Annotated in this window: 70 protein-coding genes, 3 pseudogenes and 2 CRISPR repeat arrays; of the genes and pseudogenes, 34 read left to right on the top strand and 39 right to left on the bottom strand. The window is 69.9% G+C overall.

The features are described 5' to 3' along the window. Nucleotides 1–292: 292 nt before the first annotated feature. Nucleotides 293–1,081, bottom strand: a complete 789-nt coding sequence (locus tag ABZS54_RS07900; protein WP_355532216.1) for a TetR/AcrR family transcriptional regulator C-terminal domain-containing protein — start codon at nucleotides 1,079–1,081, stop codon at nucleotides 293–295. 88 nt (nucleotides 1,082–1,169) lie between these two features. Between ABZS54_RS07900 and ABZS54_RS07895 the strand changes: the two genes are divergently transcribed. Together ABZS54_RS07895 and ABZS54_RS07890 are read left to right on the top strand one after the other, a co-directional pair. After that, nucleotides 1,170–2,123 (top strand): alpha/beta hydrolase, encoded by a 954-nt coding sequence (locus ABZS54_RS07895; protein ID WP_355532214.1) that lies wholly within the window; start codon nucleotides 1,170–1,172, stop codon nucleotides 2,121–2,123. 223 nt (nucleotides 2,124–2,346) lie between these two features. Then, nucleotides 2,347–2,946 carry a DHHA1 domain-containing protein gene (locus ABZS54_RS07890; RefSeq protein WP_355532212.1) on the top strand — a complete coding sequence of 200 codons (600 nt, stop codon included), beginning with the start codon at nucleotides 2,347–2,349 and terminating at the stop codon, nucleotides 2,944–2,946. Nucleotides 2,947–3,027: 81 nt separating this feature from the next. Here ABZS54_RS07890 and ABZS54_RS07885 read toward each other — a convergent pair whose 3' ends face one another. Continuing rightward, complete coding sequence (locus tag ABZS54_RS07885; protein ID WP_355532225.1) at nucleotides 3,028–3,387, bottom strand: GNAT family N-acetyltransferase; 360 nt, start codon at nucleotides 3,385–3,387, stop codon at nucleotides 3,028–3,030. A gap of 92 nt (nucleotides 3,388–3,479) precedes the next feature. Here ABZS54_RS07885 and ABZS54_RS07880 point away from each other — a divergent pair. Continuing rightward, a pseudogene (locus ABZS54_RS07880) lies at nucleotides 3,480–3,701 on the top strand (DNA translocase FtsK); the annotation flags it as partial. 583 nt (nucleotides 3,702–4,284) lie between these two features. Here the strand turns inward: ABZS54_RS07880 and cas2e are convergent. From cas2e to ABZS54_RS07840, 8 genes and pseudogenes are all read right to left on the bottom strand, one after another. Next, nucleotides 4,285–4,563: a type I-E CRISPR-associated endoribonuclease Cas2e gene (gene cas2e, locus ABZS54_RS07875; RefSeq protein ID WP_355532210.1), complete on the bottom strand. Its 279-nt coding sequence runs from the start codon at nucleotides 4,561–4,563 to the stop codon at nucleotides 4,285–4,287. Beyond that, a pseudogene (cas1e, locus tag ABZS54_RS07870) lies at nucleotides 4,560–5,587 on the bottom strand (type I-E CRISPR-associated endonuclease Cas1e). Before cas1e ends, cas2e begins: the two are co-directional and overlap by 4 nt. Nucleotides 5,588–5,590: 3 nt before the next feature. Then, nucleotides 5,591–6,349, bottom strand: coding sequence for a type I-E CRISPR-associated protein Cas6/Cse3/CasE (gene cas6e / locus ABZS54_RS07865; protein WP_355532223.1), 759 nt, complete (start codon nucleotides 6,347–6,349; stop codon nucleotides 5,591–5,593). Nucleotides 6,350–6,354: 5 nt separating this feature from the next. Next, on the bottom strand, nucleotides 6,355–7,143 hold the full coding sequence (gene cas5e, locus ABZS54_RS07860) for a type I-E CRISPR-associated protein Cas5/CasD (protein ID WP_355532208.1): 789 nt from the start codon (nucleotides 7,141–7,143) through the stop codon (nucleotides 6,355–6,357). Next, a complete protein-coding gene (gene cas7e / locus ABZS54_RS07855; RefSeq protein ID WP_355532206.1) occupies nucleotides 7,140–8,270 on the bottom strand; it encodes a type I-E CRISPR-associated protein Cas7/Cse4/CasC in 1,131 nt (376 codons plus the stop codon). Before cas7e ends, cas5e begins: the two co-directional genes overlap by 4 nt. A 49-nt stretch (nucleotides 8,271–8,319) precedes the next feature. After that, on the bottom strand, nucleotides 8,320–8,910 hold the full coding sequence (gene casB, locus ABZS54_RS07850; protein WP_355532204.1) for a type I-E CRISPR-associated protein Cse2/CasB: 591 nt from the start codon (nucleotides 8,908–8,910) through the stop codon (nucleotides 8,320–8,322). Continuing rightward, nucleotides 8,903–10,582: a type I-E CRISPR-associated protein Cse1/CasA gene (casA, locus tag ABZS54_RS07845; protein ID WP_355532202.1), complete on the bottom strand. Its 1,680-nt coding sequence runs from the start codon at nucleotides 10,580–10,582 to the stop codon at nucleotides 8,903–8,905. The genes casB and casA overlap by 8 nt, the downstream gene beginning before the upstream one ends. A 221-nt stretch (nucleotides 10,583–10,803) precedes the next feature. After that, complete coding sequence (locus ABZS54_RS07840) at nucleotides 10,804–13,671, bottom strand: CRISPR-associated endonuclease Cas3'' (protein WP_355532200.1); 2,868 nt, start codon at nucleotides 13,669–13,671, stop codon at nucleotides 10,804–10,806. Nucleotides 13,672–14,020: 349 nt separating this feature from the next. Beyond that, nucleotides 14,021–15,449: direct repeats of the CRISPR family, unit length 28 nt; unit sequence GGACCATCCCCGCGAGCGCGGGGCCGAC. An 18-nt stretch (nucleotides 15,450–15,467) separates the two neighbouring features. Continuing rightward, nucleotides 15,468–16,898: direct repeats of the CRISPR family, unit length 28 nt; unit sequence GGACCATCCCCGCGAGCGCGGGGCCGAC. A 268-nt stretch (nucleotides 16,899–17,166) separates the two neighbouring features. Between ABZS54_RS07840 and ABZS54_RS07835 the strand changes: the two genes are divergently transcribed. Together ABZS54_RS07835 and ABZS54_RS07830 are read left to right on the top strand one after the other, a co-directional pair. Next, entirely contained in the window at nucleotides 17,167–17,403 is a 237-nt protein-coding gene (locus tag ABZS54_RS07835) for a hypothetical protein (protein WP_355532198.1), read from the top strand. After that, nucleotides 17,400–18,824: an ATP-binding protein gene (locus ABZS54_RS07830; protein WP_355532196.1), complete on the top strand. Its 1,425-nt coding sequence runs from the start codon at nucleotides 17,400–17,402 to the stop codon at nucleotides 18,822–18,824. The genes ABZS54_RS07835 and ABZS54_RS07830 overlap by 4 nt, the downstream gene beginning before the upstream one ends. A gap of 266 nt (nucleotides 18,825–19,090) precedes the next feature. Here the strand turns inward: ABZS54_RS07830 and ABZS54_RS07825 are convergent, their stop codons facing one another. After that, the gene (locus ABZS54_RS07825) at nucleotides 19,091–19,549 is read right to left on the bottom strand and encodes a MarR family transcriptional regulator (protein WP_355532194.1); all 459 of its coding nucleotides are present in this window, start codon (nucleotides 19,547–19,549) and stop codon (nucleotides 19,091–19,093) included. A gap of 109 nt (nucleotides 19,550–19,658) precedes the next feature. Between ABZS54_RS07825 and ABZS54_RS07820 the strand changes: the two genes are divergently transcribed. The 3 genes and pseudogenes from ABZS54_RS07820 to ABZS54_RS07810 all read left to right on the top strand — a co-directional run. Beyond that, nucleotides 19,659–20,105: an SgcJ/EcaC family oxidoreductase gene (locus tag ABZS54_RS07820; protein ID WP_355532192.1), complete on the top strand. Its 447-nt coding sequence runs from the start codon at nucleotides 19,659–19,661 to the stop codon at nucleotides 20,103–20,105. Between the two features lie 65 nt (nucleotides 20,106–20,170). Continuing rightward, a complete protein-coding gene (locus tag ABZS54_RS07815; RefSeq protein ID WP_355532190.1) occupies nucleotides 20,171–21,793 on the top strand; it encodes a multicopper oxidase domain-containing protein in 1,623 nt (540 codons plus the stop codon). Nucleotides 21,794–21,939: 146 nt separating this feature from the next. Next, nucleotides 21,940–22,143: pseudogene (locus ABZS54_RS07810) on the top strand (IS701 family transposase); the annotation flags it as partial. Here ABZS54_RS07810 and ABZS54_RS07805 read toward each other — a convergent pair. Then, a complete protein-coding gene (locus tag ABZS54_RS07805) occupies nucleotides 22,113–22,259 on the bottom strand; it encodes a hypothetical protein (RefSeq protein ID WP_355532188.1) in 147 nt (48 codons plus the stop codon). The pseudogene ABZS54_RS07810 and the gene ABZS54_RS07805 overlap by 31 nt on opposite strands. 223 nt (nucleotides 22,260–22,482) lie before the next feature. Between ABZS54_RS07805 and ABZS54_RS07800 the strand changes: the two genes are divergently transcribed. Then, nucleotides 22,483–23,574, top strand: a complete 1,092-nt coding sequence (locus ABZS54_RS07800) for a serine/threonine-protein kinase (protein WP_355532186.1) — start codon at nucleotides 22,483–22,485, stop codon at nucleotides 23,572–23,574. A 539-nt stretch (nucleotides 23,575–24,113) separates the two neighbouring features. After that, on the top strand, nucleotides 24,114–25,367 hold the full coding sequence (locus ABZS54_RS07795; RefSeq protein WP_355532184.1) for a hypothetical protein: 1,254 nt from the start codon (nucleotides 24,114–24,116) through the stop codon (nucleotides 25,365–25,367). A 123-nt stretch (nucleotides 25,368–25,490) separates the two neighbouring features. Here ABZS54_RS07795 and ABZS54_RS07790 read toward each other — a convergent pair whose 3' ends face one another. Both ABZS54_RS07790 and ABZS54_RS07785 read right to left on the bottom strand, forming a co-directional pair. Further along, nucleotides 25,491–25,682, bottom strand: a complete 192-nt coding sequence (locus ABZS54_RS07790) for a DUF397 domain-containing protein (RefSeq protein WP_355532182.1) — start codon at nucleotides 25,680–25,682, stop codon at nucleotides 25,491–25,493. Then, complete coding sequence (locus tag ABZS54_RS07785; RefSeq protein WP_355532180.1) at nucleotides 25,679–26,566, bottom strand: helix-turn-helix transcriptional regulator; 888 nt, start codon at nucleotides 26,564–26,566, stop codon at nucleotides 25,679–25,681. The genes ABZS54_RS07790 and ABZS54_RS07785 overlap by 4 nt, the downstream gene beginning before the upstream one ends. Before the next feature lie 172 nt (nucleotides 26,567–26,738). Between ABZS54_RS07785 and ABZS54_RS07780 the strand changes: the two genes are divergently transcribed. Next, nucleotides 26,739–27,191: an ATP-binding protein gene (locus ABZS54_RS07780; protein WP_355532178.1), complete on the top strand. Its 453-nt coding sequence runs from the start codon at nucleotides 26,739–26,741 to the stop codon at nucleotides 27,189–27,191. A 68-nt stretch (nucleotides 27,192–27,259) separates the two neighbouring features. Here the strand turns inward: ABZS54_RS07780 and ABZS54_RS07775 are convergent, their stop codons facing one another. Then, complete coding sequence (locus ABZS54_RS07775; RefSeq protein ID WP_355532176.1) at nucleotides 27,260–27,727, bottom strand: hypothetical protein; 468 nt, start codon at nucleotides 27,725–27,727, stop codon at nucleotides 27,260–27,262. Nucleotides 27,728–27,740: 13 nt separating this feature from the next. On the opposite strand from ABZS54_RS07775, the gene ABZS54_RS07770 reads away from it, so the two are divergent. After that, nucleotides 27,741–28,139, top strand: coding sequence for a lasso peptide biosynthesis B2 protein (locus ABZS54_RS07770; protein WP_355532174.1), 399 nt, complete (start codon nucleotides 27,741–27,743; stop codon nucleotides 28,137–28,139). Continuing rightward, complete coding sequence (locus tag ABZS54_RS07765) at nucleotides 28,121–28,678, top strand: GNAT family protein (RefSeq protein ID WP_355532221.1); 558 nt, start codon at nucleotides 28,121–28,123, stop codon at nucleotides 28,676–28,678. The genes ABZS54_RS07770 and ABZS54_RS07765 overlap by 19 nt, the downstream gene beginning before the upstream one ends. Here the strand turns inward: ABZS54_RS07765 and ABZS54_RS07760 are convergent. Further along, nucleotides 28,653–28,796, bottom strand: a complete 144-nt coding sequence (locus ABZS54_RS07760; protein WP_355532172.1) for a sigma factor-like helix-turn-helix DNA-binding protein — start codon at nucleotides 28,794–28,796, stop codon at nucleotides 28,653–28,655. The two genes, ABZS54_RS07765 and ABZS54_RS07760, sit on opposite strands and share 26 nt — an antisense overlap. A 524-nt stretch (nucleotides 28,797–29,320) precedes the next feature. Here ABZS54_RS07760 and ABZS54_RS07755 point away from each other — a divergent pair. Together ABZS54_RS07755 and ABZS54_RS07750 are read left to right on the top strand one after the other, a co-directional pair. Further along, complete coding sequence (locus ABZS54_RS07755; RefSeq protein WP_355532170.1) at nucleotides 29,321–31,147, top strand: AAA family ATPase; 1,827 nt, start codon at nucleotides 29,321–29,323, stop codon at nucleotides 31,145–31,147. Further along, nucleotides 31,144–32,421 carry a restriction endonuclease gene (locus ABZS54_RS07750; protein WP_355532168.1) on the top strand — a complete coding sequence of 426 codons (1,278 nt, stop codon included), beginning with the start codon at nucleotides 31,144–31,146 and terminating at the stop codon, nucleotides 32,419–32,421. The genes ABZS54_RS07755 and ABZS54_RS07750 overlap by 4 nt, the downstream gene beginning before the upstream one ends. A gap of 106 nt (nucleotides 32,422–32,527) precedes the next feature. Here the strand turns inward: ABZS54_RS07750 and ABZS54_RS07745 are convergent, their stop codons facing one another. Both ABZS54_RS07745 and ABZS54_RS07740 read right to left on the bottom strand, forming a co-directional pair. Beyond that, complete coding sequence (locus ABZS54_RS07745) at nucleotides 32,528–34,186, bottom strand: N-6 DNA methylase (protein WP_355532166.1); 1,659 nt, start codon at nucleotides 34,184–34,186, stop codon at nucleotides 32,528–32,530. A gap of 69 nt (nucleotides 34,187–34,255) precedes the next feature. Then, nucleotides 34,256–34,840: a hydrogenase maturation protease gene (locus ABZS54_RS07740; protein ID WP_355532164.1), complete on the bottom strand. Its 585-nt coding sequence runs from the start codon at nucleotides 34,838–34,840 to the stop codon at nucleotides 34,256–34,258. A 254-nt stretch (nucleotides 34,841–35,094) separates the two neighbouring features. Here ABZS54_RS07740 and ABZS54_RS07735 point away from each other — a divergent pair, with 254 nt between their 5' ends. The 6 genes from ABZS54_RS07735 to ABZS54_RS07710 all read left to right on the top strand — a co-directional run bounded on the left by ABZS54_RS07735 (nucleotide 35,095) and on the right by ABZS54_RS07710 (nucleotide 41,864). Next, nucleotides 35,095–36,258, top strand: coding sequence for a 4Fe-4S dicluster domain-containing protein (locus ABZS54_RS07735; RefSeq protein ID WP_355532162.1), 1,164 nt, complete (start codon nucleotides 35,095–35,097; stop codon nucleotides 36,256–36,258). Continuing rightward, a complete protein-coding gene (locus ABZS54_RS07730; RefSeq protein WP_355532160.1) occupies nucleotides 36,255–36,725 on the top strand; it encodes a cyclic nucleotide-binding domain-containing protein in 471 nt (156 codons plus the stop codon). The genes ABZS54_RS07735 and ABZS54_RS07730 overlap by 4 nt, the downstream gene beginning before the upstream one ends. Next, nucleotides 36,722–37,555, top strand: coding sequence for an FAD/NAD(P)-binding protein (locus tag ABZS54_RS07725; protein WP_355532158.1), 834 nt, complete (start codon nucleotides 36,722–36,724; stop codon nucleotides 37,553–37,555). The genes ABZS54_RS07730 and ABZS54_RS07725 overlap by 4 nt, the downstream gene beginning before the upstream one ends. 1 nt (nucleotide 37,556) lies before the next feature. After that, nucleotides 37,557–38,345 (top strand): oxidoreductase, encoded by a 789-nt coding sequence (locus ABZS54_RS07720; protein WP_355532156.1) that lies wholly within the window; start codon nucleotides 37,557–37,559, stop codon nucleotides 38,343–38,345. Beyond that, nucleotides 38,342–39,799 (top strand): nickel-dependent hydrogenase large subunit, encoded by a 1,458-nt coding sequence (locus ABZS54_RS07715; protein WP_355532154.1) that lies wholly within the window; start codon nucleotides 38,342–38,344, stop codon nucleotides 39,797–39,799. The genes ABZS54_RS07720 and ABZS54_RS07715 overlap by 4 nt, the downstream gene beginning before the upstream one ends. Nucleotides 39,800–40,388: 589 nt before the next feature. Further along, nucleotides 40,389–41,864 carry an AAA family ATPase gene (locus ABZS54_RS07710; RefSeq protein ID WP_355532219.1) on the top strand — a complete coding sequence of 492 codons (1,476 nt, stop codon included), beginning with the start codon at nucleotides 40,389–40,391 and terminating at the stop codon, nucleotides 41,862–41,864. Nucleotides 41,865–41,916: 52 nt separating this feature from the next. Here ABZS54_RS07710 and ABZS54_RS07705 read toward each other — a convergent pair whose 3' ends face one another. From ABZS54_RS07705 to ABZS54_RS07695, 3 genes are read right to left on the bottom strand one after another with little or no spacing between them, the layout of a single operon-like run. Then, a complete protein-coding gene (locus ABZS54_RS07705; protein WP_355532152.1) occupies nucleotides 41,917–42,696 on the bottom strand; it encodes an FAD:protein FMN transferase in 780 nt (259 codons plus the stop codon). After that, nucleotides 42,689–43,135: an FMN-binding protein gene (locus ABZS54_RS07700; RefSeq protein WP_355532150.1), complete on the bottom strand. Its 447-nt coding sequence runs from the start codon at nucleotides 43,133–43,135 to the stop codon at nucleotides 42,689–42,691. Before ABZS54_RS07700 ends, ABZS54_RS07705 begins: the two co-directional genes overlap by 8 nt. 20 nt (nucleotides 43,136–43,155) lie before the next feature. Continuing rightward, the gene (locus tag ABZS54_RS07695; protein WP_355532148.1) at nucleotides 43,156–44,517 is read right to left on the bottom strand and encodes a ferredoxin reductase family protein; all 1,362 of its coding nucleotides are present in this window, start codon (nucleotides 44,515–44,517) and stop codon (nucleotides 43,156–43,158) included. A 157-nt stretch (nucleotides 44,518–44,674) separates the two neighbouring features. Between ABZS54_RS07695 and ABZS54_RS07690 the strand changes: the two genes are divergently transcribed. Together ABZS54_RS07690 and ABZS54_RS07685 are read left to right on the top strand one after the other, a co-directional pair. Beyond that, the gene (locus ABZS54_RS07690; RefSeq protein ID WP_355532146.1) at nucleotides 44,675–45,409 is read left to right on the top strand and encodes a response regulator transcription factor; all 735 of its coding nucleotides are present in this window, start codon (nucleotides 44,675–44,677) and stop codon (nucleotides 45,407–45,409) included. After that, complete coding sequence (locus ABZS54_RS07685; protein ID WP_355532144.1) at nucleotides 45,406–46,833, top strand: HAMP domain-containing sensor histidine kinase; 1,428 nt, start codon at nucleotides 45,406–45,408, stop codon at nucleotides 46,831–46,833. Before ABZS54_RS07690 ends, ABZS54_RS07685 begins: the two co-directional genes overlap by 4 nt. A gap of 175 nt (nucleotides 46,834–47,008) precedes the next feature. On the opposite strand, the gene ABZS54_RS07680 is transcribed toward ABZS54_RS07685, so the two are convergent. Continuing rightward, nucleotides 47,009–47,419: an arsenate reductase ArsC gene (locus tag ABZS54_RS07680; protein ID WP_355532142.1), complete on the bottom strand. Its 411-nt coding sequence runs from the start codon at nucleotides 47,417–47,419 to the stop codon at nucleotides 47,009–47,011. Nucleotides 47,420–47,796: 377 nt separating this feature from the next. Here ABZS54_RS07680 and ABZS54_RS07675 point away from each other — a divergent pair, with 377 nt between their 5' ends. Together ABZS54_RS07675 and arsB are read left to right on the top strand one after the other, a co-directional pair. Further along, entirely contained in the window at nucleotides 47,797–48,108 is a 312-nt protein-coding gene (locus tag ABZS54_RS07675) for a metalloregulator ArsR/SmtB family transcription factor (protein ID WP_355532140.1), read from the top strand. Continuing rightward, entirely contained in the window at nucleotides 48,108–49,205 is a 1,098-nt protein-coding gene (arsB, locus tag ABZS54_RS07670) for an ACR3 family arsenite efflux transporter (RefSeq protein ID WP_355532138.1), read from the top strand. The genes ABZS54_RS07675 and arsB overlap by 1 nt, the downstream gene beginning before the upstream one ends. Before the next feature lie 84 nt (nucleotides 49,206–49,289). On the opposite strand, the gene ABZS54_RS07665 is transcribed toward arsB, so the two are convergent. The 3 genes from ABZS54_RS07665 to ABZS54_RS07655 form a co-directional block, all read right to left on the bottom strand. Continuing rightward, a complete protein-coding gene (locus ABZS54_RS07665; RefSeq protein WP_355532136.1) occupies nucleotides 49,290–49,682 on the bottom strand; it encodes a DUF302 domain-containing protein in 393 nt (130 codons plus the stop codon). A gap of 183 nt (nucleotides 49,683–49,865) precedes the next feature. Further along, nucleotides 49,866–50,081 (bottom strand): DUF1918 domain-containing protein, encoded by a 216-nt coding sequence (locus tag ABZS54_RS07660; RefSeq protein ID WP_355532134.1) that lies wholly within the window; start codon nucleotides 50,079–50,081, stop codon nucleotides 49,866–49,868. Between the two features lie 458 nt (nucleotides 50,082–50,539). After that, nucleotides 50,540–51,241, bottom strand: coding sequence for a substrate-binding domain-containing protein (locus tag ABZS54_RS07655; protein ID WP_355532132.1), 702 nt, complete (start codon nucleotides 51,239–51,241; stop codon nucleotides 50,540–50,542). A gap of 74 nt (nucleotides 51,242–51,315) precedes the next feature. Between ABZS54_RS07655 and ABZS54_RS07650 the strand changes: the two genes are divergently transcribed. The 7 genes from ABZS54_RS07650 (at nucleotide 51,316) to ABZS54_RS07620 (ending at nucleotide 58,447) form a co-directional block, all read left to right on the top strand. Next, nucleotides 51,316–52,083, top strand: coding sequence for an IclR family transcriptional regulator (locus tag ABZS54_RS07650; RefSeq protein ID WP_355532130.1), 768 nt, complete (start codon nucleotides 51,316–51,318; stop codon nucleotides 52,081–52,083). A 96-nt stretch (nucleotides 52,084–52,179) separates the two neighbouring features. Then, nucleotides 52,180–53,391: a 4-hydroxybenzoate 3-monooxygenase gene (locus tag ABZS54_RS07645; RefSeq protein WP_355532128.1), complete on the top strand. Its 1,212-nt coding sequence runs from the start codon at nucleotides 52,180–52,182 to the stop codon at nucleotides 53,389–53,391. Between the two features lie 27 nt (nucleotides 53,392–53,418). Next, nucleotides 53,419–54,444 (top strand): amidohydrolase family protein, encoded by a 1,026-nt coding sequence (locus ABZS54_RS07640; RefSeq protein ID WP_355532126.1) that lies wholly within the window; start codon nucleotides 53,419–53,421, stop codon nucleotides 54,442–54,444. Between the two features lie 17 nt (nucleotides 54,445–54,461). Next, nucleotides 54,462–55,151: a 4-carboxy-4-hydroxy-2-oxoadipate aldolase/oxaloacetate decarboxylase gene (gene ligK / locus ABZS54_RS07635; protein WP_355532124.1), complete on the top strand. Its 690-nt coding sequence runs from the start codon at nucleotides 54,462–54,464 to the stop codon at nucleotides 55,149–55,151. A gap of 2 nt (nucleotides 55,152–55,153) precedes the next feature. Further along, the gene (locus tag ABZS54_RS07630; protein WP_355532122.1) at nucleotides 55,154–56,074 is read left to right on the top strand and encodes an amidohydrolase family protein; all 921 of its coding nucleotides are present in this window, start codon (nucleotides 55,154–55,156) and stop codon (nucleotides 56,072–56,074) included. A 26-nt stretch (nucleotides 56,075–56,100) separates the two neighbouring features. Next, nucleotides 56,101–57,471, top strand: coding sequence for a protocatechuate 4,5-dioxygenase subunit alpha (ligA, locus tag ABZS54_RS07625; protein WP_355532120.1), 1,371 nt, complete (start codon nucleotides 56,101–56,103; stop codon nucleotides 57,469–57,471). 1 nt (nucleotide 57,472) lies between these two features. Next, on the top strand, nucleotides 57,473–58,447 hold the full coding sequence (locus ABZS54_RS07620) for a Gfo/Idh/MocA family oxidoreductase (RefSeq protein ID WP_355532118.1): 975 nt from the start codon (nucleotides 57,473–57,475) through the stop codon (nucleotides 58,445–58,447). 209 nt (nucleotides 58,448–58,656) lie between these two features. Here ABZS54_RS07620 and thrS read toward each other — a convergent pair whose 3' ends face one another. The 3 genes from thrS to ABZS54_RS07605 form a co-directional block, all read right to left on the bottom strand. Continuing rightward, the gene (gene thrS, locus ABZS54_RS07615; RefSeq protein ID WP_355532217.1) at nucleotides 58,657–60,576 is read right to left on the bottom strand and encodes a threonine--tRNA ligase; all 1,920 of its coding nucleotides are present in this window, start codon (nucleotides 60,574–60,576) and stop codon (nucleotides 58,657–58,659) included. Between the two features lie 203 nt (nucleotides 60,577–60,779). Continuing rightward, nucleotides 60,780–61,520 carry a fumarylacetoacetate hydrolase family protein gene (locus ABZS54_RS07610; protein ID WP_355532116.1) on the bottom strand — a complete coding sequence of 247 codons (741 nt, stop codon included), beginning with the start codon at nucleotides 61,518–61,520 and terminating at the stop codon, nucleotides 60,780–60,782. A 138-nt stretch (nucleotides 61,521–61,658) separates the two neighbouring features. Continuing rightward, nucleotides 61,659–63,479, bottom strand: coding sequence for a glycoside hydrolase family 15 protein (locus ABZS54_RS07605; RefSeq protein ID WP_355532115.1), 1,821 nt, complete (start codon nucleotides 63,477–63,479; stop codon nucleotides 61,659–61,661). 250 nt (nucleotides 63,480–63,729) lie between these two features. On the opposite strand from ABZS54_RS07605, the gene ABZS54_RS07600 reads away from it, so the two are divergent. Together ABZS54_RS07600 and ABZS54_RS07595 are read left to right on the top strand one after the other, a co-directional pair. Continuing rightward, the gene (locus ABZS54_RS07600; protein WP_355532113.1) at nucleotides 63,730–64,578 is read left to right on the top strand and encodes a DUF389 domain-containing protein; all 849 of its coding nucleotides are present in this window, start codon (nucleotides 63,730–63,732) and stop codon (nucleotides 64,576–64,578) included. 237 nt (nucleotides 64,579–64,815) lie between these two features. After that, nucleotides 64,816–65,328, top strand: coding sequence for a hypothetical protein (locus ABZS54_RS07595; protein ID WP_355532111.1), 513 nt, complete (start codon nucleotides 64,816–64,818; stop codon nucleotides 65,326–65,328). A gap of 145 nt (nucleotides 65,329–65,473) precedes the next feature. On the opposite strand, the gene ABZS54_RS07590 is transcribed toward ABZS54_RS07595, so the two are convergent. The 11 genes from ABZS54_RS07590 to ABZS54_RS07540 form a co-directional block, all read right to left on the bottom strand. Continuing rightward, nucleotides 65,474–66,316: a DUF4097 family beta strand repeat-containing protein gene (locus tag ABZS54_RS07590; protein WP_355532109.1), complete on the bottom strand. Its 843-nt coding sequence runs from the start codon at nucleotides 66,314–66,316 to the stop codon at nucleotides 65,474–65,476. 72 nt (nucleotides 66,317–66,388) lie between these two features. Further along, nucleotides 66,389–66,871: a hypothetical protein gene (locus ABZS54_RS07585; RefSeq protein WP_355532107.1), complete on the bottom strand. Its 483-nt coding sequence runs from the start codon at nucleotides 66,869–66,871 to the stop codon at nucleotides 66,389–66,391. Nucleotides 66,872–67,024: 153 nt separating this feature from the next. Continuing rightward, entirely contained in the window at nucleotides 67,025–67,783 is a 759-nt protein-coding gene (locus tag ABZS54_RS07580; RefSeq protein ID WP_355532105.1) for an alpha/beta fold hydrolase, read from the bottom strand. Between the two features lie 126 nt (nucleotides 67,784–67,909). Next, nucleotides 67,910–71,149, bottom strand: a complete 3,240-nt coding sequence (locus ABZS54_RS07575; protein WP_355532103.1) for an amino acid adenylation domain-containing protein — start codon at nucleotides 71,147–71,149, stop codon at nucleotides 67,910–67,912. A gap of 176 nt (nucleotides 71,150–71,325) precedes the next feature. Beyond that, nucleotides 71,326–74,445, bottom strand: a complete 3,120-nt coding sequence (locus ABZS54_RS07570) for a type I polyketide synthase (RefSeq protein ID WP_355532101.1) — start codon at nucleotides 74,443–74,445, stop codon at nucleotides 71,326–71,328. Nucleotides 74,446–74,447: 2 nt separating this feature from the next. Further along, nucleotides 74,448–81,020 carry a type I polyketide synthase gene (locus ABZS54_RS07565; protein ID WP_355532099.1) on the bottom strand — a complete coding sequence of 2,191 codons (6,573 nt, stop codon included), beginning with the start codon at nucleotides 81,018–81,020 and terminating at the stop codon, nucleotides 74,448–74,450. Between the two features lie 9 nt (nucleotides 81,021–81,029). After that, nucleotides 81,030–85,826, bottom strand: coding sequence for an SDR family NAD(P)-dependent oxidoreductase (locus ABZS54_RS07560; protein WP_355532097.1), 4,797 nt, complete (start codon nucleotides 85,824–85,826; stop codon nucleotides 81,030–81,032). A gap of 66 nt (nucleotides 85,827–85,892) precedes the next feature. Next, the gene (locus ABZS54_RS07555; RefSeq protein WP_355532095.1) at nucleotides 85,893–88,988 is read right to left on the bottom strand and encodes an acyltransferase domain-containing protein; all 3,096 of its coding nucleotides are present in this window, start codon (nucleotides 88,986–88,988) and stop codon (nucleotides 85,893–85,895) included. A gap of 52 nt (nucleotides 88,989–89,040) precedes the next feature. Next, the gene (locus ABZS54_RS07550; RefSeq protein WP_355532093.1) at nucleotides 89,041–89,775 is read right to left on the bottom strand and encodes an alpha/beta fold hydrolase; all 735 of its coding nucleotides are present in this window, start codon (nucleotides 89,773–89,775) and stop codon (nucleotides 89,041–89,043) included. Next, a complete protein-coding gene (locus tag ABZS54_RS07545; RefSeq protein WP_355532091.1) occupies nucleotides 89,772–91,019 on the bottom strand; it encodes a cytochrome P450 in 1,248 nt (415 codons plus the stop codon). The genes ABZS54_RS07550 and ABZS54_RS07545 overlap by 4 nt, the downstream gene beginning before the upstream one ends. Further along, nucleotides 91,016–91,237 carry an acyl carrier protein gene (locus ABZS54_RS07540; RefSeq protein WP_355532089.1) on the bottom strand — a complete coding sequence of 74 codons (222 nt, stop codon included), beginning with the start codon at nucleotides 91,235–91,237 and terminating at the stop codon, nucleotides 91,016–91,018. The genes ABZS54_RS07545 and ABZS54_RS07540 overlap by 4 nt, the downstream gene beginning before the upstream one ends. Nucleotides 91,238–91,844: the final 607 nt, after the last annotated feature.

Raw genomic sequence — 91,844 nt, 5'->3', positions numbered from 1 at the left:
GGCCTCCACCGGACTCGACCCGGTCGTCGTAATCGCCACGTCGGTCATCGGATACTCCCTTTGCTCAGGGTGTACACCGAGTCCTTGATAGTCCCTGCAAAGTCCGGTCGGATCTCGGGGACGGCCAGGTAGAGGCCGCAGGCGCAGTCCGGGTTCTTCCGCGGTGCCGCCGAAACTGCCTGTCGCCACTCTCACAGATGGTCATTTGTGAGGGGCGGAGCGTCGCGGGAGGTGAGAGCTCGGGCATGGCTCTCCGTAAGTTGTCAGGCGGCCCGGGAGAGCCGGATGTGGCTTATGGTTCTCTGCCTTCTGTGGCTTCTCGGGAGTGGCCGCCCGGCTCTACCTTCGCGCGACCCCGCACAGAGGTCGCTCCGATGTCGTCGGGCTGAAGGAGCCCGGTGAGTACGCGGGTGAGGATGCGATCGAAGAGCGCTTCCGATGAGTCCTCGGCCTCGGGCGGCTGCCCGGTCAGGGCGGTGGCGAGGTGCGGGTGATGGCCCGCCATGGCGACCTGGGTGAGATATTCCGCCTGGGCCTGCTGCCACTGCGGGATGGTCTGCCCGGCGAGACGCTGGATCACCTCGGCGCGGGTCAGAGTGGAGACGACGGCATTGAGGATCGCGATGGCCTCCAGCTTGGTCCGGGGACTGACGTCGACGTCGGCGAGCGCGGCCAGGGCGTGCTCCAGGTAGGTGAGCGCGTGCGGCCCCACCGGGGTCCTCGCCGCGGTCGCGTCCAGCAGCCATGGGTGCGCGAGGTAGACGCTCCTGCTCTGCCGGGCCAGGGCGAGCAAGTCGTCGAGCCAGTGTCCGGAGCCGAGTGCGTCGTAGGAGATCTCGCCGTTGACCCGGTCGATCATCAGTTCCAGCAGTTCGTCGCGGGTGGCCACATAGCGGTAGAGGGATGCCGGCCCGGCCCCGAGAGCGACCGCCACGGCCCGCATGGTGACGGCGGGCAGGCCGTCCGCGTCGGCCAGGGCGATCCCGGCGGCGGCGATGCGGTCACGGTCGAACGTGGGCGTCGGGCCGCGTCCGGCGCGTTCGGGGCGCAGCCAGATGCTGTGGGCGGACGGCTCGGTCATGACCCCTCCTGTTCTGCGAACGATGTATGCAGTATCTTAGGCTGCATGAACTGCGAACATGGATCGCAGTAGATGAAAGAGAGTCGACATGCCCCAGATGCAGCCGCAGCAGGAGTGGACGCCGACCCGGTATGCGCACAACGGCGACGTGCAGGTGGCCTTCGACCAACTGAAGGGCTCCGAGGGCGAACCGCTGCTGCTGATCATGGGGTTGGCCACCGCCCGGTTCTGGTGGCCGGCCGGACTGTGCCAGGCTTTCGCCGACGCCGGGTTCGCGGTGGCCCGCTACGACCAGCGCGACGCCGGCCAGTCGACCCGGATGCCGGACACCGCCACCACCAACCCCTTCAAGGCCCTGTTCGCCAAGCGCGGGGACGCTTACACCTCCGAGGACATGACCGACGACGCCATCGCTGTGATGGACGAACTCGGCTGGGAGCAAGCCCATGTCTTCGGCCATTCCCTGGGCGGCGCGATCGCCCAGCGGATCGCGCTGCGACACCCTGAACGGGTGCTCAGCGTCACCTCCTCGGCGGCCCTGCCCAGCGATGTCTCCGGGCTGGGGGTCCTGCGCTATCTGCGGTTCGGCCTGCTCGCCAAGCTCGCCCGGACCAAGTTCCCCGAGGGCCGCGCGGGCGACATCGAGGCCGCCCTCACCGTCTGGCGCGGCATCGCCTCCCCCGGCTACCCCTTCGACGAGGCTGCGGCCCGCGCCTGGGTCGAGGCCGACGTGGACAGTGGCCCGCGCGACAACAAGGCGCAGAGCCGCCAGATCGGCGCCCAGTGGCACGGACCCAGACTCAAGGAGCTACGCCGACCCACCCTGGTCCTGCACGGCGAGCAGGACCCGATCCTGCGTGTCAGCGCGGGCCGCGCCACCGCCCGGGCGATCGACGGCGCCCGCCTGGTGACCTACCCGGGCGTCGGCCACGACCTCCCCGCCGCCCTGTGGACCGACATCGCCCGCCAGGTCAGCGACATGGCGGTCCGTCGGTTGCGGTCAGGCGGTTCGGGCGTGTTCGGACAGCCGCTGGGCGAGTGACAGCCGGGTGCACTCCGGCGTCGTGGGCACGGTGGCCGTCTTGCCGGATCGTTGAGGCGCCGGACGCGGCAGGTTGCCACCCGTCGTGATCCACTTCCCCCGATCAGCCCGTCTGTCATGCCCGTTGCCCCGGCCTGCCCGATAGTCGCGACCGCCGCCGAACGCGAGCGGTTGAAGAAGATGGCCTACGGCCACAAGACCCCGTACCGGTGACGGCGGTCGCGTGCTCAGCGAGGGCTCGATCGGCTCCAACCTCCGCCGCATCGAAGCCCTCACCGGCCACGGAACCCTCCGCAACCAGGACACCGAGCGCCGCCTGCTCGACGAGGTTTCCGCCCTCCTCGGCACCCGCCCGAAGGTCGCTCCCGAGGCCCTCCGCAAGCGTCTGGACGGCCTGGCCGCCGCGCAGAAGCAGCTCGCCCAAGTGCGTAACGCCGAGCTGCGGAGCCATGCGGAACGGCTCGCCTGTGCGTCCCGCCAAGTGCCCGGCGGCCGGATCATCTCGCAGCGGGTACCGGGCCTCGGGGCGGACGACCTCCGGACCCTCGCCATCAACACCATGAGCCGCCTCCGCGACGACCGCGCCGTCGTCGTCCTGGGCACCGAGCACGACGGCAAGGCCCTGCTCGTCGCTGCCATCACACCCGGCCTCCTCAGCGCGGGAACCAAAACCGCCCACATCCTCGCCTCCGCCGCGCGCACGGTCGACGGCGGAGCAGGCGGCACCGGCCCCGTCGCCGGCGCCGGAGGCCGCCGCGTCGAAGCCCTCGACGACGCCCTGACCGTCGCTGCCCAGGAAGCGACCCACGTCTTGGGCCAGTAGGCGACCCCAGCGGCCCGAGCGGCATGCTGCGGGCGGGAGACCCCGTGAGGTCACCCGCCCACAGCACCGCCCCACGCGCGATCAGCGCGCCAACAGAGCGTTCGACAGAACGACGCTCTCGTAGTTGGTGACGTCCCACCGCCACGTGCCCACCGGCACATAACCACGCCTGCGGTACCAGCCGACGAGTTCGGTTGCCTGGGCCGAGGTGTCGATGACGACCTGGGCGGAACCCAGCGCCGCGATCCGCTCCTCCGCAAGGGCCAGCAGGCGCTGACCGAGCCTGGTGCCCCGCTCCGACGGGTCCACGGCCAGTTGCCAGAACGACCCGGCAGTGGCCGGCGCGGGGTACCCCTCCGGAACCGCGTGAGGAGCCGCCACTGTCACGGTCCCCAGTGACACGTTCCCCCGAAATGCGACCCAGCACTCACCCTTGCCCAGGCGGTTTACCGTGTCCTGCGAGGACTGGTAGGACGCGAAGAAGACCCTCCCGGCCGCGGCATGATCGGCGTACGCGCGATGGAGCAGACAGCCAGGCGGCGGAGCTGGTCGTCTCGACGCAGTTCGGGTCCACCTCGATGCTCCAGCGCAAGCTGCGGGTCGGTTTCGCGAAGGCCGGGCGGCTGATGGACCTGATGGAGTCGCGGGGCATCGTCGGACCGAGCGAGGGGTCCAAGGCGCGCGACGTGCTGCTGGAGGCCGACGAGCTGGACGGCGTGCTCGCGGTGATCCGGGGGGAAATGACCACGTGGTGAAACGGGGCCAGTACCTGACCTGTCCTGGCATGATCTTGCCGGGACTCTTAATCCGCTGCCGGTCGGTTCGTTGTTACCGGAACCCCACCCCTCGTTTGACGCAGCGCATGGAGAGCTGTGCGCGCCGGCCGCGCCCTGCGGCTGTAACTCCTGTGCAGCTGCGGACGATCGCAGCCGGGAGACACCCCCACAGACGCGGGCCGACGTGCGTCGAAATCCCAATACTGTGTGCATGCGGCGACACCATCGCCCCGAACGCAGCGCCGACACACCGAACGTGTACGGCCCGGTGCCGGGCCAGGGACCGCCCCCACGAACGCGGGCCCACTTCTTCGCGGCCTCCTGGTCGATGCCCCACGCCGGACCATCCTCGCAGCGCGCGGCAGACGAGCAGTGTGCGCACGTCACTCTCCCGGGACCATCCCCGCGAGCGCGGGGCCGACACTTCCTGATAGGGGTATCGGTCCAGGATCTCGGGACCATCCCCGCGAGCGCGGGGCCGACGCCTGACCTGGGTCTCTACCGGCGGGTAATGCCAATTTCATTCAGTTGCGTCATGCCACTGACTTCCCTTGACTCTTCGTCACCGCCCCGGTCGCGCCGACAGGATCAGGCCGTCGAAGTCCGTCGGCCGCCAACGTTCGCGTCCTGCCGTGCGCACGGCCCAGCCCTGCTCGTTGTCCGCGGGCTCGGCCATCACCGCTTGCCCATCCCGGATGCGATCCGACAGCAATTGCCAAAGGCGGTCGCGCACGCGGCGGCTCGGGGTGCCGACGAAGACGCCGGCGTTGACCTCGACCATCCAGCGGGTGAGGTGGCCGCGGAGGCCTTCGGGCGCGGCGATGAGCACGATCACCGTCACCGGACGCCGCCTTGCCCCGAGGGCTCCGTGTCGAACTCCGGCCCCACCACCGCGATGTGGTCCTCCCCCATCGAGGCTTGGCGAACGAGGTCCGACGTGTCTTCGTCACCGTAGTTGACCCCGCCTGCCACGGTTCCCGTGCGCTCGTCCCACAGTTCGTTGGACTCGATGTCCGGGACCTCCGTTCCCTCGGGCGACAGCAGGGACTTGACATCGTCGACGATCCGCCCGAGCAGCTTGTCGCGCACGATCAGCTCCCGAAGGCCCACACGCGCGTCGCGTTCGTCCACGAGCCCCCGCGCGGCAAGATCGAAGGCCAACGGAACCGAGTACTCGACTTTGTAGAGGTCCGCGATGTCCTGCACGAAAGACGTCGCGGTACCCGAGTGCACAAACCCCAGGCCGGGACTGGCGCCCAGCCCGACGATGACGGCGTGACTGAGGCCGTACAGCGCCGCGTTGGCCGCCGAGATCAGCCTGTTGACGTCGTCACCGGCCGCGAAAGCGTCCCCTGCCCGTACTCGCGGCGCTTCCACGGCACGCCGGTTCGCTGCGACTGCGCCTTGTACACGTCACGCAGCCGCCTGCCCTCGCGCCCGCGCAGCATCTGCATGGTCGCTTTGGACACGTCCTCGCCGGGGAAGCGCATCCCGTACATCGCGCGTGCCACCGCCAGCCGTTCCTTGGGGCGCGTGACCAACCACGCCTGTCGGTGCAGCAGTCCCGCGCCTCGTGCCGGGCCGATGCCGGTGGCGTACAGCCGTACTCCGCGCTCCCCGACCCAGCAGACGGCCGTCCCGGAATCGGCCAGTACCGCGATGGCCTGGTGGGTGACGCGAGTCCCGGGCCCCAGGAGCATGACGGCGATCATCGCGGCCGGGACCCGCACGGTCTCGCGTTTGTTGATGATCACCACGGCGTTGTCGTCGCGATCGACATGACTGCGTTCGACGTACACGCTGGATACGCGATCGGCCAGCCGGTGCAGGTCGTGGGGGTGGGCCTTCCACCAGATGTCGGGCACCGTTCAGGGCCCTTCCGGCAGCGCGGCGAGGGTCAGCAGCCCGCATCCGTAGGCTTTCCCGGGGCCGAGGCCGCCCAGGAGTCGTTGGGTGAACAGGCCCGCGTCGGTGACCCGCAATCGTCCCTCGAAGGTGGCCGTGTTCAAGACGACGGGTGGTGCGCCGCGGCCGCCCTTGCCGAACGACTGTCGGTGGCGGGCGGTGATGCGTACCTCCCGCGCCGGCACGGCACCTTCGAGGGGACCGATCCCTGGCACGGCCGGGTCCGTTCGCGCCTCGGGAACGGCGAACCCCCACCCCTCGGTGCGCTTGAGGAACCAGGTGAGCTGATCGGCGGCGGTGCGGTGACCGATGCGAAACGACCGGACGTGCACCTCGGACTTGCGCTTGTCCTGGATCGCGGACGGTGCCTTGGGGGCGCTGGTGTTCTGTACGGGGTTCGCGGTCAGCCGGAACGCGAATTCCCGGCCGGTCGCGATCCGCGCGAGCAGCGGGGCGTAGTCGCGTACGGCCGCGTGCTCTCCCTCGGCGTCGGGCCAGCCCGCGCGTTCCACGACGTGTGTCCAGTCGGGCCTGGACTCGGTGAGCGCGAAGAGCATCGGCCGCCGGGGGTTGTCCGTGTCCAGCCGCCACAGGACGCGTTCCCCGGTCGGGCGATCGGCGATGCCGCCCAGTACGGCGCCGTGCATGGCGCGGGGGTTGGCCAGGAGTTTCCGGCTCTCGCCGCGCAACGGGTTGAGCCGGACTCGGGACAGGTAGGGCATGTCGTTCACCAGTCCAGGAGGGCGAATGGGTCGTGGCCGGCGGCGTCGGCCTGCGGATCGGGGTGCGTGAAGCCGGAGGGGACGGTCAGCCAGTCGTGTCGGATGCGGCGGCTGGTGAAGCCGCGTCGTAGCGGGTCGAACGACACCGGCTGGTCGTGGGCGACGTCGTCGCCGTCGGGGTCCTCGAAGGTTGCCGACAGTTGGACGGTGGCGGGGCGACCCTTGCGCGCGTGGCGCTTGCGGGCGTGGTCGCTCACCTGCCAGACCTCTTCGGACAGGGCCCGCTCCAGGTTCGTGTCCCGCGTTCCGAGGTTGATCGGTTGCGTGGGCACGCACGAGCGTCGGCCGAGGGCAAGCGGGAAGGCCGGTCCGGCGACGGCTTCCGCGAGTGTCGTGATCAGGTCTGCGGGGCCTTCGACACCCGCGACGAAGACGGCGTCCTGGAGGTAGAAGCGCTGCGTGATGTGCGTGTGCTTGGCCGGCGACGTGAGCTTTTGCACACCCTTGGCCGACACTGCGGCCTGGGGCAGCGGCTGCCCGCGATAGTCGCTGACGGTGTGATAGTCCCGCAGGAGCGATCCCGCCTGGTCCACCCGTACTCCGAGGCGGAGCCCGGCGAGGATCGCGATGTCCGCCTCGCGCTGGAGGCCGGACGCGGCGGCGAGCAGGCCCACGATTCCGGACTTGGTCGGTTCGGGGCGGGTCTCACGGCGGTTGAAGGCGCTGCGGTCACCCCAGGACTGCAGCGGCCCGGCCAGGCGCAGCAGCAGTACTCGGCGGTCGGCGGTGCTCATCCGTTCTTCCTCGCGTCGAGCCGGCCCGCGAGTTCCGTCAGGAGCGAGGGGAACGGCTTCGTGTCGCCGAAGACCTCGGCGAGCCGCATCCCGGCCGGGGACTTGGTATCGAAGGTGTGGCACACGGCGATGTCGTCCGGGGCTCCCCATGCCTGCGTGACGCGGGCGTACTCTCCGGCGAAGCGCGCGGCCGAGTCTGCGGCGATGCCGTCGGTGCCGGGTACGGGCTCCTCGAACGCCGAGACCAGGTTCACCGGCTGATCACCGCGGATCGCGACCGCGACAAGGCTGGGCAGGGTTCGGTGGGCGAACGTGTTCTGGTGGCCGGAGGGGACGGCGCGCGCGAAGTCCTGCACGAACAGCCCGACGGCTTCGATGGCGGCGTCGATGTCACCGAGGTTGGCTTCGAGTTGGTGCAGTCCGACCGTGGCGTACCGGTACAGCGTGGCGGAGTTGAAGCCGACCGTCCCGATCATGCCCGCGCCGGTCTCGTCGGCCGCGTTCTGATCATCTACAGCCGTGTAGTAGTCGAATTCGAGTTCTACGGCGTGCGTGGACAGCGCGTGGGCGACCTGGGTGGCGGCGTCGACGTTGAGCGAGGGGATGTCGGCGACCATGCGGCCGAACAGGGCCACGTCCATCGGGTGCCCGGTGCGGAGTTTGTCCGCGACGGGCAGGCTCTTCACGGCCTCGACCAGGGCCTCGTCGTCGAGCGCCACGAGGTCCTTCGCCTGATCGGCGACCAGGTCGACGATGTCCTCGACCTGTCGGTGACCGTAGAACAACAGGTAGGCCGTGTCGCCGGCCTTCTTGCCCGGCTTGACCCCCAGCGGGGTGAGCAGGGCGGTCGCGAGCCGCTGTGCCTGCTCGACGTCCACGCCGGTGCGGCCCAGGCGGGCGGCGAGTTCGGCGGCGATGCGCTTGGTCCGGGTGCCCTGTTCACTCTCGGGCTGGTGGGAGGCGAACTGCATCCGCGTCGCGCGTTTCCACGCCTGCGAGGACACACGGGCGCGCCGGACGCCGCCGAAGTACGCCTCCTTGGGGTTGCCCTGATCGTCTCGGTTCAGGTTGGCGGGCGGGACGGTCTGCAGGATGTGGACGTCGATGTACGTACGCGCAACAGTCATGATGTCTCCGGGAATCGGTTCGTGCGATCGGCAGTGGCGGGCGTGTGCGTCACGCCTTGGCGGCGCCCGGCTTCCAGCCGTAGTAGTCGCGTCCCCAGCGGCGTCGCACGCGGCTGCGGCCGTCCGGGTGCTCGAAGTCGCGCAGGTCGTCGAGCAGCGCGTTGTAGTCCAATGGCAGTGCCACGGTGCGGAGTTGGGTGATCAGGCCGCGCAGGTGGATGTGCAGTGCCTCGGGTCGCGCTGCGGTGGCGGCGGCGTCCACGCGTCGGTCGACGGCCTGTTCGCTGAACTTGCCACTCGCCCGCAACGCGCGCAGAGCCTGCCCGGGGCGTACGCCGGCCTTGTGCATCGGCGTCGCCTGGGACTGCTGATGCAGCCCGTACAGGGCCAACGCCGCGTGCTCGGCGCGCTGTTGTGCCGACATTAGGTCCTGGCGGGCCAGGCGTTCGTCGATCTCAGAGACGCAGAACGCCCAGACTGCCCAGGCTTCGCCGGCCGGTCGGCCGAGACCGCTGCGCATCGCCGCGAGATCGGCGCCCGGTGGTGGACCGGCGTGGCCGGTCGCGCGGTCGACGCGCCAGCGGCCGTCGGTTCCGATGCGCGTGTCCCAGTAACGCTCGCGCTGTTCGGTATCAGGCATCGTCGTCCTCACCTTCGGGCGTCGCGACGCTCCGGCGGGCAGCCTCGGTGGCCCGCCCAAGTGTCCGACGCAGCTGGAAGCGGAAGTTGCCGTCCGCGGTGGCCAGGCGATACGTGCGTTCGCGGCCGTTGTCGTCGACGACGCGGCCGGCGAACACACCGGGCGCGGCCGTGCCCACCACCCGGTCGGCGATGTCACACGCATGTCGCCAGGCCGACTGTTCCCACGCGAGCAGGCCACGCTCGACCAGGTCGCGGTCGTCGCCCGCCTTGCGCAGCCCCGACAACAGCCGACGTACCAGCGGGTCCAGGATGTGCAGCAGCAGCTCGCCCGGTCGCTGTCCCTTGTCCCAGGGAATCGGATCCGCGCCCGCGGCCCGGCGTAGATCGCCCGAGAGGTGATTGATCGCGCGGGCCAGTTCCTCGGCCTGTTCACAGGCTTCGAGCAGCGCGTCACGTGCCGGGCTGTCCGAGGCGAGGGCAGCCAAGGGCAGCGGAATGGCGTCGAACAGGACGTCGTCCACGACGGCCGACTGTGTTCCGTACGAGATGCCGGTCATTTCCAGTTGGACCGGGTAGTCGGACGGCAAATCACGGTCGAGGTCACGGAGTTGGCTCACGAGCACACTGGTGGCGAAACCCGCGGAAGCCTTGCCGGCACCGGCGGACATCCGTTCGGATTCCAGCAGGGCGTCCAAGCCGCGCCAGGCCGCCTTCCCGGGCTGGTGCCGGCGGGCCCGACGCAGGGGCCCCTGCTCCCGAGTCTGCTTCCCGACCGGTGGGATCGTCCACGCGGTGTGAGGTTCGAAGTCGGGAATCTCCTTCAGCCGGTCGCCCGCGGTGATGACGACGCGGGTGACCCGAACTCCGGCGTCCGTGTCCCGGGGAACGAGTCGAATCCGGCGCGACTGCCAGGTCCACAGGTCCAGAATCCCCTTGGCCGCCCGCGACGTCCACGCGGGCCCGGCGGGTGCGCATTGCCACTGAGCCCGGTCGCCGGGGATCACACCGGTGCGGTACGGCATGTTCAGCAGGAGAGTCTCGTACAGGGTACGGCCGGTGGGCATGACCACGCCGAGTTGCCCAAGCGGACCTGTCGGGTTTCCGGTTGTCTTGCCCGCCTTCGCCTGAGAGTCATCGGCGGCGCCCGTCTTGATGGCAGCCGTGTCCCAGCACTGCGTGTGCAACAGCCAGTGAGCGGCCTCGGCGGGTGTGAGCGCCAACGGGTCGCCTTCGGTCCGCGAGGCGAACAACGGCACGTTGTTGCCGGTGGCGGCGGTGGCCACCAGCAACGCGGAGCCCTTGGTCTCGTCCTTGCTCGTGCGCAGCCCCGCAACCTGGGCGAAAGGAGTCTGTGGATGGAAAAGGTCGAATCGATCGAGCTGTTCGTCGAAGTGGTCGTTCAGGCTTTTCTTCTCTTCGGGCGTGAACCCGTCCGCGCGAAAGCGCGTGAGCCAACCAGTGCGACCGCCGGGCGGCCCGAGCGCGGCCCACACGATGGGTAACAGGAACTGCCGAAACAGGGCTGGGGCTTGGGTCGGCAGGCCGACGACGAGGCCCTCGAAGTCGACGGCGTTGATCAAGGCGTCGCGTCCGGTGCACGTCCTGGGCGGGCCGCCGCCCCTGGGCCGAAGGACCAGCCAGGGATCGTCGACCAAGCTGAAGGTGAACATGCGGAATAGCCCCCTAACTGTCCATGTCTAAGGAAGGTCTTTGGGGAACTCTGACACAGAGGGCTTGCGATCCGACGCGGAATGCAACAATTCGCAGTGGCCCCGCACCGATCGCGGGGATGACCCGTGTCCGTGTCTGACACCGACACAGGCCGCCCGGTGGGCCCCGCGATTCGCGGGGGCAGGTCGGCCGGGGCCGCCGTACGGCCCCGGCCCCCGGCTCAACCGTTCCGCGCCTGTTGTCCGAAGGCGGGCGCCGACTCCTGTACGAGTCCAAGCACCGGGTCGTACCGCAGGACGTAACCACCGAACTCCACGCGCCCCTCGCCGTCCAGAACGAGGGCCGGGCTGTATCGCAACCACGGATCGTCCAGCCAGCCGGTCAACGGTGCCAACTCCTTGTGGGCCGCCCGGCTCTGGCCGGCCGAGAGCCGCACCGTCGCCCCCAGCACCTCGTCGAGCAATGCCGACGCGACATCACCGTTGACCGTCAGCCTGCGGCCCGCCAACGTCCTGTATCCGTCGTCCCCACCGACGACGAGGACGACCTCGACACTGGGCTCCCCATCCCGCACCACGGCCTGCAACCTCTGCTCACCGCCGTCCAGGGCGCCGGCGAAATGCAGTCCGTCCAGAGTCGAGTTCTCGTACTCACCAAGCCGGGTCAACAGAAAAGGCGCCGCCTTGTCGACCCGCACACGCCTGTCCCGCTCCCACCGCACACGAGCCTCGTCCTCGGCAGCCTGCCACGCGGAGGGGACCACAGCGGGCAGCCCGTCGTAGACACGGCCGACCAACTCCGGGACCTGCGCCGGCACCCGCCAACCGTCACCGATCGCCGCGTCCGCCACCATCGCCGCGGTACGCAACAGCGGCCAACGTCCGTAGATCGCCTCGGATGCGCCCAGCAAGTCCGGCGGTCCCACATCGGAGGGCGCGAACCCGGTGACCACGACGCAGGGCTCGCGCAGTCGCGGCGGCCGCACCGTCCCGGCGTGACGGTGCAGCCGGCCGATCCTCTGCAACAGCAGGTCCGCGGTCGTCAGATCCGTGATCAAAAGATCCGCGTCGACGTCAAAGGACTGCTCCGCCAACTGCGTGGCCACCAGCACCAAACGGGCCGGACGCACACGCGAGTCCGCCGCCGGCCCCAAAGCGTCCAGAGCAGCGCGGGTACGATCGGCGCGGGCCTGCACCGTCAATCGCCCGTGCAGTACCCGGACCTCGTCGTCACCGAAGCGCGAACGCAGCACCTCCGTCAAGGACTGGGCGCGAGCGACCGTGTTGCGAATGACCAACGCGCAGCCGCCGTCGACCAGCCACTCCCCCAGCAGATCGGCGACCGCCTCATCCGCGGCACCCTGCGCCGCCGACAGTTCCTCTCCGGTCCCCACTACCGTCTCGGGCAGAACTTCGAGTCGAACCGCAGGAACGACTGCCCCATCGGGCAGGTCGAATTCGCGCCACGCGGGCGCGGTTTCCGTCGCGAACCGCGGCCGATCCCCCTCCCACCAGGCAGACGTCGTACATGGGTACCCCTGCGGTTCGACCCAATCGGAGAGGTCACACTCCGCCCGAGAAGCCGCACCCGCGAGATAGGCACCCACCAACGCGCGACGCTGCTCGGAGGCCAGGGTCGCGGACAACATCACCACGGGCACTCCGGCCTGCCCGAGCCAGCGCAACGCCTCGTGGAGGAACTGCGACATATACACGTCCGCGGCATGGACCTCGTCGAGAACAACGACCTTGCCCGTAAGCCCTGCCATCCGCAGCATCACATGCCTGGTGCGCGTCGCAGCGAACAGCAACTGATCGATCGTGCCCACGACGAAGGGAGCCAGCAACCCACGATGACGCCCCAGGAACCACCCGGCCAGCGCCTGGGCGACCGAGCCCCCCTCACCCTCACCGTAGAGGTCGTCACAACAGTCGAGGCCGTACTCGTCCACCCCGGCGAAGCGTCCGCTCCGAGTCCCCTCACCAGCATCGCGCAGCGCCTTCCACTCCGGGTTGAACATGCTCTTGCCATGCAGGAGCGCCACCTGCGAGGCGAGTTCGGGATCGATGCCTCCCACCCACTCACGCATCAGCGTGAACATCGGGTCACAAGTCGCCTGCGTCGGCATCCCCATGAACACCCCGTCCGCGCCGAAGCGCGCCGCCAGAATCTCCGCGGCGCCGAGCGTGGCCTTGGTCTTGCCCTCCCCCATGGGCGCCTCGACGATCAACAACCCAGGCGCCGCCATCTCACGCGCCGCCCGCAGGACCATCGCTTGCGAGGGCCGAGGCTCTTGACCGAAACGCTCGCGAAACACCCCGGGACCGGGAACCGGAAGAGCCCCCCAGCCACCCCGCAACCCCAACTCCCGCCACGCCTCGGTGGCACGGACCCGCGCGGACTCCATTCCCAGCAACCCCGGATCGTCCACCCCCCGGAAGTGCTTCTCGTCACTGGCGATCCAATCCGCCATCACGATCAAGCCGCTCAACTGGAGTTGCACCGCCCGGGACGGCACGCGCACGGGCTGGACCGCGGCCACCGAGACGAACCCCAACGCCCTGGTGACTGCCTCCAACAAGGCCCGCTGAGCCGCCTCCCACGGTCGATCGCCATTGAAAAGCGACCTCTTGCCACCCCGTAAGACCAGACCACCCGCATCGGGGAAGAGCCCATGATGGCCGGCCACCAGCGGCCACACCCAGTCGACCTGCGCCTGCGCCCAGCCCGCGTCACCGAGCTGATCGATGATCACTCGACCACCCGCACGATCATGGCGCCAGTCGCCCGGCCGGACCTGCTTCCGCCACGTGAGGCCGGCCGCCTGCACGGCCCGCGCACCTTGACGATCCATCTGCTGAAAGGGCGGCGTGGCCTTGCCGACATCGTGCACCCCACACAACCAACAGAACAGCCGCTTCCCCAGGCCGGAATCCCCCGCGAGTTCGTCCAACGACCGGCGGGTCGACGGCGCAAGAAAGCGATCCCAGATCAACTCCGCCACCGCGGCCGTGTCCAGGAGATGCGACAACAGCAGGTTGACGCGGCCACCGGCCCTACCGGCGGACTTACCCCACAGAACACTCAAAGGGTCAGCAGGTTCGCCACTGATCCCCGATGAGTCGCCTGGCTTGTCCGGCATACCCCATCCCTCCTTCGACAGCGCCGGAACCCTACGGGATCGCACTGACACAAGCCGTCACCACACTCGATGTCCGTCCATGCACCGGCGCCACCAAAGCACGCCGAGGACCCATCACCGACGGGCCGATACCGACCCCAAAGCACGCAACCAACGCTGAAGCGGCAGCAGGGGCAACGATGTCGCATCCGACGACCCGATCCGGTCGACACGACACAGCACCAGCAGCAACCCTCGCCGCACCACCTCGACCGGATAGAACTCCGCCGCCGGACGTACGCAGGCTGCGTTCGGCGGACCATCCCCGCGAGCGCGGGGCCGACTACCAGCCCGCGACCTGCACGGTGTACCTCGTGGGACCATCCCCGCGAGCGCGGGGCCGACTACATACAGGGTGCGCACGCGGCGGTCTCCTCCGGACCATCCCCGCGAGCGCGGGGCCGACCTGCACGCCGGACTCGGCCGGGGCGACCACTGGGACCATCCCCGCGAGCGCGGGGCCGACCGGATGACCCCGGCGGGGCTCTCCGCTTTTCAGGGACCATCCCCGCGAGCGCGGGGCCGACACGGCTGACTCGATGCGGGACGTCAACACGCCGGGACCATCCCCGCGAGCGCGGGGCCGACGCCCTCGGGACGAACTCTGCGTACGTGAGTCAGGGACCATCCCCGCGAGCGCGGGGCCGACCGGATCGCACAGGCCGGCGCCTGGGAGGTCCTGGGACCATCCCCGCGAGCGCGGGGCCGACCTCGGCGGTGACCACGTCCGCCCCCACCGCGCGGGACCATCCCCGCGAGCGCGGGGCCGACGCCGCCGCCCGACGCTCCTCGCGCGTCGCCGCCGGACCATCCCCGCGAGCGCGGGGCCGACCTCTAGGAACGACCGCGGGCCGGTTCGTGCGCAGGACCATCCCCGCGAGCGCGGGGCCGACGAACTGATCGGCTTGAAGTACGAGCCCGAGCGCGGACCATCCCCGCGAGCGCGGGGCCGACTCCGCCATCAGCGTGTTCGTCATCTGGGACGCGGGACCATCCCCGCGAGCGCGGGGCCGACCAGCCCCTGGCATTGTGCGAAGTGGGACACCACGGACCATCCCCGCGAGCGCGGGGCCGACTGGTGGCCGCGCGGTGCGCGGTACGTGTACCGGGGACCATCCCCGCGAGCGCGGGGCCGACCGTCGCCGCGTCGGCGCGATCGATCCAGTCGAGGGACCATCCCCGCGAGCGCGGGGCCGACCGGCTCCGCCGCGAGCGGAGAGGCAAGCTCGAGGACCATCCCCGCGAGCGCGGGGCCGACAAGAAAGAGGACGAGAAACCCGAATGCAAACTGGGACCATCCCCGCGAGCGCGGGGCCGACAGCGAAAATGTCTTCACTACGTTGTCGCTGACGGGACCATCCCCGCGAGCGCGGGGCCGACGCCGAGCAGGCGATGTACGGACACGCACGCCAGGGACCATCCCCGCGAGCGCGGGGCCGACAGTGCTGCGGGGCACGTCCATGGCGTTGGCCAAGGACCATCCCCGCGAGCGCGGGGCCGACCATCACTGAGAGGGGCCCCGGAAGGGGCCCCTTGGACCATCCCCGCGAGCGCGGGGCCGACGAACCGTGGCATTCACGGACCCCACCACGGCCGGGACCATCCCCGCGAGCGCGGGGCCGACCGCGGGATGCTCTCGCAGCTCGTCAACCGCCGAGGACCATCCCCGCGAGCGCGGGGCCGACTAGGCAGTCTCATCGATCGGACCATCCCCGCGAGCGCGGGGCCGACTGCTGCTTCAGCGTCCCCGCCTCGAAGAGAAAGGGACCATCCCCGCGAGCGCGGGGCCGACTGGCTCGCCGGCTACCTGCGGGCGAACGACGCGGGACCATCCCCGCGAGCGCGGGGCCGACGAACTGCTGGCGGGCCACTGTGGGTCCTCTCGGGGACCATCCCCGCGAGCGCGGGGCCGACCGCGCGTGCCCGTGCCCGCCTCGGCGGCTGATGGGACCATCCCCGCGAGCGCGGGGCCGACCACGGTGGCCGCACGGGCGGCCCGCCGGTCGGCGGACCATCCCCGCGAGCGCGGGGCCGACATCGAGTCGAGCGTCTCCTGGTCGCCCGTCTCGGGACCATCCCCGCGCTCGCGGGGCCGACTGCTCCTGTGGCCCCTGCGGGTCCCTGCTCGCCGGACCATCCCCGCGAGCGCGGGGCCGACCGCCGATCCCTGGATGGGGCCGGCGGAATCCTCGGACCATCCCCGCGAGCGCGGGGCCGACCGTCGCGGGCCTTCACGGCGTCGGCCACCGCTTGGACCATCCCCGCGAGCGCGGGGCCGACCGCGCCGGGGCCGGCGGCTCGTACGAGCCAGCGGGACCATCCCCGCGAGCGCGGGGCCGACCGGAGACCAACCGCGATCGGGTGATCGCGGCGGGGACCATCCCCGCGAGCGCGGGGCCGACGTTCTACGACGTCAGCGCGCCCGACGCGCCGGTGGACCATCCCCGCGAGCGCGGGGCCGACTAGTCGGGGGCGTTGGTGAACGTCAGGTGGATCGGACCATCCCCGCGAGCGCGGGGCCGACGTCGGCTACCGCTTTTAGCGCTGCGGCCTGCGCGGACCATCCCCGCGAGCGCGGGGCCGACGTCGCGGTCGTCTTCGTCGCCTCGGTCAGCGCCGGACCATCCCCGCGAGCGCGGGGCCGACCTACCCAGCCAACTCCCCTATCCGGTAGAGCAGGGACCATCCCCGCGAGCGCGGGGCCGACTGGCCGAAGCGGAGGGGTTCAGCGGAATTCGCAGGACCATCCCCGCGAGCGCGGGGCCGACGTCTTGGTCGGGGAGCCGCCCTTGAGGACGGTTGGACCATCCCCGCGAGCGCGGGGCCGACGAGTCGAGGCCGGCCGAGATCTTGGCCATGAACGGACCATCCCCGCGAGCGCGGGGCCGACGTCAAAAGCCGGGCCGACAAAAAGGGAATCGAAGGACCATCCCCGCGAGCGCGGGGCCGACATGCTCGGCCCGGATCACTACGTCCGCTACAAGGGACCATCCCCGCGAGCGCGGGGCCGACCCCGGTCGGTTCGAGTCAGCGAACCGACCGGGCGGACCATCCCCGCGAGCGCGGGGCCGACCTGGTTCAAAACCGTTGTGCTGACCGGTCGGAGGGACCATCCCCGCGAGCGCGGGGCCGACGCTGCCTGACCTGGATCTCTACTGGCGGGTAACGCAAATTTCATTCAGTTGCTTCATGCTACCGACTTCCGCAACGCTCCACTATCGCGCCCTCCTGGCGGATAAGCAGCCGGAAGCCGTGTCGTTGCCGGGCCCGTGACAAGAAGATGGCTCCACGAGATCCCCACACACCGTGCACTCTCACCGATGAGCAGACCGTCCTCGTCGAGTACCTCGCCGACCACATCGAGCAGGAAACACCGGCACCCGGGTCCGGCATCTCGCCCCCATGGCCATCCTCGTACAGCAAGTTCTCAGCGCGTACGGAAAGTTCGCCTTGGAAGTCCTTCCCCTCCTCCCGGACGACCAGCGCACGTTCTACGCGAACCGCCTCGCCGCCTCCAAGAAGAGACGACGTCACACTGGAAGGACATCCTCCATCTTCCTGACCTTCACCTGCGGTCAGCTTGAGGTCGTTTCCCTCTATGTAGATAGCAACTACGTAGTGAGAGTGAGTTGGGGATGACGTTCATCGGTCGCCATGCCGAGCTGGCGCTGTTGGGCAAGCGCCTGGCCCGCGTCGAGGCCTCGGGAACCGGCGCGGCCGTCGCGTTGTGGGGCCGGCGGCAGATCGGCAAGTCGCGGCTCGTGCAGGAGTTCTGTGATCGAGCCGAGGTTCCCTACGTGTTCTTCACCGCGACCAAGGGTGCCTCGCCGGTCGAGGCGGTCTCCGATTTCCTCGCCGAGCCCGCCAATTCCTCGCTGCCGGTCGAAGCGGATCTTGTGCCCGCGGGTGGGTCCGGCAGCCGGCCCGACGCGTTCCGGGCGTTGGCGGCTGCCCTGCGGGATCGTCCCGCCGTCGTGGTGATCGACGAGGTGCCGTGGCTCGCGGAACAGGACTCCGTGTTCGATGGCGCACTTCAGACCGCCTGGGACCGGTTGTTGTCGCGCCGCCCTGTGCTCCCCCTGCTACTGGGCAGCGATCTGCACATGACGGAGCGGCTCACCGCGTACGACCGACCCTTCTACGGGCGCGCCGACAACCTCGTACTCGGCCCGCTCAACCCCGCCGAAACCGCGGGCGCGCTGGGACTGGGCGCGGCGGACGCCATCGACGCGCATCTGGTGTGCGGCGGCCTGCCCGGCATCCTTCGCGCATGGCCGCACGCCACCCCGGCGTTGGCCTTCCTGGAAGCCGAGTGCGCCGACCCCGCGTCCCCGGTCTTCGGCATCCCCGAGTCCTCCCTCCTGGCCGAGTTCCCTGCGCCGGATCAGGCTCGGCGCGTCCTTGAGGCGGTCGGCGGGGGCGACCGCACCCACGCAAACATCGCCTCGACCGCCGGGGGCCGCAGCGGAGCAATCCCGTCGGGCTCGTTGTCACCGCTGCTCCGCAAATTGGTCGAGGAGAAACACGTGCCGGCGATGGACCAGCCGCTGTCCACCCGACCGGGCAAACCCGCCCTGTACCGCGTCGGCGACAGCAGCCTACGGCTGTACCTCGCGATCCTGCGCGGCGCACAGGAACAGGTCCGACGAGGCCGCCCCGCGAGCGCGTTCCGCCTGGTCGAACGTCGCTGGTCGACCTGGCGTGGGCGAGCCGTCGAGCCCTTGGTGCGCGTGGCACTGGAACTCGCCGCCGGAGAGAGCGCCTTGGGCTGGGACGACATCGGGGCTGTCGGCGGCTGGTGGAACCGGACCTTCGACCCCGAAGTGGACCTGGTGGCCGTCGACCGCGCGCCGGTAGCGCGGAACGTGCGCCTTGTCGGATCCGTCAAGTGGCCGGCCGGCCCATTCGACCGGCACGACATGGCGGATCTGGCCGGGGCGGCTCCACAGGTCCCCGGATTCGAACTCGGTGTCACCACCTTGGCGGTCGTCTCGCTGTCCGGACTCGCCCCCGGCGTGCCCACCGACTCGATCGGCCTGAACTGGGGCCCGACGACGTGATCGCCGCCTGGCGCGGCTGAGCACCAAGCCGATCGCGGATCCGCGCCGTAGCCGGGTTCGACAACCGAATACAGGTGCCGACCCAACGCCTCAAGGCTGCCCCGGGTCCCAGGGCGCGAGCGGTCGACTTCGCCGTCAACACGGCGTCGTCCGTCTCGTCCGCGACGGGGGACGGTCGACGTCGGCGACACAGACCGACGTTCTCAACCAGTGCTCCACTACAGGTCGGAGCGCCACCCCCTCAACACGCCGCTGAGAGGGCACACTCATTCCTCCCTCGCGCGGATCTCCTCGCCGGCTTGTTGGTAGGCGGTTGTGGCTTGGGTGAAGTAGTCGAATAGGGTGGCGAGTTGCTCGGGGGTGTAGCTGCGGAGGAGGGTGCCCACGCGGTCTCGGGCGCCGGACATCGCCTCGGTGAGGCCGGAGGGCTTGGCGATCGGTTCGACGATCACCTTGCGACGGTCGGCGTATGAGGGGACGCGCCGTACATAGCCGGCCTGTTCGAGGCGGTCGATCAGGCGTGTGGTGGGGCCGGTGGTCAGGCCCGTTCGGGCGCCCAGTTCGCCGGGGGTCATGGCGCCGGCCAGGTCCAGGGTGTTGAGGGCGTACAGGTCGGTCGCGCCGAGTCCGCATGCCTTGGCGCTCGCGTGCCCATGCAGCATGACCGCACTCAGGTAGTGGCGGTACACCTCGCCGGCGTCCGATCGCATCTGCGGTGTTGACATCGGCAGACTCCCTTTCTATTCTCTTCCTTAAGGAAGAGACTTCTTGAAAGAAGCTACTTCCGTAGCGCATCTACTTCGCCTTGGAAGCTACCACGCAAGGGGTCGACTCATGAACCGTACCGAAGACGCCACCGCCGTTCGCGCCCTCCTCAGCTCGCTCGTCGACACCTGGAACAACGGCGACGGCGCGGCGTACGGCGCCCTCTTCACCGAGGACGCCACGTACGTCACCTACATCGGCACCCTGTACCGAGGTGGCCAGGAGATCGGCTCCACCCACCAGGCGCTGTTCGACAGTTTCCTCAAGGGGACCCGGCTGGCCGACGAGATCGTGGACATCCGGTTCCCGAGCGCGGACGTCGCCCTGGTCGTCACGCACGGCTGCACCTACAAGGGCAAGCCGGGCAAGCTCGACAAGATTCAGACCTACACCGTGGTCCGTCAGGACGACGGGCGGTGGCTCATCGCGGCCTGGCAGAACACCAAGCGCAAGCCGGTCATGGAGGCCGTGTCGTTCCGCTTCCAGCCCGATTCCAAGCCCGCCGCGCAGCGCTGACCGTCCGGCACGGTCGCCGGCCCCCGACCCCTCACCGATCCACGTCCGAATGCGAGCGCCCGAGCATGGCCGTCGAGACCACCCCCGACACAAACCCCGAGACCAGTCCCGAGGCCGGGCCCACCCCGCCGGCCGACGCCAAGCCAAGGTTCCGCAGGCTCAAGCGTGGGCTGCTGATCGTGGGATCGATCCTGGTGGTCTGCGCCCTGGTGTTTGGCGGCGGCGCCCTGTGGCTCTACGTCAAGACCGACATCGACACCGTGGGCAAGGTCGCATTCACCAACGAGCTGGCCGTACCTCCGCTCGCCCCGTCGCGAATCGACGAGCAGGGGCGGCGGGTGTTCAACCTGCGGATGCTGGCCGGCAGTACCGAGTTCCGACCCGGCCGGCAGACCCAGACCTGGGGCTTCAACGGCTCCTATCTCGGCCCCACCCTGCGCGCCGCCCGCGGTGAGCAGGTCGTGGTCAACGTCGAGAACACGCTGCCCGAGGCCTCCTCCGTGCACTGGCACGGGATGCACCTGCCCGCCGCGATGGACGGTGGCCCGCACCAGATGGTCGACTCCGGCGCGAAGTGGTCGCCGACCTGGCGGATCGACCAGCCCGCGAGCACCCTCTGGTACCACCCGCATCCACACGGCACGACCGAGCGGCACGTGCAACGCGGGCTCGCCGGCATGTTCATCCTCGACGATCCGCAGGCCGCTGCCCTCGCGCTGCCCAAGGACTACGGCGACGACGACATCCCGGTGATCGTGCAGGACGTCCGCTTCGACGGCGACTCCTTCGATCACGGGCGCGGCCTGTTCGCCTCCAGCAGCGGCTTCCTGGGCGACCGGATTCTGGTCAACGGCACACTCGGCGCGTACAAGACGGTCGACGACGAGCTCGTACGCCTGCGTCTGCTCAACGCCTCCACCGCCCGGATCTACGACTTCGGCTTCGACGACAAACGCGCGTTCTCGCTGGTCGCCACCGACGGCGGACTGGTCGAGCGCCCTGCGGCGATGGATCGGATCCGGCTCTCCCCCGGGGAACGGGCGGAGATCGTCGTCCGGATGAAACCGGGTGAGAAGACGGTCCTGCGCACGTTCCCGCTCGACATCGGCCTGGGCCTTTGGGATCAGCGGATGAACGGCGGCGACGACACCTTCGACGTCCTCCAGCTCCGCGCCGCCGAGAAGCTGCGCCCCTCGGCGGCGCTGCCCGGTGAACTGACGCGGCTTCAGCTGCCGACCGGTCAGGTCCCGGCGCAGACGCGGAGGTTCGAACTGCTGGGGGTCGAGATCAACGGCAAGGGCATGGACATGAATCGCATCGACCAGACCGTGGTGCGCGGCACCGAGGAGGTCTGGGAGGTGCGGAACGCGGACGGCGCCGCGCACAGTTTCCACGTACACGACACGCAGTTCAAAGTGTTGGACGTGAATGGGAAGACACCGCCCGTACCGCTGCGGGGCGCCAAGGACACGGTCCTGATCACACCGGGTTCGACGGTCCGGATCGCGCTCCGATTCGACGGGCCCGCCGACCCCGATACGCCGTACATGTACCACTGCCATCTGCTTTACCACGAAGACTCGGGAATGATGGGTCAGTTCGTCGTCGTCAATCCCGGACAACAGGCCGGCACCCCACCCCGGCACGAACCGGCCGGGCCCGGCGCCGGTGCCCACGCCCACCCCTAGTACTCCAGCAGCGGTTCGGTATATCCGCAGGTCAGAGCCTTGATTCGACCCTCGATTGTACTCATTCTCGGCTTACCCTCCGAAACCGATTGCGTTTTCCGGGCCGTGATCCGTGACGTGCTCCCATCTCTCGCGTTCGTTCGGTCATGACGGGGATCGAGGTTGTGGAGCCGTGGTCGGCCGAGTTGGAGTCGTTGCTCTCGCGGGTGGGACGTCGCTTCGGTCGGCGGGAGCCGCGGCAGCGGATGCGGGACTACGTCCGGGGCCTGTCGGGTCCGGTCGGGCGCAAGAACGGGTGGCAGCTCGCCGAGTACGCGGGTCACACGACGCCCGACCGGGTCCAACGGTTCTCCCGGCACCAGGGGACCAGGGCCTTCTCGCCGGTCTGCGCCCCGGGTGCCGGGACGACGTAGGCCTTGATCTCCTCGCCGTGGCTGTCGTGGGGCACCCCGACGACGGCGGCCATGCCGACGGCCGGGTGGGAGTGCAGGACTGAACAACGATCGATCCCGGTGGACGGTCGAACGCCGGCCCCGGAGCGCTGTCCGCGCCGGCACTATGAAGGTCGCCATGCACGCATGTCAGGTTGACAACGTCAACAGACATAATGAGAGCGTGTTAACACGCTAGAGTGTACCCTCCCTGGAGGGTCCGCCTTGCGGGCGACCGGGGCGGCGGGGGGAGAGTCAGTGGGCCTGGGAACAGTGGGCGGACGGTTCCGGATCACGGGGACGGTCGGGCGCGGAAACATGGGCGAGGTGCACCGGGCCCTCGACCTTCAGGCCGCGCAGGACTCCCCACGGCGGGAAGTCGCCGTCAAGACCGTGTTGCGCAGTCGGACCGGAGTCTCCATCGACGCCTCGGGGTCCGACAATGCGATCGCGCGCTTCCGCCGCGAAGTGCGGATCATGCGCATGCTCTCCCAGGGCCATCCGAACCTCACGTTGCTGATCGACGGCGGGGTGGACGAGACGCCGGGCGGCAGTGGCCTGCCCTACCTGGCCATGGAGTTGCTGGACGGTCATCCGCTCGCGGACCTCATCGACGAGGAACCCCAACTCCCGGTCTCCTGGGTCGCCTCCATCGGGGCGCAGATCGCCGCCGGTCTGGCCGCCGCGCACACAGCCGGGGTCGTGCACCGCGATCTGAAGCCGGCCAATGTGATGCTGACCGGCGACGGTACCGTCAAGGTCCTCGACTTCGGCATGGGCTCGGTCGTCGACGATCCCGACCAGACGCGACTGACGAGCACAGGCGTCGGCGTCGGTTCGGCCCGCTACATGGCGCCCGAGCAGTTCCGTGCCGAACGGGTCTCCGCCGCGGCCGACCTCTACGCGCTCGGCTGCATCCTGTACGAGCTGCTGATGGGTCGGCCACCGTTCTCCGCCCGTACCCCGTTCGAGCTCTCCGAGCAGCACCAGCATGAACTGCCGCCCCGGCTGACGCTGGTGCGGCCGGACCTGCCCGCCGAACTGGTCCGACTGGTGGATCGTCTGCTGGAGAAGGACGCCGAACTGCGGCCCGAGAACGCCGCGTTGGTCCGTGAGGCACTGGTCCCGCTCGCACTCGCGCAGCTGCGCCGGGTTCCACAGGCCCGAAGACCGCGAGTCTCTTCCTGCCTGATCCTCGCCGGAACGCGCCTTCACTGGTCAGTTGGCCTGTGGCTCGGCCTGGTCCGGAACCACCTGGGCGCGCGGTCGGCAAGAAGGCCGCCCGAAGAAGTCCACGGCGAAAAGCGTGGTGCAGAAGCCGAAGTCCACGCCTGTTCGCGACCTCGGTGACCGCTTTATCAACCGCGCGGCCCTCGGCTACGCGCCCGGGACGAGACCAAGGGTTCCCAAGCGCGGTGAGGGCGAGCCGTCCGCCGCTCCGGCCCCTGGCGCGGCGGCACGGGAGGAAGTTCCACGACCAGAGGAACCAGCACTTCAATCTGCCGCAGTACGTCGACCACCGGCGGGCCAGCACGGGAAGCACTTCCTCAACCGGCGGCAGCGGGTCAACCGGCGGCGGCAGCGTCGGGACGGTACATAGCGGCTCGTTCTGCTCCCCGGCCGGGGCGACAGGCGTCAGCAACACAGGAAAGCTCATGGTCTGCGCCTGGATTCAATGGCCGGAACCGCCGGCAAAGTGCCTGATGACCGACGCGGCAAACCGAGGCAAAGGCAGAATGGGTTACGTCGCCTGACACCACCGAACTTCGGTGGTATCAGGCGACGTTCATGCCGATCAGCGCCCGACGGTAAACCTCGGTCCCTGCCCGGCGATCGCCGCGTGCACCCCGACCACCCTCAACTACGAGAAGCCACTTCAGGAGCGGGCGATGGACAACGAGATCCAGCTGATCAGTGATGGTGATGGACTGGCAGTCATCGGGGATGCGACGGATGTCGAACGCTTCCTCGTCTCCGAGGGACTGTCGTCGAAGGACCTCGGACTGCAACGGCTCAAGTCCGTCTTCGGTACCGGATCCACAGTCGCACAGGCGGGTTCGGAGATCGCCGCCAACTCCGGTCACTGGGTGAAGCTGACTCCGAAGTCGGCACAGCTTGTCAGGAAGTACGGGCTGAGGCACAGCCGGAAGACGGGTCTCAGCACGGGTGTGGTGAGAGGAAAGAAGGGCCAGATCAGGGGATTCGTCGAGATCGCGCAGGCACCCCGATTGTTTCTGAGCAACCCGGCGGCTCTCGCCGGTGCTGCGGGCATCATGGCGCAGTTTGCGATGCAACAGGCCATGGACGAGATCACCGACTATCTCGCCACGATCGACGAGAAGGTCGACGACGTGCTGCGCGCCCAGAAGGACGCTGCGTTGGCGAACATGATCGCAGTGGACCTCGCGATCGAGGAGGCGATGACCATCCGGAAGCAGGTGGGCCGGGTCTCCGAGGTCACGTGGTCGAAGGTGCAGAACGCACCGACGACGATCGCGACAACCCAGGTGTACGCGTTGCGTCAACTCGACGCGCTGGCGGAAAAGATGGAGCGCGAGACCAAGATCGGTGATCTCGCCGCGGCGGCCAAGGAAGCCGAGCCCAAAGCTCGGGAGTGGCTCGCTGTGCTGGCTCGCTGCTTCCAACTGCAGGACGCGATCGCCGTGCTCGAACTCGACCGAGTGCTGGACGCGACTCCGGATGACCTGGACAACCATCGTCTCGGGCTTCGGGCTGCCCGACAGAACCGGCTGGATCTCATCTCGCGGAGCACCGAGCGCCTGGTGGCCCGAATGAATGCGGCGGCCGGCACGGCGAACGCGAAGGTGCTGCTGCACCCGACCAAGTCCCCGGCCGTGGTCGAGTCGAGCAACCATGTCATAACCGGCGTCCATGACTTCCACGGGCGGCTCGGCATTGAGTCCGGTCCCCAGTCGTCGGAGGCGAGACGATGGGTGGAGGCGGCCACAGAGGTGAGAGACAAGGCGCGCGAGACAGGAGCAAAGGGCGTCGGAGCCGCCAAAAGCCTCGGCAGCGGGACCCTCGACCGGGCTGGCGCGGTAAAGGGCAGGCTCTCCGGCGAGATCGCTGTGCGAGCGCGCCGTCGGCGCGAGGCCGAGGAGGAACGCGACGAGAAAAGCTGAGTGAGCGCCGACCACCGGCCGCGTGCGCAGCCTGACACAGGCTCAACTGCGAAGAGCCACAAAACGAGCCACGCCGCCTGACCTAACCAAACCTTGGGTGGGGTCAGGCGGCGTGCAAGTCAATCAGCGCCCGGCCACGCACCGTACGAACGGCACCCACTCGGCTCGACCCACGGCGAACGCCGGGCGGGTCACGTCCTTGGAGTCTCTTACGTGGATCGCCTGTTCGGTGATCGCGACCTCCACACAGTCGTCGCCCTGGGTGCCGCTGTAGCTGGACTTCGCCCAGGCGAGTTCCGACGTACCGCTGCTCACAGCTCTCCTCGCAGTCGCTCCAGCAAATCCCTGGATTCCTTGGGATTCAAGGCCTGTGAGCGCAGTGTGTCATAGCGCCGGCAGAGCAGAATCATCTCTTTCGGGTCGGAGATCAGACGACCGTTCTGCTGCCCCTCGGAGTAACCGAGCCGCCGCCCCTCCAGGGTCTCCAAGATGCGCATAGGCCCGTCCAGACACCCATGGAACTCCTGTTCCAGCGACACCACTTGAAGCGTCACATTGCGCGGTGCGGTGAGCTCAAGCACATGGTCCAGCATGCTCGACTGCACCTGCGTCCCACCCAGTCCGCGTCGGAAAACGGACTCCTCCACGATGAAGCCGAACGGCACGGTCGGCCGCTCCCGCATCATCGTCTGTCGCTCCATTCGGGCCGCGACCTGTGCCTCCGTCTGCTCATCGGTCAGCAGAGGGATGCTGTTGTCGAACACCGCCCGCGCATACGCCTCCGACTGCAACAACCCCGGCACCAACCGGCATTCGTACGTGCACAGGCTCACCGCCTCGCGCTCCAGCCGGGCCCACCGTCGGAACCACGCCGCGAGCCCCGCCTCTCCCCGCGTGAGATGCCGGGCGGCCTTGCGCAGTGCGCCGGTGTTGCCGAGGGCTTCCTCCGCGCGCTCCACAAACGCCTCGTCCGGCATCCGGCGGCCCAACTCCACCGACTCCACCGTGTGCTTGGAGTACTGGACCCGGGCGCCGAGGTCGACCCGGCTGAGGCCCGCGTGCTCGCGCAGTGCCTGGACGACGGCTCCGAACGTGCGCAGGCTGTCGGACGGATGAGGCTCCCGCTCCCACTCCCCCACCGGAACCGCCCGCACGTCGACGGCCCCGGCCGCCTCCCCTTCGACTCCGACGATGTTCATCAGCCGCCCCTTCCTCCAGGCCCGCATCACCACGGCCCTGTCGAGTTGCCCCGGCTACCGCCCATCGTGGCGGAAAATCACCCGTACCGTCCACTCTTCGTGCCCGTACGCTGACTACGCGTACGCGGCATCCCGCTGGTCCCCAGACGCACGACGGCCGCACGCTGGCTCCATGGACCGAGCGATTCGCCAACTTTTCGCCCCAGCCCGCACCTTCGCGCACGTGCTGTCCTCCACACCGCGCGGTGCCCGCCTCGCCCGACTTCTCGCCGTGGCCGAGCTGCGGTCCTGGGGTGTGCCGCAGGACCTCACGGAGCGCGCCGAACTCGTCGTCGCGGAGCTGGCCGCCAACGCCGTCCTCCACGGCAGCCCGCCGGGCCGCCGCGTCCGACTCGTGCTTGTCTACGACCCGCCGGCCCGACGCCTCCGCGTCGAAGTCACCGACGCTCGCGGGGGCCTCGCTCCCCCGCCCCACGCGACGGCCGCGGAACCGGACGCGCTCAGGACCGGCGGGCGCGGCCTGTCGCTCGTCACCGCCCTTGTCGACCACTGGGACGTCGTCCCCCATCCACACGGCGGCAAGACCGTGCGGGCCGTGCTGTCGGAGCGAACACCGCGCACGTGATCGCGTCGGCCGGAACGGCGTCCGGTCCTTCCGGTCGGCCCGAAGCACCCGCGAGCACAACCGAGCGCTCAATGCGCCATGGACACTCCTGTCAGGCCCTCCAAGTGGCTCGGCAGCCGCCGCCCTTGCCAGCCCAGCACCAGATGGTCCCGCGCGCGGGTGATCATCACGTAGTAGGCCATGCGGAGCCCCGCCGAGGTGGGGTCGATGGCGGAGTCGGACTCCGCGTCGGCGATGACGACCGTGTCGAAGTCGAGGCCCTTGACGCTGGCACGATGGACGAGAACGACGCCGGGCCGGACCAGGTCGAGGTCGCGGTAGCGGCCCGAGGCGTCCACCGAGCTGTACAGCTGGGGCCGGTGGGCGAGTTCCGCGCGTTCGAGACGCCCCATCAGATCGGCAGCGGTGCGCATCGAGCCGACGATGACGCCGATGCGGTGCCGCGGCTGTCGGGCTGCCATGGTGGCGATGTCGTCCGCGACGTCCTTGTTGCCGGAGTAGTGGCGGACGACGGGCAGGGGCCCACTCCGCGCCACGGCCTTCCTCGTGATGGCTGCCGTGCTGACCATCACCCGATGCGGCTCCCACCACCGATACCTTGCCCGGCACCTGAAAGCCGTGCGTGCCGTGGCCCGTTGGAACGTGCTTCGGCATGTGCCCTCGGCGGATCCGGCGACCGCCGCCGAATCCGTCGACGCCGTCCGGCGCGCCGCCGGATGGTGCCCCGCCCGAGCGGTGTGCCTGGAACAGGCGACCGCCGCGATGGTATTGCTCGCGCTCCGGGGATACTCGGCAACCTGGTGCCAGGGCATCGCACCCGATCCGGTCCGCCTGCACGCGTGGATCGAGCACACTGACTCCGGGGAGCCCGTCAACGAACCGGCGGACACCGCCGCCTACACCACCGTCCTGCGCATCCCCGGGAGGCGATCACCATCGCGAACCTGACCGGCCCCGACCTACTCCGCTCCACGGACACCATCGCCATCGGCCCACTGCGCCGCGATCTCTTGGACGTGTACCTGCGTTGGACCAACGATCCCGTGTCCATGAGGGGCAACGGCCGCGTTGATCCTGAGACGCGCGAAGGGCTGCGAGCGGGCCTCGACGTCATGATCGCGGGGGAGAACGCGCACTTCACGATCTACGACCCGGCTCGCCAGGACCGCGCCGGCGGCCCTTTGCCTGTTGGCACAGCGACTCTGTCGATCGACCGTCCTGTCGCAGCGGCGGAGTTCCTCATCGCCCTGGGAGAGGAAGGTCGAGGGCGGGGGCTCGCAGCTCCCGCGACGCGCCTCGTTCTGGACTACGCCTTCGAGGACGCGGGCTTGGAGAACGTGTACCTGACCGTTCTGGAGCCCAACGTCGCCGGCATCCGCGCCTACACCCGAGCCGGATTCCAGCTCATCGGCCACCGCCGCCACAGTGCCCTGTGGGCGGGCAAGCGCGTGGACGAAATCTTCATGGATGCGATCCCCGAGTCGTAAGCTCATCGTGGAACTGCGGCTTGGCCTCCTTCTCGACCTGGCGGATGCGCTCACGGGTGACGCCGAAGACCGCACCGATCTCGCCCAGCGTGTCGGGCTCCGCGCCGTCGAGCCCCATGCGCCTGACGAGGATGTGCCTCTCACGCTCGGTGAATGCTGTTCCAGCACATGCCGCAGGCGTGCCTCAAAGTCCTTGCCGATCAGCACGGAAGCCGGTCCGGGTGCCGGGCACGGGGCGGTGGTTCGCCCGTTGCGTGCCCGCCGGGTCCACGTGAATGTCGACGGCGGCGAGCCCGTTGCGGAACCTTCGCCGCTGTTCGTCGGTTCTCAGACCGAGTCGGTCCGCCTCCCGGGCGAAAGCCTGCTGATCGACCACGCCCGTACGGGACCTGCAGCGCTTCAACCTCTCGATGACGGCCGGTAACTCCGCTGCGATCGTGCGCCGTTCCCATTCGGTCATGGTTTCCCCCCAAGACGTCCCACGACGACAGCCTCCCGACGAGTCAGCCGTACGGGTACGCTAGACGATTCCGTTGACGATGTCAACGCACTGGACATACCCTCAGGGGCATTGTGAATTGACAGCGTCAACACATATGATCCAGGGGTCGCGCGGGTCTCGCCCACCCAGGAAGGTCACCCATGCCGCACCCCGAACACCTCCCCGGCACCCCCGAGTTCCACATCAGGCTTTCCGAGGACGGCGGCGAGGCGCGTGGGCATCTGCTCACGGAGTTCGGCGGGAATGGCACACACAGATTCCTCCTGCAGGAGGGTTCGACCGTGTCCGCCAAGACATGGCCCGGGCTCGGTGACCACGCCCGCCGGACCCGCGCGGATCTGCGCGCGAGCGGCGGGTTCGTCGACGGACCCGCCGATCCCGACCGGCCGCAGACGCCGCCGAGTTGGGTCGCGACCCGGGACATCACCTGCAACTCCTCGTCGGCTGCCGCCGCGCTGGTGTACGGCTACGACGCCTCCGGCCCGGAGTCCTGGCGCACCACCGCGGGCCACCCGCTCGCGGACTATCTGTCCACCGGCTGGCGCGCCCCGCACAAGGCATGGCTGGTGCGCGGCTCCAATGTCTCCGGGCACAATCTGGTGCGGCAGCTGTGGCTGAAGGAGGGCTTCGTCTCGCTCGCGGGCGCGCTCCTGCCGCGCCTGGAGGAGACCGATCCGACCAAGAGCGTGCTGCGCCGCTACGTGGAGGAGGGGTACGAGGGCGCGACCTCGTACCACCAGAAGCGGGGCCTCGTCGACGAACTGCACGCGTTCATGACGCAGATGCGCGTGGGCGACACCGTGGCCACGATCGACGACGGCGGGCTGCGTCTCGGGCGGATCACCGGCGCCGCCGTGCAGACCTCGTCTCCGGACGGGCTGTCCAATCTGCGCAGGACCGTCTCCTGGGTGCCGGGGAGCCACGCGTATGAACAACTGCCGGAGACCGTGCAGCAGAAACTGTCCGTCCAGCATGACGTCGTCGACCTGACCGGTGTCCTGGACGCCCTGGACGGGCTCGCCAGGCATACGGAGCGCACGGGCCCGCCGGCAACCGATGGCGCCGGTGGGTCCCCCGTCGCCGAACAGTCGACGCAGCGGGAACTGTCGCTGCCGGACATCACCGGGGCACTTGCCGAGACCCTCCTCGTCCACGACCGTGCCTGGCTGGACGAGATCCGTGAACTGCTCATCGACGAACAGCAGTTGGTGTTCTACGGCCCGCCGGGAACAGGAAAGACCTACCTGGCGCTGAAGCTGGCCGAGTACTTCGGCGGTGGCCGGGAACAGGTCAAGATCGTGCAGTTCCACCCGTCATACGCCTACGAGGACTTCTTCGAGGGATTCCGGCCCGTGGCGGATCCCGAGACGCGAGAGGTCGCCTTCCGCCTGACGGCGGGACCGCTGCGCGAACTCGCCGACCTCGCCTCCCGTGAGGGCAACCGGCACATCCCGTACTTCCTGATCATCGACGAGATCAACCGCGCCAATCTGGCGAAGGTCTTCGGCGAGCTGTACTTCCTGCTGGAGTACCGGACCAGGTCCGTCCGCCTCACCTACTCCGGGGACGACTTCGCGCTGCCGCCGAACCTGTTCGTGATCGGCACGATGAACACCGCCGACCGGTCGATCGCCTTGGTCGACGCCGCGATGCGGCGGCGTTTCGCATTCGTGGAACTGGCCCCGCGTACCGAGCCGACGGCCGGACTGCTCGCGCGCTGGCTGAAGCGCGAGCGCAAGGATTCGGAACCGGCACATCTCCTCGACACTCTCAACGCGCGCATCGACGACGCCGACTTCGCCATCGGCCCCTCGTACCTGATGAAGCCGGGTGTGTACCGCGACGGCGGCCTCGAACGGACCTGGCGCACCAAGATCCTGCCGCTGCTGGAGGAGTACCACTACGGCGAGGGCCTCGACGTGAGCGCCCGCTACGGTCTCGACGCGCTTCGCGAGCAGCACCCGTGACGACGCCCGAGACGACGTTGCGCGAGGTGAAGTTGCGCGAGGTGACGTTGCGCGAGTACGGGCCCGCCGTCTCCGTTCCCCTGGATCCCGAGACCGGACGCGCCCTCGCCGCCTCCGGCATCCTGCGGAGCGCGACCCCGGACCCCGGCCACCACGGGCACTGGCTGCTGCGAGCCGGCAGCCTGGTCGGCGCCGTGCGCACACCGGGCGGCCCGGTCGTACGGATCACGCCCAAGACCCCGGTGAGAAGGCTGTTCTTCCTTCTCGGATTCAGCCTGGACCCGGCACGTGCCTGGCGTGACAGCCGGGAGGGCACCGTCGACATCGGAGCGTACGACGACGTCGTCCCCGCGCTCGCGCACGCCGTGGAGCGGCAGATCGACGCGGCGCTGCGGCAGGGCGTCCTCCAGGGCTACCGGACGGTGGAGGAGTCCGCCCTCGTCGTGCGCGGGCGGCTGCGTGAGGCCGAGCAGATCCGACGGCACTTCGGCCGTACGCCGCCCGTCGAGATCAGCTACGACGCCTACACCGCCGACACGGCGGAGAACCGCATCCTGCGCGCCGCCGTCGAGCGGCTGCTGCGGCTGCCCGGCGTGCCCGGCCCGGTCCGGCGGCGTCTCGCCCGTCAGCGCGTACGTCTCGTCGACGCGCTGCCACTGGTCCGCGGGCAGGAACCACCACGCTGGCAGCCGTCGCGCCTGAACTCCCGCTACCGGCCCGCGCTGCGCCTGGCCGAGGCCGTCCTGCGCGGCGCCTCCCCGGAACACCGTCCGGCACTGCCCGAAGCACTCACCGTCGACGGCTTCCTGATCGACATGAACAAGCTGTTCGAGGACTTCGTCACGGTGGCCCTGCGCGAGGCCGTGCGGGAGCACGGTCTGACCGCGTCCCCCCAGGACCCCCACCACCTCGACACCGCGGGACTCGTCCGGATCCGGCCCGACCTCGTCGTCCGCACCCGCGACGGCCGTACTCCGCTCGCCGTCGTCGACGCCAAGTACAAGGTCGAGAAGACCGACGGGCGACTCAACGCCGACCTGTACCAGGCACTGGCCTACGCCACCGTGCTCGGTCTGCCCGAAGCGCACCTGGTGTACGCGGCCGGACGGCGGCCCGAGCACTTCCACGAGGTGCGCGGGACGACCGCGGGGCCGCACGGGCGGGGAGTGCGGCTGTACCGGCACAGCCTCGACCTCACCCACGAACCCGGGCAACTCCTGTCCGCTATACGCGAGATCGCCGGACGGCTGGGCCGCGCGGCACCACGTCCGTGACCCGGGACCACGGTCCGACCGGCTGTCCGACCGACCGTCCTGCAGGAGCACACGGGGCGGCGCCCCACACCCGCCGGTGTCCGGCGGCCGGTGTCCTCGCTACCGCTCACTCCCGGGGAGGGGCCAGTGCACCCGTGGCGAGGCCGTCACGGGCGACCTCGGCGAGCTGCCGACTCAACGCGTCCACCTCGCGCATCCCTTCCTCGAAGGCGGACAGGGCTCGGAAGGCAGAGCCGTATCGGCGCTGCTCGCCGATGCTCATGCGAGGGATACGCGAACCCCTGCTGTCGGCGCGATACGTCCCACTGGCACTTGTGGACCTGCGGGTGTTCATGGAGCTGTGCAGGAATCCCCGCAGATAGTCCGTATCGAGCTGTTCGTTGGCCGAGACCGGTTCCGGGCCGTCGTACCTGACGAGTCCGGCGCGCGCGAGATCCGCGACGCCGGTGGTGGCGCCGTCCAGCGAGCCCGCTCCGCCGCCCGCCTCAAGCTCGGGCAGGAGTGCGGCCAATCGGCGGATGTGGCCCTCCAGTTCCTTGCGCAGGGCGACGTACTCGCCGGGGTAGTCGCGGTCCCTGGACCGGAGATGGCTGCCGGGGGTCAGGTCGACGGTGTCGTCCAGCAGCTCGATCAGGGGCACGTCCGCGACCTGATCGGGGCGTGGCTCCAGGCTGCCGTCGGGGCTGTTGCCGGTCAGGTCGACCATGCGAACGGTGTGCTTCGCATCCGCGTTCGCGGCGTTCCCGGGACGCTGGAGACACCACAGATGAACAGGCAGGGCGTGCGAGGTCGCCGTCCCCGGCGGCAGCGCGATCACTTGGCGCACAATGCCCCGGCGAACGAGTTCCGCTCGGATGCGCCGACCCGCCTTGCGATAGGCGGCCGAGGCCGGCATGACCATGAGGACCTGACCGCCGGGCTCGGTGTGCGCATAGGCATGTTGGAGCCACGCGAGCTCCCCTTCGGCCTTGGACGGGGTACCGAGTTCCCACCGGGCGTCGAGCAACAGCTCGTCCCGCCCCCACTCGGTCACGCCCACCGGTGGGTCACAGACCACCAAATCCGCCTTGAGGCCCGGCCATTCGTCCGCGCGAAGGGAATCACCCGCCAGGATGCGCACGTCCGATCGACCCAGGAGATCGGCACGAAGCTGCGCGAAACGGGCGCTGTCGGCATCCATCTCCTGACCGCAGCAGCGCATCCCGACCTCGGAGGCGACGGACAGGAGCAGCGCCCCGATTCCGCAGGCGGGGTCGAACACCGTGCCGTCGGCCGGCAACTCGGGGGCGAAGTGGCGCACGGCCCGCACGACCCGCTCGGGAGTCACCTGGTCCGATCCCGCACGCCGAGCGGAGTCCATGAACCGGTCGGTCAGTCCATTCACGAGGTCGACGGGTGCTTCGGCTCGAACGAGCCCCCGTACATGGGTGGCGACGTCACCCGGGAGTTCCGACTCATCCGCTCCGGTCAGCGCTGCGGCCACCTCTGCCAGGCCCGCGACCATCCGGTCCCCGTACGCGGCTCGCATGGCCTGCCACAGTTCGACCTCGGGTGACACTCCCTGCCCTTTGCGCTGCCGGTCCAGCCACTCCTGGACCTCGGCGAGCGCATAGAGCGGACTGTTCGCGGCGCCTCCCGCCGGCGCGGGAAAGTCGTCGTAGCGCCGACGCCAGTTGGAGACAGCGGCCCGAGTGACCCCGGCCAGCCGCGCGATCTCGGAACCGGTGACAAGGGGTCCACCCGGCGAAGCACCGCTATCCGTCATCGCCACAGCGTACACGGCAGTTGATCTTGATCATGGATCATCTTCGTTGACGGTATAAACGTGCTGACGTCAATCACTGTGTGTACCTGGTCGACCCCGAGCCGGTGCACCCTCGGTTGGCCACCGACTTCGACCGGGGTTCTGATCGCGCTTTCCTTCCGGGGTGGCCGCCGCGCGCAGCGTGATCTCTTGCGCGATCCGCTCGGCGAGTGGCTCCACCGCGGCCGCGACCGGTGCCGACAGTCCCGTGCCCAGGCCGGTATCGGCTGCCTCGACGGCGTAGACGACCAAGTGGCGTGGCAGGCGTGCCAACACCCGGGAGAGTTCGACCGCGTCGCCGAGTCCCAACCCGTGCGTACTCGTGCTGCCGCCCACGTGGGAGAGTTGCTCACCGTTCCACTCCATGCGGCGCACGCGCCCGGGACACGGCGGGCAGCTTCTGGCCGCGTCCACCACGAGGGCGAGGTCGACACCCGACCACAGCGTGATCATTCGTGCGGGGTCGCCGTCGCACACGGCGAGCGTCGTCCCCTCCGGCAGCGGCTGTATCCCGGCTCGTTCCGCGAGTCGGGCCACGACGCCCCAGCCCACGCCGTCGTCGCGACGGTACTCGTTGCCGACCCCGATCACGGCGATCCGGAGTGCGGCTCCCATGTCGGCTCCTTCCTCGGGCGATCACAGGTTCGGTGTCGGCTTTGCCCGGATCCTCCGAATTCGAATCGCTTCGGTCCTCATCCCGCCGCGCGATGGATCCACGGACTCGACGCACGGTAGTGGGCCCGGCGAGGTCCATCCGAGGTAATGAAGAGGCCGGCTGGGCTAGCAGTGGAACCTGTCGGCACTTATCCGACCTAGAGTCCATATGCACAACGGCCGTGACTACCACATCGGCGTTAGGAGTTCGACGGATGACGGACGACGGTGGTGGCGCGGCGGTCATCGACGAGGGCGGCTTGGACGCGCTGATCGTGAGTCTCGCCGCGCGGGGTCGCACGGTCGTCGGGCCCACCGTGCGGGACGGCGCGATCGTTCTCGCCGAGATCTCCTCCGGCTCGGAGCTCCCCGCCGGCTGGGGGGTCGATCTGGAGGCAGGCCGCTATCGGTTGTCCGCCCGCGAGGATCGCGCCGTTTTCGCGCACAGTGCCGGCCCGCAGTCCTGGAAGACGTTCCTGCACCCGCCGCGTGTACGGGAATGGGCCGCCGATCGCGGTGCCGACGGTGGGATGGTGGTGACGAGGGAAGCAGCCCCTCCACCGTCGTACGCGTTCCTGGGCGTGCGTCCCTGCGATCTGCGGGCCATCGCGATCCAGGACCGCGTACTGACCGGTGGGCGCCACGCGGATCCGACCTACCGCGGGCGCCGGGAACGGGCCTTCCTGGTGGCGGTGGAATGCACCGACCCGGGTGCCACATGTTTCTGTGTCTCCATGGGGACCGGGCCCGCGGTGGGCCCCGGCTACGACCTGGCGCTGACCGAGGTGCTCGACGCCGACGGCCATCGTTTCCTCGTGCGCGCCGGCAGCGAGGAAGGAAGCGCGGTGTTGGCCGAATTGCCGCGCCGGCCGGCCGATGTCGCCACCCGAACGGCCGCCCACGCGCGCGTCGCCGACGCGGCGGATCACATGGGGCGTTCCATGCCGTTGGTGGACCTCCGGACGTTGATGCGGGACACACTGGACGCCGAGCGCTGGGACGACGTCGCGTCGCGCTGCCTGACCTGCGGCAACTGCACCATGGTCTGCCCGACGTGTTTCTGCACCACAACCGAGGACGTCACCGACCTCACCGGCGACCACGCCGAACGGTGGCATCGCTGGGAGTCCTGCTTCGACCGGGACTTCACCCACCTGGCGGGGGCAGGTCCGGTCCGGGACTCGCCGCACAGCCGATATCGACAATGGGCCACCCACAAACTCGGCACCTGGTTCGACCAGTTCGGCAGTTCCGGTTGTGTCGGCTGCGGACGTTGCATCGTCTGGTGCCCGGTCGGCATCGACATCACCGAGGAGGCTCACGCGCTGAGCCGCGAACGGGATACCCGCCGGGAAACGCCACGCGAGGAGTCGCGGTGACCGTCCTTCGCAACGGCTTCCTCGGGGCCCTGGGGGCAGGTCCGCGCGACCGACTGATCGCGATCGCCCGTGACGTCTCCTTCCCCGGCGCCACCCGCGTCTTCGAAGAGCACGGCCCGGCGGATCGATTCTGGGTCGTCCGCTCCGGACTGGTCGCGCTCGACATCCACGTCCCGGGTCGACGCGATGCCGTCGTGGAGACTCTGGGCGTGGACGAACTACTGGGATGGTCCTGGCTGTTCCAGCCGTACCGCTGGCACCTCGGCGCATACACCCGCGGCGCCGTCGTCGCGTACGAGTTCGACGCGGGCGAGGTTCGTGCCATGTGCGACGAGGATCCCACGTTCGGACTCGTGGTCAATCACTGCGTCGCCCAGGTGATCGCCCGGCGACTCAAGGCGACTCGCATTCGTCTGCTCGACCTCTACGGGGGCTCCGACGCCGCGAACACCCGGGGAAGGGCATGACAAGTCCGGCGGCGGGGGTGGCTACAGCGGCCGTGCCGGTACCGTATCGGGTGCTCGAACGCCGGATCGAAACGCCCGAGACGGCAACGATTACATTGGCACCCGTTCGCTCGCCCCTGGCGCCCTTCGTACCGGGGCAGTTCGCGATGGTCTACGCCTTCGGTGTCGGCGACATTCCGCTGTCGGTCTGCGGAATGGACGGACGACTTCTCCAGCACACCGTGCGCGTCGTCGGGGCCGTCTCCGGCGCGCTCCACGGAGTGCGCGTCGGCGACACCCTCGGGATACGCGGCCCCTTCGGCACCGGGTGGCAGTTGCCCGCCCCGACCGGCGGCGATCTGTTGGTCGTGGCCGGCGGGATCGGCTTGGCCCCCCTTCGGCCGCTCGTGGTCGACGCGATCGCCGCACCCGGCCGGTACGGACGCGTGAACCTCCTGATCGGGGCACGTACACCCGGCGACGTGCTGTACGTCGACCAGGCACGTACATGGCAGGCCGGCGCTCGCGTCCTGACCACCGTGGACTTCCCCGACCCACGTTGGCGGGACGACGTGGGACTGGTCACCACCCTGGTCGACCGGGCCGCGTTCGATCCGCGCACCGTGACGGCGTTCATCTGTGGCCCCGAGCCGATGATCAGGGCGACCGCACACGACCTCGTGCACCGTGGCGTCGATCCGGACCGGATCCAAGTCTCCCTCGAACGCACCATGCACTGCGGAAGCGGACACTGCGGGCACTGCCAACTCGGCCCCCTGCTGCTGTGCAGCGACGGTCCCGTCATCACCTGGACCCGTGCGCAGCCCCTCCTCATGATCCGAGAGTTGTGACATGCCCACCGATGCCCACCGGCCCCCGAAACTGGCGGTGTGGAAGTTCGCCTCCTGCGACGGCTGCCAGCTCACCCTGCTCGACTGCGAAGACGAGCTCCTCGGCATCGCCGAGAAATGGGAGATCTCGCACTTCCTGGAGGCATCCGGCGCGCCCGCGCCCGGCCCCTACGACCTGTCCCTGGTCGAGGGCTCGGTGACCACCCGGGAGGACGTCGACCGAATCCACCGGATCCGCGCCGATTCCCGGCACCTGGTGACCATCGGCGCCTGCGCGACCGCCGGCGGCATCCAGGCCCTGCGCAACTACGCGGACGTCGTCGAGTTCACCTCGGTGGTCTACGCCCGACCGGACTACATCGCGACACTCGCCACCTCGACCCCCATCAGCGCCCATGTTCCGGTCGACTTCGAACTGCGCGGCTGCCCCATCGACCGCGGCCAACTCGTCGAGGTCATCACCGGCTTCCTCGCCGGACGCAAACCCGACGTGCCCGCGCACAGCGTGTGCTTCGAGTGCAAACGACGTGGCACCGTCTGCGTGACCGTGGCTCGCGGCACTCCTTGCCTGGGCCCGGTCACCCACGCCGGCTGCGGAGCCCTCTGCCCCACTTTCGCACGTGGCTGCTACGGCTGTTTCGGCCCATCCGACTCGACCAACTTCACCGCCTTCGTCCCCCTCCTGCGACGCGACGGAATGGACACTCTCGACATCGTGCGGGTACTGCGCACCTTCAACACGGCCGCCGAGGAGTTCGACACGGCCGTCCCCCGGGAAGTCGAAGAGTGACCGGGCCCGCAACTCGGACGCTGAAAGTCGAGGCGCTCGGCCGCGTCGAAGGAGAGACCGCACTGCACCTGCGCATCGAGGACGGCAAGGTGGTCCGGGCCCGATTGGCGATCTACGAACCTCCACGCTTCTTCGAGGCGTTCCTGCGGGGACGCGCCCACACGGAACCACCCGACCTCACCTCCCGGGTGTGCGGGATCTGCCCGGTCGCCTATCAGCTGAGTGCCTGCCGCGCCATCGAAGACGCCTGTGGGGTAGTCGTGGGCGGACAGTTGGCCGGGCTGCGCCGCCTGCTCTATTGCGGCGAGTGGATCGAGAGCCAGACCCTGCACGTCCACCTTCTCCATGCCCCCGATTTCTTCGGCTGCGACAGCTTCGTCGAGCTCGCCCGCTTCCGACCCGCCGACGTCGAGCGCGGTCTTCGCCTCAAGCAGGCCGGCAACGCGATCCTCGAACTCCTCGGCGGTCGGGCGATCCACCCGATCAACGTGCGCCTCGGTGGTTTCCATCGCATCCCGACCCCCACCGAACTGCGCCCGCTGAGGGAACAGTTGCTACGCGCCCGCGACGATGCGGCGCAAACGGTGCGCTGGGTGGCGGGCTTCGACTTCCCCGACACCGTGTGCGACCACGACCTGCTCGCCCTGGCCGAAGCGGACACCTACGCCATCGAGTCCGGTACGCCAACCGTCATGACCGTAGGCGATCCCCTCCATTCGATCCCGGGAATCGACCGCGCGTCCTCCACCCGAAGTTTCGCGGTCAGTGAATTCGGCAGCCATGTCGTCGAGCACCAAGTGCCCTACTCCACCGGCCTCCACTCCCGGCTGGACGGACGCCGCCACCTGACCGGTTCGCTGGCGCGTTTCGCCATCAGCGGGAGACACCTCTCCCTCATCGCCCGTCAAGCCGCCCAGGACGCCGGACTCGGCGACCCCCTGGAGGGCGCGGTCTGCCTCAACCCTTTCCGCAGCATCATCGTGCGCGCCGTCGAGGTGCTCTACGCGGTCGACGAGGCGTTGCGCATCATCGACGGGTACGAACCTGCGACGAACCCGTACGTCGATGTGCCGTCGCGACAGGGCATCGGCCACGGGGCCACTGAGGCACCACGCGGCCTGCTCTACCATCGCTACTCCCTGGATACGCGGGGAACCGTCACCGACGCGACCCTGGTGCCCCCCACGGCACAAAATCAGGGCGCCATCGAAGAGGACCTGCGCCGCATCGTGCAGGAGCGGTTGCGAGACGGTGACGCCACGGACGCCGAGTTGACAAAACTGTGCGAACGGGCGATCCGCAATCATGATCCCTGTATTTCCTGCTCGACGCACTTCCTCGACCTCACCGTCGAGCGAACCGGCGACGCCCCTCGACACCCTGCGGACCGGCCTCGGCCGCCGCGGCGGGGAGGCGACTCGTCGAGCGGTGGGGTCGCCCGCACCTCGACATAGAACGCACTCCTCGTGTCGGATTCCGCGCCTACACGAGCCCTGCCACATCGGGGTCCGCGTGCGCCGCGAGAAATTTTGGGGTACTCCTCGAATGCGAATCGGTCGCGCTCGGCGTTCGGCGCGGATGGTCACCCATCAAGTACCCCTCAGGGTCTTCTGCGCGGCCGCCGCCGAGGGCACGGGAACGACACAGTCGGACAGGCGGACTCACCCACCGTCATTCCGGCTTCCTACGAGACGGAGGCAATGGCCATGAAGCCAGCCATCACCGTGGAGTTCGACGGCCCATCCCGGAACCTTGCCGCTGCCCGCAACGGCACCGACGAAGCCGAGCATCACAAGCGCACACAGCGCCTGCTGCGCGTGTGGCCCCCGCCGAAACCGGAGCCGACCCGGCACCGCCCCACCCCGGCATCACGTCCGGGTCCCCCGGCCGCCGTCGTCCGTCGCGCGCACCGCCCCGTCGCCGTCGTCCCCCATGACTGAGCCCAGCCCCCTCGGCGAGCCGGTGGTGTCAGGACATCAGGCCGACGCGTCCGTGCTCCGGACCGGCACCGATCTCGATGTCCCGCCGCTCCCGCGCGCCGAGGTGCGGGAGACGCATACCGCGGTCTTGTTCTTCGTCGGCGACCGCGCCTACAAGCTCAAGAAACGGGTCGATCTGGGGTTTTTGGACTACACCACCGAGACGGCACGGCGAGCCGCGTGTGAGCGGGAAGTCGCTCTCAACCGTCGCTTCGCCCCGGACGTCTACCTGGGCCTGGGAGAATTTCGCAGCCCGGACGCGGACGTGCCCGAACCCCTCGTGGTGATGCGTCGTATGCCGGCGGAGCGCCGCCTCTCCCGGCTCGTGAGTGAAGGCGCCGACGTCGACGGCATCCTGCGGGCTGTTGCCCGGATGCTCGCCGCCCGTCACGCGGACGCGGCCCGCAGCCCGGAGATCAACGAACAGGGCACGCGGGACGCCCTGTTGTCGCGCTGGGCACAGAGCTTCGCGCAAATCCGCGCGTCGGCCGACGACGGCGCCGTACCCGACGGCGTGGACGAGGTGGAGCGGTTGGTACGCCGCTATCTCGCCGGTCGCAGGCAGTTGTTCGACTCACGCATCGAGCAGGGACGGGTGGTCGACGGCCACGGTGACCTGCTCGCCGAGGACATCTTCTGCATGGACGACGGCCCCCGCGTCCTGGACTGTCTGGAATTCGACGACCGCCTTCGTTACGTCGACGGTCTCGACGACGCGGCCTTCCTCGCCATGGACCTGGAACAACTGGGTGCTCCAGAGGCCGCGGCGTTCTTCCTCGCCCGGTACAGCGAGTACTCCGGCGATCCCGCACCACCGTCCCTGTGGCACCACTATGTCGCCTACCGGGCGTTCGTCCGCGCCAAGGTCTCCCTGATCCAGGCACGACAAGGCGCGCCCGGCGCAGCGGCGGCGTCACGGCGGCTGGTCTCGACGACGCTGCGCCACCTGCACGCCTCCGTTGTCGGCCTGACCCTCGTCGGTGGGCTTCCGGGCAGCGGGAAGTCCACACTCTCGGGCGCGCTGGCCGATCGCCTGGGCGTCACGCTCCTCAGCAGCGACCGCCTCCGCAAAGAGATGGCAGGCATCCCAGCGGAGGAGTCCGCAGCCGCCGCCTACGGCGAAGGCCTGTATACGCCCGAGCGGACCGCCACGACCTACGCGGCCCTGCTCGACCGCGCGTCCGCCCTGTTGTCCCGTGGCGAGTCCGTTGTCCTGGATGCCACTTGGTCCCACGCGGGACAGCGCGAAGCCGCGGTGCGGATGGCCGAACGCACCCACGCCGACTTGGTGTCCCTGCACTGTCGGGCTCCGGACGACGTGTCGGCGGCTCGCCTGACCACCCGCGCGCCCGGGGCGTCCGACGCCGACCTCGACGTGGCCGCCGGCATGGCGGCCGCAGAACCGCCGTGGACAGAGGCCGTTGGGATCGACACCGGCGGGAGCCTGGAGGCTGCGGTCGTCCAGGCGATGGCGGCCGTACGCCCGCACGTCACCGGCCACGCCTCGGTCTTCCGCCGCTCCCACATGGAGCCGGACTGATCGGTTCGCCCGCGTTCGGGCGCCGGGCTCGCGCCGCCACGCGCGGATGGGACTACGTCCCGATGCGTGGGTCGCGGGGGAACCCTGTTGTGGACCAGCAGAGTTCGGCGGAGGTGACCACGAACGCCTCGTAACCGGTGAGGCGTTCGATCCAGGGGCGTGCGGTGTGACCCATCGCGAAGGCGGCGGTCGCGTAGGCGTCGACCCGGGTCAGGCTGGGGCCGGTCATGGTCAGGGAGAGGAGTGTGGTGGCGGGTTCGCCGGTGTGCGGGTCGAGGATGTGGGGGCCGCGTTCGGCCGTGCCGGAGGTGGCGATGGCCAGGTCGCGGCCGGTGACGACGGCGCACAACTCGCCCGGGTGCAGCGGGTGGGCGATGCCGACGTTCCATGGCGTGCCGGGTTCGGGTTCGCCGCGCAGGCGTATGTCGCCGCCGCCGTTGACGTAGGTGTTGTGGGCGCCGGCGTCGGCCAGGATGTGCGAGGCGTGTTCGATGGACCAGCCCTTGACCAGGCCGGACGGGTCGAGGGTGCCGCCGGCGTGGGGGTCGAACCAGCCGCCGCTGAGGTCGTTCGTCTCGGCGCACAGATCCAGGACGTGGGCGACTTCGGGTGGGCAGTCGGCGAGTGTGGTCTCGCCGCGGCCGAGGCGGCTGATCGGGCTGTGCGGGCGATAGGTGGAGAAGACCGCGTCCACGTGGTGCAGCCAGGCGACGGCTTGGCGCAGGGCGTGGCGGATGTGCGGGGTGGGGGTGTCGCGGATGTCGAAGGAGAAGACCGTGCCCATCACGTGTTCGACGTGGTGCAGGGGTGTGGGATTCCGGTGTTCAGCCATGGGCCTGGTCCAATGCGCTTTGGAGGGAATCGATGTAGCCGCGGCTGGTGTAGGTGGCGCCGGAGACGGTGTGGATGGTCGCGCTCTGCGCGGCCAGGGCCTCCTGGGTCAGGCGGGGGACGGCTCGGGCGGCGATCCGGCGGTCGCGGTCGTTGTCGGAGGGGGTCTGGAGGACTTGGACGCCGGTGAGTTTGCCCTCGGCCAGGGTGATGGCGACTTGCACGGGCCCGTAGCGGGTGTCGATGGTGTCGCCGGTGAAGGTTCCGCTGCGGGCGCCCGCTATGGCTTGCGGGCCGGGTGGGGCGCTCGTGCCGCCGGAGGTCGAGGTCGGTGTGCCGGGAGGGGACGCGGTGGGGCCGGGGTCCTGGTGGGGTTTGACCGTCAGGAGCAGGATGACGCCGGCGACGGTCGAGACGGTGGCGAGGGCTGCGCGGTGCACGGACGGCTCCCTGATGTGGGTCAGAACGCGAAGGACTCGTGGTGGATGCGGCGGCGCGGTACGCCCGCCGCGCGCAGGGCGCGGATCGCGGCGTCCGTCATCGGGGGCGGCCCGCACAGGTACACGTCGTGGGCCGCGAGGTCGGGGACCAGAGTGGACAGCGCCTGCGCGGTGAGCGGCGAGGAGTACTCGGCGGGTTGGTCCACGATGTAGTGCACTTTCGCCCGGCGGGCGAGGGCGATCGCGTCCAACTCGGCGCGCAGTGCGAGGTCCTGCGGGCGCCGGGCCCGGTAGACGAGCGTGACCTGGCCGGGCAGCGTCTCGAACAGCGTCCGCAATGGGGTGATCCCGACGCCGCCGGCGAGCAGCAGGACCTTGGGCGCGGTACGCCGGGCCGCGCTGAACGCGCCGTACGGGCCCTCCGCCCACACCCGCGTGCCCAGGGGCAGGCGAGCCAGGGCCGCGCTGTGCGCCCCGGCGGACTTGACGGTGATGCGCAGGTGGCGCGGATCGGCGGGCGCGGACAGCGAGTACGGGTTGGCGGCCCACCACAAGCCCCGGGTCAGGAACCTCCAGCGCAGGAACTGCCCCGGCTCGCCCGCGAGTTCGTCCAGGTGATGCCCGGTCATGTACACCGACACGACGCCGGGCGACTCGGGATGCAGGGCCACGACCCGAAGCCGGTGCCGCAGCGCGCGGCGTACGGGCGCGAGGAAGCGAAACCACGCCACCAGGAGCGCCACGCCGACGTACAGGGTGTACCAGGCGGCCTGCGCGGCCGGGTTCCCGACGAAGTCGGCACCGTTGGCGAGCACGTGGCCGAAGGCCAGGAAGATCGCGAGGTAGGTGGCGAAGTGCAGGTAGTGCCACGTCTCGTAGGACAGTCTGCGCCGGGCCGCGCGGGCGGAGAGGATCCCGGTGCCCAGGAGCAGCAGGAACCCGCCGGTGGCCTTGAGCATCTCGGGGTAGTCGAAGACCAGCGTCGTGCTCTGGTGCACGATGTCGGTGTGTGCGGCGAGCGAGTAGCCGACGATGATCAGCAGGGTGTGTGCGAGGGCGAGGCAGACCGTGTATCGGCCGCCCATCGCGTGCCAACGCGCCAGCCGGTCCGAGCCGACGTTGTGGTCGAGCAGCGGGATGCGGGCCATCAGGACGAGCAGGACCGCGCACGCGTAGCCGGCCAGCAGTCCGGTGATGCGCCCGGCGTCGGTGAGCCAGTCGGCCGGGCCCACCACGGCGGGGGTGTCGGCCCACCACAGTGCCACCACGGCGACGGCTCCGGCTGCGATCAGCGTCCGGGCCGCGGCGGGCACGACGCGGCGCAGTCGATGTCGCTGCCCGGCGTGCGTGATCGGCGGGCTCTCGTACAGCGTGCCGGTCATGACGGGCTCCTCTCGCGCGGTTCGTCCGCGAGCCGCCAGCGTCGCAACGCAACCTTTGAAAACTCTCTCAACGACGGGTTCGGCCGCGGATTCAGAGGAAACTCAGAGGCGCGTCACAGGCCGCGACCCGGGTGCGACACGCGATGCTGGAGGCGACATGGACAACCCCAGTGCTTCTTCCCACCTGCGACGACCCGACGGCGGGTCGGTGCGGGTCCTGGTCGTGGACGACGAACCCGATCTGACCGACGTCCTTTCGGGGGCGCTGCGCTACGAGGGCTGGGAGGTGCGCACCGCCGCCGACGGGGCGGGTGCTCTCGCGCTCGCTCGCGACTTCCGCCCCGACGCGGTGGTCCTGGACTGGATGCTGCCCGACACCGACGGGCTCGCGCTCCTGCGGGGGATCCGCGCGGAGCTGGAGCGGGTGTGCGTGCTGTTCCTGACCGCGCGTGACGCCGTCGAGGACCGTATCGCCGGGATCACCGCCGGCGGCGACGACTATGTGACCAAGCCCTTCAGTCTCGAAGAGGTCCTCGCCCGGTTGCGCGGACTCCTGCGGCGCGCCGGCATGGCGCGCGACGCCGGCGAGAATCGTCTCGTCGTCGGCGACCTGGTGATGGACGAGGACGCGCGGGAGGTCTCGCGCGCCGGGACCGCGATCGACCTGTCACGAACCGAGTTCGAGCTGCTGCGCTATCTGATGCGCAATCCGCGCCGGGTGTTGTCCAAGGCCCGGATCCTCGACCACGTGTGGTCCTACGACTTCGGCGGCCGGGCACACGTCGTCGAGCTGTACATCAGCTACCTGCGCAAGAAGGTCGACGCCGGCCGCGTCCCGCTCATCCACACCGTGCGCGGCGTGGGATACGTCCTCAAGCCGGAAGCACCGTGAGCAGGCCGCGCCTGCCGCGCACGCTGCGGGTCCGCCTCACGGCCGGACTCGTCGTGCTCCTGGCCCTGGCGTGCGCGGCGGTGGGGGTGGGTACCGTTCTGGCCCTGGAGGGGTTCCTGATCGAGCGGCTCGACCAGCAACTGGTCCAGTCCGGGGGCCGGTTCCCGGCCAGCCTCGAACACGAGGGTCGCCCCGACGACGACAACCGACCCGACACCCGCGGCCAGGCCGACGGCACCCTCGGCGCCCGCCTCCTCGACGGACACACCACCGACGCGGCCGTCGTGCACCGGGACACCGACCGCCGCCTCACCCTCACCAACGACGACGCCCACGACCTCGCGGGCGTGCCCGTCGACGGACGAGGCCACGACATCCACATCACCGGCCTGGGCACGTATCGGGTCGTGGCCGTCCGCGGCGACGACGGCGACGTCCTGATCACCGGCCTGCCCCTGCACCCGATCGAGGAGACCGTCCACCGCCTCGAAGCCGTCGAAACGCTCGTCTTCGGCGCCGCCCTTCTTGTCACCGGCGCCGCCGCCGCGTACTGGGTGCGGCTTTCCCTGCGCCCGCTGGACAGGGTCGTCGACACCGCGACTCGCGTCGCGGAACTCCCCCTGGCGGGCGGCGAGGTCGCGATGCCCGAACCGCTGCCCGACACCGACCCCCACACCGAAGTCGGCCGCGTCGGCGCTGCGTTGAACCGCATGCTCGGCCACATCGGCGATGCCCTCACCCGCCGCCAGGCCGTCGAAGAGCGCCTGCGCAACTTCGCTGCCGACGCCGGCCACGAACTGCGCACCCCCGTCGCCACCCTCCGCGGCCACGCCGAACTCGCCCTGCGCCACCCAGGGCCCATCCCACCCGAGATCCGCCACGCCCTGGAGCGCATGCAATCCGAGTCACTGCGCATGAGCACCCTGGTCGAGGACCTGCTCCTGCTCGCCCGTCTGGACGCCGGCCGCCCCCTCGTCCACGAACCGGTCGACCTGACCCGGCTGGTCCTGGATGCCACCGGCGACGCCCGGGCGTCCGGACCCGACCACCGTTGGATCCTCGACCTCCCGGAGGAGCCGATCACCGTCACCGGCGACGAACACCGTCTCCACCAGGTGGTCGCCAACCTCCTCGCCAACGCCCGCACCCACACCCCGCCCGGCACCGACGTCACCGTCCGGCTCGAATCCGGCGCCGCGCACGTGGTGTTCACCGTCACCGACAACGGCCCCGGCGTCCCCGAACCGATCCGCCGCGACGTGTTCGACCGCTTCGTCCGCGCCGACACCGGCCGCTCGCGCACCGCCGGCAACACCGGACTGGGCCTGGCCATCGTCAAGGCCGTCGTCACCGCCCACCACGGCACCGTCACCCTGACCCAGCACCCCGACCACACCGAATTCCGGGTCGAACTCCCCCGATGACCCCGGGATCCATCACCGGCCAGGCTCGCGGCCGGAGTCGGCCCCGCGTCGACTCGACACCCGCCCCGCGTGCGCGGGCGGCGCGTCGCCTGTCGGACATCGGCGCGTCCGGGGGAAGAGAAGGTCGGGCGAGGCGACACCGCCGACACGGCGTCCCCCGAAGGTCCCGAGCCCTTTAGTCTCGCTCACTGGTGAGTTCGCCCACCAGGACGCGGATGCGCTTCTCGATCTCGTCGCGGATCGGCCGCACCGCCTCGACGCCCCGGCCGGCCGGGTCCTCCAGGGCCCAGTCCAGGTAGCGCTTGCCGGGGAAGATCGGGCACGCGTCGCCGCAACCCATGGTGATGACGACGTCGGAGGCTTGAACGGCCTCGGTGGTGAGGACCTTCGGGGTCGCGTGGGAGATGTCGATACCCACTTCGTTCATCGCCTCTACCGCCGCCGGGTTGACCCGGTCGCCCGGGATCGATCCGGCGGAGCGGACCTCGATGCGGCCGCCGCCGAAGTGTTCGAGGAAGCCTGCGGCCATCTGGGAGCGGCCGGCGTTGTGGACGCAGACGAACAGTACGGAAGGCTTTTCGGACATGGTGCGAGTCCTTTCGGTCCAGAGGCGACGGAGAAGTGTTATCCGCGAGGTGCCGGGGCGGCCGTGCGCGGGTCGGTGAACAGTGCGGTAAGGCAGATTTCGTCGCGGATGCCGCGCACGGTCTCGGCCAGGCCACCGCCGGGATCGGCGACGCGCCAGTCCGCGTGGCGACGCCCCCGGCCGGGAGCAGCGTGTCGAGGCAGCCCGGGCTGAACGCGACATCCGCGACGGCGTGCCCGCGGCGACCGCACCGTGGCCGCGCGGGAGACCCCTGCCAGACGCCCTTCCCCGCCGGTCGACACGACGGCAGGAGACATGTCCGGCTCCTCGGATCGGAGGTTCGCTTTTCGCTCCCTGGGCACGTAACGTATCAGTCCATGGTGATGTCAGTCGATGCTGATCTGTTGAAGGTACTCGCGGACCCGCTGCGTCTGCGCATCGTCACGCTGCTCGCGAGCGAGGCGCTGTGTGCCAGTCACCTCGTCGAGGAGACGGGCGCCAAGCAGACCAACCTGTCCAACCACCTCAAGGTGCTGCGCGAGGCCGGGATGGTGGACACCGAACCGTGCGGGCGCTTCGTCTACTACCGCCTCAGGCCCGATGCGCTCGACACCGTCGCCACCGCCCTGGGGGATCTCGCGGCCAATGCCCGCGACACCGTCGTGCACAACCGGAAGAGGCCCTGCTGATGAACGCCACCGACAGCCGGTCCGCCTCGGCGGACGGCTCCGCCGTGATCGCCGGCAGGCTCTCCACCCTCGACCGGTTCCTGCCGGTGTGGATCGGCCTGGCGATGGCAATCGGCATCGGGTTGGGCAAGCTGATCCCGGGCCTGGACGACGCGTTGTCCAGGGTCGAGATCGGCGGCATCTCGCTGCCGATCGCGCTCGGCCTGCTGCTGATGATGTACCCCGTGTTGGCCAAGGTCCGCTACGACCGCCTCGACACCATCACCGGCGACAAGCGGCTGATGGCCTCCTCATTGGTGATCAACTGGATCATCGGCCCGGCGATCATGTTCGCGCTCGCCTGGATCTTCCTCTCCGACCTTCCGGAGTATCGGACCGGCCTGATCATCGTCGGCCTCGCGCGCTGCATCGCGATGGTCATCATCTGGAACGATCTCGCGTGCGGCGACCGCGAGGCCGCCGCCGTCCTGGTCGCGCTCAACTCGGTCTTCCAGGTCGTCATGTTCGGCGTGCTGGGCTGGTTCTACCTCGACCTGCTCCCCGGATGGCTCGGGTTGGGCGACGGCGAACACCTGGACGTCTCCTTCCGGAAGATCGCCCTCAACGTGATCGTCTTCCTCGGCATCCCCCTGCTGGCCGGGTTCCTGACCCGCCGCCAGGGCGAGAAGGCCAAGGGACGCGACTGGTACGAAACCGGGTTCCTCCCCAAAATCGGCCCGGTCGCCCTCTACGGCCTGCTGTTCACGATCGTGATCCTGTTCGCGTTGCAGGGCGACACCATCACGGGCGAGCCCGGCGACGTCGCGCGGATCGCCCTGCCGCTGCTGGTCTACTTCGCCGTGATGTGGTTCGGCTCGTACGCCCTCGGGCGCGGCATCGGCCTGCCCTACGACCGCACCGCCACCCTCGCGTTCACCGCCGCCGGCAACAACTTCGAACTCGCCATCGCGGTCGCCATCGGCACCTTCGGCGTCACCAGCGGCCAGGCCCTCGCGGGCGTCGTCGGCCCGCTGATCGAGGTACCCGTGCTCGTGGCCCTGGTCTACGTGTCGCTGGCGCTCATGCGCCGACACACATGCGAGGCCTCCTCCGCGTGACCCGCCGAGTGGCGGCCCGGTGCTTGCCACGTCCGTGCCGCCAACGATCCACCCCGGAAGGAAGCCCGCCATCCGGTCACCGGATTACCGGGTAAGTGCGTCCAGGGCAGCGTCCAGGCGGGCGGTGGCTTCCTCGGCGACGGGCCTCATGGTGTCGAGGCTGGTGAGGGTGACCATGGTGTTGGGATCCAGGGCCTGAACCAGGGTGTGGTCGCCGTCGCGACGGACCACGACGTTGCAGGGCAGGAGCAGACCGACGCTGCGGTCGGCCTCCAATGCCTGGTGGGCGAGCGGCGGGTTGCACGCGCCCAGGATCAGGTAGTCCTCCATGTCATGGCCGAGCTTGGCCTTCAAGGTGGCCTTGACGTCGATCTCGGTCAGAATGCCGAAGCCCTGGTCGGCCAACGCTCGGCGAACCGCGTCGACGGCGGCGTCGAAGTCCGTGGTGGCGAGGCGGGCGGTGCGGTCGTAGGACACGGTGCGCTGCTCCTTCGGCGGGGCGGGGGATTCCTGTCGCCGGCGCCCTTGATGTCGATGCCGGCCTCGGCGGTGAGGCCGAACTCCCAACCTGCGGTGGCCGATGGGCCGCCGGCTCGCCGAATGAGCCGACGGCGCCGTAGAACTCGACGGGGTGTCGGCAAGGGCTCGTCGGAGCCTACGTCAGCGACGTGTCACGGACCGGAGCAAGGCCTCGGGCTTCTCGACGTGTGTTTCGGGGCCGGGAAAGAACAGTGACTCGTGGTCGTCTTCGGTCCAGCGCACCAGATAGGGCGGAGTGCCGTCCGCGTGATTCACCCGGAGCACCAAGCCGAGACGCCTGGCTTCGCCCACGTGCGGAGATTCGACCACCACCCAATCGCCTACCTGTGCCTTCATGATGCCGCTCCCTTCCGTCCCCCGAGTCCACGGCGGTGGCAGGGCTCCCGCTGTCCGCCAACTCTCGGCCCTCGGTCTCGTCGAGACGCTGAGCAAACGCGCCCGTGCGGGCTTCGATGAACGCGACCACCCCGGCACCACCGCAGGACTTTCGCCGACTGGGCGCTCACGCTTACCGGCCGAGTCCGACTCCTTCTCCTAGGCCTACCCGTTTCTGCCTTCGCCGTGCGCGAAAGAGCAACGCGGCGACAACCACCGCCCCGGCGGTGAGCGCGTACACCTGTGTCCGGGCGCCCGCGGACCGGCGGGCACGGTGAGACTGGCGCTGAACAGATCGCGAACCGCTCCGACGTCGGCAAGCTCGTCCTCACAGCCGCCTGAGGCCCGCCCGCCGGGCACCGACCGCACGCCGCCGGGCCGGCACCGGGGCGTTGTCGTGTTCTCGGCGGCTGCTGCGGTCAGTCCTGCGTGCCGACGGCCCGCATACCCTTGGCGCGGGCGATTTCCGACGCTGCGTCGGAGCCGAGGACGTCGAGGACTTCGCGGGCGCGGTGTGGCTCGCTCGAACATGCCAGTACCGCGCCGCTGAATGTCGAGCTGATGGCGGTGTCGCCGGGCAGCGGGCCGATGACGACCACGCCTGGCACGTCCATCAGTTCGCTGTGCTGTTGAAGCGCCAGGTCGGCTTCGCCGGACGCGAGGAGGCTGCCGACGGGTACTCCCGGCGGGGCTTGCACAAGCCGGTCCCGGAGCGTGTCGGCGAGCCGCAGTCGGGTGATCAGGTCGATGAGGGCCGTACCGCTGGGACCGGTGGAGTAGGCGATGCGCCCGGCGGCCAGGAGGGCGGCTTGCAGGTCGGACGCCGAGCCGAAGGCCGGAACCGGTGACCCGGCCGGCACTGCGGCGACGACCTGGGACGTCCAAAGCGGGCGGACCGTGCCGCCGAGGAGGTGCCCTTCGCTTTCCAGCTCGGCCAGTGCGTCGTCGGCAAGCACGAGCACGTCGGCATCGGTGCCTTCGCGTACCCGGCGCGCGATCTCGACCCCTCCGGCGGATTCGAAGCGCACCGGCACCCCGTGCACGACTCGGATGTCCTCGGCCAACTCGGCCAGAATCAGCCGCGTCGCCATCGAGGACAGCCCACAGATCTGTCCGTCCACATCGCCTCCTTGCGTCGGCCCGATGGTAGAGCGCGCATCAGGGCTGCTCAACGCCGGTCTGCCAGACTGACGAGGTGAGCACACCCCAGAGCACCGCGGCTGGAAAGGTCCTCAGAGTCCTGTCGGTTTTCGACCGCGAGCACCAGACCCACACGCTGTCGGAGATCGCTCAGCGCACGGGCCTGCCCTTGAGCACCACGCACCGTGTGGTCGCGGAACTGGCGGGGTGGGGTGCGATCGAGCGCGGGGAGGACGGGTCGTGGCATGTCGGGCTGCGGCTGTGGGAGATCGCCTCGGGCTGCCCCCGCACCCAGATTCTGCGCGATGTGGCGCTGCCGTTCATGCAGGACCTCTACGAGGTGACGCACGAGAACATCCAGCTCGCGGTGCGCGAAGGCACCGAGCTGGTCTTCGTCGAGCGGATCGCCGGGCACCGCTCGGTGGAACTGCTGACGACGGTCGGGACGCGGTTCCCCATCGGCTCCACCGGGATGGGCCGCGTGCTGTTGGCGCACGCGACCCGGGACATCCAGGAGGCGGTCCTCGATTCGCCGCTCCCGGTGTGGACCCGGCACACGGTCACCGACCCGGACACGTTGCGGGCACAGTTGGAGCACATCCGCCGCGAGCAGGTCTTCGTCAGTGACCGGCAGCTCTCGGAAACCACGGTCGCGGTGGCCGCGCCGGTGCGGGTCGGTCGCACCGGGCCGGTGAGCGCCGCGTTGGGGATCGTCATCGCCGCGCGTGACGCAAGCCGTGCGCGCGGGCTGCGCGAGCCGATCCTGCGGGCCGCCTTCGGCATTTCGGAGGAGCTCGGCAGGCGGGCCCGCACGACTGGCTGACCGTACTTCCGCCTGACGGAAACACTGCTGACCGGGGACGGTCCCGCCTGCCAGCGTTCGGGGTGCTTACAACGTTCGCAGCCCCCGGGAGATGCCATGGCCGATGCCACCGTCGACACCGTCACGACGGTTCCGGTAGCCATCGTCGGAGCCGGTCCGGCCGGTTTGATGTTGGCGCACCGTCTCGGGCGTGCGGGGGTCGAGACGATCGCGCTCGACACACGCACCCGGCGCGAGATCGAGACCACGCAGCGGGCCGGCATCCTCGAAGCCGATGTCGCCCGGGACCTGGTCGAGACCGGCGTGTCCGACCGGATCCTGCGCGACGGCTGTGAGCACGAGGGCGTCGAGCTCCGGTTCGGCGGCCGGGCGCACCGCATCGACTTCAAGGATCTGGTGGGCGAGTCGGTGTGGCTCTACCCACAGACCGACGTGTTCGTCGACCTGGCCGACGCGCGGGAGCGCGACGGGGGCACGGTCCATTTCGGCATCAGGGACACCGAGGTCCTCGACATCACCACCGGCAGCCCCCGGGTCCGCTACACCGCGCCCGACGGGACCCGCCACGAGATCCGAGCGCGGTACGTGGTCGGTGCGGACGGGTCACGCAGCATGTGCCGCGGCCTGGTGCCCGAGGACCGGCGGGTGCGCTTCACCAAGGAGTACCCGTTCGCCTGGTTCGGCATCCTCACCGAGGCGCCGATGAGCGCGCCCGAGCTGATCTACGCCCACTCCGAGCACGGATTCGCGTTGATCAGCCAACGCAGCGAGACCGTGCAGCGGATGTACTTCCAGTGCGACCCGGACGAGTCCGTCGACGCGTGGCCGGACGACCGCGTCTGGGAGACGTTCCAGGCCCGGGTGGCCGGCGAGGACGGCTTCCGGCTCCGGGAGGGGCCGATCTTCGAGAAGACCGTGCTGAAGTTCCGCTCGTTCGTTCAGGAGCCGATGCGCTGGGGCTCGATGGTCCTCGCCGGCGATGCCGCGCACACCGTGCCGCCGACCGGTGCCCGTGGGCTCAACCTCGCGCTGCATGACGTGAAGGTGCTGGCCGAGGTCCTGGTGCGGGCTCTCGGCAGCGACGGCGACGCCGCGTTGGGCGACTACCAGCCGCGCGCCCTGCAGCGGGTGTGGCGGGCCCAGAACTTCTCGTACTGGATCACCCAGCTTCTCCACACCGCGCCGGGCAGCGAGCCGTTCGACCTGCAGCGCCAACTCGGGGAACTGGACAACGTGGTGGGTACGCGGGCCGGCCGCACCTACCTCGCCGAGCAGTACACCGGCTGGCCGAGCCGCGCCCGGGCCTGACGTGCGCCGATCTCCAGGAGACAACACATGATCATCGACTGCCACGGGCACTTCACCACCGCACCGCCGCAGCTGGCCGAGTGGCGGGACCGGCAGGTGGCGGCGGTCGGCGACCCACACAACGCGCCCGACCCCGACGACTTGGTCATCACCGACGACGACCTGCGCCAGGCGGTCGAGACCAACCAGCTGCGGCTCATGGACGAGCGCGGCAGCGACCTGACGATCTTCTCGCCGCGGGCCAGCTTCATGGCGCACCACATCGGCGACTTCGAGGTGTCCTCGGTCTGGGCGCGGATCTGCAACGACCTGGTCCACCGCGTGAGTACCCTGTACCCCGACCGGTTCGCGACGGGAGCGATGCTGCCGCAGTCGCCGGGCGTCGATCCCGCGACGTGCCTGCCCGAGCTGCGCCGGGCGGTCGAGGAACTCGGCGCGGTGACGGTCAACCTCAACCCCGACCCGTCGGGCGGCAAGTGGACCGCTCCGCCGCTGACCGACCGCAGCTGGTATCCGCTCTACGAGGCGATGGCCGAGTACGACATCCCCGCGATGATCCACGTGAGCACGTCGTGCAACCCGGCGTTCCACACCACCGGCGCCCATTACCTCAACGCCGACACCACGGCGTTCATGCAGCTGATCCAGGGCGACCTGTTCGCGGACTTCCCCACACTGCGGTTCGTGATCCCGCACGGCGGCGGCGCGGTGCCCTACCACTGGGGCCGGTTCCGCGGCCTTGCGATGGCGCTGGGCAGGCCGGACCCGCAGACCCTGCTGGACAACGTCTTCTTCGACACCTGCGTCTACCACCAGCCCGGCATCGATCTGCTCACCCGGGTGGTCCCCGGCCGGTCGGTGCTCTTCGCCAGCGAAATGATCGGCGCGGTCCGCGACATCGACCCGGACACCGGCCACCACTTCGACGACACGAAGCGGTACGTCGAGGCCACCCCGAACCTCTCCGATGAGGAGCGGGCCGCCGTCTACTCCGGCAACGCCCTGCGCGTCTACCCCCGACTCGCCGCCCGCCTCGCCGCGGCCGGCCGCTGATTTCAGGAGAAGAACACATGCAGCACACCGAGATCGGCGTCGTCCACACGGCGACCGTCCGCGCCGACCCCGAGGCGGTCGCCGCGCTGTCGGCGTTCGGCGTGGCGACGATCCACGAGGCCATGGGCCGAGTGGGGTTGATGCGCCCCTACATGCGCGGGGTCTACCCGAAGGCCCGCCTGTGCGGCACCGCGGTGACCGTGCTGCTGCAGCCCGGCGACAACTGGATGCTGCACGTCGCCGCCGAGCAGATCCGCGAGGGCGACGTCGTGGTCGCGGCGTGCACGACCGAGAGCGAGGACGGCTTCTTCGGTGAGCTGCTCGCCACCTCGTTCCGCGCCCGGGGAGCCAAGGGCCTGGTCATCGACGGCGGGGTGCGTGACGTGGCCGACCTGGAGGACATGGACTTCCCGGTCTTCTCGCGCGCGGTCAACGCCAAGGGCACCGTCAAGGCCACGCTCGGCTCGGTCAACGTGCCGGTGGTCTGCGCCAACGCCCTGGTCCGGCCCGGCGACGTCGTCGTGGCGGACATCGACGGCGTCGTCGTGGTGCCGCGCGAGCGCGCCGCCGAGATCGCCGAGGCGTCGGCCAAGCGCGAGGCCGACGAGGAGGCCAAGCGCGCGCGGTTCCGCGCGGGCGAACTCGGCCTGGACATGTACGACATGCGCGGCCCGCTGGCCGAGCTCGGCCTGCGCTACCAGGACTGACCGTGACGGAGATCTTCGAGAAGACCCCCGGCTGGCTGGACTGGTACGCCGGTCCCGACCGGCCGCGGTACCAGCTACCCGAGGGCGCCGTCGACGCGCACTGCCACGTCTTCGGCCCGGGAGCGGAGTTCCCGTACGCGCCCGAACGCAAGTACACCCCCTGCGATGCCTCCAAGAAGCAGCTCTTCGCGCTGCGCGACCACTTGGGCTTCACTCGCAACGTCGTGGTCCAGGCGACCTGCCACGGCGCCGACAACAGCGCGATGGTCGACGCGCTGCGGGCGTCGGGGGGCCTGGCCCGGGGTGTCGCGACGGTGCGGCCCGGGGTGTCGGACGCGCAGCTGCGGGAGCTGCACGAGGCCGGCGTCCGCGGCGTGCGGTTCAACTTCGTCAAGCGGCTGGTCGACGCGGCACCGCGGCAGGATCTGTGGGACGTCGTCGAGCGGATCCAGCCGTACGGCTGGCACGTCGTCATCTATTTCGAGGCGGCGGACCTCGCCGACCTGCGCGATTTCTTTCTCGGGATCCCGGTGCCGCTGGTCATCGATCACATGGGCCGGCCCGACGTGGCCGAGGACCCGCGCGGCCCGGAGTTCGAGGCGTTCTTGGACTTCATGCGGGCGAGGCCCGACATCTGGTGCAAGGTCACCTGCCCGGAGCGGCTTTCGGTGAGCGGGCCCCCGGCCCTCGACGGGGAGCAAAACGCCTACCGCGACGTCGTCCCGTTCGCCCGGCGCGTGGTCGAGGAGTTTCCCGACCGGGTGTTGTGGGGCACCGACTGGCCGCACCCGAACCTCACCGGCCACATGCCCGACGACGGCCTGCTGGTCGACTTCATCCCGCATATCGCGGCGACGCCGGAGCTGCGGCACAAGCTCCTCGTCGCCAACCCGATGCGCCTGTACTGGCCGGACGCGGAGTGACCCCGACAGACGATAGGAACCCGACGATGTCGCTGGACAAGACCTACAAGCTGGTTCCGGGGACCACCATCTTCGACGCGGAGCAGTCCGCCAAGGGCTATCACCTCAACCAGTTCTGCATGTCGCTGATGAAGTCGGAGAACCGCGCGCGATTCCTCGCCGACGAGCGCGGTTACCTCGACGAGTGGCCGCTGCGGGAGGAGCAGAAGCAGGCGCTGCTCGGCCGCGACCTCAACGCCGCGATACGTGAGGGCGGCAACATCTATTTCCTCGCCAAGTGGGGCGCGGCGCTGGGGTTGTCGTTCCAGCAGATGGCCGGCTCGATGACCGGCATGACCGAGGAGCAGTACCGCGACATGATGGTCGGCGGCGGGCGCTCGGTCGAGGGCAACCGCCTCGACCACGCCGTCCTCGACGCCGCGTACGCCGACCCGGCGTCGCCGGCCGAACACGCGACGATCACCGGCGCGGTCTTCACCTCACACGTGCCGGCGATCGGTGCGGCGTGGGACCACGCCAGGACCGACGAGCCCTACTGGCGGCCGGTCTTCGAGGGTTACGAGTTCGCCAAGCAGTGGGAGCGGGAGAACGTCCCCGACGTGGTCTTCCTGGTCTACAACGACCACGCCACCGCGTTCGACGCGTCGATCATCCCGACCTTCGTGCTCGGCACCGGTGCGGCCTACCCCACCGCCGACGAGGGCTACGGGCCCCGTCCGGTTCCGGGCATCGAAGGCGACCCCGACCTGGCCGCACACATCGCGCATTCGCTCATCAGGGACGACTTCGACCTCACCCTCGTGAACGAGATGGTCGTCGACCACGGCCTGACCGTCCCGCTGTCGCTGATGTTCGGGGACGTCGAGAAGTGGCCGTGCAAGGTGATCCCCTTCCACGTCAACGTCGTGCAATACCCGGTCCCCTCGGGCGCCCGGTGCTTCCGGCTCGGCCAGGCGCTGCGTAAGGCGATCGAGTCCTACGACAAGCCGTTGAACGTCCAGGTCTGGGGTACCGGCGGCATGAGCCACCAGCTCCAGGGCCCCCGCGCCGGCCTCATCAACCGCGAGTGGGACAACGCCTTCCTCGACCGGCTGATCGAGAACCCCGCCGACCTGGCGCAGGTGCCGCACCTGGAGTACGTCCAGGAGGCGGGCTCGGAAGGCATCGAGCTGATCATGTGGCTGATCGCCCGCGGGGCGATGAGCGACGTCGACGGCTCCGGAGAGGTCGAGGTCAAGCACCGCTTTTACCATGTGCCGGCGTCCAACACCGCCGTCGGGCACCTGATCCTCGAAAACCACAGCCTCGAAAACCACAGCCTTGAAAACCACAGCCTCGAAAACCACAGCCTCGACGAGAACCACCCGCGGGCCCAGGCGCCCGCCGCGAAGGAGTGACATGACCGACGACCAGACCGTCCGGATCGCCCTTGTCGGGGGCGGCGCCTTCGGCGCCAAGCACGCGGCCGCCCTCAAGCGGATCAAGGGCGTCGAGGTGGCCGCCGTCGCGAGCAGCAGCCTCGAAAGCGCCCGAACGTTCGCCGCGGAGCAGGGCGTGGGCCGCGGCGTCGCGGGCCTGGACGAGGTGCTGGCGATGGACGACGTCGACGCCGTCATCCTGGCCACCCCCACGCAGATGCACGCCGCGCAGACGATCGCCTGCCTGGAGGCGGGCAAGCACGTCCAGGTCGAGATCCCGTTGGCCGACTCGCTCGCCGACGCCGAGGCGTGCCTGGCGGCGCAGGAACGCACCGGACTCGTCGCCATGGTCGGGCACACACGGCGCTTCAACCCCAGCCACCAGTGGGTGCGGCAGCGGATCCGGGCCGGCGAGTACAACCTCCAGCAGCTGGACGTGCAGACCTACTTCTTCCGCCGCGAGAACCTCAACGCGCTGGGCCGGCCGCGGTCCTGGACCGACCACCTGCTGTGGCACCACGCCGCGCACACCGTCGACCTGTTCGCGTACCAGGCCGGGTCGCCGATCGTGCAGGCCAACGTCATCCAGGGGCCGATCCATCCCGAGCTCCGCATCGCGATGGACATGTCGATCCAGCTGCGCGCGGAGAGCGGCGCGATCTGCACCCTGTCGCTGTCGTTCAACAACGACGGTCCGCTCGGCACGTTCTTCCGCTACATCGGCGACACCGGCACCTACCTCGCGCGGTACGACGACCTGGTCACCGGCAAGGACGAGCCGATCGACGTGAGCGCGGTCGATGTGTCGATGGACGGCATCGAGCTGCAGGACCGTGAGTTCGTCGCCGCGATCCGCGAGGGCCGCGAGCCGAACTCGTCCATCGCCCAGGTCATGCCCTGCTACCGGACACTTGCGGCCCTCGAAGAGCAGCTTGTCGCTGCCTCGAAGTCGTGACCACAGCACCCGCCGCGGGCCTCGGCCGCGCTCCCCGCCGGATCGGTCCGTTCGAGAGGTCCCGGCGGTCGGCCTGGGCTGCATGAACGTCAGCCACGCCTATGGCGTCCCCCGACCCCGGGGGACGCCGAGCGCCTGCTGCGCGACCCGCGGGTGCCGATCGAGGACAGTGTCGGGGCGATGGCCGAGCTCGTCGAGTCCGGATGAAGTCAGTCGCGGCGCAGGTGGCCGGCGCCGTCCAGACTCTTGGTCTTCACCAGATCGGTCACGTGAACGAGGAAGTCGTCCAGCGGCATGGGGACTTCCCTGCCCGAACGGTCTCGGACGGTCACCGTGCGCTGTTCCGCCTCACGCCTGCCCACCACGACGATCAGCGGGATCTTGCGGGTGATCGCGGAGCGAACCTTGGCGTTCAGGCGGCCGTCGCTGTTGTCCACATCGGCCCGGATATCCGCGTCCAGCAGAAGATCGCGGATCTCCGTCGCGTAATCCAGCAGCTCGTCCACGAGCGGGATGACGCGCACCTGCTCCGGCGCGAGCCACACCGGGAACGCGCCCGCGAAGTGCTCGGTCAGGTAGGCCGCGAACCGCTCGTGCGAACCCAACGGGGCGCGGTGGATGACGACGACGGGCTTCTCGGTCCCGTCCGAGTCGTGGTAGGTCAGCCCGAACCGCTGCGGCGTGTACAGGTCGACCTGGTTGGTGGAGGCAGCGAACTCCTTGCCTGTCACGGCACGGATCATGAAGTCGACCTTGGGGCCGTAGTGTGCCGCGCCACCGAGGTCGATCTTGTACGGGATGTCGGACTCCTCCATGGCCTCACGGGTGATCCGCTCGGCCGTCTCCCACATCGGCTCGTCGTCGTGGTACTTGTCCTTGTTCGCCGGATCGCGCAGGGCGAGCACCATGTAGAAGTCGGTGATGCCCAGTGTCCGGTAGTAATCCGCGTGCATTCGCATGACCTCGAGGAACTGGTCCTTGGCCTGCTCGTACGTGCAGTAGATGTGCGCGTCGTTCTGGGTGAAGGCCCTGGTGCGCATGATGCCGTGCAACTGGCCGCTGCGCTCGAAGCGGTACACCGTGCCGTACTCGGCGATCTTGTACGGCAGGTCGCGGTAGCTGTGCGGCCGAGCCTTGTAGACCATGTGGTGGTGCGGGCAGTTCATCGGCTTGAGGTAGTACTTCTCGCCGTCGATGTCGATCGGCGCATACAGGTCCTCGGCGTAGTACGGCAGGTGCCCGGACAGGTAGTACAGGTCCTCTTGCGTGATGTGCGGAGTCACCACCCTCTGGTAACCCAGCTTCCGTTCGGTATGGCGCGCCCAGCCCTCCAACTCGTCGCGGATGACCGTGCCGTTGGGCAGCCACAGCGGCAGCCCGCGGCCGATCTCCTTGCTGAACGCGAACAGATCCATGTCCTCGCCGATGCGGCGGTGGTCGCGCTTGGCGGCCTCCTCCAGCATCTTCAGGTGCGCCTTCAGCGCGTCCCTGGTCGGCCACGCGGTGCCGTAGATCCGCTGGAGCTGTGGGTTCTTCTCGCTGCCGCGCCAGTAGGCCGCCGCGCTGCGCATCACCTTGAACGCCGGGATCAGCCTGGTCGACGGCAGGTGCGGGCCGCGACACAGGTCGGACCAGCACACCTCGCCGGTCTTGGCGTCGACATTGTCGTAGATCGTGAGCTGACCGCCGCTGACCTCCATGACCTCGTCGGTGTCGATGTCACCTTTCAGGTCGATGAGTTCGAGCTTGTAGGGCTCGGCCGCGAGCTCTGCCTTGGCGGCTTCGAGTGACGGGAACACCCGGCGCTGAAAGCGCTGGCCGGTTTTGATGATCTCCTGCATGCGCTGCTCGATCCGCTCCAGATCCTCCGGCTGGAACGGGCGTGCGACGTCGAAGTCGTAGTAGAAGCCGTTCTCGATCGGCGGGCCGATACCGAGCCTGGCCTCCGCCCACAGATCCTGCACAGCCTGCGCCAGCACGTGCGCGGTGGAGTGGCGTAGTACGTTCAGACCGTCCGGGCTGGACAACGCGACCGCCGCGACTTCGACATCACCGTCCGGCAGCCAGTCCAGGTCGCGCAGCACACCGTCCTGGTCGCGCACCGCGACAATCGCGTTCGGGCCCGCCATCGGCAACTTGACGGCGGCCACCGCATCGGCGCACGTCGTCCCGGCGGGGACCACGACGATGCGATCGGTCTCGCCGACAGGCAGGGATGCAGGCACAGAAACTCTCCTCAGGGATCAACAGCAGCGCGAAATCTCACCGGCGGTATCAGTTTAATCACTCCAGTTACGGCGGTGTTCGCGATCACCGCGTACAGCAGGGCAGTTCACGGGGTGCTCGGGTGCGTGCGGACCGGGTTGACGAGTGAGCCGATACCGTCGATCTGCACGCTGACGACGTCACCGGGGTGCAGGGCGCCGGCGCCGGCCGGGGTCCCGGTGAGGATCACGTCGCCGGGCAGCAACGTCATCAGCCGACTGCACCGCGCCACCACCGCGGGCACGTCCCTGATCAGTTCCTTGGTCGAGCCGTCCTGACGCAGTTCGCCGTTGACCACGGTGCGAACGGCGACGTCCGAGGTGTCCAAGTCGCTTCGGATCCACGGTCCCAGCGGGCAGAACGTGTCGAAGCTCTTGGCCTTGGTCCAGTGCCCGCCCGGTTCGCCGATATCCCATGCGGTGACGTCGTTGGCGCACGTGTAGCCGAACACGACGCGGTCCGCCTCCGCCTCGGACACGTCGCGGCAGCGCCGTCCGATCACCACGGCCGGTTCGCCCTCGAAACGGACCTCGGCCGACTCGGCGGGCAGCAGTACAGGGCTGCCGGGGCCGACCACGGCGGTGGACGGCTTCAGGTTGATCACGAGGTCGGGCGTCGCGGTTGCCGGGTCGCCGTAGTTGCGCCCGACCACCAGCACCTTGCTCGGCGACACCGGCGCGAGCAGGCGAGCCTGCTCCAACGGCACGGTCGCACCGGTGAGCTGGAACTCGCCAACGGATCGCCGGTCGTGTGTGGTCGGGCGGACGCCTCCGCCGGCGGGCTGCCGGTCACAGGATCGCGATGGCATTGACGGGTGAGCCGGTCGCCTCCGGAAGTCGCAGTGGCGCGACCACGCGAACTCGGCCGGGCTCTGCCTCGGACTCCGGCTGCGGTGCGGTCGAGGGTCATGCCCGCCCGGTACGCCCGTGGACATCGTCGCGCCTCCTCAGTCGCGCTGCCGGTCGAGGGCCTGGTCCAGGGTGCAGGCGGCCGTGATGAGTGAGAGGTGGGTGAACGCCTGGGGGAAGTTGCCCAGTTGCTCGCCGCTGGGGCCGACCTCCTCGGCGAAGAGGCCGACGTGGTTGGCGTAGGTGAGCATCTTCTCGAACGTGTACCGCGCGGGCCGCATGCGTTCGGCCCGCGCCAGCGCGTCGACGTAGAGGAAGGTGCAGAGGCTGAACGTGCCCTCCGAACCGCGCAGGCCGTCCGGGGAGGCGGCCGGGTCGTACCGGTAGACCAGGCTGTCGGAGACCAGTGTGCGATCCATCGCGTCCAACGTGGACAACCAGGTCGGGTCCCTGGGCGCGACGAATCCGACCCGGGGCATCAGCAACAGCGAAGCGTCCAGGACGTCCTGCCCGCCGTAGTGCTGGACGTACGCCTGCTTCGACTCGCTCCAACCGCGGGCCATGACCTGTTCGAGGATGGTGTCGCGGGCCCTGGTCCAGCGGTCGGTGTCGGCGGGTCGGCGGAACTGGGAGGCCAGGCGAAGGCCGCGGTCGAAGGCCGCCCAGCACATCACCCGGCTGTAGGTGAAGTCCTTGCGCCCACCGCGGGTTTCCCAGATGCCCTCGTCGGGTCGGTCCCAGGCGTCGGCCAGCCAGTCCAGGGTGCGCGCCATGACCTTCCAGCCGCGGTAGCCGGCCTGGGCGGCGATCTCGCGCCCCTCCGACAGGGCGTAGAGGGCCTCGCCGTAGATGTCCAGCTGCAACTGGTCGGAAGCCGCGTTGCCGAGCCGCACCGGCGCGGAGCCGCGGTAGCCCTCGAGGTGGTCGAGGATCTCTTCCGTCACCAACGGCTCACCGTCGACCCGGTACATGATCTTGAGCGGCTCCCCGTCCTGCCCCATCGCCTCGCGGAGCCGGTCGCCGAGCCAGTGCACGAAGTCCGTCGCCTCCTCGACGAAGCCGAGGTCGAGCAGGGCCCGGACGGAGAGCGAGCCGTCGCGCACCCAGGTGTAGCGATAGTCCCAGTTGCGCTCGCCGCCGACCTGCTCGGGCAGGCCCATCGTGGCCGCGGCCACCGGTGCTCCGGTGGGAGCGTAGGTGAGCAGCTTGAGGGTGATGGCGGAACGGTTGACCGTGTCGGTCCAGCGGCCGCGGTAGTTGGAGGCGTGCACCCATTGCTGCCAGAAGTCGGCGGCCGCCCACAGTTCCTCGGTGACTCCGGCGACCGTGGGCGGCGGCGGAGCCCCGCCGTCGCCGTCACAGATGGTGAAGACGACCGCCGCCTCCTGGCCGACGTTCAAGGTGATCGAACCCCTCAGATCGTCGTCGTCCCGCTCCAGCGGAAAGCTGCTCTGGAGATAGGCGGTGACGCCCGGGGCCCGGAACACGGCACCGTCCGGTCCCACGTCGAGCTGGTGGGCGGCCCGGCCGTAGTCGAACCGCGGCCGACACTCCAGGTCGAACCGCACCGTGCCGCGCACCGTGCGGGCGGTGCGCATCAGGGTGTGTCGGTCGCTGGGCGTACGGCTGCGGTTCGGCGGCATCCAGTCGATCACCTCGCCGACACCGTCCGGGGACATGAACCTGGTCACCAGGATCGCGGTGTCGGGGTAGTACAGCTGCTTGCAGGTCTGCTCGGCGTCACCCGGGCCCAGTCGGAAGAAGCCGCCCCGATCGTGGTCGAGCAGGGCCGCGAAAACGCTGGGGGAGTCGAACCTGGGCGCCGCGAACCAGTCGACGACGCCCTGTGAGGAAACCAGCGCGGCGGTCTGCAGGTCGCCGATCAGGCCGTGTTCCGCAATGGGGGGGTAGCGGTCCATGAGCGTCCCAATCTCAGACGGGTTCCCCCCGACCCACTATCCGACAGGCGCCGAGGTCTCGCCTTTCGGCGCCGCAGCCGCGGTCGGTGGGCATCTCCTGGCGGTGCGAGCCCCGATTGCCGAATCGCGCGCATGCGGTGTTGGCTGGAGACAACCACCCGACGAACCCGCTCCCTGCGAGTCCGGCCCGCGCCGGGCGGAGTGCGTCGAGCGGAGTGCGTCGGGGTGTCCGAAATCCCGGAGGTTCAGGATGGACGTGATCCATGTCCGTGCCGTGAGCCCGCCCGACCTCACCGATGAGGTCGTCGCCCTGCTCGCCGATGATCCGTGCGTCCTGAACCTGATCGTCCAGACCGGGGCCGCGCGCAACCCGGACGGAGACGCCATCGCGTGCGACGTGCTCACGGGGGCGGCGAACGACCTCGTGCGCGGCTTTCGCGCGCTGCGGCTCGACCGCCGGGGTTCCATCGTCATCGAACCGGTGGACATGGCCTTCTCGGGCCGGGCCGCCGACGCCGGAACGCGGGGTCTGGGGCCACCGGCCCATACGCCCGTCTGGGAGCAGGTCGAGGCGCGGATCCGTGCCGAGGGGACGTACGCGCCGAGCTTCTACCTCTATCTGGTCATCGCGGGGCTGATCGGATCGGTCGGGATCGTCACGAACTCGCAGATCCTGATCGTCGCGGCCATGGTCGTCGGCCCCGAGTACGGGGCGATGCGGCCGGTCTCCGACCTCATCGACGCACCCGACTTCTTCTCGGTCGCCGTCGCGACATTGGCCGGCATCGTCGGCGTCGTCTCGCTCACCGAGGCAAAGCCAAGCGCACTCCTCGGCGTATTCATCTCGGTCACCACGATCCCGGCGGCCGCCGATGTCGGTGTCTCCGTCGCGTTCGGCAGCTGGAGCGAGGCCCGGGGGTCGCTCGTGCAACTGCTGCTCAACATCGTGGTGCTGATCGTGGTGGGCACCGCCACGCTCCGCTGCCAGCGAGCGATCTGGCGGAGGGTCGGCCTGCGGCGGAGGGTCGGCCTGCGGCGCAGGGGATCCGGCCGACGGCCGTGGCCACGACGCGTGGGGCCGCGTGGGGCCGCCGAATGACGCGCGTTCGAGGAAACCGGGCGCCTGGACACAGGCCGCAGGTTTATTTTGGCGCCATGGCGATCGCCTATGGCGCCACGCCACTCGAATTCAGCTGCGTCCGGCGGCCCGATGAAATACGAATAGCTATCGCCTGCTGATCGAAACGCTACGCATTCGCCTGGACAATGGGGTCGCGGATAAACGTTGGGCCGGAGCCGGCGCCACGCGGCGCAATCAGTGTGCCATGATAATTCCATGGAACTACGGGAGTACGTCGAGGCGCTGCGCGACGAGCTGGTGACAGCCTCCGCAGCAGGGGACACCGAGACCCGCGCGGTCGCCGAGCGACTCGTCGCCCCGCTGGAGTCGGCTGTCCGGCTCACGTTGCTCAAGGTTTTGTCCGCCGCGGCCGACGAGATCACCCGGGACCTGGCACCCGGCTCGGTGGACCTGCGCCTGCGGGGCATGGAGCCCAGTTTCGTGGTGACTCCGCCCTCGGGCGGCGACGGCCCCGCCGAGGACGCCACGGATGAGACCGATGACGCGGCGAGCGAGTGGTTGGCCGGCGGACCCGGTGGTGCCCGCGGCGGCGCCACGGCCCGGATCAACTTCCGGCCTCCGCAGGAGATGAAGGACGAGATCGAGAAGGCGGCGTCCAGGCAGGGCATCTCGGTCAACACGTGGATGGTCCGAGCCTCCGCCGCGGCGCTGACCAGCAGCAGGCGAGCCCATCGCGGCAAGCAGCAGTTCAACGGCTGGGTGCAATAGCCGTCGCGACCGAGCACGACGAGGGCCCGGGCTGCGACGCACCCGAGGCGACGCCGCCCGGGCCTTCGGCCCGGGGAAACGGGCCGGCCGACCCCCGCCGGGCGTCTCGTCGTGCCCGTCGCCCCCACCGGAAGTGCGCTGTTCGTCAGGCGCGGTGGATCGTGATGTCTCCGTAGGAGGACTGCGCCCGCACCTCGACCGATTCCTCGAACGTCTCGGAGGCAGGCTCCAGCGCGTTGTCCACGCGCCCGAATCCGGTGTTCAGATCCAGCTTCGCCGGGCGATCCGCGCCGATGCCGACCTCCAGGTCGCCGCACGCGGTCCTGAGCACGACCGCGCCGCGAATCACTTCCCCGACGCGGATGCTGCCGTTGGAGGTTTTGCCATCGGTCTTGAGGCCCAAGGCGTGGTCGACGGAGATGTCGCCGTTGGCGGCGCGGACATGGACGTCGCCGGTGACCCTGCCGATCTCGGTGTGGCCGTTGGAGTTCTTGACCTTGACCGAACCGTCGATCTCTCCGATCCGGATCCGCCCGATGGAGGTGTGCACCTCGGCGTCGCCGTCGACTCGGCCCACGGTGATGTGCCCTGCCGTGCGCAGGCGCAACGAACCGACCCGGTCGAGTTCGACGTTCGCGGTGGATGTCTTGAACGTGCACTCCCCCAGCCGGCCGGAGCAGCGCAGATCCGCCAATGCCGCTTCGCCGCGCACATGCGAGCCGACCGGCAGCGCGATCGACACCTCCACCGACCGACGGGCCTTGCGGGAGAAGTCCATCATCAAGGGCCTCGGGGCCTTGATCACCAGTACGCCGTCGGCGTATTCGACGCTCGTCTGCTCGGCGGCCTTCACGTCCGAGGCGTCGGTCTCGTCGGTCGGCCGCACCTCGACGACGGTGTCGGTCCGGTCCTCGGCGGTGATCTGCACCTCGCCGACATAGATGTCGAGCGTGACCGAGATCGGCTCGGGAGTCTCGAAAACAGGCATGGCTGTCCCTTCTCGTCATGTCCGACGGGCGTCCCCCGACGGCGGGACGAGTGCGATATCGGTCTGGTTGGTTCAGCGTACCCAGGCGGTGTAGCGCTGCCGGCCGCGTCTGCCGCGCCGATCGGCGCCGGGAGCGCGGTCGTGCCGCACCGCGGCAAAGAGCACCTGCTCCAACCACGCGTCCGGCGAACGCCCTTCGCGGCCGGCGGCTTGCTCGATGGACGCCTTCAGGTGCCGGGAGACGGGCACGCTGATCCGCGCCGTGGCACCTTCCTCGGCGTTCGGTGGGCCGCTGCCCGCCGCGGTCTCGGGCGACCCCTGCGGCGACGGTGGCGTCACGACGAAATGCGGTTCGCCTCCCCGCAGATGCAGTTCGACGGAGCCTGGGGCAAGGTCGCGGTTGATCTCGTCCGCGGCGACCGCGAGCACGTCGAACAACGTGCGTCGAATCACCGACTCCAGGCGGGCCGCCGGCACAGCGGCGTCGGCGTCGTCGGTCCGAGCGAGCACGGCGAACTCGCGACCGAGCTTGTCCACGAACAGGCTCACATTCATGACGCCACTATGGCGCATATATTGCGCCACATCAAGTTCTCGTGACCCGAATGGCGCCATCGAAGCGGCGTCGCCGTGACGTGAGCGGCGGGCGCCGACGTCAGGCCGCGCCGGAGCCGGACCGGCAACGGAGGACGCGGTTTGTGGCATGCGTCATGAGGCGGCCTTCGTACGGTATTCGAGGTGGCCCAACGCGTCCCTCATGTCCGCCAACAGCGCCTCCTCCTCGGCTCTGAGGTAGAAGTGCCCACCGGGCAGCACCCGGAGCCGGAAGGCGGCGTTCGTCATGTCCGCCCAGCCGCGCATCTGTTCCGGGGTCACTTCGGGATCGCTGTCACCGGTATAGCCGTACACCGGGCAGTCGAGCGGAGGCCGGGAGCCACCGGGATAGTCGTCCACCAACCGGTAGTCCGCGCGGAACGCGGGGAGCAGGATCTCCCGCAGGCCGGGGTCCGCGAAGACCGGGGCACGGGTGGCGTCGAAGCGCACGACATCCGCGATGATCTCCTCGTCCGTGCCGAAGAACTGTCGCTGACCGGCCAACGCATGCGGCGGACGCCTGCCGGACACGCACAACGCGGCCGGCGCACACCCCCGTTCGCGAAGGCGCAACGCCACCTCGTGCGCCACCGAGGCCCCCATGCTGTGGCCGAACAACACCAGCCGATACCGCGTCAGCTCGCCGAGCGCATCGGTGATGTCGTCCGCAAGGGCTTCCAGTCCGGAGGGGAACGGATCGCCGAGCCGGTCCTCGCGGCCCGGGTACCGGACCGCGAGCACGCCGATGTCCGAAGGCAGTCCCAGAGGCCAGGTCCGGTACGCGTTCGACCAGCCGCCGGCATGGGGGAAGCAGATGATCTTCGTCCCGCACTCGTCGTCGTCACGGAAGCGGCGCAGCCATCGCTCTTCCACCGGGCTCCTCATTCGAAATCCCTTTTCCGCACGCCGCGGACATGTCGTGATCGGCACGATCGGCGAAGAACGATATACCTGGGTGAACCCCGTCCCACCGGGATTTCGTCGCGACCCGGCCGACGCTCAGAGGGCTTCGCCGTCCCTTGTCCTCCTGCGCAGAGCCGGCCTGCTCGATCGGGCGAGGTTGCCCCGCATGTCCGACAAACCGATGATGGTGCGCGCCGCGAACAACTTGCGGATGGATACCTCGAGGTTCAACTCCGCTCGGATCAGGCCGACCAGCCTGATCGCCCGCAGCGAGTTCCCACCGAGGTCGAAGAAGTCCTCGTCGATGCCCACCACCCGGTCCAGTTCGAGCACATCGGCGAACGCCTCGGCCAGAACCCGTTCGGTGCGGTCGCGCGGTGCTCGGTACGACCCCTCGTCGAACTCGGGCTCCGGCAGCGACGCCCGGTCCACCCTCCCGCCCGCGGTCACCGGCAGGCGTTCCAGCACCACGAACACCGACGGCACCAGGAACTCCGGCAACCGCCCCGCGGCGAACCGGCGCAGTTCCTCACCCGAGACGTCGTCCCGGTCGCCCACCGGGACCACATAGGCCACCAGCCGCTGCTGCCCGGATTCGTCCTCCCGGACCGCCACCACCGACTGGGCCAGCCCGGGGTGCTCGGACAGCGCCTCTTCGGCCTCGGCCGGCTCGATCCGGACACCGTGTACCTCGGCTCGGACATCGGCCCGGCCCACGTATTCCAGCCGGCCGTCGGCCCCCCACCGCACCCGGTCCCCGGTCCGGTACATGAGCCCGCCGGCCGGACCGAACGGGCAGGGCACGAACCGCTCGGCGGTCTGCCCGGGTCGCCCGAGGTAGCCACGCGCCACGCCGGGCCCGGCCACGTACAACTCGCCGACCACGCCGACGGGGACCGGCGCCGATCCCGGCCCCAACACGTAGAGGGCGGTGTCGTCCATCGGGCGGCCGAGCGTGCCCGCGTGCCGCGTCGGTTCGTCCGCCGCCAGGCGGTGGCATGCGGCGAACACGGTCGTTTCCACCGGACCGTGACCGTTGACGATCGTCAGCTCGGGGCATGCCTCCCGGATCCGTCGCAGCGCCGCCTCGGACACGCGGTCACCACCGGTCCACACCTCGCGCAACCCGGCCAAGCGCTCGGGGCATTCGGCCGCGATCGCCGAGAACAGGCCCGCGGACAACCACATCGCGGAGATCTCGTTCGCCGCTCGCAACTCGGCGAGCGCATCGATGGCCGGCTTCCCCGGGGGAGCCACCACCACCCGGCCGCCGTTCAGCAAAGGCACCCACAATTCGAGCGGGAGCGCGTCGAAGGTGTGCGGCGAATGCCACAGCATGGCGCCGTGGCCGCCTTCCCGCCAGTGGCGATCCATGACGAACCGCTGCATGTTCCGGTGCGTCACCGCGACTCCCGTGGCCGCACCGGTCGATCCGGAACCGTACATCACAGCCAACAGGTTGTCCGGACGCGAAGGGGCCGGCACCTCCCGCACACCGTTGCCGTCGTCGTCGACGGTGTGCGAACGGATTTCGTCGAACACGATCGCCGGCACATCCAGGTCGGCGGAGAGTGTTTCGGCTGTCGCCGCTTCGGTGAGCAGTACGCACGCCGAGGAATCGTGTACCACCGACCTGATCCGCTCCGCCGGGAACGTCGGGTCGATCGGCAGGTAGGCTCCGCCCGCCTTCACCACCCCCAGCAGGGCGACGGCCAGGTCCACCGAGCGAGGCATGGCCACCGCCACGACCGCCTCCGGTGCGACGTGTCGGCGTCGCAGCGCCTGGGCCAGGCGGCTCGACCGCTCATCCAGTTCCCGGTACGAAACCGCCGAGTCCCCGGACACCACCGCGACGGCATCGGGAGCCAGCTCCACTTGACGGGCGAACAGTTCCGGAACCGTCAGCCCGGGCATCGGCGCATCCGTGTTGTTCGGTGCCGTCGACACCCGGTCCCGCTCGGCACCGCTCACCACGTCCAGCGCACCGACCGGCAGCTCCGGATCGGCCGTCACGGCACGGATGTGGGCGATCAGCTCCGCGCCGATGAAGCGCAGCTCCGCGCCGGAGTACAGGCCCGCGGGGGCGTCGAGCCGGACGTACAGGTCGCTGTCGGCGCTCCCGTCGGTGTAGACCCCGATCGACAACTCGTCGAAGGCCCCGGTCGTCCCGCCGAGGTAGGACGCCGGGCTGTCGGCGAAGTGGAGTTGCTCCGCGAACTCGACGACGTTGACGACGGCACCGAAACTGCCGCGACCGCTCAGGACGGTTCCGCTCGCGCGCTGGATGTCCGAGTAGTGGCAGGTGGTTTGTCCGAAGATCTCATACGTCTCGTCCACCACCGCGTCGGCGACCTCGGTGAAGGTCGCACCGAGCGGAATCCGCACCCGCACCGGCACCACGTTCACCGCCAGACCGGGCGTCCTGCTCGCCGCCCCGACCCGATTGGCCACGGCCAGCGAGACAAGGAACTCCGGGCGATCGCAGCGGTGCCGGAAGAACACCGCCGCGGCCGCGGTCAGCATCGACGACATCCACACACCCATGGACTTCGCGGTCTCGGTCCACGCGTCCGCCTCCGCGCGCGGAACCGTCAGCGTTCGGCTCACCATGCCGATGGAGTCGGCCAACTGCCCCCAGCGGTCCACGCCGCCCATCGGCTCGGAGAGCGCGGACCGCGTCGCGTCGGACATCGCGACGCGCGGAACCTGCGCGGGCGCGGGCGCGTTCGCCAGGTAGTCGCGCCAGAACTCCGTGTCCTCGGCGAACTTCTCGGAGGCCGCGTACCGGGCCGCCTCGGTGGCGAACGACTCGGCATCCCACGGGTGCGGCAACTCCGCTACCTCCGACCCTCGCACCAGGGCCGTGTACACCTCGGCGAGGCGGCGCGAGAGCAGGCCGCCCGCGCCGTACCCGTCCGAGATGAGGTGGTGGTAGGCGATCACCACGAGCGAGCGGGCCGCCGCGAGTTTGACCACACCCAGTCGAAACAGCAGATCCCGCTCCAGGTCGAAGGGCTGCTTCACCAGGTCGGCCAGCGCTTCGCGCGCCGCCTGCTCGGGATCGGCCTCGGCGCTGAGGTCCAGGAAGAACGGCCGCCAGTCCCCCAGTTCCCGAGGCACCAGCCGCAGCCCGCTGCCGTCGTCGACGAAATTGACGCGCAGCACTTCCGCCTCGTCCAGCACGTGCCGAAACGCGGATTCCAGGACCGCCGTGTCCAGGTCACCGTCCACATCCCACATGGACAGCGCATGGTTCAGCGTGTCGGGAGACATTTTCTGCGCCAGCCACAATCCTTTATGCGCCGACGACGCACCGAACGAACGCACAGGAAACATCCCCTCAGCAAACAGGCCCGGGAACCTGAGGAATTCGCGGATCCCTCCACATTCACGGAAGTGGATCAGCCGGTCAAGACAACGGGTGCCGGGACGGGCCACCCGCTGTCGAATGTGCGGTGTCCCGCCGACGGGACGGTCCTACGGGGCGCAAAGGCGCCCGAACCACGGGGGGATCACTGCGGATCGCGGTCGGCCAACGAGGACATGACGTGCCCGGCGATCCGCCTCGGCGTCGGGTGCCGCAGCACCAGGTTCGCCCTCAGCTTGAGGCCGGTCGTCGCGGCCAGGCGTTTGCTCAGCTCCACCGACAGCAGCGAGTCGAATCCGATGTCCTTGAACTCCTGGTCGGGGTCGATGGTCTCCGCCGAGGGGTGTCCGAGCACGACGGCGACCTTCTTGAGGACGTGGTCCAGCACGAGTGCCTCCACGTCACCGTCGGGGACGGTGGAGAGCAGCTCCGACAGGGTGACGGGGGGATCATCGGCTGCGGGCGGCTCCGTCGAGGGCACCTCAACCGTCACCGCGGTGTGCGAGGAATTCAGCCAGTACCGCTGCCGCCGGAACGCGTACGTCGGCAGGTCCACCCGCCGGCGCACCCCGAACAGGGCGCTCCAGTCCACGGCCCCACCGCGAACGTGCAGCTGGGCCAGCGAGCCGACCACAGCCTCCACCTCTCCCCGATCCCGCCGTGACGACGACAGGACCACCGCGTCGTCCACGTCCTCGACCATCTCCTGCACCGGGACGGTCAGAACGGGGTGCGGGCTCATCTCGATGAACCCCCGGAAACCGTCGTCGATCAACCGGCGGACGGAGGATTCGAAGAGCACTTTCTCGCGCAGATTGTTGTACCAGTAGTCGCCGTTCAGCTTTGCGGTATCGATTGTTTCGCCGTACAGGGTCGAGTAGAAGGGCAGCGTCGACGATTTCGGGTGCACGTCGGACAGCGATCCGATCACCTGGTCGCGGACCTGGGTCACCTGGTGTGAATGGGAGGCGTAGTCGACCGATATTCTCCGGGCCTGAACGCCTTCGGCCGTCATCTTCTCGACGAATTCGTCGAGTGCGTCCGGCTCCCCGGAAACCACCACCGAGCGGGGGCCGTTGACAACGGCGACGCTCACCCGGTCGTTCCACGGCGTCAGGTGTGCCGCCACGACGTCCGCGGACTCCACGACCGACGCCATGCCGCCGTGACCGATCAATCCCACCAGAGCCCTGCTACGGAGCGCCACGATCTTGGCGGCGTCACGCAACGACAACGCACCGCATACGTGGGCCGCGGCTATCTCGCCTTGGCTGTGCCCCACCACCGCGGCCGGTTCCACGCCCCAGGACCGCCACAGGGCGGCCGTGGACACCATCACCGCGAACAACGCCGGCTGAACCACGTCCACTCGGTCCAGGGTCGGCGCCCCCGCCGCGCCGCGCACCACGTCGAGCAGCGACCAGTCGACCCACTCGGCCAATGCGGCCGCGCACTCGTCGAGGGTCTGCGCGAAGACCGGGAAGGTGTCGTACAGTTGCCGGCCCATTCCGACCCACTGCGACCCCTGCCCCGGAAACATGAAGACCACGCCGCCGAGGTTCCCGGCGGCGCCACGCACCACCCCGGCGGACTCCGCGCGTTCGCTCAACGACGCCAGCCCGTTCAGCAATTCGTCCCGATCGCGGCCCAGCACCACCGCACGATGCTCGAACCGCGACCGGCTCGACAACAACGACCAACCGACGTCGACGAGATCCGCATCCGGCTCGGCAGCGGTGAAATCGCGCAGCCTGCCCGCCTGCCGCTCCACGGCCGCCGCGCTCTTGCCCGACACCACCCACGGCACCAACCCGCCGACGACGCCCGGGTCCGGACCGCGCTCGTGCGTCGGCGCCTGCGGCGGTTCCTCTTCCAGGATCACGTGCGCGTTGGTGCCGCTGACTCCGAACGAGGACACCCCGGCCCGTCGCGGACCGTGCGCCCGGGTCCACTCACGCCCTTCCACCAGCAGTTCGACCGTGCCCGGGGACCAGTCCACGTGCCGTGAAGGCGTATCCACGTGCAGGGTCTTCGGCAGGAAGCCGTGGCGCATGGCCATCACCATCTTGATCACCCCGGCGACCCCGGCGGCGGCCTGGGCATGACCGATGTTCGACTTCATGGATCCCAGCCACAGCGGCCTGTCCCCGACCCGGTCCTGCCCGTAGGTCGCCAGCAGCGCACCCGCCTCGATGGGGTCCCCCAGCACGGTTCCGGTGCCGTGGGCTTCGACCGCGTCCACCTCGGCGGCCGCGACCCCCGCATTCGCCAGTGCCTGCCGGATCACCTTCTCTTGGGCGCGGCCGTTGGGAGCGGTCAACCCGTTGCTGGCCCCGTCCTGGTTCACCGCGCTGCCGCGAACGACCGCCAGCACCGGGTGGCCGTTGCGGCGGGCGTCGGACAACCGCTCCAGCAGCAGCACACCCACCCCCTCGGCCCAGCCGGTCCCATCGGCTCCGTCCGCGAAGGACTTGCACCGGCCATCGGCCGACAGACCGCGTTGCCGGGAGAACTCCACGAAGATCGCGGGCGTCGACATCACCGACGCCCCGCCCACCAGCGCGAGCGAGCACTCCCCCGAACGCAGGGACTGCGTCGCCAGGTGCAGGGCCACCAGCGAGGACGAACACGCCGTGTCCACGCTCACCGCCGCCCCGGTCAACCCCAGCTCGTAGGCCACCCGGCCGGACGCGACGCTCAGCGCGCTCCCGTGCATCAGGTAGCCCTCCAGCTCGTTCCTGCCCCCCTCCAGGAAGCGCGAGCCGTACTCGGAGGAGCTCACCCCGGTGAAGACACCGACGTCGCTCCCGCGCACATCGGCGGGAACGATGCCTGCCCGCTCGAAGACCTCCCACGACGTCTGCAACAACAGGCGCTGCTGCGGGTCGATCGCCAACGCTTCACGCGGACTGATGCCGAAGAAGTCCGCGTCGAAATCGGCGACGTCCGTCAGGAATCCTCCGTGCCGCACGTACGAGCTGCCGACCGTGTCGGGATCCGGGTCGTACACATCCCGCCACCCGCGGTCCGCCGGGAACTCGTCCACCGCGTCCCGGCCGCCGCGGACCATGTCCCACAGCTCCTCGGGCGAGGACGCACCTCCCGGGTAGCGGCACGCCATGGCCACCACCGCGATCGGCTCGACGCGGCCGGCCTTCAGCGCGTCGTTCTCCTGCCGGAGGCGATCGCGCTCCTCCAACAGCGCGCGGAGCGCCCGTTCGACCCGGTCCCCGCCGTCCGCTGTGCGATCCGCGGCGTTGTTCATGGTCACTTGTCCCTCTCATCCAGAGCCAGGTCGACGAGTGCTTCCAGGTCCAGGGCCGCCAGTTCGCCCGCGTCCGCGTTCGGCACCTGCTCCTCGACGTTCGACCGAGGCGGGTTGGCGCACGCCAGGACCAGCTCCAGGAGGCCCGCGCTCCGCAGCCTGTCGATCGGGACGTTCCGCAGCACTTCTCGGATCTCCGCGTCCTCGGCCGAGCTTGGCCGCGCTGCCGGACGCAGCAGGCCGGATATGTGTCGACCCAGCTCGCGCGGTGTCGGGTAGCTGAAGACCAGGGTGGACGGCAGCCGCAGTCCGGTCGAGGAGGCCAGCCGGTTGCACAGTTCGACCGAGGTCAGCGAGTCGAATCCGAGGTGGGTGAACGCCTGGTCGGCGTCGATGGCCGCGCCGGCCGGGTGTCCGAGCACGATGGCGACCTGGTCGCGGACCCAGTCCAGCACGGCCGCCTCCGCCTCGCCCTCCGCCAGGGTGACCAGCCTGGCGGGCAGGCCGAGGGGGTCGCCGTCCCCGATCGTGCTCGCCCTGTTCCGAAGCGGGCGACCGCCGTCGACGAGGCCGCGCAGGACGAGCGGCACCTCGTCGGCGGCCCTGCTCCGCAGCGCCGAGACGTCCACCCGAGCCGGGATGAGGACCGGCTTGTCGATCGCGCACGCCGCGTCGAACAGGGCCAGTGCCTGCGGTGTCGGCATCTCGGCGATGCCCATCCGCCGGATCCGGGAGAGGTCGACCTCGTCCAGGTCCTCGGTCATCCCGCTGCGTTGCTCCCACCAGCCCCAGCACAGCGAGGTACCGACCAGGCCGGACGCCCTGCGCTGCGCTGCCAGACCGTCCAGGAACCCGTTCGCCGCCGCGTAGTTCGCCTGTCCTGCGGTGCCGAGCGTGCCCGCGAGGGCGGAGAACAGAATGAACGCCGTCAGGGTGTGTTCCCCGGTCAGCTCGTGCAGGTTGACCGCACCGCCGGCTTTGGCGCGCAACACCCGATCGAGGCTCTCCGGGGTCAGCGACTCCAGGGTGCCGTCCGCCAGCACACCGGCCGCGTGCACGACCGCCGTCAGCGGGTACTCACGGGGCATGTCCGCGAGCATCCGCGCCACGGCGGCGCGGTCCGCGACATCGCATTGCACGACGCTGACGACCGCGCCCGCTCCCTCCAGGTCGGAAACGAGTTCGCGCGCCCCGTCGGCCGCCATTCCTCGACGGCCGGCCAGCACCAGGCTGCGCACACCGTGTTCGGTGACGAGGTGCCGCGCCACCAGCGAGCCCACTCCTCCGGTCCCGCCGGTGACCAGCACGGTCCCACCGCCGAAGCCGTCACCCATGTCGAAGACCAGCTTGCCGATGTGACGGCCCTGGCTCATCTCGCGAAATGTCTTACGCGCGTCGCGGATGTTGCGGACGGAGATCGGGTTCGGGCGCACCCGCCCGTCGGCGAACAGCTCCATGACGGCCCGGAACATCTCGTTGATCAGGTCCGGGCCCGCCTCGTAGAGGTCGAAGGCCTGGTAGTCGACCCCGGGATGGTCGGCCGCCACCTGTCGGGGATCGCGGATGTCCGTCTTCCCCATCTCGATGAAGCTCCCGCCCTTGGGGAGCAGCGTCAGCGAGGCGTCGACGTAGGTGTGTGCGAGGGAGTTCAGCACGACGTCGACACCGCGACCGCCGGAGGAGTCCAGGAAATTCTCCGCGAACTCCAGGTTCCGCGACGACGCCAGGTGCTCGTCGTCCAGTCCCAGACCGCGCAGGGTGGGCCACTTGGCCAAGCTCGCGGTGCCGTAGATCTCGGCACCGACGTGCTTCGCCAGTTGCACGGCGGCCATCCCCACACCACCTGCCGCGGCGTGGACGAGAATCCGTTGGCCCTTCTCGAGGTTCGTCACATGAAAGAGCGCGTAGTAGGCGGTGAGGTAGGCGCCCGGCACGGACGCCGCCTCGGCGTAGCTCCACCCGTCGGGGATGGGCATGAGCAGGCGGTGATCCGCCACGGCCACGCGGCCGAAGGCGCCGGAGAAGATGCCCATCACCCGGTCGCCCGGCGAAAGACTTGTCACATCGTCCGCCACCTCCAGCACGGTTCCGGCGCCCTCACTGCCGATCCCGGCATCGATGGCCGTTCTGTCCACCAGCCCCAGAGCGATCGTGACGTCTCGGAAGTTGAGTCCCGCGGCGTGCACGGAGATACGAACCTGCCCGCTCGTGAGGGGCTCTTCCACCTCGGGGCAGGGAACCCAGGTCAGGTTCTCCAGCGTCCCCTTGCTCGGGATGCCCAGCCGGTGTGCGCCGGCCGCCGGTGGCTCGATCCGGTTGTTCGCGGGTGAGGTCGGCGTCATGCGGGGGGCGAGGTAGGTGCCGCCACGCAGTGCCAGTTGCTCTTCACCGATGGCGAGCGCGTCGGGGAAGCTTGCCCAGGATGTTTCGTCGTCGTCGACGTCCACCAGCCGGAACCTGCCGGGGTGCTCGGTCTGGGCGGACCGGATCAGGCCCCACACCGACGCGCCGGGCAGGCTTTCGACGCTCTCCCCGCCACCGGTGTCGAGGGCCAGATGGGTGAGAATCACCAGCGTGGATCCGGCGAGCCGCTCCTCGGCGAGGAACCGCTGGACCCACTCCAGCACGCGCGCGTCCGCGCTGCCGACCGCGGCGAACAGGTCGGAGTCGGCGGCGACGAAGTCGTCCGGGCACAGGACGAGGTGCCGGGGCACCTCCCCCGAGACGACGTCGTCCATCGACTCGTGGAACACGACACTGTCGCCACCCACCGCGCCGAGTCGAGAGGCCGGGCCGTTCTTCGCGCCGAGAACGCCCCACCGCTCGCGGTAGGTTTCCCGCGTGCTCTGCCGGACCGGTCGCCATTCCAGTTCGTACAGCGATTGCTCGTGCCCGCCGCGCGCCGAGCGCAGTTGCTCGACACTCGCCGGTCGGAACGTCAACGCCTCGACGTGAGCGATCTCGCGGCCGTGCTCTTCGGTGATCGTCACCGACACGACGCCCTCGCCGGTCGGGGAGATCCGGACCTTCACGCTCGGGCCGCACTCCCCGACCTGCTCCACGCCGGACCACGAGAAGGGCATCCAGCCCTGGCCGTCCGTCACTTCGATGACACCGCCGGCCACCACCGCGTGCAGCACGGAGTCGATCAGCGCCGGATGCAGCGCGAACCCGCCGCCGGTGGAGCCCTCGGCGGTCACCGGCAACGTGGCCAGCGCGAAGAGGTCGTCACCGCGCCGCCAGACTTCGCGCAGCCCGCGGAAGGTCGGACCGTAGACGAAACCCGCGTCCGCGAAGGAGTCGTAGAGACCGTCGATGTCGAGCTGTCGCGCCCCGATCGGTGGCCACACGGCAAGTGATGGCGCGTCATCGGTCCTTGCGGCCGCAGGCGGTGCGCTCGGTGCCAGACTCCCCGTCGCGTGCCGGGTCCAGCCGCCCGTCGTCCGGCCGTCCGCGTCGGGACGCGAGTACACGTCCAGGGAACGGTGTCCCGTCTCGTCCGCCGCACCGACGACGACCCGCACCCGCACGCCGCCCGAGTCGGGAAGAATCAGGGGAACTTCCAAGGAGAGTTCCTCGATCGCGGCACACCCGACGAAGTCGCCCACCGACAGCGCCAGGTCCAGGTAGGCCGTCGCCGGTACGACCACCGCGCCGAACACGGCGTGATCGGCCAGCCAGTCGTGGGTCCGCAGGGACCACAGGTCGGTGAACACCACCTCGTCGGTGCCGGGGTGGTCCACCACGGCGCCCAGCAACGGGTGCTCCGGAGCCGAAAGTCCGGCAAAGGCCACGTCCGCCGACCCCATCCCGGCCAGGAAGTCCAGCCAGTACCGCTGCCGCTGGAACGCGTACGTCGGCAGATCCACCCGCCGACGCGCCCCGAACAGCGTGCCCCAGTCCACCGCCCCGCCCCGGACGTGCAGCTGGGCCAGCGAGCCGAGCAGCGCCTCCACCGCCCCGCGGCCTCGCCGCGACGACGACAGGACCACCGCGTCGTCCACACCCTCGCCGGCGAAGGCCTCCTTGGTGATGCTCGTGAGGGTCGCTCCCGGCCCCACTTCGAGGAAGACGTTCGCCCCGAACGCACGGGCGCATTCCACCGCGTCGAAGAAGCGAACGGGTGCGCGGACGTGGTCGACCCAGTGCGCGACGGAGGTCAACTCCTCGATCGTGGCCTCGCGGCCCGACCTGGTCGACACGACCGGGATCGACATGCGGCCCGCGGGGAGTTCGCCGATCGAGCCCGCGAACTCGTCCAGGATCGAGTCCATCAGCGGGGAGTGGAACGCGTGGTCGACGTCGAGCAGTTTCGCCGACGTGCCGCCGGCGACGAGCTTTTCCCGGAGTTCGTGTACCGCGTCGCGGCTGCCCGAGACCACGACCGATTCCGGGCCGTTGACGGCGGCGATACCGACGCGGTCGTACCGGCCGAGCAGAGCGCCCACTTCCTCCTCCGAGGCGCGTACCGCCAGCATGGCACCCCGCTCGCCGACCGTCTGCATCACCCGTCCGCGAGCGGCCACGAGCCTTGTCGCACTGTCCAGGTCCAGGGCTCCGGACACGTAGGCGGCCGCGATCTCGCCGACGGAGTGGCCGATCAGGTGGTCCGGCTGCCCGCAGATACTCACCATGAGCCGGTACCGGCCGACCTCCAGCGCGAACAACGCCGGCTGCGCGATGTCGGTCCGACCCGCCCTGCCCTTCGCGGGCGCGTCGGCGAGGAGCAGGGGCTTGAGGGCGTAGGGGAGGTGTGCATCGAAGTGTTCGCAGATCTCGTCGAGGGTGTGCGCGAAGACGGGGAAGGTGTCGTACAACTGCCTTGCCGTGCCCGCCCACTGCGTTCCCTGCCCGGGGAACATGAAGACGACTCCGCCCACTTCCCCGGCGACGCCCCGGACGACTGCGGCGGACTCCACACCGTTGCTCAACGAGGTCAGGCCGCCGACCAACTCGTCCCGGTCCCGCCCCAGCACCACCGCGCGATGCTCGAACCGCGACCTGCTCGACACCAGCGACCACCCGATGTCGACGACATCCGGGTCCGCATCGGCGGCGGCGAAATCGCGCAGCTTCTGCGCCTGCGCCCGCAGCGCCCCCGCCGACCGCGCCGACACGACCCACGGCACCAACCCGGCGGTACTGCCGGGCACTTGATCGGCGGCGTCGGGCACCGTCTCTTCCTCGGGGGCCTCCTCCAGGATCAGGTGCGCATTGGTGCCACTGGCTCCGAAGGCGGACACGCCGGCCCGCCGGGGCCGCCCCGGCGTGCTCGGCCACTCGCGGGCCTCGGTCAGCAGTTCCACCGCCCCGGCCGACCAGTCCACGTGTGTCGACGGGCGGTCCACGTGCAGTGTGCCGGGCAGTACCCCGTGCCGCATCGCCATGATCATCTTGATCATCCCGCCGACGCCCGCGGCCGCCTGCGTGTGGCCGAGGTTCGACTTCAACGACCCTAGCCACAGCGGCCGACCGGCGTCCCGGTCCTGCCCGTAGGTGGCCAGCACCGCCTGCGCCTCGATCGGATCGCCCAGCTTCGTGCCGGTCCCGTGCGCCTCCACCACGTCCACATCGCTCGCCTGCAACCGGGAGTTCACCAACGCCGCCCGGATCACCCGCTGTTGCGCCGGCCCGTTCGGCGCGGTCAATCCGTTGGACGCCCCGTCCTGGTTGATCGCCGAGCCCCGGATCACCGCCAGGATCCGACGCCCGTTGCGCCGCGCGTGCGACAACCGCTCCAGCACCAGCACGCCCGCGCCCTCGGAGAAGCCGGTGCCGTCCGCCGCGTCGGCGAACGCCTTGCACCGGCCGTCCACCGCCAGGCCCCGCTGCCGCGACATCTCCCTGAACACCTGCGTCGTCGCCATGACGGTGACGCCCCCGGCCAGGGCCAGCGCGCATTCGCCCTGTCGCAGCGACTGCACCGCCTGGTGCACCGCCACCAACGACGACGAGCACGCGGTGTCGGTCGACACCGCCGGGCCCTCCAGGCCCAGCGCGTACGCCACGCGACCGGACGCCACGCTCAGCAGGGAACCGGTCTGCGCGTAGCCCGAGATGATCTCGGGGGTGAAGAGGTGGTTCCCGTACCCGAAGTACGCCAGACCGGCGAAGACGCCGGTGTCGCTGCCGCGCAGGGTCTGCGGGTCGATACCGGCTCGTTCCAGGGACTCCCACGACGTCTCCAGGAGCAACCGCTGCTGCGGGTCGGCGGCCAGCGCCTCGCGCGGGTTGATGCCGAAGAACTCGGCGTCGAAATCACCCGCGTCGCGCAGGAACCCGCCGGAGCGCGTGTAACAGGTACCCGGCCGATCCGGATCCGGGTCGTACAGAGCCTCCAGGTCCCAGTTGCGGTCGTCCGGGAAGTCCGACACCGCGTCCCGGCCCGCCCGCACCAGGTCCCACAACGCCTCCGGGGTCGCCACCCCACCCGGGAAACGGCAGGCGACACCCACGACCGCGATGGGCTCGGCAGCGGCCTCCGTCAGCTCTTGCAGGCGCTGACGTGTCTCGATCAGCTCGATCGATGTGCGCTTGAGGTAGTCGAGAACATCGGCGTTGTTGTCGTTTGTCATCGCTCTCCCCTAGCCGAGCTCTTTGTCCAGCAGCGAGAGAAGCTCGCCCGCTGATGCCGAACTGATCCGGTCGACGATGCCGACCGGTGATCCATCGCTCACCATCGAACGGACTCGGCCCTGCAGCTCGCCGAGCAGAGTGGAAATGGTGGTCTTGTCCTTTGCCCCGAGCTCACGGAACGCGTCCTCCAGCCGGGCGCCCAGTCCTTCGATCTCCTCGGTCAGCCGCTCGGCCAAAGATTCCGGGTCGGTACCGGAGTCGGGGTTGATACCCGCGTTCAGGAACTGCGCGAGGGCGCTCGGGTTCGGGTAGTCGAACGCGAGCGTGGCGGGCAGCTTCATGCCGGTCACCGCGGCCAGCTTGTTCCGCAGTTCCAGCGCGGTGAGCGAATCGATCCCCAGGTCCCGGAAGGCCGCAGCGGGACCGACCCTCCCGGGGTCGGCGTGACCGAGGACGATCGCGGTCTCCGCCCGAACGGCATCGAGCAGCACCACCTCCGCGTCGGCCCGTGGCAGCGACCTCACCTGCTGCGCGATCGCCGCGTCGGTGACCTCCCGATCCCCCGGGTCGCCGGGTTCGGCAGGGGCCCCGAGCAGAGTGCGCAGGAGCGGCGAACCCGCTTGGCCCGCACTCGGCGCGCCCGGTGCCGCGAGATGCAGCCGCGCGGGCACCAGCACCGGTTCGTCCCGCGAGATCGCCGCGTCGAAGAGTGCGAGCCCCTCGTGCGACGACATCGGCTGCACGCCCTGCCGTTCCAGGCGCACGATGTCCGCCGCACCGAGGTCGGCGCCCATCTCGGTGCGTTCCGCCCAGTAACCCCAGCACAACGAGCTTGCCGGCAGCCCCGCGGCCGAACGGGCTTCCGCGAGCCCGTTGAGAAACGCGTTGGCCGCCGCGTAGTTGGCCTGGCCCGCCGTCCCGAGCACGCTCGCGATCGAGGAGAACAGCACGAACGCGGACAGATCCAGGTGCCTGGTCGACTCGTGCAGGTGCCAGGCGCCGTACACCTTCGGCGCCAGCACCGAGTCCACGCGGTCCTCGGTCAACGCCTCGACGACCCCGTCGTCCAGCACGGCCGCGCAGTGGATCACCGCCGTCAGCGGGTGCTCGTCCGGCACCGCGGCGATCAGCTCGGCGACGGACTCACGGCTGGTGACATCGCAGGCCACGACCTCGACCTGCGCCCCCGCCGCGGTCAACTCCTGCCGCAGTTCCGCCGCGGCCGGAGCCGCCGGCCCTCGCCTGCCGGCCAGCACCAACCGACGCACCCCGTGCCGCTCCACGACGTGCCGGGCCAGCATCGCCCCCAGGCCGCTGGTACCGCCCGTGATCAGCACCGTCCCTGACCCGAGACCGGGACCGTCCGGCGCCCCGCCGATGGGCCCGCGACCGGCGGATGTACCGCGGACGGGGGCCAGTTGTGGGGTGGTCACGATGCCGGCTCGGATCTTGAGCTGGGGTTCTCCGGTCGCGGCCGCCGCCGGGATGCCCGCCCACGAGGCGGGCTGGTCGTCCGTGTCCACGAGCGTGAACCGACCCGGGTTCTCGGTCTGCGCGGTGCGCACGAATCCCCAGATCGCCGCCGCCGCGGGGTCGGTGTGCGGAACCCGGTCGTCGTGGATCGCCGCCCGCGTCACGATGACCAGGCGTGACTGGGAGAACCGGTCGTCCGAGAGCCAGTCCTGCGTCCACCGCAGCACCCGGTGGAGGTCACGCTCGACTACGGCGGGTGTATAGCCGTCGTCCGCGCCCGTCCCATCGATGCCGACGATGACGACAGGGGGTATCGCCCCACCGGAAGCGGCGAGTTCGTCGAGGTCGGCGAAGATCGCTTCGCCTCGGCCCGGGGACGCGCCGACCGCGACGGGCGTTGCCGGCACCCCGTACCGGCCTGCGGCTTCCCCGGACGGGGCCGGGAGGGGGGCCCAGTCCACCCGGAACAGCGAGTCCCGATGGTCGAAGCTCGGCTCGGTCGGTTTCCCGATGGTCTCGTCGGGTGTGTTCAGCCAGTAGCGCTGCCGTTGGAAGGCGTACGTGGGCAACTCGACCCACCGACCGTCCCGGCCCGGGAACGCCGTCTCCCAGGACACCGCGACGCCCGCCACGAAGGCCTCGGCCGCGGACCGGTACAACCGCGCCGGCCCGCCGTCGCCGCGGCGCAGCGAACCCACCACCACCCCGGCGGAATCGGGGGTGGCGTCGAGCATCTCCCGGATGTTCACCGTGAGCAGCGGGTGCGGGCTGACCTCGATGAACGCACCGTGCCCCTGTTCGAGGAGGCGATTCATGCCGGCTTCGAACCGGACCGGTTCCCGCAGGTTGCGGAACCAGTAGGCCGCGTCCAGCTCCATGGTGTCGATCAGCCCACCGGTGACCGTCGAGTAGAACGCCACCGGCGAGGACACGGGTGTGATCCGGCCCAGTTCGTCGCGGAGCCGGTCCTCGAACCGGTCCATCAGCGGCGAGTGCCCGGGAACGCTCGCCGGGATCCAGCGCGCGCGAACGCGCTGGGCCTCGCAGTGCGCGATCAGCTCCCGGACCGCCGGTGCCTCACCAGAGACGGTCGTCGAGTACGGTCCGTTGACCGCGGCGATCGCGACCCGGGACTCCCACGGCCCCAGCAGCTCCCGCACCCGGTCTTCGGGTGCCACGATCCCGGCCATGCCGCCGTCCTGGGTGGACGTGGCCAGCAGTCGGGACCGCAGGGCCACGATCTTGGCCGCGTCCGCCAATGTCAGGGCGCCCGCGGCGCAGGCCGCGGCGATCTCACCCTGGGAGTGACCGATCACCGCATCCGGTGTCACCCCCAGCGAACGCCACACCCGCGACAGCGACAACATCATCGCGAACAGCACCGGCTGCACGACGTCGATGCGATCCAGGTCCGCCGCCTCCGGCCCCCCGCACACGGTGTCGATCAACGACCAGGACAACCACGGCTCCAGCGCTTTTGCGCACGCGCGCATCTGCTCGGCGAAGACCGGGCTCGACTCCCACAACTCCCGGCCCATCCCCACCCATTGCCATCCCTGGCCCGGGAACACGAACACCGTCTTGCCGACCGGCTTCGCGACGCCGGAAACCACACCGGCGGGAGTCCTGGTCCCCTCGGCCACGGCGGCCAGGCCGGCGAGCAGCTCGTCCCGGTCCGCACCGATCACCACCCGGCGGTGCTCGAACAGCGATCGCGTCGCCACCAGCGAGGACCCCACCTCCGCGACCGGCAGGTCCGGGGCCGCGGCCACGCGGTCCCGCAGCCGCAGCGTCTGTTCCCGCAGCGCCTGCGCCGACCGGGCCGACAGCACCCACGGCACCGCTGCGGGAACGCCGGTGGGCACCGGGCCGGTGGCGGAGTCCACGACCGCACGAACCGGGGCCTCCCCCGTCTCGGGTGCCTCGGGTGCCTCGGGTGCCTCGGGTGCCTCCTCGAGGATGAGGTGCGCGTTCGTGCCGCTGACGCCGAAGGACGACACGCCCGCGCGTCGGGGCCGTCCCGGTGCGCCGGGCCACTCCCGGGTCTCGGTCAGCAGTTCCACCGCTCCGGCCGACCAGTCGACGTGCGGGGTCGGGCGGTCCACGTGCAAGGTCTTGGGCAGTACCCCGTGCCGCATCGCCATGATCATCTTGATCATCCCGCCGACGCCCGCGGCCGCCTGCGTGTGGCCGATGTTCGACTTCAACGAACCCAGCCACAGCGGGCCGGCCGGATCCCGGTCCTGCCCGTACGTGGCCAGCAGCGCCTCCGCCTCGATGGGGTCACCCAGCTTCGTACCGGTCCCGTGCGCCTCCACCGCGTCCACCTCGCCGAGCGACAACCCGGCATCGGCCAGGGCCGCTCGGATGACCCGCTGTTGCGCCAGTCCGTTCGGCGCGGTCAGCCCGTTGGACGCCCCGTCCTGGTTGATCGCCGAGCCCCGGATCACCGCCAGGATCCGACGCCCGTTGCGCCGCGCGTGCGACAACCGCTCCAGCACCAGCACGCCCGCGCCCTCGCCCCAGCCGGTTCCGTCGGCCGCCTCCGCGAACGACTTGCACCGCCCGTCGGCCGACAGACCCCGCTGCCGGGCGACCTCCACGAACAGCCCCGGTGTCGGCAGCACCGACACCCCACCGGCCAACGCGAGCGTGCACTCCCCGGAACGCAGGGATCGCGCCGCGTGGTGGACGGCGACCAGCGACGACGAGCACGCGGTGTCCACCGACACCGCGGGACCTTCCAGACCCAGCACATACGCCACCCGGCCCGAGGCCACGCTGGTGTACGTCCCCGCGATCGCGAATCCCTCCACCTCGTCGGCTGCCCCGCCGCCCATCCGCGGGCCGTAGTCGACCGCGTAGATCCCGGTGAACACCCCGGTCGCCGAGCCCCGCAGCCCGGCCGGGTCGATACCCGCCCGCTCCAGCGCTTCCCACGACGTCTCCAGCATCAACCGCTGCTGGGGGTCCATCGCCAGCGCCTCTCGCGGGCTGATGCCGAAGAACGGCGCGTCGAACTCCGCGAGATCGGGCAGGAATCCACCCGAGCGCGTGTACGTCTTCCCGCGCGCCTCGGGGTCCGGGTCGTACAGCGCCGCCAGATCCCACCCACGATCCGACGGGAAGTCGCCCATCGCGTCCACACCGCCGGACACCACGTCCCACAGGCCTTCGGGGGAGGTGACCCCGCCCGGGAAGCGACACCCCACACCCACGACCGCGATGGGCTCGCGCGCGGACTCCTCCAGCTCGCGCACCCGCTCGCGCAGGGCCTGCGCGTCGCCGACGGCGCGTCGCAGGTAGGACCGGAGCTTGTCGACGTCCTCCACCAGGGCCTCCCCCAACAGTTGCTTAGACGAACAGGTGGTGCTATCGGGTGGTGCTACCGGGTGGTGCTACACGTATCCGCGGTCGATCAGTTCGTAGAGTTCGTCATCACTGCGGCTTTGCGAACCCGTTTCCTCGACCGTTTCGGGGGCAGCGGGCATCTCCGGCGCGAGGAGGGAGAAGATGTGCCGACCGAGCGTTCGCGGAGTGGGGTGGGTGAACGCGACGGTGGCCGAAAGCCGCACGCCGGTGGCCGCGGTGAGCCGGTTGCGCAGCCGCACGGCCATCGACGAGTCGAAACCCAGATCCTTGAAGGTTTCGGTCGACCTTGCCGCGAGATCGACGCCCGTCGAATCCGCGTCCTTCACACTCAGCACCGTTGCCGTTTCGGCGCACACGAGATCGAGCACCGCCCGTTGCGAACCCAGGTCCGCCGCCCTGGTGTTCGTGCCTGATCCGCTCGCACGCGCGAGGGCACCCGGGGGCGTGGTGCCGGTGTCGTCGGGCGCTGTCAGCCAGTACCGCTGCCGCTGGAACGCGTAGGTCGGCAGGTCGATCCGGCGGGGCCGGTGGGCGGCGAACACCGCCTCCCAGTTCACCGGCACACCCCGCACATGCAGTTCGGCCAGCGACGCCAGGACCTTGCCGGCACTCCCGTCGTCCTTGTGCAAGGTGCCCACCACCACCGGTGAGGCCGCCAGCGCGTCGGCGGTCTCCTCCATCGCCACGGCGAGCACCGGATGCGGACCGACTTCCACGAACACACCACCGCGGTCTCGCATCAGGTGCTCGACAACCTCGCCGAAACGCACCGTCGAGCTCAGGTTGTCGTACCAGTACGAGCCGTCGAGCACATCCGTGTCGAGCAGTCCCCCGGTGACCGTGGAGTGGAAGTCCACCTCCGATTTCCTCGGCGAAAGACCCGAAGTCGCCGCGAGCAGACGATCACGGATGCGTTCGACGTGGTGGGAGTGCGACGCGTAGTCCACCTTGACCCGTCGCACCCGGACCCCGTCATCGGCTGCCATCGCGGCGAACCGGTCCAGCGCCTCGTCGTCCCCGGAGATCACCACCGACGCCGGCCCGTTGACCGCTGCCGTGGCGAGCCGCCCGGACCACTGCCGCAACCGGTCCCGAACCCATTCGGGAGACGCGGACACCGCACTCATCCCGCCCGAGCCGGCCAGATCGGTCAATGCCCGGCTGCGCACCGCAACGACCCGCGCCGCGTCCCGGAGCGAGAGCGCGCCCGACACGCACGCCGCGGCGATCTCGCCCTGCGAGTGCCCCACCACGGCATCGGGGACCACGCCCAGCGACCGCCACACCCGGGCCAACGACACCATCACGGCGAACAACACCGGCTGGACCACATCCACCCGGTCCAGCGACGCGGCCGACTTCGCACCGGTCACCACGTCCACCGGTGACCAGTCCACCCACGGCTCCAGAGCCCGCGCGCACTCGTCGATCCCGCGCGCGAAGACCTCCGACTCCGCGTACAGCTGTCTGCCCATGCCCACCCACTGCGACCCCTGGCCGGGGAACACGAAGACGACCGGACCCAGCGGCCCTGCGGCCACCCCGCGAATCGCCCGCGCCGAATCCCCGCCCGCCGCCACCTGGTCCAGGTCGGCCGCCGACTCCGCACGGCCACCGCTCAGCACCACTGCCCGGTGCTCGAACAACGACCGCGTCGACACCAGGGAATACCCCACATCGGCCGCCGACACCGACGCGTCCGCGGCCACGAAATCCCGCAACCGCGCCGCCTGTTCCCGCAACGCCTGCTCCGAGCGCGCCGACAACACCCACGGCGGCACCCCAAAAACGCCGGTGGCGGGGCCCTCACCCGCGACACGGGATCCGGTCTGCGCCTCCGGCGCCTGCTCAAGGATCACGTGCGCGTTCGTGCCGCCCATCCCGAACGCCGACACCCCGGCCCGGCGCGGCCGATCCGGCGTGCTCGGCCAGGGCCGCGCGGCTGCGAGGACTTCGAAGTCCTCGAGGAAGTCGGGGATGGCGGGGTTCGGTGACCGGAAGTTCAGACTCGCGACCAGCCGGGCGCGGTCCACGCACAGCGCCGCCTTCACGAAGCCGACGATTCCCGCAGCCGGCTCCAGGTGCCCGACATTCGTCTTCACCGAGCCGATCACCAGGGGGCGGCTCCGGCCGGTTTCCCGGAACACCTCGCGCAGGCCGGATATCTCAGCCGGATCGCCGAGTCGGGTACCGGTGCCGTGGGCCTCGACGTAGTCGACACCGTCGAACGAAACAGCCGCGCGTTCGAGAGCGGACAGCACGGTTGCCGCCTGCGCGCCGGGGCTGGGATCCGGCATCCGGGTGGACGCGCCGGCACTGCCGACGGCCCAGCCGCGCACCACCGCGTAGATGTGATCGCCATCGGCGACGGCGTGATCGAGCCGCTTCAGCAGGACGAACGCCCCACCCTCTCCCCGGACGAAACCGCCGGCCCGTTCGTCGAAGGTGTAGCAGCGGCCGTCGGGCGACAGGGCGCCCAGATTCGCCAGGCCCAGCCCCGTTTCCGGATCGGCGATCAGGTGCACGCCACCGACGATCGACATGTCGACCGCCCCGCTCCGGATGCGTTCGCAGGCCAGCGCCAACGACACGAGTGAGGATGACTGGCCCGAGTCCGCGCAAAAGCTCATGCCGCGGACGTCGAATAGGCTCGAGATCCGATTCGCGATCAACGCACCGCTCGAACCGAGCGCGGCGTAGTGGTCGTCCCGGTCGCTGCCGGACTGCTTGCGCAGCAGCTCGTACCCGGAGGGCGCGGCGCCGACCAGGACATCGATCTCGCGGCCCGCGAGCGCGGTCGCCGGCACACGGGCGTCTTCGACGACCTCCCAGGCGAGCTCCAACCCCAGGCGCTGGACGGGGTCCATGGCGGCTGCCTCCGCCGAACCCGTATCGAAGAACTCCGCGTCGAACCCGTCGATGGAGTCGAGGAACGAACCCGAGTTCACGGTGGCGGCGTCCGGGTGGGACGGGTGCTTCGAGTCGACCGCCCGCTGCTTCGGAAACGTTCCGACGGTCGACTTCCCGTCGAGTAGCAAGCGCCAGAACTCACCCGGGTTGCGCACGCCGGGGAAACGGCACGACATCCCGATGACGGCAATATCGGTGGCTGTGCCACTCATACGATTCCCTTCCGGTTCCCTCGGCGTACGGCTCTCACGGGCGGCATTTCCTTCACCGCCAAGAGGTCAACAACTTCCGCAGCTCGTCCGGGGCGTGCATGAAGTCGTAGTGCCCGCCGTCGACAACCCGGATGTCGACCGAATCCGAGTACTGCCGCCACCCGTCGAGCCGGTCGAGGCTCACCTCGGGGTCGTCCCGCCAGTGCAGCACGACGATGGGGCATCGCACCTCGACCGGCTCCGTCCGCCGGTAATCGCGCGCGGCGGCGTGATCACGGAGCAGCACGGCCAGGCCCATGTCGACCATGTCCGGCCGCGGCTCGATCCCCCGGCCGCGGATGAACGACTCCACCTCGGCCCGTAGTTCGGATTCGGTCATGGTGAGCATCCGGTCGCCCGAGGCGTCGTGCGGTGCGGGCTGGCCCGATACGAAGAAGCAGTCCGGCCCGGGCAGACCCCGTTCGGCGAGCCGGACCACGGTCTCGAACGCGGGCAGCGCGCCCGCACAGTGCCCGAAGAACGCGAACGGCCGGTCGAGCAGCGGCGCCAGTGGGTCGATCAGGCCGGCGGCCAGGTTCTCGTAGGTGCCGTAGTGGGGTTCGGCCAACCGGTTCTCGCGGCCGGGGAACTGCACCGGGCAGACCTCGACGTCGTCGATCGCGGCCGGCCAGGCGCTGAAGGCCGACGCTCCGGACCCGGAGTAGGGAAAGCAGAAGATCCGGGCGGGGTGGTCGGTGGGCCGGCGGACGAACCATGGCGGCGTGGCGGTGCTGGAGCCGGAGGTCATGGCGTCTTTCGTTTCTGGGCGACGATCGGGAGGTGGGTCATCCCGGCGATGAAGTACGACCGCAAGTGCTGTGGCTCGCCGTCGAGTTCGATCGACCCGAACCGCAGGAGCAGTTCCTCGAAGAAGATCCGCAGGGTCATCCGGGCCAGCGGCGCCCCGATGCAGTAGTGCGGCCCGAACCCGAACGCGACCTGGCGGCTCGCGTTCCGCGTCACGTCGAACTCGTGCGGATCGGCGAACTGGGACTCGTCGCGGTTGGCCGACCCGATCCACGCGACGACCGCGCCGCGGGCCGGGATCGTGCCCCCGCCGATCCGGGTGTCGCTCACCGCGTACCGCATGAAGTTACAGGCGGCCGAAGTCCAGCGCAGTCCTTCGTCGACCAGGTTCGGGACCAGCGACGGGTCGGCCTGCACCTTCTCGAATTGCTCGGGCCGCTCGACGAGCGCGAGCACCGTGCCCGAGACGGTGTGCGGCGTCGTCACGTTGGCGCCCAGCAGGATGCTGTAGCCGTCGAGCGCGATCTCCTCGTCGGTCAGCGGCGCGTCTCCCGCGCGCACGCTCATGAGGTGGTCGAGCAGGCTCCCGTCCTCGCCTCCGGTCGCCCGCCGCCGTTTGACCCAGTCCGTGACGTAGGTGACGAGTTCGTGGTGGGAGATGGCCAGCGTCGCGGCTTCGCTGCCGTGTTGGAAGTGCGGGTCCGAGGGGGCCGTCACCATCGCGGTCAACTGCACGAGTTCGTCCCAGTCCCGCTCCGGGATCCCCAACAGCGGGCCGGTGACGATCGCCGGGAGGCGCAGGGCCTGCTCGGCCAGGTCGAAGGTGTCGCCGTCCAGGGCCGGTTCGAGAAAGCGCACGATCGACTGCCGGATCCGGTCCCGCCAGGACGCCACCGCCCGCGCGGTGAGCTTGGCGCCGATCGCCCTGCGCACCTGGGTGTGCCGCGGCGGGTCGGTGGACGTCAGCAGTTTGCCCGCCGCGACGTCGTCCACCCCGAGGTGGGTGACCACGGTGCCGCGCTCCGAGGTGAATTCCCGGTGGTCGCCGAGCACGCGGCAGACGTCGTCGTAGCGGGTCACCGACCAGAACTCCCGGCCGTCGGGGAGGATCTGGTGGTGCAGGGGCGCCTTCGCCCGCATCACGTCCCAGATTCCGTGCGGATCCCCCGAGGTGTAGAGGTCCAGGTCGAACAGGTCGACGCGGTCGAGGTCGATGTCGCGCGCGGCACCCGGCGTCAACCTCACGTCCGTGCCCTCCCCTGCTCGATCAACTCGGCGACCCGGGCCGGGGTCTGCGCCAGGTAGAAGTCGCGCACGGACAGTTCGACGCCGTAGTCCCGGGAAACTCGGTCGATGATCTTGATCCCGATCAGCGAATTGCCGCCGATCGCGAAGAAGTCGTCATCCGGCCCGACTTCGCGACCGTCGAGGTATTCCCCCCACAGCCCCGATACTTCCTTCACGAGCGACACCGACGCACTCGAAGGCGCGGCGTGTGGTCCCGACGCCTGCTCCTGTCCACCTCTCGGGTGGACCCGCGACCACGATTCCATTGACAGCCTTTCCTTTCTCCGCCGACCGGGAATGCGCGCCCACGCCACCGCCGGTCCTTTCCCGGACCGTCGTCGCCGGCACGGCCGCCGGCGTCCTTTCTTCGCTGCCCGCCGGTGCGCACATGCGACGGAGCCGAATCTCGGCGGCGGATTGCGGTAGGCGGCCGGGTCCTTCGGGAAGGACGTCTGCGTGGTCGTGACGGCAGCATATTGTGGTGTCGATCGAAATCGGCTGCCGCTCGAAGAACGCTGCACCGAGCGGCCGTTCCACAGGTATTCGCGAGTCAGGTATTCGTCGACAAGCCGTGGTCGGCTTGCGATGTCCGCGATCTTGTCCCGGCATTGATCACGTACTCGATACGCGCACCCGGGGGTCGTCGCGACGCCAAGGTAAATGGCCGGGGAAACCCCGTGCAAGGGACGACCGTGCGGACACCCTGCCGGGCCGGTTGTCCCGCCGACAGGACATAGGGATCCGACAGCCGGGGCTCCGCGGCGGCGCCGCCGCCCCCCTGCC

Source organism: Embleya sp. NPDC005575 (genome assembly GCF_040605455.1).
Lineage (GTDB): Bacteria > Actinomycetota > Actinomycetes > Streptomycetales > Streptomycetaceae > Embleya.
Note: the sequence above shows the minus strand (reverse complement) of the source record. Positions and strands in the feature narration are given on the sequence as shown.

What these genes read in the sequence shown, in the direction of transcription:
- ABZS54_RS07900 (WP_355532216.1), bottom strand. Translation starts at nt 1,081, where the DNA reads ATGACCGAGCCGTCCGCCCACAGCATCTGGCTGCGCCCCGAACGCGCC.
- ABZS54_RS07895 (WP_355532214.1), top strand. Translation starts at nt 1,170, where the DNA reads ATGCCCCAGATGCAGCCGCAGCAGGAGTGGACGCCGACCCGGTATGCG.
- cas6e (WP_355532223.1), bottom strand. Translation starts at nt 6,349, where the DNA reads ATGCCCTACCTGTCCCGAGTCCGGCTCAACCCGTTGCGCGGCGAGAGC.
- cas5e (WP_355532208.1), bottom strand. Translation starts at nt 7,143, where the DNA reads ATGAGCACCGCCGACCGCCGAGTACTGCTGCTGCGCCTGGCCGGGCCG.
- cas7e (WP_355532206.1), bottom strand. Translation starts at nt 8,270, where the DNA reads ATGACTGTTGCGCGTACGTACATCGACGTCCACATCCTGCAGACCGTC.
- casB (WP_355532204.1), bottom strand. Translation starts at nt 8,910, where the DNA reads ATGCCTGATACCGAACAGCGCGAGCGTTACTGGGACACGCGCATCGGA.
- casA (WP_355532202.1), bottom strand. Translation starts at nt 10,582, where the DNA reads ATGTTCACCTTCAGCTTGGTCGACGATCCCTGGCTGGTCCTTCGGCCC.
- ABZS54_RS07835 (WP_355532198.1), top strand. Translation starts at nt 17,167, where the DNA reads ATGGCCATCCTCGTACAGCAAGTTCTCAGCGCGTACGGAAAGTTCGCC.
- ABZS54_RS07830 (WP_355532196.1), top strand. Translation starts at nt 17,400, where the DNA reads ATGACGTTCATCGGTCGCCATGCCGAGCTGGCGCTGTTGGGCAAGCGC.
- ABZS54_RS07825 (WP_355532194.1), bottom strand. Translation starts at nt 19,549, where the DNA reads ATGTCAACACCGCAGATGCGATCGGACGCCGGCGAGGTGTACCGCCAC.
- ABZS54_RS07820 (WP_355532192.1), top strand. Translation starts at nt 19,659, where the DNA reads ATGAACCGTACCGAAGACGCCACCGCCGTTCGCGCCCTCCTCAGCTCG.
- ABZS54_RS07815 (WP_355532190.1), top strand. Translation starts at nt 20,171, where the DNA reads ATGGCCGTCGAGACCACCCCCGACACAAACCCCGAGACCAGTCCCGAG.
- ABZS54_RS07805 (WP_355532188.1), bottom strand. Translation starts at nt 22,259, where the DNA reads ATGGCCGCCGTCGTCGGGGTGCCCCACGACAGCCACGGCGAGGAGATC.
- ABZS54_RS07795 (WP_355532184.1), top strand. Translation starts at nt 24,114, where the DNA reads ATGGACAACGAGATCCAGCTGATCAGTGATGGTGATGGACTGGCAGTC.
- ABZS54_RS07785 (WP_355532180.1), bottom strand. Translation starts at nt 26,566, where the DNA reads ATGAACATCGTCGGAGTCGAAGGGGAGGCGGCCGGGGCCGTCGACGTG.
- ABZS54_RS07780 (WP_355532178.1), top strand. Translation starts at nt 26,739, where the DNA reads ATGGACCGAGCGATTCGCCAACTTTTCGCCCCAGCCCGCACCTTCGCG.
- ABZS54_RS07770 (WP_355532174.1), top strand. Translation starts at nt 27,741, where the DNA reads ATGGCTGCCGTGCTGACCATCACCCGATGCGGCTCCCACCACCGATAC.
- ABZS54_RS07760 (WP_355532172.1), bottom strand. Translation starts at nt 28,796, where the DNA reads ATGGGGCTCGACGGCGCGGAGCCCGACACGCTGGGCGAGATCGGTGCG.
- ABZS54_RS07755 (WP_355532170.1), top strand. Translation starts at nt 29,321, where the DNA reads ATGCCGCACCCCGAACACCTCCCCGGCACCCCCGAGTTCCACATCAGG.
- ABZS54_RS07745 (WP_355532166.1), bottom strand. Translation starts at nt 34,186, where the DNA reads ATGACGGATAGCGGTGCTTCGCCGGGTGGACCCCTTGTCACCGGTTCC.
- ABZS54_RS07740 (WP_355532164.1), bottom strand. Translation starts at nt 34,840, where the DNA reads ATGGGAGCCGCACTCCGGATCGCCGTGATCGGGGTCGGCAACGAGTAC.
- ABZS54_RS07735 (WP_355532162.1), top strand. Translation starts at nt 35,095, where the DNA reads ATGACGGACGACGGTGGTGGCGCGGCGGTCATCGACGAGGGCGGCTTG.
- ABZS54_RS07725 (WP_355532158.1), top strand. Translation starts at nt 36,722, where the DNA reads ATGACAAGTCCGGCGGCGGGGGTGGCTACAGCGGCCGTGCCGGTACCG.
- ABZS54_RS07720 (WP_355532156.1), top strand. Translation starts at nt 37,557, where the DNA reads ATGCCCACCGATGCCCACCGGCCCCCGAAACTGGCGGTGTGGAAGTTC.
- ABZS54_RS07705 (WP_355532152.1), bottom strand. Translation starts at nt 42,696, where the DNA reads ATGGCTGAACACCGGAATCCCACACCCCTGCACCACGTCGAACACGTG.
- ABZS54_RS07695 (WP_355532148.1), bottom strand. Translation starts at nt 44,517, where the DNA reads ATGACCGGCACGCTGTACGAGAGCCCGCCGATCACGCACGCCGGGCAG.
- ABZS54_RS07690 (WP_355532146.1), top strand. Translation starts at nt 44,675, where the DNA reads ATGGACAACCCCAGTGCTTCTTCCCACCTGCGACGACCCGACGGCGGG.
- ABZS54_RS07680 (WP_355532142.1), bottom strand. Translation starts at nt 47,419, where the DNA reads ATGTCCGAAAAGCCTTCCGTACTGTTCGTCTGCGTCCACAACGCCGGC.
- ABZS54_RS07675 (WP_355532140.1), top strand. Translation starts at nt 47,797, where the DNA reads ATGGTGATGTCAGTCGATGCTGATCTGTTGAAGGTACTCGCGGACCCG.
- arsB (WP_355532138.1), top strand. Translation starts at nt 48,108, where the DNA reads ATGAACGCCACCGACAGCCGGTCCGCCTCGGCGGACGGCTCCGCCGTG.
- ABZS54_RS07660 (WP_355532134.1), bottom strand. Translation starts at nt 50,081, where the DNA reads ATGAAGGCACAGGTAGGCGATTGGGTGGTGGTCGAATCTCCGCACGTG.
- ABZS54_RS07645 (WP_355532128.1), top strand. Translation starts at nt 52,180, where the DNA reads ATGGCCGATGCCACCGTCGACACCGTCACGACGGTTCCGGTAGCCATC.
- ABZS54_RS07640 (WP_355532126.1), top strand. Translation starts at nt 53,419, where the DNA reads ATGATCATCGACTGCCACGGGCACTTCACCACCGCACCGCCGCAGCTG.
- ligK (WP_355532124.1), top strand. Translation starts at nt 54,462, where the DNA reads ATGCAGCACACCGAGATCGGCGTCGTCCACACGGCGACCGTCCGCGCC.
- ligA (WP_355532120.1), top strand. Translation starts at nt 56,101, where the DNA reads ATGTCGCTGGACAAGACCTACAAGCTGGTTCCGGGGACCACCATCTTC.
- ABZS54_RS07620 (WP_355532118.1), top strand. Translation starts at nt 57,473, where the DNA reads ATGACCGACGACCAGACCGTCCGGATCGCCCTTGTCGGGGGCGGCGCC.
- thrS (WP_355532217.1), bottom strand. Translation starts at nt 60,576, where the DNA reads ATGGCGGGCCCGAACGCGATTGTCGCGGTGCGCGACCAGGACGGTGTG.
- ABZS54_RS07610 (WP_355532116.1), bottom strand. Translation starts at nt 61,520, where the DNA reads ATGCCATCGCGATCCTGTGACCGGCAGCCCGCCGGCGGAGGCGTCCGC.
- ABZS54_RS07605 (WP_355532115.1), bottom strand. Translation starts at nt 63,479, where the DNA reads ATGGACCGCTACCCCCCCATTGCGGAACACGGCCTGATCGGCGACCTG.
- ABZS54_RS07600 (WP_355532113.1), top strand. Translation starts at nt 63,730, where the DNA reads ATGGACGTGATCCATGTCCGTGCCGTGAGCCCGCCCGACCTCACCGAT.
- ABZS54_RS07595 (WP_355532111.1), top strand. Translation starts at nt 64,816, where the DNA reads ATGGAACTACGGGAGTACGTCGAGGCGCTGCGCGACGAGCTGGTGACA.
- ABZS54_RS07590 (WP_355532109.1), bottom strand. Translation starts at nt 66,316, where the DNA reads ATGCCTGTTTTCGAGACTCCCGAGCCGATCTCGGTCACGCTCGACATC.
- ABZS54_RS07585 (WP_355532107.1), bottom strand. Translation starts at nt 66,871, where the DNA reads ATGAATGTGAGCCTGTTCGTGGACAAGCTCGGTCGCGAGTTCGCCGTG.
- ABZS54_RS07575 (WP_355532103.1), bottom strand. Translation starts at nt 71,149, where the DNA reads ATGTTTCCTGTGCGTTCGTTCGGTGCGTCGTCGGCGCATAAAGGATTG.
- ABZS54_RS07570 (WP_355532101.1), bottom strand. Translation starts at nt 74,445, where the DNA reads ATGAACAACGCCGCGGATCGCACAGCGGACGGCGGGGACCGGGTCGAA.
- ABZS54_RS07565 (WP_355532099.1), bottom strand. Translation starts at nt 81,020, where the DNA reads ATGACAAACGACAACAACGCCGATGTTCTCGACTACCTCAAGCGCACA.
- ABZS54_RS07555 (WP_355532095.1), bottom strand. Translation starts at nt 88,988, where the DNA reads ATGAGTGGCACAGCCACCGATATTGCCGTCATCGGGATGTCGTGCCGT.
- ABZS54_RS07550 (WP_355532093.1), bottom strand. Translation starts at nt 89,775, where the DNA reads ATGACCTCCGGCTCCAGCACCGCCACGCCGCCATGGTTCGTCCGCCGG.